Annotated in this window: 96 protein-coding genes and 2 tRNA genes (1 of these 98 running past the window's edge); 47 read left to right on the top strand and 51 right to left on the bottom strand. The window is 33.6% G+C overall.

The features are described from left to right. Positions 1–133: 133 nt before the first annotated feature. Positions 134–823: a carboxylesterase family protein gene (locus tag IPZ78_RS00005; protein ID WP_225550802.1), complete on the bottom strand. Its 690-nt coding sequence runs from the start codon at positions 821–823 to the stop codon at positions 134–136. A gap of 118 nt (positions 824–941) precedes the next feature. Here IPZ78_RS00005 and IPZ78_RS00010 point away from each other — a divergent pair, with 118 nt between their 5' ends. Then, positions 942–1,352 carry a c-type cytochrome gene (locus tag IPZ78_RS00010; protein WP_225550804.1) on the top strand — a complete coding sequence of 137 codons (411 nt, stop codon included), beginning with the start codon at positions 942–944 and terminating at the stop codon, positions 1,350–1,352. Between the two features lie 131 nt (positions 1,353–1,483). Here IPZ78_RS00010 and IPZ78_RS00015 read toward each other — a convergent pair whose 3' ends face one another. After that, positions 1,484–2,164: a hypothetical protein gene (locus tag IPZ78_RS00015; RefSeq protein WP_225550805.1), complete on the bottom strand. Its 681-nt coding sequence runs from the start codon at positions 2,162–2,164 to the stop codon at positions 1,484–1,486. A gap of 222 nt (positions 2,165–2,386) precedes the next feature. Here IPZ78_RS00015 and IPZ78_RS00020 point away from each other — a divergent pair, with 222 nt between their 5' ends. Next, entirely contained in the window at positions 2,387–3,613 is a 1,227-nt protein-coding gene (locus IPZ78_RS00020) for a metallophosphoesterase family protein (protein WP_225550807.1), read from the top strand. 3 nt (positions 3,614–3,616) lie between these two features. Beyond that, positions 3,617–6,652: an AAA family ATPase gene (locus IPZ78_RS00025; RefSeq protein ID WP_225550808.1), complete on the top strand. Its 3,036-nt coding sequence runs from the start codon at positions 3,617–3,619 to the stop codon at positions 6,650–6,652. A gap of 98 nt (positions 6,653–6,750) precedes the next feature. On the opposite strand, the gene IPZ78_RS00030 is transcribed toward IPZ78_RS00025, so the two are convergent. The 3 genes from IPZ78_RS00030 to IPZ78_RS00040 form a co-directional block, all read right to left on the bottom strand. After that, on the bottom strand, positions 6,751–7,833 hold the full coding sequence (locus IPZ78_RS00030) for an acyl-CoA dehydrogenase family protein (RefSeq protein ID WP_225550810.1): 1,083 nt from the start codon (positions 7,831–7,833) through the stop codon (positions 6,751–6,753). Between the two features lies 1 nt (position 7,834). Next, positions 7,835–8,443 carry a nicotinamide riboside transporter PnuC gene (gene pnuC / locus IPZ78_RS00035; protein WP_225550812.1) on the bottom strand — a complete coding sequence of 203 codons (609 nt, stop codon included), beginning with the start codon at positions 8,441–8,443 and terminating at the stop codon, positions 7,835–7,837. A gap of 192 nt (positions 8,444–8,635) precedes the next feature. Next, on the bottom strand, positions 8,636–10,129 hold the full coding sequence (locus IPZ78_RS00040; RefSeq protein ID WP_225550813.1) for a malate:quinone oxidoreductase: 1,494 nt from the start codon (positions 10,127–10,129) through the stop codon (positions 8,636–8,638). Positions 10,130–10,368: 239 nt separating this feature from the next. Between IPZ78_RS00040 and fabG the strand changes: the two genes are divergently transcribed. Together fabG and IPZ78_RS00050 are read left to right on the top strand one after the other, a co-directional pair. Next, positions 10,369–11,112 carry a 3-oxoacyl-[acyl-carrier-protein] reductase gene (gene fabG, locus IPZ78_RS00045; RefSeq protein WP_225550815.1) on the top strand — a complete coding sequence of 248 codons (744 nt, stop codon included), beginning with the start codon at positions 10,369–10,371 and terminating at the stop codon, positions 11,110–11,112. A gap of 77 nt (positions 11,113–11,189) precedes the next feature. Further along, positions 11,190–12,173, top strand: coding sequence for a LuxE/PaaK family acyltransferase (locus tag IPZ78_RS00050; RefSeq protein ID WP_225550817.1), 984 nt, complete (start codon positions 11,190–11,192; stop codon positions 12,171–12,173). 41 nt (positions 12,174–12,214) lie between these two features. On the opposite strand, the gene IPZ78_RS00055 is transcribed toward IPZ78_RS00050, so the two are convergent. Together IPZ78_RS00055 and ypfJ are read right to left on the bottom strand one after the other, a co-directional pair. Continuing rightward, positions 12,215–12,682, bottom strand: a complete 468-nt coding sequence (locus IPZ78_RS00055; protein ID WP_225550818.1) for a hypothetical protein — start codon at positions 12,680–12,682, stop codon at positions 12,215–12,217. 119 nt (positions 12,683–12,801) lie between these two features. Beyond that, positions 12,802–13,665: a KPN_02809 family neutral zinc metallopeptidase gene (gene ypfJ / locus IPZ78_RS00060; RefSeq protein WP_225550820.1), complete on the bottom strand. Its 864-nt coding sequence runs from the start codon at positions 13,663–13,665 to the stop codon at positions 12,802–12,804. Positions 13,666–13,798: 133 nt separating this feature from the next. Between ypfJ and IPZ78_RS00065 the strand changes: the two genes are divergently transcribed. Next, positions 13,799–14,377, top strand: coding sequence for a PhnA domain-containing protein (locus IPZ78_RS00065; protein WP_225550822.1), 579 nt, complete (start codon positions 13,799–13,801; stop codon positions 14,375–14,377). Positions 14,378–14,448: 71 nt separating this feature from the next. On the opposite strand, the gene IPZ78_RS00070 is transcribed toward IPZ78_RS00065, so the two are convergent. The 3 genes from IPZ78_RS00070 to IPZ78_RS00080 form a co-directional block, all read right to left on the bottom strand. Next, positions 14,449–15,753 (bottom strand): efflux RND transporter periplasmic adaptor subunit, encoded by a 1,305-nt coding sequence (locus IPZ78_RS00070; protein ID WP_225550824.1) that lies wholly within the window; start codon positions 15,751–15,753, stop codon positions 14,449–14,451. 9 nt (positions 15,754–15,762) lie between these two features. Beyond that, positions 15,763–20,118 (bottom strand): CusA/CzcA family heavy metal efflux RND transporter, encoded by a 4,356-nt coding sequence (locus IPZ78_RS00075; protein ID WP_225550825.1) that lies wholly within the window; start codon positions 20,116–20,118, stop codon positions 15,763–15,765. Positions 20,119–20,220: 102 nt separating this feature from the next. Beyond that, positions 20,221–20,547 carry a DUF6660 family protein gene (locus tag IPZ78_RS00080; protein ID WP_225550827.1) on the bottom strand — a complete coding sequence of 109 codons (327 nt, stop codon included), beginning with the start codon at positions 20,545–20,547 and terminating at the stop codon, positions 20,221–20,223. Between the two features lie 193 nt (positions 20,548–20,740). Here IPZ78_RS00080 and IPZ78_RS00085 point away from each other — a divergent pair, with 193 nt between their 5' ends. From IPZ78_RS00085 to IPZ78_RS17285, 6 genes are all read left to right on the top strand, one after another. Then, the gene (locus IPZ78_RS00085; RefSeq protein WP_225550829.1) at positions 20,741–23,614 is read left to right on the top strand and encodes a triple tyrosine motif-containing protein; all 2,874 of its coding nucleotides are present in this window, start codon (positions 20,741–20,743) and stop codon (positions 23,612–23,614) included. Between the two features lie 267 nt (positions 23,615–23,881). Beyond that, positions 23,882–26,881 carry a SusC/RagA family TonB-linked outer membrane protein gene (locus IPZ78_RS00090; RefSeq protein ID WP_225550830.1) on the top strand — a complete coding sequence of 1,000 codons (3,000 nt, stop codon included), beginning with the start codon at positions 23,882–23,884 and terminating at the stop codon, positions 26,879–26,881. 21 nt (positions 26,882–26,902) lie between these two features. Further along, entirely contained in the window at positions 26,903–28,396 is a 1,494-nt protein-coding gene (locus IPZ78_RS00095; protein ID WP_225550832.1) for a RagB/SusD family nutrient uptake outer membrane protein, read from the top strand. 18 nt (positions 28,397–28,414) lie between these two features. After that, on the top strand, positions 28,415–29,881 hold the full coding sequence (locus IPZ78_RS00100) for a DUF4886 domain-containing protein (RefSeq protein ID WP_225550833.1): 1,467 nt from the start codon (positions 28,415–28,417) through the stop codon (positions 29,879–29,881). A gap of 51 nt (positions 29,882–29,932) precedes the next feature. Beyond that, on the top strand, positions 29,933–31,255 hold the full coding sequence (locus IPZ78_RS00105) for a glucoamylase family protein (RefSeq protein WP_225550834.1): 1,323 nt from the start codon (positions 29,933–29,935) through the stop codon (positions 31,253–31,255). A gap of 102 nt (positions 31,256–31,357) precedes the next feature. After that, positions 31,358–33,445, top strand: a complete 2,088-nt coding sequence (locus IPZ78_RS17285) for an ATP-binding response regulator (RefSeq protein ID WP_225550836.1) — start codon at positions 31,358–31,360, stop codon at positions 33,443–33,445. A gap of 27 nt (positions 33,446–33,472) precedes the next feature. Here the strand turns inward: IPZ78_RS17285 and IPZ78_RS00115 are convergent, their stop codons facing one another. The 8 genes from IPZ78_RS00115 to fucP are packed head-to-tail and all read right to left on the bottom strand — an operon-like array spanning position 33,473 to position 41,315. After that, positions 33,473–34,261, bottom strand: a complete 789-nt coding sequence (locus tag IPZ78_RS00115) for an L-fucose dehydrogenase (protein ID WP_225550838.1) — start codon at positions 34,259–34,261, stop codon at positions 33,473–33,475. A gap of 9 nt (positions 34,262–34,270) precedes the next feature. Then, positions 34,271–35,101 (bottom strand): amidohydrolase family protein, encoded by an 831-nt coding sequence (locus IPZ78_RS00120; protein WP_225550840.1) that lies wholly within the window; start codon positions 35,099–35,101, stop codon positions 34,271–34,273. A 3-nt stretch (positions 35,102–35,104) separates the two neighbouring features. Further along, positions 35,105–35,959 carry a fumarylacetoacetate hydrolase family protein gene (locus IPZ78_RS00125; protein WP_225550842.1) on the bottom strand — a complete coding sequence of 285 codons (855 nt, stop codon included), beginning with the start codon at positions 35,957–35,959 and terminating at the stop codon, positions 35,105–35,107. A gap of 24 nt (positions 35,960–35,983) precedes the next feature. Continuing rightward, positions 35,984–36,748, bottom strand: a complete 765-nt coding sequence (locus IPZ78_RS00130) for an SDR family NAD(P)-dependent oxidoreductase (RefSeq protein ID WP_225550844.1) — start codon at positions 36,746–36,748, stop codon at positions 35,984–35,986. A 1-nt stretch (position 36,749) separates the two neighbouring features. Beyond that, a complete protein-coding gene (locus IPZ78_RS00135; protein ID WP_225550846.1) occupies positions 36,750–38,057 on the bottom strand; it encodes an alpha-L-fucosidase in 1,308 nt (435 codons plus the stop codon). An 8-nt stretch (positions 38,058–38,065) separates the two neighbouring features. Continuing rightward, positions 38,066–39,730: a UxaA family hydrolase gene (locus IPZ78_RS00140; RefSeq protein ID WP_225550848.1), complete on the bottom strand. Its 1,665-nt coding sequence runs from the start codon at positions 39,728–39,730 to the stop codon at positions 38,066–38,068. A gap of 1 nt (position 39,731) precedes the next feature. Next, positions 39,732–40,061, bottom strand: a complete 330-nt coding sequence (locus tag IPZ78_RS00145) for an L-rhamnose mutarotase (RefSeq protein ID WP_225550850.1) — start codon at positions 40,059–40,061, stop codon at positions 39,732–39,734. A 3-nt stretch (positions 40,062–40,064) separates the two neighbouring features. Then, positions 40,065–41,315, bottom strand: coding sequence for an L-fucose:H+ symporter permease (gene fucP / locus IPZ78_RS00150; protein ID WP_225550851.1), 1,251 nt, complete (start codon positions 41,313–41,315; stop codon positions 40,065–40,067). 145 nt (positions 41,316–41,460) lie between these two features. Between fucP and IPZ78_RS00155 the strand changes: the two genes are divergently transcribed. After that, positions 41,461–42,303 carry an AraC family transcriptional regulator gene (locus IPZ78_RS00155; protein ID WP_225550853.1) on the top strand — a complete coding sequence of 281 codons (843 nt, stop codon included), beginning with the start codon at positions 41,461–41,463 and terminating at the stop codon, positions 42,301–42,303. A gap of 587 nt (positions 42,304–42,890) precedes the next feature. Beyond that, the gene (locus IPZ78_RS00160; RefSeq protein WP_225550855.1) at positions 42,891–44,309 is read left to right on the top strand and encodes a family 43 glycosylhydrolase; all 1,419 of its coding nucleotides are present in this window, start codon (positions 42,891–42,893) and stop codon (positions 44,307–44,309) included. Positions 44,310–44,387: 78 nt separating this feature from the next. Here the strand turns inward: IPZ78_RS00160 and IPZ78_RS00165 are convergent, their stop codons facing one another. From IPZ78_RS00165 to IPZ78_RS00180, 4 genes are read right to left on the bottom strand one after another with little or no spacing between them, the layout of a single operon-like run. Next, positions 44,388–45,665 carry a M16 family metallopeptidase gene (locus tag IPZ78_RS00165; RefSeq protein ID WP_225550857.1) on the bottom strand — a complete coding sequence of 426 codons (1,278 nt, stop codon included), beginning with the start codon at positions 45,663–45,665 and terminating at the stop codon, positions 44,388–44,390. Continuing rightward, positions 45,655–46,908 carry a M16 family metallopeptidase gene (locus tag IPZ78_RS00170; RefSeq protein WP_225550859.1) on the bottom strand — a complete coding sequence of 418 codons (1,254 nt, stop codon included), beginning with the start codon at positions 46,906–46,908 and terminating at the stop codon, positions 45,655–45,657. The genes IPZ78_RS00165 and IPZ78_RS00170 overlap by 11 nt, the downstream gene beginning before the upstream one ends. Positions 46,909–46,921: 13 nt before the next feature. Further along, complete coding sequence (hemF, locus tag IPZ78_RS00175) at positions 46,922–47,818, bottom strand: oxygen-dependent coproporphyrinogen oxidase (protein WP_225550862.1); 897 nt, start codon at positions 47,816–47,818, stop codon at positions 46,922–46,924. 1 nt (position 47,819) lies between these two features. Next, entirely contained in the window at positions 47,820–48,830 is a 1,011-nt protein-coding gene (locus IPZ78_RS00180; RefSeq protein ID WP_225550864.1) for an NAD(P)H-dependent glycerol-3-phosphate dehydrogenase, read from the bottom strand. Between the two features lie 118 nt (positions 48,831–48,948). On the opposite strand from IPZ78_RS00180, the gene IPZ78_RS00185 reads away from it, so the two are divergent. Further along, positions 48,949–49,542: a sugar O-acetyltransferase gene (locus IPZ78_RS00185; RefSeq protein WP_225550866.1), complete on the top strand. Its 594-nt coding sequence runs from the start codon at positions 48,949–48,951 to the stop codon at positions 49,540–49,542. Between the two features lie 284 nt (positions 49,543–49,826). On the opposite strand, the gene IPZ78_RS00190 is transcribed toward IPZ78_RS00185, so the two are convergent. Next, positions 49,827–50,489, bottom strand: coding sequence for a hypothetical protein (locus IPZ78_RS00190; RefSeq protein WP_225550868.1), 663 nt, complete (start codon positions 50,487–50,489; stop codon positions 49,827–49,829). Between the two features lie 74 nt (positions 50,490–50,563). After that, positions 50,564–51,172: a WbqC family protein gene (locus tag IPZ78_RS00195; protein ID WP_225550871.1), complete on the bottom strand. Its 609-nt coding sequence runs from the start codon at positions 51,170–51,172 to the stop codon at positions 50,564–50,566. An 80-nt stretch (positions 51,173–51,252) separates the two neighbouring features. Between IPZ78_RS00195 and IPZ78_RS00200 the strand changes: the two genes are divergently transcribed. From IPZ78_RS00200 to IPZ78_RS00230, 7 genes are all read left to right on the top strand, one after another. Continuing rightward, positions 51,253–52,122 carry a lysophospholipid acyltransferase family protein gene (locus tag IPZ78_RS00200; RefSeq protein ID WP_225550873.1) on the top strand — a complete coding sequence of 290 codons (870 nt, stop codon included), beginning with the start codon at positions 51,253–51,255 and terminating at the stop codon, positions 52,120–52,122. Further along, entirely contained in the window at positions 52,095–53,147 is a 1,053-nt protein-coding gene (locus IPZ78_RS00205) for a glycosyltransferase family 2 protein (RefSeq protein WP_394371225.1), read from the top strand. The genes IPZ78_RS00200 and IPZ78_RS00205 overlap by 28 nt, the downstream gene beginning before the upstream one ends. A gap of 116 nt (positions 53,148–53,263) precedes the next feature. After that, positions 53,264–55,285: an NAD-dependent DNA ligase LigA gene (ligA, locus tag IPZ78_RS00210; RefSeq protein ID WP_225550874.1), complete on the top strand. Its 2,022-nt coding sequence runs from the start codon at positions 53,264–53,266 to the stop codon at positions 55,283–55,285. 26 nt (positions 55,286–55,311) lie between these two features. Then, positions 55,312–56,193, top strand: coding sequence for a 4-hydroxy-tetrahydrodipicolinate synthase (gene dapA, locus IPZ78_RS00215; RefSeq protein WP_225550876.1), 882 nt, complete (start codon positions 55,312–55,314; stop codon positions 56,191–56,193). A 141-nt stretch (positions 56,194–56,334) separates the two neighbouring features. Next, positions 56,335–56,745 (top strand): hypothetical protein, encoded by a 411-nt coding sequence (locus tag IPZ78_RS00220; RefSeq protein WP_225550878.1) that lies wholly within the window; start codon positions 56,335–56,337, stop codon positions 56,743–56,745. A 13-nt stretch (positions 56,746–56,758) separates the two neighbouring features. Beyond that, entirely contained in the window at positions 56,759–58,060 is a 1,302-nt protein-coding gene (locus IPZ78_RS00225; RefSeq protein ID WP_225550880.1) for a type IX secretion system plug protein, read from the top strand. Positions 58,061–58,070: 10 nt separating this feature from the next. Then, the gene (locus IPZ78_RS00230; protein WP_225550882.1) at positions 58,071–59,516 is read left to right on the top strand and encodes an amino acid permease; all 1,446 of its coding nucleotides are present in this window, start codon (positions 58,071–58,073) and stop codon (positions 59,514–59,516) included. Positions 59,517–59,550: 34 nt separating this feature from the next. On the opposite strand, the gene trxB is transcribed toward IPZ78_RS00230, so the two are convergent. From trxB to IPZ78_RS00250, 4 genes are all read right to left on the bottom strand, one after another. Next, the gene (gene trxB / locus IPZ78_RS00235; protein ID WP_225550884.1) at positions 59,551–60,510 is read right to left on the bottom strand and encodes a thioredoxin-disulfide reductase; all 960 of its coding nucleotides are present in this window, start codon (positions 60,508–60,510) and stop codon (positions 59,551–59,553) included. A gap of 18 nt (positions 60,511–60,528) precedes the next feature. Further along, positions 60,529–61,461: an exonuclease domain-containing protein gene (locus tag IPZ78_RS00240; protein WP_225550886.1), complete on the bottom strand. Its 933-nt coding sequence runs from the start codon at positions 61,459–61,461 to the stop codon at positions 60,529–60,531. A gap of 150 nt (positions 61,462–61,611) precedes the next feature. Continuing rightward, positions 61,612–62,469, bottom strand: coding sequence for an aminotransferase class IV (locus tag IPZ78_RS00245; RefSeq protein ID WP_225550889.1), 858 nt, complete (start codon positions 62,467–62,469; stop codon positions 61,612–61,614). Between the two features lie 12 nt (positions 62,470–62,481). Beyond that, on the bottom strand, positions 62,482–63,516 hold the full coding sequence (locus IPZ78_RS00250; RefSeq protein ID WP_225550891.1) for an RluA family pseudouridine synthase: 1,035 nt from the start codon (positions 63,514–63,516) through the stop codon (positions 62,482–62,484). 122 nt (positions 63,517–63,638) lie between these two features. Here IPZ78_RS00250 and IPZ78_RS00255 point away from each other — a divergent pair, with 122 nt between their 5' ends. Further along, positions 63,639–64,514 (top strand): 1-aminocyclopropane-1-carboxylate deaminase/D-cysteine desulfhydrase, encoded by an 876-nt coding sequence (locus IPZ78_RS00255; RefSeq protein WP_225550892.1) that lies wholly within the window; start codon positions 63,639–63,641, stop codon positions 64,512–64,514. Positions 64,515–64,913: 399 nt separating this feature from the next. On the opposite strand, the gene IPZ78_RS00260 is transcribed toward IPZ78_RS00255, so the two are convergent. The 5 genes from IPZ78_RS00260 to fbaA all read right to left on the bottom strand — a co-directional run bounded on the left by IPZ78_RS00260 (position 64,914) and on the right by fbaA (position 69,984). After that, the gene (locus IPZ78_RS00260) at positions 64,914–65,363 is read right to left on the bottom strand and encodes a GreA/GreB family elongation factor (RefSeq protein WP_225550894.1); all 450 of its coding nucleotides are present in this window, start codon (positions 65,361–65,363) and stop codon (positions 64,914–64,916) included. A 63-nt stretch (positions 65,364–65,426) separates the two neighbouring features. Then, positions 65,427–65,978: a hypothetical protein gene (locus tag IPZ78_RS00265; protein WP_225550896.1), complete on the bottom strand. Its 552-nt coding sequence runs from the start codon at positions 65,976–65,978 to the stop codon at positions 65,427–65,429. 65 nt (positions 65,979–66,043) lie between these two features. Then, a complete protein-coding gene (locus tag IPZ78_RS00270) occupies positions 66,044–66,928 on the bottom strand; it encodes a bifunctional 5,10-methylenetetrahydrofolate dehydrogenase/5,10-methenyltetrahydrofolate cyclohydrolase (protein WP_225550898.1) in 885 nt (294 codons plus the stop codon). 30 nt (positions 66,929–66,958) lie between these two features. Then, the gene (gene lepA, locus IPZ78_RS00275; protein ID WP_225550900.1) at positions 66,959–68,749 is read right to left on the bottom strand and encodes a translation elongation factor 4; all 1,791 of its coding nucleotides are present in this window, start codon (positions 68,747–68,749) and stop codon (positions 66,959–66,961) included. Positions 68,750–68,904: 155 nt separating this feature from the next. Beyond that, on the bottom strand, positions 68,905–69,984 hold the full coding sequence (gene fbaA, locus IPZ78_RS00280; RefSeq protein ID WP_225550902.1) for a class II fructose-bisphosphate aldolase: 1,080 nt from the start codon (positions 69,982–69,984) through the stop codon (positions 68,905–68,907). A 253-nt stretch (positions 69,985–70,237) separates the two neighbouring features. Here fbaA and IPZ78_RS00285 point away from each other — a divergent pair, with 253 nt between their 5' ends. From IPZ78_RS00285 to IPZ78_RS00300, 4 genes are read left to right on the top strand one after another with little or no spacing between them, the layout of a single operon-like run. Next, the gene (locus IPZ78_RS00285) at positions 70,238–70,585 is read left to right on the top strand and encodes a Spx/MgsR family RNA polymerase-binding regulatory protein (RefSeq protein WP_225550904.1); all 348 of its coding nucleotides are present in this window, start codon (positions 70,238–70,240) and stop codon (positions 70,583–70,585) included. Between the two features lie 2 nt (positions 70,586–70,587). Further along, positions 70,588–72,540, top strand: coding sequence for a M1 family metallopeptidase (locus tag IPZ78_RS00290; RefSeq protein ID WP_225550906.1), 1,953 nt, complete (start codon positions 70,588–70,590; stop codon positions 72,538–72,540). Then, complete coding sequence (locus tag IPZ78_RS00295) at positions 72,541–73,212, top strand: hypothetical protein (protein WP_225550908.1); 672 nt, start codon at positions 72,541–72,543, stop codon at positions 73,210–73,212. 15 nt (positions 73,213–73,227) lie between these two features. Beyond that, positions 73,228–73,578: a DUF4180 domain-containing protein gene (locus tag IPZ78_RS00300; RefSeq protein ID WP_225550910.1), complete on the top strand. Its 351-nt coding sequence runs from the start codon at positions 73,228–73,230 to the stop codon at positions 73,576–73,578. Between the two features lie 68 nt (positions 73,579–73,646). Here the strand turns inward: IPZ78_RS00300 and IPZ78_RS00305 are convergent, their stop codons facing one another. Next, positions 73,647–74,273 carry a carbohydrate-binding family 9-like protein gene (locus IPZ78_RS00305; RefSeq protein ID WP_225550911.1) on the bottom strand — a complete coding sequence of 209 codons (627 nt, stop codon included), beginning with the start codon at positions 74,271–74,273 and terminating at the stop codon, positions 73,647–73,649. A 4-nt stretch (positions 74,274–74,277) separates the two neighbouring features. Then, positions 74,278–75,396, bottom strand: a complete 1,119-nt coding sequence (locus tag IPZ78_RS00310) for a phosphotransferase enzyme family protein (RefSeq protein WP_225550912.1) — start codon at positions 75,394–75,396, stop codon at positions 74,278–74,280. 155 nt (positions 75,397–75,551) lie between these two features. Here IPZ78_RS00310 and IPZ78_RS00315 point away from each other — a divergent pair, with 155 nt between their 5' ends. Continuing rightward, entirely contained in the window at positions 75,552–76,877 is a 1,326-nt protein-coding gene (locus IPZ78_RS00315) for a hemolysin family protein (protein WP_225550913.1), read from the top strand. On the opposite strand, the gene trxA (IPZ78_RS00320) is transcribed toward IPZ78_RS00315, so the two are convergent. Beyond that, positions 76,874–77,173 (bottom strand): thioredoxin, encoded by a 300-nt coding sequence (trxA, locus tag IPZ78_RS00320; RefSeq protein WP_225550915.1) that lies wholly within the window; start codon positions 77,171–77,173, stop codon positions 76,874–76,876. The two genes, IPZ78_RS00315 and trxA (IPZ78_RS00320), sit on opposite strands and share 4 nt — an antisense overlap. Positions 77,174–77,187: 14 nt before the next feature. Then, positions 77,188–78,042 carry a glycoside hydrolase family 25 protein gene (locus IPZ78_RS00325; protein ID WP_225550916.1) on the bottom strand — a complete coding sequence of 285 codons (855 nt, stop codon included), beginning with the start codon at positions 78,040–78,042 and terminating at the stop codon, positions 77,188–77,190. Positions 78,043–78,089: 47 nt separating this feature from the next. On the opposite strand from IPZ78_RS00325, the gene IPZ78_RS00330 reads away from it, so the two are divergent. The 8 genes from IPZ78_RS00330 (at position 78,090) to IPZ78_RS00365 (ending at position 89,745) form a co-directional block, all read left to right on the top strand. Beyond that, positions 78,090–78,974, top strand: coding sequence for a bestrophin family protein (locus IPZ78_RS00330; RefSeq protein WP_225550917.1), 885 nt, complete (start codon positions 78,090–78,092; stop codon positions 78,972–78,974). A gap of 116 nt (positions 78,975–79,090) precedes the next feature. Then, positions 79,091–79,175 (top strand) — tRNA-Ser (locus tag IPZ78_RS00335). 229 nt (positions 79,176–79,404) lie between these two features. Next, positions 79,405–80,715 carry a sensor histidine kinase gene (locus tag IPZ78_RS00340; protein ID WP_225550918.1) on the top strand — a complete coding sequence of 437 codons (1,311 nt, stop codon included), beginning with the start codon at positions 79,405–79,407 and terminating at the stop codon, positions 80,713–80,715. 296 nt (positions 80,716–81,011) lie between these two features. Next, positions 81,012–81,725 carry a hypothetical protein gene (locus IPZ78_RS00345; RefSeq protein WP_225550919.1) on the top strand — a complete coding sequence of 238 codons (714 nt, stop codon included), beginning with the start codon at positions 81,012–81,014 and terminating at the stop codon, positions 81,723–81,725. A gap of 12 nt (positions 81,726–81,737) precedes the next feature. Further along, positions 81,738–83,387, top strand: coding sequence for an FAM171 family protein (locus IPZ78_RS00350; RefSeq protein ID WP_225550920.1), 1,650 nt, complete (start codon positions 81,738–81,740; stop codon positions 83,385–83,387). Between the two features lie 503 nt (positions 83,388–83,890). Then, positions 83,891–88,309, top strand: a complete 4,419-nt coding sequence (dnaE, locus tag IPZ78_RS00355) for a DNA polymerase III subunit alpha (protein ID WP_225550921.1) — start codon at positions 83,891–83,893, stop codon at positions 88,307–88,309. Positions 88,310–88,401: 92 nt separating this feature from the next. Then, positions 88,402–88,719 carry a thioredoxin gene (trxA, locus tag IPZ78_RS00360; RefSeq protein ID WP_225550923.1) on the top strand — a complete coding sequence of 106 codons (318 nt, stop codon included), beginning with the start codon at positions 88,402–88,404 and terminating at the stop codon, positions 88,717–88,719. Positions 88,720–89,097: 378 nt separating this feature from the next. Next, complete coding sequence (locus tag IPZ78_RS00365) at positions 89,098–89,745, top strand: hypothetical protein (RefSeq protein ID WP_225550925.1); 648 nt, start codon at positions 89,098–89,100, stop codon at positions 89,743–89,745. 223 nt (positions 89,746–89,968) lie between these two features. Here the strand turns inward: IPZ78_RS00365 and bshB1 are convergent, their stop codons facing one another. The 3 genes from bshB1 to IPZ78_RS00380 are packed head-to-tail and all read right to left on the bottom strand — an operon-like array spanning position 89,969 to position 91,807. Continuing rightward, positions 89,969–90,688 carry a bacillithiol biosynthesis deacetylase BshB1 gene (bshB1, locus tag IPZ78_RS00370; protein WP_225550927.1) on the bottom strand — a complete coding sequence of 240 codons (720 nt, stop codon included), beginning with the start codon at positions 90,686–90,688 and terminating at the stop codon, positions 89,969–89,971. Positions 90,689–90,727: 39 nt separating this feature from the next. Next, positions 90,728–91,225 carry a glutathione peroxidase gene (locus tag IPZ78_RS00375; protein ID WP_262903813.1) on the bottom strand — a complete coding sequence of 166 codons (498 nt, stop codon included), beginning with the start codon at positions 91,223–91,225 and terminating at the stop codon, positions 90,728–90,730. 3 nt (positions 91,226–91,228) lie between these two features. Further along, a complete protein-coding gene (locus tag IPZ78_RS00380) occupies positions 91,229–91,807 on the bottom strand; it encodes a DUF4294 domain-containing protein (RefSeq protein ID WP_225550929.1) in 579 nt (192 codons plus the stop codon). A gap of 220 nt (positions 91,808–92,027) precedes the next feature. On the opposite strand from IPZ78_RS00380, the gene IPZ78_RS00385 reads away from it, so the two are divergent. From IPZ78_RS00385 to coaA, 7 genes are all read left to right on the top strand, one after another. Further along, the gene (locus tag IPZ78_RS00385) at positions 92,028–94,238 is read left to right on the top strand and encodes a RelA/SpoT family protein (RefSeq protein ID WP_225550931.1); all 2,211 of its coding nucleotides are present in this window, start codon (positions 92,028–92,030) and stop codon (positions 94,236–94,238) included. Between the two features lie 78 nt (positions 94,239–94,316). Continuing rightward, a complete protein-coding gene (locus IPZ78_RS00390; RefSeq protein WP_225550933.1) occupies positions 94,317–94,805 on the top strand; it encodes a Fur family transcriptional regulator in 489 nt (162 codons plus the stop codon). Positions 94,806–94,931: 126 nt separating this feature from the next. Further along, positions 94,932–96,206 carry an adenylosuccinate synthase gene (locus IPZ78_RS00395; protein WP_225550935.1) on the top strand — a complete coding sequence of 425 codons (1,275 nt, stop codon included), beginning with the start codon at positions 94,932–94,934 and terminating at the stop codon, positions 96,204–96,206. A 3-nt stretch (positions 96,207–96,209) separates the two neighbouring features. After that, positions 96,210–97,487, top strand: a complete 1,278-nt coding sequence (locus tag IPZ78_RS00400; RefSeq protein ID WP_225550937.1) for an anthranilate synthase component I family protein — start codon at positions 96,210–96,212, stop codon at positions 97,485–97,487. 125 nt (positions 97,488–97,612) lie between these two features. Further along, positions 97,613–98,845, top strand: a complete 1,233-nt coding sequence (locus IPZ78_RS00405) for a nucleoside recognition domain-containing protein (RefSeq protein ID WP_225550938.1) — start codon at positions 97,613–97,615, stop codon at positions 98,843–98,845. 18 nt (positions 98,846–98,863) lie between these two features. After that, the gene (locus tag IPZ78_RS00410; protein WP_262903814.1) at positions 98,864–99,229 is read left to right on the top strand and encodes a methylglyoxal synthase; all 366 of its coding nucleotides are present in this window, start codon (positions 98,864–98,866) and stop codon (positions 99,227–99,229) included. A gap of 70 nt (positions 99,230–99,299) precedes the next feature. Then, the gene (coaA, locus tag IPZ78_RS00415) at positions 99,300–100,256 is read left to right on the top strand and encodes a type I pantothenate kinase (RefSeq protein ID WP_225550940.1); all 957 of its coding nucleotides are present in this window, start codon (positions 99,300–99,302) and stop codon (positions 100,254–100,256) included. Here the strand turns inward: coaA and IPZ78_RS00420 are convergent. After that, entirely contained in the window at positions 100,243–101,115 is an 873-nt protein-coding gene (locus IPZ78_RS00420) for a mechanosensitive ion channel family protein (RefSeq protein ID WP_225550942.1), read from the bottom strand. The genes coaA and IPZ78_RS00420 overlap by 14 nt on opposite strands. A 133-nt stretch (positions 101,116–101,248) precedes the next feature. Here IPZ78_RS00420 and IPZ78_RS00425 point away from each other — a divergent pair, with 133 nt between their 5' ends. Beyond that, complete coding sequence (locus IPZ78_RS00425) at positions 101,249–102,202, top strand: acetyl-CoA carboxylase carboxyltransferase subunit alpha (protein WP_225550943.1); 954 nt, start codon at positions 101,249–101,251, stop codon at positions 102,200–102,202. A 91-nt stretch (positions 102,203–102,293) separates the two neighbouring features. On the opposite strand, the gene IPZ78_RS00430 is transcribed toward IPZ78_RS00425, so the two are convergent. The 3 genes from IPZ78_RS00430 to IPZ78_RS00440 form a co-directional block, all read right to left on the bottom strand. Next, complete coding sequence (locus IPZ78_RS00430; protein WP_225550945.1) at positions 102,294–103,706, bottom strand: hypothetical protein; 1,413 nt, start codon at positions 103,704–103,706, stop codon at positions 102,294–102,296. A gap of 15 nt (positions 103,707–103,721) precedes the next feature. Next, entirely contained in the window at positions 103,722–104,909 is a 1,188-nt protein-coding gene (locus IPZ78_RS00435) for a hypothetical protein (protein WP_225550946.1), read from the bottom strand. 358 nt (positions 104,910–105,267) lie between these two features. Then, on the bottom strand, positions 105,268–108,132 hold the full coding sequence (locus IPZ78_RS00440) for a M16 family metallopeptidase (RefSeq protein ID WP_225550947.1): 2,865 nt from the start codon (positions 108,130–108,132) through the stop codon (positions 105,268–105,270). A 94-nt stretch (positions 108,133–108,226) separates the two neighbouring features. Between IPZ78_RS00440 and xerD the strand changes: the two genes are divergently transcribed. Continuing rightward, positions 108,227–109,120 (top strand): site-specific tyrosine recombinase XerD, encoded by an 894-nt coding sequence (xerD, locus tag IPZ78_RS00445; protein ID WP_225550948.1) that lies wholly within the window; start codon positions 108,227–108,229, stop codon positions 109,118–109,120. A 37-nt stretch (positions 109,121–109,157) separates the two neighbouring features. Here xerD and IPZ78_RS00450 read toward each other — a convergent pair. Then, positions 109,158–109,231: transfer RNA gene (locus IPZ78_RS00450), tRNA-Arg, on the bottom strand. 161 nt (positions 109,232–109,392) lie between these two features. Between IPZ78_RS00450 and IPZ78_RS00455 the strand changes: the two genes are divergently transcribed. Further along, positions 109,393–110,217 carry an alpha/beta fold hydrolase gene (locus IPZ78_RS00455; RefSeq protein WP_225550949.1) on the top strand — a complete coding sequence of 275 codons (825 nt, stop codon included), beginning with the start codon at positions 109,393–109,395 and terminating at the stop codon, positions 110,215–110,217. 11 nt (positions 110,218–110,228) lie between these two features. After that, a complete protein-coding gene (locus IPZ78_RS00460) occupies positions 110,229–110,786 on the top strand; it encodes a hypothetical protein (protein ID WP_225550950.1) in 558 nt (185 codons plus the stop codon). Between the two features lie 67 nt (positions 110,787–110,853). Here IPZ78_RS00460 and IPZ78_RS00465 read toward each other — a convergent pair whose 3' ends face one another. From IPZ78_RS00465 to IPZ78_RS00490, 6 genes are all read right to left on the bottom strand, one after another. Then, positions 110,854–112,098, bottom strand: a complete 1,245-nt coding sequence (locus IPZ78_RS00465; protein WP_225550951.1) for a sulfate adenylyltransferase subunit 1 — start codon at positions 112,096–112,098, stop codon at positions 110,854–110,856. A gap of 112 nt (positions 112,099–112,210) precedes the next feature. Then, a complete protein-coding gene (gene cysD / locus IPZ78_RS00470) occupies positions 112,211–113,101 on the bottom strand; it encodes a sulfate adenylyltransferase subunit CysD (RefSeq protein ID WP_225550952.1) in 891 nt (296 codons plus the stop codon). 45 nt (positions 113,102–113,146) lie between these two features. Then, positions 113,147–113,845: a phosphoadenylyl-sulfate reductase gene (locus tag IPZ78_RS00475; protein ID WP_225550953.1), complete on the bottom strand. Its 699-nt coding sequence runs from the start codon at positions 113,843–113,845 to the stop codon at positions 113,147–113,149. 3 nt (positions 113,846–113,848) lie between these two features. Beyond that, the gene (locus tag IPZ78_RS00480; protein WP_225550954.1) at positions 113,849–114,424 is read right to left on the bottom strand and encodes a precorrin-2 dehydrogenase/sirohydrochlorin ferrochelatase family protein; all 576 of its coding nucleotides are present in this window, start codon (positions 114,422–114,424) and stop codon (positions 113,849–113,851) included. Next, positions 114,424–115,191, bottom strand: a complete 768-nt coding sequence (gene cobA, locus IPZ78_RS00485; protein ID WP_225550955.1) for a uroporphyrinogen-III C-methyltransferase — start codon at positions 115,189–115,191, stop codon at positions 114,424–114,426. Before cobA ends, IPZ78_RS00480 begins: the two co-directional genes overlap by 1 nt. 9 nt (positions 115,192–115,200) lie before the next feature. Beyond that, positions 115,201–115,343, bottom strand: partial view of a HEPN domain-containing protein gene (locus IPZ78_RS00490; RefSeq protein WP_225550956.1) — the 3' end only. Its footprint extends 1,963 nt past the window's final position; only the last 143 of its 2,106 coding nucleotides appear in the window; its start codon lies off the right edge, out of view — the gene reads right to left on this strand; its stop codon occupies positions 115,201–115,203.

Below are 115,343 nucleotides of genomic sequence, written 5' to 3' on the forward strand. Positions count from 1 at the left end.
ATTGTACTTTCATATCGTTTTTTGGGTGCACCTCAATTTACAAAAAATTGAGGACAAAAAACATAAGCCCCGCCATTATTTTTTAATGACGGGGCTCTTTAATTAACAGACCTTTTTAGACAGCCTCATTTGTTTATTGAACTTTAGTATATTTCATCATCCAGTCATAAATAGCATCCTGATGAAATAATTTTTCAACAGATCCATGCGTACCACCTTTAATAATTGTAAGTTTAGTATCAGCCTGCTGGTCACATTTTTTTATGGCATTATAAATTTTCTTTGATTCTGATGAAGGTACTGCCCTATCTGCACTTCCATGTTGTATCCACATGGGTACTTTTGTAAGATTACAGGCATCATTTATATTTCCACCACCACATATGGCGACAGCGGCAGCTACACGATTAGGATATTTTCCGGCAACATGCATTGTACCATAAGCCCCCATACTCATCCCACATACATAAATACGTGTTGGATCAGCATTATAATTCTCTAAAACATAATCAATTACTTCTATCACCTTATCTGGATTCCAGCCATTGTTTGTCTGAGGAGCCACAATAATTGCATTTGGTAATTGATGACCCTTTTCTTTAGCGTATAAAACACCATATCGTTTTACTCTGTCTAGATTATTTCCAGACAAGCTTTTCCCATGTAAGAATACGATTACTGGAAGTGAACTTGTTTTGTCAACAGTCTCTGGCATATGTAAGAGAAAATTATAATATGTCTTATTACGTATTGGGAAGGTTTCCGCATTTAAATTTACAAGCTGAAATAAAAAAGCTAAAACTATTAAGATTCTAACGTTCATAATATGATATCAATGTTGTTATGCAAATTTACAAAAAAAGTTAATTACCAAAATCGATGACTTTATTATGACAATACAAATATTATTAGTAATATTAGAATTAAATTAAAAAAAAGAGATGAGAAATAAAAGAAAAATAAGTTTTATAGCAGGTATCATTACATTAGTAATAGCAATAAGTGCCTTTACTACACAGCCAGTACAGGAGGATAATAAGCCTAAAAATTTGAAGGTTTTGTCAAAAAAAATATCCGATGAAGAGTTAACTAAAGTAATGCGTGGATTTAATGCTGCACTTGGTGTAAAATGCGGTTATTGTCATGCCCCTAAAGCAAATGGTGAGAAAGGTATGGATTTTGCAAGTGATGCTAATCCTAAAAAGGATATTGCTCGTCAAATGATAAAAATGACCAACAAAATAAATAAAAAGTATTTTAATAAGGAATATGATGGGGCAATTAAGAATATCGCTTGTGAAACCTGTCATAATGGAGCTGCCTCACCTAAAGTGATACAATCCACTAAGTAAACTCAAAAAAACGATCATTAATCAGTTTTATAGGTGTCAATGTGAAATTTTATACTATAATAGTGATGCTAATAAAAAAGCAGTAGTTGAAATTATTCCACTACTGCTTTTTTATTAGTAATAAGTATATTTTATCTAAAAGTATAATTAACACCTATTGAAACAGCAGTTCTACCTTCAAAATTATTTCCACCAATCTCACCATCAAAAGCATCTCCTACTACATTTCCCTTAACATCTAAGTTTAAATCCCAATTGTCATTTAAACGAAGTGTTTGAATAACACCAACGTTCATAGTTGGTTTAGCTTTTTTCTGATAATCTAAAGCAGAGATTACACCAAATCCAGCATATGGGATTAAATTATATAGCCTATTCAAATCTACTCCATAGGCATCATTACTCCAGTGAAAAAGCACATCGGCATGGGCGTGAATAAAATTGAATTTTTGTTTATATAAAAAGTGTGGAGCACCAATTACATGTCCCTTTTGTGGATCAATAGCCAAACCAGCTGTTTGAGTTAATCCTTTAATTTGTCCACCATCAATATTTACTCTTACACCAAAGTTCGTTTCCTCAATCCACTTACCAGCACTAATACCAAAATTTGGAGAAATTCTTTTGCCAACACTTTCTTGCTTATCGTGGTCACCAATAAAAACTTGAGCACCAACATTAGCACTAAAAAACCAATTTTTCAGACTCTGAGAACCTTTAACAGGTGGTTTTTTTTCGATTGGTTCATTAGCTAATGCAAACGAATTAAAAGCTAAAGTTATAGCTAATATTGGTGTAAATTTATATTTCATAAAGTGAAAGTATTTTTGGTTTAATAAAACAATTAATTAAGTACAATTATGTATTTTTTAATCAGACAAATTTAAAGTTTACTTATTTAATTATATATGTGATTTTAATAATTAAGGCGATAAATTAAAAAATCATAGATATATAGCTACAAATGATAATCTATTAGTAATTTTATCCTTTATGAAGGATTGAATTCCTATTAAAGATATTAGAATATATAAATGAAGATATTACATACTGCAGACTGGCATTTGGGTAAAAAACTTGATTATATAAATCGTATAGATGAGCAAAGAGAGGTGCTGAAAGAAATTTGTGAGATTGCTAATCAGGAAAAAGTAGATTTGGTGATTGTTGCTGGTGATCTTTTTGACACTTTTAACCCATCAGTAGATGCGACAGAATTATTATATAAAACACTTAAGGATTTGACAGCTAATGGAAGCCGTCCGGTAATAGCTATTGCTGGTAATCATGATTCTCCAGATAGAATTGATTCACCAGACCCATTGGCTCGAGCATGTGGTATTATATTTATTGGCTATCCACATGCGGTTGTTAAACCTTTTGTAATGGATAACCAATTTGAAATTACAAAGTCTGACAAAGGGTTCGTAGAAATTAAATTACAATGCATAGCCTACCCTATACGCATAATTACTACAGCATATGCAAATGAATTGCGATTAAAGCAATATTTAGGTGTTGAAAATAAAGGAGAAAAACTGAATGAGGTTTTACATAATAATTGGCAAAATTTAGCTGATCAATATTGTGATGGTAATGGAGTCAATATTCTGACAGCTCATCTGTACATGTTGGAACGTGGAGGTGAAATTCTAGAGGAACCTGAAGGAGAAAAGCCTATCCGAATCGGAAATGCAGATATTGTTTATACAGACGCCATTCCATCTCAAATTCAATATACAGCCTTAGGACATTTACATCGTTATCAGTTTATCAAAGGTCATCAACACCCTGTCGTCTACTCTAGCTCTCCACTAGCTTATTCGTTTTCGGAAGCAGGTCAACAAAAGAAAGTCGTTGTCATAAATATTGAGCCAAATCAAGCACCTAGGATTGAAACGATTTCAATACGTAGTGGCAAAGCTTTATGTAGGAAGAAATTTGATAATATTGATCTTGCTGTAAATTGGTTAAATGAGAATCCGTATACCTTGGTAGAATTGACTTTAATAAGTGATACATTTATATCATCGGCAGACTTAAAAAGAATCCATGATGCGCATGATGGCATAGTAAATATTATTCCAATTGTAAAGAATAATGAAATTCAAGCTGAAAATTCAGAAAAAGTAAAACTAGATCAAGATATTCATTCTTTGTTTGGTGATTATTTTCGTAGTAAATATGGTCAAGATCCAAATGATGAACTCAACGATTTATTTAAAGAGGTATTAACGCATTCAAAAGATTTGGAAGAATAAAATATGTTACCACTATATTTAAGTATTGAAGGACTATACTCCTATCAACAAAAGCAGGAAATAGATTTCACAAATCTGAGTGAGGCAGGACTGTTTGGAATATTTGGCTCAGTTGGTTCAGGTAAATCTTCTATTCTTGAAGCAATTGGATATGCATTGTACGGAGAAACCGAACGTTTAAATAGCAAAGAGAAAAGAACATACAATATGTTGAATTTGAAATCTAATCAAGTTTTGATTGATTTTCAATTCTTGAATTATGATGGACGAAAATTTCGCTTTGTCGCACAATGGAGACGCAAAAAGAAATTTCAAGATATCACAGATCATGAAAGAAATGCCTATGAGTGGAAAGATAATAATTGGTTGCCTCTAGAATCAAATGACGGTGCAGAAATTACAAATTTATCCTATGCTAATTTTAAACGTACAATTATAATTCCACAAGGTCAATTCAAGGAATTCTTAGAACTTAAGGGAAAAGATCGTTCAGAAATGATGAAAGAGATTTTCTTTCTGAATAAATACGATTTGGGTCCTAAAGTTTCTAATCTTCTTGCAGAAAATAATAAAAAACTAGAACACCTAAAAGGTGCACTAAGTGGATTTGAGGAAATAAATACGGAAATAATTGAAGAGAAAAACGAACTTTTTCTTTCGTTAGAAAAAGGCTTAATTGAGCTTAAAAATAGTTTTGAACAATTAGAGATTCAACATAAAGCACTTCAGATAACTAAACAAAACCGTCTGGACTTGGTAGGTAAACAAAACCAATTGACAGATTTAGAAGAAAAAAAATCACATATTCAGAAGATTGAATCAGAAGTCAATGAATATGAATTGGTCTCAACTTATTTTAGAGAACACATACTTAATCTAAATCATATTAATACCAACAAAAAGTTATTATTAACCAAAATTGAAAATTTAAAAGAATCAAAGGATAGCTTAAAGGTAGGTCTTGATGATGTGGAAAAACGCCTAGAAATAACACTTCCAGCATATCAAAATCTAGATAAATCAAAAGCTGAAGTTCAAGATTTATTAAAGGTAATCCAAAACCTGGAACTTAAAGAGGTTAAAAAGGAAAAGCTAGCAAATATAGATAAGGGAAACTCATTCTATGAGAAGCAAAAAAAGGAAGAGCAAAAATTCAGTAATATTATTAAACAACTCGAGCAAGAAATCGATAATATTAAAAATTCAAAAATAAATACATCTGAATTATTAGCTATTGATTCATGGTACACGAAGCGTGATCAGATTAATAACCAAATTGTTGACGAAAAAGATCTACTGAATAAGGCTTCCGAACAATTGTTTGAACTAAAGGATATTTTTATTAAATACGATTTAAATGAATCTAATTGGCTGTATAGCTTAGATAGTAAATATCATTCTTTGGCATCAAAAGAATTTGATTTAAAGAATGATGAGAGTGATCTTCGCTTGAAAAAAGAGCTCTCGCAATATATACACAATTTACATGATGGTGAGCCGTGTCCTTTGTGCGGATCTAATGAGCACCCCTCTCCTATGCAAATAGAAAATTTGGATATGGATTTTGAAAATTTATCTATTCAACATAAAAATTTAATAGATGAAAAAACTTTCTTAGATAAATTGAAATCAGAGCTTTCGCTAGCAGCATCGAAGATTAGTGAAAAAAAGCTTGAATTAGAAAAATTAAATCAATCTAAATTGGTCTTGGAAAAGGTATATGACGATCATTTAGCATGTTTTATATGGCCTGATTTTGATGAAAATAATCGTGATGATTTTGAGATTAAAAAATCTGATTTTTTTAAAATCGAAGCACTAATCATTCAAAAGGAAAAATTCTTACAAGAAAATCGTACAGAACTTCAAAATACCAGAGAACTGCTGCATAAATCCGAACAGAAACTGAATAACTACCAAAATGAAATCAGTGTTCTTGAAGGATCAATAAAACAAAATTTGCAACAAATTCAATCTATTGACGTAAAAGATTATCTGTCTTTTGATAAATTTATGTTGGATAATAGTATCAAAGAAAGAACTTCTGAGATAAATTCAATACAAAGAAGTTATGAAGATCTTACTAAGAAATTATTAGAATTTAAGACGCAATATGCACAAGTAAAAGGTACATATATTGAAGCTCAAGAGCAATATGTTCAATACAGTACAAAGGCACAGGAATTACAGAAATTATTGACGAACTTACTTATTGAATTTAAATACTCGGATATAGCTTCAGTACAATTAATTTTGAATAAAGGGCTTGATACTAATGCATTAAGAGGTAAAGTGCAAAGTTTTCAGGTAGCTTATCAAACATTAACGAATCAAATTCAGGAATTACTAGAAAAAACGGAAAATGACAATTATTCAGATGAAAAATTTGATGAATTGTCCAATTTGATAGTTGTCCGAAAGAATGAATTAATGATTAAAACTGAGTCTTATGGTGCGTTGAAAGATGATTTGATGCGCCTAAATATCGAATTGGAACGAAAAAAAGATCTTTTGGTACAATACGAGCAATTAGAGGTTCGGAAAAAGAACCTTGATATACTCTTTAATATGTTTAAGGGTAATGGTTTTGTGAATTATGTATCAAGTATTCATCTACATCGCTTATGTGAAATTGCAAATCATCGTTTTAATAGACTTACTAAAAACCAATTAAGTTTGGTGATTAATGAAAATAATGAATTCGAAGTAATAGACTACTTAAATGATGGATATAGACGCTCAGCAAAAACACTTTCAGGTGGACAGTCATTCCAAGCCTCTCTATGTTTAGCACTAGCTTTAGCCGAAAATATTCAATGGCTTAATAAAGCTGACAAAAATTTCTTTTTTATTGATGAGGGATTCGGAACTCAAGATTCAGAAAGTATAAATACAGTATTTGATACATTACAATATTTACATCAAGAGAATCGTATAGTCGGAATTATTTCACATGTCGAGGAGCTCAAAGAACGTATGCCACGATCAATTACTGTAGTAAAGGATATGGAAAAAGGTAGTCAGATTATTGTAAACTAATTACTTGTAGTAAGTAACTCTTCATTAAACTTTTAAGTCTTATACTCTATAATTGAATATAATCATAGAGTATAAGATTTTTGATAATAGTTTAGGTTTTAGGCCTCAATATTCAATAAGCTATGCTGTGTAGCCGTAAAAATATTACGGAAAACTATATTTAGTTCATTATCTCTTTGCGCCCCAGAAATACCAACTAGCGGGAAAATGGTTGTTACAGACGCTCTGATTTCACTTACAATTCTTCTAGATTCTGATGTAATTTCGCTTAATAATTCTTCACTAATAGTATGTTCATCAGCAGAAACTTGTTCCCAAAGTAGTTGGATTAAATTTTTCGCCTTTTGCTCATAGTTTTGCGACTGCTGCTGAAGGTTGTCGATTTGGTGAAAACGAGATTTACTATATTTTTTAGACCATTCTAGATTTTTAGATTTTTCGAAAAAATACTTTTCTGATAAATCCAAAAAACGTTTATACATCCCCAAATAATTAGGAAGTAGAGTTAATTCGGCAAAAGTCATAAACGGAATATTGTAAAGCTCACTGTCAACCTTCTTTTCTGATGGCTTCAATTCGAATGCATAAGATGGTTCTACACTTATATTTTCCAAAGAAAAACTATGTGATGCTGTACATTCTAGACCAAATGTATCCCAGTCATAGTGAATTAAAACATGCTGTTTGGGGACAAAGAATGAAAACATTTTAGGCTCTCCTACCTCATTTAATCGTTGAATAGGACCATCGTAGATAAAAGTATTCAATGTAAAATGTGTCAAATGAGGAGCTCCAGTCGCATATTGCCAAGTTCCTGTTAAATAATATTTTTTTCCATCCCATATAGCTTTTCCATTTGCACGTCCACTACCACCAAAACATACTTTTGGATCATCAAAAACTGATTTAGCAATTTGTGGATTTATAAATCCACAAAACATATTAGCTCCCGAACATAATGTAACAGTCCAAGCTAGCCCCCCATCCCAATATGATAATTCCTTAATTAAGTTGAATCCATCTAACAAACTTAATTCTAATCCATTATATTTTTCAGGAACCCATATATTAAACCAGTTATTTTCATATATGATTTCAAGTTGTTCAGCTACTAATTGTTTAGCTTGTATTCCTTTTGCTTGCGCATCTCGAATAATTGCTATAGTTTGTTCGTTAAGCATATTAAATAGAATTGGATTCGATTTTCATAATTTTAGCCCATTTGATGTAACCAAAAATAGCGACAACAAAAAGAAAAGTTGTTAATACGGCAAAAAGATATAATTCTTTGTGGATCAACAAAGGGACAGCGAATGCATTACTAATATTCAGCAATATCCAATTTTCAATCTTGCGTCTAGCTAATAACCACATTCCAGCCCAAGCTGTGCAAGATACCCAAGCATCCCAGATCGGTACATCGGAATCTGTAAAAGTGATAAGGAATAAATAGAGAATAGCAAAAGCACCTATAACAATCCCAATTACAGTGCTCCAATCTGTAGACTCACATGATGTAATAGGTTGTTCTCTAGCGCTTTGATTTGTTTTCCAATACCACCAGCCGTAAATACTCATCACCAGATAATATATGTTTAAGGCTATATCTGCATATAGTTTTGCACCAAATAGCACATACATACCAGACACGATACCTAGGATACCAAAAAGATAATTGGAAACTTTATTGTTTTTGCTGAGAAGTACTTGTATAATACCACAAAGTACAGAGAATCTCTCTAACCAAGAGGTCTCTTGAAAGGCTTGTGTAATTTGATTGATAATTTCCATTTAAGTGAGTTAAAATTAATTAAAACTTCACTTACGGAAATGCTATAATTGACAGCTTTTAGAAATTAATCCCTACGCCAGCATTACCTGGATCAGGTTCCTTCCGTTGAACGGAATTGGGTATAATCTCAGCTTAAAAAGTAGAGCTTTTTATAGCTCTACTTTAGCACCCCATAAGTTTCTTAACTTATATTAATCCATTTTCAATACGCGTTGCGAATGCTCACGAACTTGCGCACAAAGTTCTGGATTATCATTTAGTGATTGACCCCATGAAGGAATCATTTCACGTAGTTTATTCTTATATTCCGAAGATTTTGCTCGGTCAGGGAAACATTTTTTCAATAACTGAATCATGATAGCCACTGAGGTTGAAGCGCCTGGTGAAGCACCTAATAAAGCAGCAATAGAGCCGTCAGCACTCGAAACCACTTCCGTACCAAACTCTAACACGCCACCATGCTTAGGGTCCTTTTTAATAACCTGTACACGTTGACCTGCTTTTTCAATTACCCAGTCTTCCATCTTAGCTGTAGGCATAAATTGTTTCAAAGATTCCAATTTATCTTTTGGCTTTTTCATTACTTCCGTAATCAAGTATTTCGTCAAATCTAAATTGTCTAAACCTGCAGACAACATTGGCTTAATGTTTGACAATTTAATTGAGGCAGGTAAATCAAAGAATGAACCTTGTTTCAAGAATTTAGTTGAAAAACCAGCGTAAGGTCCAAATAATAAAGCTTGTTTACCATCAATAAAACGAGTGTCCAAGTGAGGAACAGACATTGGAGGTGCACCTACAGAAGCTTTACCGTAAACCTTCGCTTGATGTTGTTTGATAATATCTTCATTCGTACATCTCAACCATTGACCACCTACAGGGAATCCACCGTAACCATTAGCCTCAGGAATTCCTGATTTTTCCAATAATAATAAGGAATGACCTCCAGCTCCTATGAAAACAAATTTAGCTTTAATTTCACGCTTATCACCAGTCTTAAGATCTTTCACTTCTACTTCCCAGCGACCATCATCTTCACGATCAATATCTTTTACTTCTTGATTTACTGAAATATTAATATTCTTTTTGGAAGCTAAATTAGCTATTAAATCTCTTGTCAATGCACCAAAATTTACATCTGTACCGATATCCATTTTTGTTGCAGCAATAGCCTCATTACTCGTTCTTCCTTCCATCATTAATGGAACCCATTGCTCTAGTAATGTTTTATCTTCGGTATACTCCATTCCTTTGAATAGAGTTTCATTAGTCATAGCCTCAAAACGTGTTTTCAAAAAAGCAACATCATCAGTACCAAAGACAGCACTCATATGAGGTACTTTACGAATAAAGTTTTCAGGACTTTTAATAATCCCCTTCTCTACCAAATAAGTCCAAAACTGTTTTGAAACTTCAAATTGTTCAGCAATTTTAATTGCCTTATCTATTTTAACTGAACCGTTAGCTTGCTGAGGTGTATAATTCAATTCACATAAAGCAGAGTGACCTGTACCTGCATTATTCCAAGCATCAGAACTCTCAGCGGCTACAACATCCAAGCGTTCTAATATTTCAATATCAATATCAGGATTTAACTCATTGATCAATGTACCAAGAGTCGCACTCATGATACCACCACCAATTAGCACTACATCAACTTCTGATTTTTGTTTTTTCTTGCCCATGACTAGTATTAATTGCAACAAAATTAACATTCATAAATCTTTCTAACGAATCAATTTGTCAATTTATACTCATTTATTTTGAATTTTTTTCATGAATAGTCAACGATGTTAAAAATTTGAAATTCATTGTCATAATTTAATAAATTACCACTATTTCAAAATTTGTGTATTTTTGCTAGACACTCACTTTTGAAGTTTTCTTTGATTGTGATTAATTAAGAAACTATAAATATTTATATATGAAATTATTAGAGGGAAAAACGGCTTTAGTAACTGGTGCTTCAAAAGGTATTGGCCGTAAAATTGCCGAGGTATTTGCTCAAAATGGTGCTAATGTAGCTTTCACATACCTATCATCTGTGGAAAAAGGTCAAGCTTTAGAGCAAGAGTTACAGGCTTTCGGTACTAAAGTGGTGGGTTATCGCTCAGATGCTTCAAAATTTGATGAAGCAGAACAATTGATAAATGACATCGTAAATGATTTCGGTACAATTGATATTGTTGTAAATAATGCTGGTATCACGAAAGATGGTCTGTTAATGCGCATGACAGAAGAAAACTGGGATGATGTCATCAATGTAAACTTGAAATCTATTTTCAATGTAACTAAGGCTGCATCAAAAATTATGATGAAACAACGTAAAGGTTCATTCATCAATATGTCTTCTGTAGTAGGTATTCAGGGGAATGCTGGTCAAGCTAATTATGCGGCTTCAAAAGCTGGAATCATTGGATTTACTAAATCTGTCGCTAAAGAGTTGGGATCACGTAACATTCGTGCTAATGTAATTGCTCCAGGATTTATCCGTACAGAGATGACTGATGTTTTAGATCCTAAGGTAGTTGCTGGTTGGGAAGCTGGTATACCATTAAAACGCGCTGGCTCTACTGAAGATATAGCAAATGCTTGTTTATTCTTAGCTTCGGATTTATCATCTTATATCACAGGTCAAACTTTATCTGTTGACGGAGGTATGGTTTAATCCTAAAACTTATAAAATTAATATAAAGCGTCTTGAAAGAATCCAAGACGCTTTTTTTATGATTATATTTGTAATCTATGGTGGCAAAAGAAGATGTATTCTCTATTGAGAATGATGATGACTTTAATCGTATCGCATTAAAAATTTTTCAGTATCAAATAGAAAACAATGAAGTATATAAGAAATATGTAAATAATTTACATATTGACAAATCGACTGTACAACATTACACAGACATACCTTTTCTTCCAATCCAGTTTTTTAAGACACAAAAAGTTTCTACTATACAGAACAAACCCTTAATAACTTTTACAAGCTCTGGTACTACAGGTATGATTAATAGTCAACATCATGTGTACGATTTAGATTGGTATGAATTAAGTTTTCGTAAAGCTTTTGAACAGTTCTATGGTAAAGCAGAAAATGTAGCAATACTTGCACTACTTCCATCCTACTTAGAAAGAGATGGTTCATCACTTATTTACATGATTGATGATTTAATCAAATCATCAAATCTACCGCAGAGTAATTATTTTCTTTATAATCACGAGGAATTATATCATATTCTTAACCAACTGAAGTCACAAGGGACAAAAACTCTATTAATTGGAGTAACCTATGCACTATTGGATTTTGTAGAAAATTATAAAATTGATTTTCCAGAACTAATAGTTATGGAAACTGGTGGTATGAAGGGAAAACGTAAGGAAATGATTCGAGAAGAATTACATCAAGTGTTAAATGAAGGATTTGGTGTAATGAGTATTCATTCTGAATATGGAATGACAGAATTATTATCACAAGGGTATTCAAATGGCTATGGATTATTCAAAACACCTAAGTGGATGAAAATATTGATCAGAGACACTAATGACCCATTGACGTTAATTACGAATAATAATACTGGTGCAATCAATGTAATTGATTTAGCTAATGTTCACTCCTGTTCGTTTATTGCAACACAGGATTTAGGAAGAAAATATGAAGATGATGGATCTTTTGAAGTACTAGGTAGATTTGACAATGCAGATATTAGGGGGTGCAATTTATTAGTACAATAAAATTGTGGTAGAATCTTTAATACGATTCTACCACAATTTTATTATTGCAATTTAAAATCAATTGCATAAATTTTTTCGTTTGACTTTAATTTAAACTCAGATGAAAAATATGAATAATCATGTTTTAAGTACATATTAAAATAAACAGTTCCACCATTTTTAATTTCTAATATGTGTGGATCAGGTGCAACTTCTAAACCAAATACAACACTTGAAACTGTGTAAGTCATATATTCTGCAAAACTACCAACTGAAGAAATACCTTTATCTTTAAAAGTTAAAGTCTTAAGAGGAGCATCATTTAAATCCAAATCTACATAGTTAATTGTTTCACCCTTATCATTCCTAATAACTTCAGTGTATCGAACCGCCTTCCACAATTTACCTTGTAGATCACTATCGATTTTTGACTTTACTTGATCTTCAGAAATAAATTTATCATTAGAACCACAACCATAAATAAAACCTAGAAAAAAAACAACTAAAGGGATAATTTTTAAACTTTTCATAAACTAATTATTGATTAAAAGCAAATATAGTTAAGAAAGGCATCTCTTCAAAGTCACAAAGTAGAAGATATGCTACATATTTTTAATCAACAATCAATAGATTTAACCTTACCAATGTGTTATAAATTCAATTCTTTAAATGTATTTCCTGCATTTAGATCTCCTGTCTCATACCCTTTTTTAAACCAATACATCCGTTGTTCAGATGTACCATGTGTAAAAGATTCAGGATTAGAATAACCTTGAGATTTTTCCTGAATATGATCATCTCCCACTGCCGCAGCCGCAGTCATTCCATCAACTATATCTTGGTAAGTTAATTCAATACTTGTCAATTTGTTTACATAGTGCGCCCACACTCCAGCATAAAAATCTGCCTGCAATTCCGTCATTACAGAAACTTTATTATATTCAATCTCACTAATTTTGTTACGCATCTGATTTGTTTTACCTAATACACCTGTCAAATTTTGAATATGGTGCCCTACTTCATGAGCGATAACATACGCCAATGCAAATTCTCCCTTTGCGCCAAATTTAGTACTCAGTTCCTTATTAAAACTTAAATCCAAATACACTTTTTGATCAGCAGGACAGTAAAATGGTCCAAACGCAGAATGACCAGTTCCGCATCCGCCAGTTTCATAAGATTGATTATAAACTAACAAGGTAGGTTTAGGGTATTCTTGTCCAGACTGTTGAAATATATGAGTCCATACTTCATCTGTACTGGTTAATACAACTTCAGAAAATTGCAGTAAACGATCTTCTTCGGGTGTTGATTGATACTCGCCTTGTTGTGTGCTGGCTAAACCACCATCACCTTGCATTTGCTGTAACAGTTGCCCTGGATCGCCTCCCATAAAAAGACTTATTAACAAAACAATTACACCACCAACACCTCCTAATGCTAGTTTTTTTCCGCCAGACATGCCTCGTCTATCTTCGACATTGCCACCTGTACGACCTCCTTGCCATTTCATAATTATTATATTTGATTATTAGTTTATTCAATTATACAAATACCTTACCAAATACTAAAATAACTTTCGTAAAATAATCCTACTACAATATGCTGTCAATTTTGTGTATTTTTAGCTTTTATTTTTAACCGATATGAGTTTAGAAAAACAACTTCAAGAAAGAAGCGGAAATCAATGTGAATTGTGTAATAGCACTTCAAGCCTCACAATCTACGAAGTTCCACCTGTATCTATTGTTAACACAGATAATAGCATTTATGTTTGTCAAAATTGTAAATCCCAATTAGACAAAACGGAGCAAATTGATCCTGAGCATTGGAAAGTACTTAGTGAAACTATGTGGTCTGAACATGCGGCAGTCCAAATAGTGGCCTGGAGGGTATTAAGTAGATTAAGAAATGAAAGTTGGGCTATTGATAATTTAGATATTTTATATCTTGACGAGGAATCATTAGAGTGGGCCAAGAAAACTGGCGACCATGAATCAGATGCAACTGTTGCATTTCATCAAGATTCAAATAATACACGTTTGTACGAAGGTGATACTGTGGTATTGATAAAGACATTGGATGTTAAAGGTTCTTCTGTCAATGCAAAATTAGGCACTGTAGTTAAAAATATTCGATTAGATCCCAATAATACAGAGTACATAGAAGGAAAAATCGATGGACAGACTATTGTCATTTTGACAAAGTATTTAAGAAAGGGATAATATTCATCGTTATTAAAATTAAGAGGTAATTTTTATTTAAAAATATCACCTCTTAATTTTTGCAATACGTATTAATGGGAATGACCACCTGTATCACTCAGTTTGGCATTAATGAAAAAGGCACCTTTTGTTACGACAATTGTGTGTTCTGGTAATTCAACTACAGGAACTATAGCTGTATACCCCTGATCAGAAGCACCTTTTGCTATTTCTATTTTTTCAAATCTGACATTATTTTTTTGTGTATTAGCATGAGCTGCAGACTCGGATTCATTACTATGATTATGACTTTCTTCTCCTTCATCATGACTATGTCCATGATCATCATGTGAAGACTCATTATGCTCATCAGCTTCTTTATCAGTTTTTATAAAAATATAGGATTTTCCCTCAACATCTACAATTGCTGCTGTAGGAACTGCCAATGTAAGATTGTTTGCCAAATTAATTAATCCAACAGCGTTCATACCATCAATCAGTCCTGTACGGTCACCTTGAATACTGCAATGAACTGAAATGGTTTTACTATCATTCTCGAATGAAGCCCCTATTTTATACACTGTAGCTTTGTATGATTTCTCAGGACTATTTGTCAATTTAAAATCCACTTGTTGCCCTAAAGTAATATCGCCTATATTCCTTTCAAAAACCTGTAAATCAAGATGTATTGATGAATTGTCTATAATTTCAGCAACGGGTGAAGAAACATCTACATAAGCGCCTACTTGAGCATTAATACGGCTAATAGTACCACTAATTGGTGCAACAATTGCCATTCCGTTTCTGATGTTCGTATTTGAAATAGATGAAGTAGTTATCCCCATCATTTGTAACCTCTTGATTAAAGAAGCTTTTTGTGTTTTGAGCTTTTTTAATTCTGTGGCTGCACTTTGCAAATTTTTCTTAGCACCAGCATCGTTATTAAATAGCTCTTGCTGTCTTTCAAATTCTTGTTCTGCATACAGCAATTGATTATTTACTGTAAGGTATTGCTCTTGAACATCTATGAATTCAGGATTAGAAATTGTTGCTAACACTTGACCCTTCTTCACATAATCTCCATCCTGAACATTAACAGAGTTAACAACACCTCCAAACAAAGCCGCTACAGAAGCTTTATTACTATTTGGAACACGTAGTATCCCATTGATTTTATTTGAGGAGGTAATATTCATCTTGGTGAGTGTGCTCAATTCTATGCCGACAGCCTTTATTTGATCTGCATTAAGTTCAGCAATAGTTTTAGGAGCTTCTTTATTATGCTCATCTACTTTTTCTTCTTTTACTTTAGTACCTTCCTTGCGTGTATTTGTATCACAACTATAACTTATAGCGCAAAAAAGTATACAGCATATTAGTATGTTATTGAATTTCATATTTGAAGTTTATTGATTAAGAACAGAATTAATATTGATAACCGACTCGTTTATTTTTTGGATAGATTCCAAATACTTAAGTTGAATGTTGGTCGACCTTTGCAGGGCTAAAAGGTACTCAACATATGATATTTCACCAGTTTTGTACCCTAATTGTGAGGCATTAACGATCTTTATAGCATTTGGAATAGCTTGGTTTTTATAGTAGAGATATTGCTGAACGTCTTGATTATACTGATTCATTAATGTTTTGAATTGATTTTTTAAGTTATTTGTTGTTAACAACATATTCTGTTCAGCTATTTGTTTTTCATATTCCATAGCCTTTACTCTTGATTTAGTAGCGGTATAAGTCAACGGAATACTTACCCCAATATTAAAGGATGTAAATCTGTTTTTAGCTCCAAAGTATTGTTCCACACCGTTTTTTAAATGATCTCCAATTAAAGATTGATTTGTAATACCAACAGAAAATTCGGGTAATCCCTCAGATTTTGTTAATTTAATATTTGCATCGTGCAAATTCATTTCATTTTCATACAATCGAATAAGCGGATGACTAGCCAAGGCAACACTATCAAATACTTGCGTTAGGTTCAATGGTTCATATTCGACGATATTGGTGATTTTAAAGTCTTCATTGGTAAACAACAGTGCTTTTAGATTTGCATAGGCATTCATCATCAAGACTTCGTTTTGCTTCCACAACAAGTGTATTTCACCTTTTTCAGTCTCAGCTGTATTTATTTCTATCTTTTTAATATCACCTGCATTAAAGCGCACTGTCGCAATGCGAATAAAATCATCATACAAACTATCCAAGCTCTCCAATTGCATATTATTGTGCTCCAAATATTGCAACTGATAATAGTATGTGCGAATTTCTTTGAGAATCTCTATTGAGTTAACATCCTTTTCAATTAACCTTTGATTTAACGAACCATTATACACTGCTCTACGCGCGGAAAATATTGTTGGAAATGGAATACTTTGTGAAATAGCGTAAGATTGGTCAAATTTTGGACTATTATATTGCCCCAATTGGCCTTCTAGATTCAGTTTCGGTAGCTCTCCAATAGTTCCTTTCAATGCTTCACTATATTTAATGCGTAAATCACTATTAACTAAAGCTTTATTATTTATTTTGGCTATTTCAATTAATTCTTCTAATGAATACTGTTTAGTTTGGGCACTTGCTGAGTTCATTAAACCAAAAGATAAAATCGTCAATACAACTACGACATATTTGGAATTAAGCTTCTTAGATTTTTTATCAAAAAGAATATAAAGCATTGGTAAAACAAATAATGTCAAAAAAGTTGCTGTAATTAATCCACCGATCACAACAGTAGCCAAAGGTTTTTGAACCTCCGCTCCAGCTCCAGACGAAATTGCCATTGGGAGGAATCCCAAGGATGCTACTGTCGCTGTCATTAATACAGGTCTCAATCGTATTTTTGCACCTTCCATAACACGCTGATACACATCACTCATGCCTTCTTTTTCTAAATCATTGAATGTGCCAATTAATACTATCCCATTTAATACCGCTACACCAAATAAGGCAATAAACCCAATCCCTGCACTGATGCTAAAAGGCATATCACGAATTAATAGTGCAAAAATGCCCCCTATTGCAGACATTGGAATTGCTGTAAAAATCAATAAAGCTTGTTTAGCTGAATGAAACGTAAAATATAAAAGGGAAAAAATCAGGAGTAATGAAACAGGTACTGCAATTAACAATCTATTTGTAGCCTTTTGAAGATTTTCAAATTGTCCACCAAAAGAAAAATAGTAACCAGATGGCAATTTGATTTGTGTGGCTAGTTCCTTCTCAATATCTGTCACCACGGACTGTACATCTCTATCTGCTACATTAAAACCTATCACAATTCTTCTTTTTCCAGACTCACGTGAGATCTGTGCAGGGCCTTGTTCATAAGTTACAGATGCCAATTGATACATCGGAATTTGATTACCATCCTTTGTAGCAACTTGTAAATTTTCTACATCTTTGATATCCGTTCTATTCGCACTATCCAATCTTACTACCAAGTCAAATCTTCTTTCATTTTCGAATACTTGACCAGCTACTTTCCCTGCAAATGCGGTACTCAAAACATCATTGACTTCCTCTACTGTTACTCCATAATTTCCTAAATTTAGTCGATTGTATTTCACATTAATTTGTGGTAAACCGGTCACTCTTTCTATTTGTGGTGCGGTCGTACCTTCTACACTCTGGATAATTGCGCCTACCTTATTGGCGTAATTTGCTAATGTATCCATATTTTCACCAAATATCTTGACAGCTACATCCTGACGAATACCAGTCATCAATTCATTAAAGCGCATTTGTATAGGTTGATTAGATTCAAAGAATACACCAGGTATCACTTCCAATTTTTCCATTATTGCATCGGCCAATTCGCCATAGAACATTTCCGATTTCCAATCATCTTTCGGTTTAAGAACAATCATCATATCTGTCGCTTCTGGAGGCATTGGATCTGTTGGTACTTCGGCAGAGCCCGTTTTACCTACTACCATTTTTACTTCATCAAATTCTTTTATGATTCGTGAAGCTTGCATGGATGTTTCAATACTTTGACTCAATGAGCTACCTTGAGGAAGTATACAGTGAAAAGCAAAGTCTCCTTCTTGCAATTGGGGAATAAACTCTCCTCCCATTCTACTAAAAATGTATATACTTATACCAAAAATTAGAACCGTAGCAAGCACTATTATTTTTTTTATTTTAAGACTTTTATCTAATAATGGTTCATAGTAATAATGAATCTTTTTAATCATCCTATCGGAGAAAGTATCTTTAAGATGCGGTTTCTTCGATAAAAATTGTGCACTCATCATCGGAATATAGGTCAATGATAATATCAACGCCCCAAGAATAGCAAAACTTACCGTTTGTGCCATTGGGGTAAACATTTTCCCTTCAACACCGGTCAAAGTCAGGATCGGAATATAAACGATAAGAATAATAATCTCTCCAAAAGCAGCACTAGATCTAATTTTTGACGCAGAAACATATACTTCTTTATCCATTTCCTCTTGAGTAAATTGTTTAGTTGATTTTCGCAAACCCAAATGATGTAAAGTTGCTTCAACGATAATAACAGCACCATCGACTATCAAACCAAAATCTATCGCTCCCAAACTCATCAAATTGGCAGAAACACCAAATACACGCATCATTCCCAATGCAAATAATAGTGATAAAGGGATAGCTGAGGCGACGATTAATCCAGCACGCAAATTTCCTAAGAAAATAACCAATACAAATATGACAATAAGTGCCCCTTCGATTAGATTACGCTGCACTGTTGCAATTGCTCTACCCACTAGGTCTGTCCTATCCAAATATGGTTCGATAACGATATCTTTTGGTAGAGAATTTTGGATGACGGGTATACGTTCCTTTACACGCTTAACAACATCATTACTATTCTCACCTTTTAACATCATCACTATGCCACCTACAGCATCTACTTCACCATTATAAGTCAAAGCGCCATAACGTATTGCAGAGCCAAAACGAACTTCAGCTACATTTTTTATAAATATGGGTACACTTGAATTGTTAGTTTTTATTGAAATATTTCCAATTTCTTCTAAGGAAGTCACTAGACCTATTCCTCTTATAAAGTAAGCATTAGGTTTTTTATCAATGTAAGCGCCTCCCGTATTTTCATTGTTAGTTTCTAACGCATTGAAAATGTCAGATATACTGATATTATAAGATTTTAAGCGAATAGGGTCTACAGCGACTTCATACTGTTTTAGTTCACCACCAAAACTATTAATTTCTGCTACACCTGGGGTGCCGTACAATTGCCTTGCTACAATCCAATCTTGCATTTCACGCAAGTCTTTAGCATTATATTTATCTTCACTACCCTTCTTTGGATGTAAAATATATTGGTAAACTTCACCAAGGCCGGTGCTCACAGGGGCTAATTCAGGTGCTTCCACAGATTTCAGCATTTTTTCTTTCGCCTCACCTATTCGTTCATTAATTTGTTGTCTTGCGAAATAAATATCTATATCATCTCTAAATACTATGGTTACCACAGATAATCCGAATCTTGATATACTCCTAACTTCCTCTACACCTTGCAGATTGGCTATGCTTTGTTCTATTGGGAAGGTTACGAATTGTTCTACTTCTTGTCCAGCTAATGTTGGACATGATGTTATAATTTGGACCTGATTATTGGTAATATCGGGTACTGCATCAATAGGTAGTTTTGTAGCACTCCATACACCCCAGATGATTAATACCAAGGTCATGATTGCAACAACGATTTTGTTCTGAATACTGAACTTAATAATCTTATCTAACATGAAATTTTGTTTAATAAATAATATCGTTAAAAGCCCTTTCAGGCTCAAAAAAGCAATAAACAGCTTAATTCAATTAACTGCTTACTTTAGGGAATTTATTTATTAAACTAATTGAGGAGGTTGCCACACATCTAATGAGTCATTGTGACAAATTGGGAAATCAAATATTGGATAATTTTCAGACTGAATGTATTTTAAATCACTATTTGGAAAATAATCACCTAAAAGTTGGGACACGCCATACACTTTACAACAATTACAAACACAAAATGGACTACAGTTATCATGATTATCAGCTGAGTTAGGATTATCATGTGCATGCGTGTCTTCAATTTGATTTTGACACATAGAGACTATACTATCACTACACGGTATTACGGTTAATGATAATAAATACATACTAAGAATGATGTATAAAAATCTCTTCACAGATCAAATATAAAAACTTTTAAGAAAATCAAATAAATTTTTGGCAATAAATATTAATAAAACGCAAAGATTAATACAGCTTAATAATATTTTAATTTAATCCTAAAGACGAAGAAATAAAATAATTCCCGCAAGTTTATATCTGTTTATTAATAAAGTATATATTTGACACCACCAATTCATAATTAAAGCCATGTCAAATAAAGTTGGAATTGTATTAATATCCATACTACTATTTCTAATGCCAAACTTGGGCAAGTCTCAAAATATAACTTCGTTGGGAACTCCGTCAGTACAGCAATACAAAAAGATTACATACAAAGCTGGAAACCAAAATTGGTCAATTGCATTCTCCACTACTGGGATTTTATATGTAGCAAATACGGAAGGATTACTTTCTTATGATGGTACCTATTGGTCTTTGAATCAATTACCAAATAGATCCACTGTTAGATCAGTAAAAATTTCCAAGGATAACAGAATTTATACAGGTGGATTGTCAGAATTTGGTTTTTGGCAAAGATCTGAGAATGGTCATTTACAGTACACAAGTATATCTTCATTGGTAAAAGATAAGTCAACATTGAAAAATGATGAAATATGGAAAATCATATTAAATGGAGATGAAGTCATATTTCAATCATTTTCAAAAAGTTATATTTACAAAAACAAACAAATATCAATAATGACAGCCGATGGTGAGCCATTTCTATTTGCACACTATGTATACAATAATATATTCTACCAACAAATACCTTCAGGATTGCATGTCTATGCACACAACAAATTAACTGCAGTAAAGGACAAAGAAAAACTCCAAAGTAGCAATATACTTAGCATGCTACCTTTTCATAATCAAAATACATTAATTGCAACTTCACATAATGGACTTTACATTATGGATAAGGATCAAAATATTAAAAAATGGGATTGTGAAGCAAGTAATATATTAGCAAAACATCAGATTAATAACGGAATTCAACTTACAACTGATCATTATGCATTTGGCACAATAAAAAATGGTGTATACATCATTAATAAAGCAGGTAAAATAATACAACATATAAATAAGAATAATGGTCTACAGAATAATACGGTTTTAAGTCTGGGGATTGACCCACAGCAAAATTTATGGGTAGGATTAGACAACGGAATTGACTGCATTCAAATAAATAGCCCCTTATATTATTATACAGATATCAAAGGAGAAATCGGAACAGTCTACACTTCTGCATTATTTGATAATAAACTTTATCTAGGAACAAACCAGGGATTATATGTTTGTGATTGGAAAGAGGTAAAATCAATAAACAATTTTAATTTTAAACTTATACCTAAATCTAATGGACATGTTTGGTCTCTAACCATAATTGAAAATCAATTGATTTGCGGACACAATGAAGGAACCTTTTTGATTAAAGATGATAGTATGGAAAAGATATCTGCTATCACTGGAGGTTTCGTAAATCTACCCATAAATAATAACAGTCATTTTATTCAAGGCAACTATACTGGTCTTAGCCTATTTGAAATAAATAATAATATAAAATTTCAAAAGCAGTTTAGTTTAATAAAAGAACCAATAAGATATGCTAAACAGTATAATAAAAATCAATTTTGGATTGGAAATGCAACTAATTTTCATCTTGTTCAATATAATCCAACCACTTCTGATATAACAATCAACTACAGCACTGCAAAAGACTCAACATTAAAAAACACTTATTTTTATAACCTATCATTGTTAGAAAACAGACTAGTCTTTACATCAGATACTGGATTGTATACTTATGATGAAATTTTAAAGAAGTTTGTCTACTATGAAGAACTTAATAAAAAGCTCAACTCATTTAAATCGATAAGTCAAATTTTTTATAAAAATCAGAATGAATATTTTTTTGCAAAAAACGCAAGTCTACATATTGCAAAATTCGATAAAGTCGGAAATATAAATATAGATTCAGTTAGTCTTCATCCACTGAATAATAAAATGATGAAGCATTATGAAAACATAATTAATATAGATAATAGTCAATATCTAATCGGATTAGATTATGGATTTGCAATTTATACAGAATCTGTCCAGGACGCTAAAATGTCGCCTCCACTAGCCCCACAGATAGCTTATGTAACTAATCTATCAAATGAAAAAGTTTATTACGATAAGAGTGGGTTAGTAAGGGTGCCTTATGTCGCTAATAACATCCGAATTGCTTATAGTAGTCCTACTTATCACGAAAAGCTTAAATATCAATATTATTTAGAAGGATATTCAGAAAATTGGTCACTATTAGAAGAAGAATCTTTCAAAGATTTCAGTAATCTACCATACGGAAAATTTGAATTTAAAGTTCGTGCAGTATCAATCAATGGACAAGTTTCTTCCACAACAATATTATTTTTAGAGATAATTACACCTTGGTACTATTCGATATGGATGATCATTATTTATACACTTACGTTCCTATTAATCAGTTATTTTATACTTAAAAAGTATAAAAGATACATTTCATATAAAAAAAGGTTGGTCAATAAAAAAATAATAGAAAAACAACAGGAAGAAATTTCGAAACAAGCTGAAATAAATGAGAAAGAAATAATAAGATTAAAAAACTTTCAGCTGGAAAAAGAATTAGAAATAAAAAATAGAGAGTTGTCAAACGCAACGACAAACATTGTCTACAAAAATGAAATGCTCAATAAGTTAAATCTTGAGTTAAATAAGCTAAACGATTCAAAAGGGATAGCTCTTAATGAATCTCAATTAAATAGGCTTAACAAGCTAATTGAAAGTATACAGAATGATAATAGAGATTGGGATATTTTCGAAAAGAGTTTTAATGATGCGCATGAGAATTTCTTTAAAAAACTAAAATTGGAATATCCTGAACTAGTTCCAAATGATCTTAAGCTATGCGCTTATTTGAGATTAAATATGTCAAGCAAAGAAATCGCTTCTTTATTGAATATATCCACTAGAGGTGTAGAAATCAGAAGATATAGATTGCGAAAGAAATTAGGCATTTCTACAGACAAAAATCTAACAGAATTCTTACTAGAGAGATAAAGTAAGTTTATAAACACTACATCATTTCCTCTCAAAAACTTAGTGTAAAAATAACACATATTTATTTTTTTTGAGCAAAAAACATTTTAAACAACAAGCTGTTAAACAGCTAATTAAGTATAACGTTAATCAAAATTGAGAAACTAAAACATACATGTAGTAGTGATGTTATGCTGAAATATTTGCGATTAGAACAATACATCACAATCTTTGTTATATCTCTTAGATAACTAATTATTTCAATTACTAACAATAAACCAAAATTATATGAGGTATATATTTACTTTATTTGCGATTTTGTTGTACGCTAACTCAGTCAGTGCACAAAATACAATAACAGGTATTGTGAAAGATGAGCAATCATTAGTGACAATTCCTGGGGTCACAGTAAACATAAAAGGTAAACCGACCAGTGTCCAAACCAATGCTGTAGGTCAATATTCAATTACCGTAGCAGCGGGTGATACACTTACATTTTCATTTATTGGATATCAACCGCAAAGCCTGGCTGTAGGCAACAATACACAACTCAATGTTTTCCTTGTGAATGAGGATAACGCTTTGGAAGAAGTGGTTGTTATTGGTTATGGTACAGCACGAAAGCGAGATCTGACAGGTTCTATCACGCAAATAAAAGGCAAAGATATTGTTGATAAACCAGGCACTAATCCAGTTGCCAACTTACAAGGAAAAGTTCCAGGGCTGCAAGTTACTAACTCAGGGAGACCTGGCCAAGAGCCTGACATACGTATTCGCGGTACAAATTCTATAAATGGTGCTAAACCACTATATGTAGTCGATGGCTTATTGAATGATAATATTAATTTCTTAAACCCTAATGATATTGAAACTATTGAGGTATTAAGAGATCCTTCCAGTCTAGCCATTTTCGGTGTACGTGGTGCGAATGGCGTTATTGCTATTACTACTAAACGAGCAAAAATAGGGCAATTGAATTTTGAATTTAATTCCCGTTTGGGCATAAAAGACGTTTCGAAGCGCATGGACATGGCGAATGCCGAACAGTTTAAAGAATTATACGAAGAGCAACGATTTAATCAAGGGAATTATCCATACGATTATACGAATTGGACTGGAAATACAAATTGGCAAGATGAAATCTTCAAAAATGGAGTCTTAAATTACAACAATCTAAGTGTTAGTGGGGCTTCAGAAAATAACACATTCAGAATGGGTCTAGGCTACTCTACTGATGAGGGTATTATTAACCACGAAAAGCACAGCCAAATAACTTTTAATGTTACAGATGAGGTTAAATTAACCGACAACTTCCGCACAGGAATTGTATTGAATGGATATAGAGCACGTTTACCACAAGAACGTGGTGTGTTCGGCTCTATACTTGCTTCACCAATTGCACCCATTTTCAACAACGAATACGGTCTTTATCATACAATGCCTGATTTCCAACGCGCACAAGTATTCAATCCATTAGTTGATATAGAAGAACGCAAGAATACATATATCGGTATTAATTATAGAGCATTAGCAAATTGGTATGCAGAGGTGGATTTTTTGAAAAACTTCAACTTCAGAGTAAATCTATCTGCGGATTATGGATTTAACAATTTTAGAAATTACCAAGGACTTGCATCTGTATACAATCCAGATATTCAAAGTGATGACAAAAGAGAGATTAGTGGAAATCAGCTTACTTCTGTAAATCATGAACAAAATACGCATTATAAATATCAAACAGATTGGCTTTTAAACTATAGAAATACTTTTGAAAAGCACAACCTGACTTTGATGGGTGGTTTTACGACCTATCTTCAAGGAATGGAAGCCACTTCAGCACGAAGAACACAAGGTGATGGTCTTGAAATTCCGAATGACCCTGATTATTGGTATGTAAATATAGGAGACTCAAAAACTACAACAGGAAATTCTACTGCTTTGGAATACCGTACATTATCGTGGCTTGGTCGAGCACTTTATAATTATGATGGTAAATATTTAATCAATACATCATTTCGTAGAGATGGTAGTTCTGCATTTGCTAAAAATGGTAAACCTTGGCAAAATTTTTACTCCATTGGTACTGCATGGATAGTAAGTCAAGAAAATTTTATGCAGAATGTAGAATCTATCAATAATTTAAAACTAAAAGCATCTTGGGCATCTTTGGGTAATCAAAATGTAGGCGGAAATCGTTATCCTATGTACCCACTAATGGTTCCGGGAAATTCTGCAGTTTTTGGTGATAATTTAATTCCAGCCTATGAGGCTGAATACATTCCAGATCCAGATTTACACTGGGAGATTGTCAAAGCATGGGAAGCCGGTTTTGAGTTGAGCGCACTTCAAAACCGTTTGAGTGTTGAGGCTGTTTATTACAGCAAGAATACTGAAGACATTTTAGTGCGTGTACCAGGTATCCTTGGGAGTAAGCCAGGGCTTAGTAATCTAGGTACTATACAAAATAAAGGTATAGAAGCGGCAGTGTCTTGGACTCAAACACTCAATGAAGATTGGAGATTCTCAATAGGTGGAAATATTACGACAGTTAAAAATAAAGTAGTCAAATTATCGACTGATGGATATGATATAATCAACGGTGCTTCTCGTACTATTGCCGGATATCCAATTGGATATTTCTGGGGATACATTCATGACGGAATATTCCAAACACAGACAGAAGTAAATCAGTCAGCAACAAATGGATTGGGTGGTGGTGCATTCTTACCAGGTGATATTAAGTACAGAGATTTAGATGCCAATGGCATAATCAATTCACAAGACAGAACAATGATTGGTAATCCTACGCCAGATTTTTATTACGGTATATCGTTGAGCACCTCTTACAAAAACTTTGATCTAGGTATAGAATTGCAAGGATTATATGGCAATGAAATTTTAAGAACTTGGAACCAGAACCAATTTGCCACATACAATTTTCTGACCGACAGACTGGGCCGTTGGAATGGTGTTGGCACATCCAATTGGGAACCAATTATTCATGAGGGAAGAGCTGTCAATAGGCAATATTCTACTTATTTCATTGAGGATGGAAGTTTCTTTAGAATCCGTGATATTTCATTGGGCTATAGTCTACCTTCAGAAACAGTTAGTCGCATGCGTTTGAAAAGTTTACGCTTATTCTTAAATGCACAGAATGTAGGTACATTTTCGAATAACACAGGTTTCACTCCAGAAATAGGTGGAAGTACAACTTCTTTTGGCGTGGATAATGGCACGTACCCTGTACCTGCGATATATACTTTTGGTTTAAACTTAAATTTTTAACGATTATTTAGGTCATTCATTATGAAAACAATAACACACAAATATAAATTATTCACAGGCATGCTACTCGTATTACTATTTGCGAGTTGTGGTAAAGATTGGTTGGATATTAAACCAAAAGGACGATTTACAGAAGAAGATATGCCTGCCGGATCTTTAGAAGGTCAAGTTTTTGCGGCATATGCAGGACTTCGCTCTGAAGCTACGAGTGGCTTACCTTACGTTGCTTTGCATAACATCCGTTCAGACGATGCTCAATTGGGAAGCAGTGCAGGCGATGAAGCTGGTGCAGGACCTATTTTTGATAATTTTAATTATCCTTTAGATTATTGGTTGGTTAACAATTATTGGACTGGACACTACAATCTAATCAATTTAACAAATAATGTCTTAGCAACTGCCGATTCTATTGACAATCCTTCCGAAGGAACTTTAGCAAATATAGGTGAAATGAAGTTTCTACGTGCTTGGGCCTATTTCAATATGGTTAGAACATTTGGAGAGGTACCTTTAGTTACTTTCAGAATAACTGATCAGGCATCTGCCAATAGACCAAAATCGAGTATAAATGATATCTACCAACAAATTGATGCTGATTTAACGGATGCTGTAGCTTATTTGCCTTCCAGATGGCCAAGTCATCCAGGAAGAATTACCAAAGGGGCAGCTCTAGCTGTCCAAACAAAAACTTACATGGCACGTAAACAATATAGTCAAGCCTTAGCTTCTGCAATGCAAGTTATCAATTCTCAAGTGTACGATTTGAGCGTACCTTACAATATGATTTTCCGAGAGGAAAGTGAAAATAGCAAAGAATCAGTTTTTGAAATTCAAGCTTTATCTGATGGGGTACAGAATTTCGGTGTCACGTATGCTAGCCGTCAGGGTGTGCGAGGTTCGGGTGCCTGGGATTTGGGATGGGGATGGAATGTCCCGCATATTCGATTAGTCGAAGCTTTTGAGGTTAATGATCCACGTAAAGATGTAACACTCTTATATTCAGGGCAAAGAAATGAGCCGTATGGGGAAGTTTTACCTACTAATTTACCAAGAGCCTACTGGAATAAAAAAGTATATACAAACCCAACTTTAAGAGCTCAATATGGAAGTCGATTTGGGGATTGGTTTAATGTACGCTTAATCCGTTATGCGGATATAGTTTTACTTGCCTCAGAGGCAGCTAATGAAATCGGAGGTGATACAAATACTGACTTAGCCTTAGATCTATTGGAACGTGTTAGAGCTAGAGCGCGGGGTAGCAATTCTACCGCTCTACCAGCTGTCACGACGCGTGATCAGCCCGCTCTACGCAATGCCATACGCCACGAAAGACAAGTTGAATTAGGTATGGAGAATGAAAGATTTTACGATTTGATTCGTTGGGATATAGATGTGCAAACGATGCATGATGCAGGTCATGTGACTTATCAATTGAAACATAGGTTCTTCCCTATTCCCCAGCCTGAAATTGACAAATCAGCTGGAGTATTAATTCAAAATCCAGATTATAGATAATCTAAAAGATAGTACGTTATGAAAATTATATATAAAATATTTTCCTTTTTGATGCTACTCGCCTTCATGGGCTGTCAAAAAATGGAGCGTCCAGTAATGAATATTATTCCTGATCCCGCGGATGATGGAACAATTCGGGTATTAGCCATTGGGAATAGTTTTTCAGAAGATGCTTTAGAAACACATCTTTATGATTTAGCAAAAGCTAATGGACAAAAAATCATAATTGGGAACTTATATATCGGAGGTGCGACATTAGCTCAGCATGTTACCAATATAAAAGCGAATGCCAACGCGTATAGCTTTCGTAAGATTGATGCCGAAGGTACTAAAACAACGGTAGCGAATACGTCTATTGCCACTGCATTAGCAAGTGAAAATTGGACACATATTAGTTTCCAGCAGGAAAGTTCAAATTCTGGTAAGTTTGACACGTGGTCAGCATCACTAGCAGAACTCTATAATTATGTAGCACCTCGTGCTAAAAATGAAAACGTAAAGTTTCTTCTGCACCAAACGTGGGCTTATGCGAAGAACTCCACGCATTCAGGTTTTGACAATTATAACAAAGACCAAATGCAAATGTATACTGCTATTGTCGATGCGGTGAACAAAGCAAAAGAATTGGTGAAAATTGATCTAATTATTCCAGCTGGTACAGCGATTCAGAATGGAAGAACGAGTGTTGTGGAAGATAATTTCACACGTGATGGTTACCACTTAAGCATGCCCTTGGGGAGATATTTAGCTGCTTGCACATGGTATGAAGCCATCACTGGAACAAATGTAGTCGGAAATACCTATAAACCAACAGGACTTTCTGATTTTGAAATTGGCATTGCTCAAAATGCAGCTCATTTTGCAGTCCAAAAACCGAACGAAGTAACTACCATGACCGATTTCCAAGGTGGTACTGGTGGTCCATTGACAAGTAGTGTTTTGTTGGATTTTGGGAATAATGTAGCATCTAATAATTGGAACCAAATAAACTCATTTCTTGCAGGTACTTCTATTAATTTAAAAGACAGTATTGGTTCATATGTTGGTATTAAACTTACTATAACAGAAAGATTTAATGGAATTAATGCAGATGGTCCTACCACAACGACGACTCCACTCAATATGCCGTCAAATGTATCTAAATACTCCTATTTTGGCAACTCCAAAGGTGCCTTTAGTGGAATGACCATCGTACAAAGTAAATTCGAATTGAGTGGGTTGGATAAAAATTTAAATTATGATATTTCATTTTTTGGCGCTCGAGGAAATGTCAGCGACAATAGAGAAACGAAATATGTATGCAAAGGAACTAATGAAGTGATAGTAAGGCTAAACACATCAAGTAACACTAATAAGATCGTGGTTGCAAAGGATATAAAGCCAGATGCTAATGGTAAAATAACAGTTACTGTAACATCAGGTGAAAATAATACAAACGGTACTGGTTTCTATTATTTATCTGCAGCAAGACTAATATCTAAATAACTATAATATGTGTTCCTTTCCAATGGAGAGGAACACCTTTTAATCTTTACTATGAAAATCTATATCTTATTCGCTACATTATTTTTTATATTATTTGGATGCAAAACGTCAGATATTCACAAGCAAGAAAAACAAACAGATGAGCTTCTTACTAAAATTCAAAAACAGACCTTTAAATATTTTTGGGAAGGAGCTGAAGAAACTTCGGGGCTAGCACGTGAACGTATTCATATGGATGGTATCTATCCTCAGAATGACGAAGATGTTATTACAATGGGTGGAAGTGGTTTTGGATTAATGAGTATACTAGTTGGAGTAGAAAGAAAATTTATAGAGCCACAACAAGCTGAACAGAGATTAAAAAAATCTTTAACCTATTTAGCCAATTTACCAAGATTCAAAGGCGCATTTGCTCATTGGTATGTTGGACCTACTTCACAAGTAAAAGCTTTCGGAAACAAAGATGATGGTGGGGATATTGTAGAGACCGCATTTTTGGCACAAGCCCTTATTTGCGTTAGGGAATTTTATAAAAATGGCAATACAGATCATAAAGAAATTGCAAAATTAGCTGATGATATTTGGAAAGGGATAGATTGGAATCATTACACCAATGGTAAAGATGTTTTATTCTGGCATTGGAGTCCTGAACATGAGTTTGGAATGAACCATCCAATACAAGGCTACGATGAATGCCTTATAACTTATGTTTTGGCAGCATCATCACCTACTCACCCCATTAGTAAACAGGTATATATAAACGGCTGGGCTAGAAATGGACAAATTAAATCTGATATAAAGAAGTATGAAATTTCAACTGTAGCTAAACATAATGCAGCTCCGGGCGAAATTGGACCTTTATTTTGGGCACATTATAGTTTTTTGGGTTTAAACCCTAATGGATTAAAAGATGAATATGTTGATTACGGTTTAATAACCAAAAATCATACATTAATTAATATAGAACACGCAAAACAAAATCCTAAAAATTACATTGGGTATGGACCTGAAAAAGGATGGGGTTTGACGGCTAGTTATTCAACTTCTGGCTATGATGCACACCATCCGAATAACGACAAAGGTGTAATTTCACCTACTGCAGCGCTATCATCGATCCCTTATACACCAAAAGAAAGTATTTCTTTCGCAAATTACCTATTTGACAAATTAGGTGATAAAGTATGGGGCGAATACGGTTTTTATGATGCCTATAGCGAAACAGACAACTGGTTTCCTAAACAATATTTAGCAATAGATCAAGGGCCAATTGTCGTGATGATTGAAAATTACAGATCTAAAATGCTTTGGAACCTTTTTATGAACGCTCCTGAAATAAAAATCGGACTTAAAAAACTTTCTTTTAGCAACGATTAGCTGCATAAACAAGTCTTTATCTTACAAAAATTAAATTAATAAGATTGGTTATTAATTTACATTAACAAAAGTGGTATATTTGGCTATAATAAGTTTTAACACGTGTCATTATCCAAAACTACCATATTAAGATTATTATTAGTTATAGTAATTATTGTTTCTTTCATTATACTATGTGTAATTTTTATATCACAGTATAAGCAATACAAAGATGTAGAGAATAGGCTAAACATAGCCTATTCTAATAATTCTAGGCTATCACCTAATTTATACAAGCTATTTTCGACTTTTAGTGAAGTTGATAATCTCTATCGTTTGTACGCTATTTCTTTTGATACAACTAGTTTTAACAATTACCAGACTAAACTAGATACCCTTCATACTTTCATTACAGAAATTGATTCACTTCCAGAAAGTAAGAATAAAGAAATTACCTATCTCGATGAGACACTATCAAAACAATATATTGCGATTAAGAAACAAGTTGATAATCTTATAATTCTTGCTAATGATAACGAAAGTGCTAAAAATGAAATATTAAATACTACTAATCAAAATATAATCACCTCTTCAGATCCTATCATAAAAAGAATATTAAGTGATACTGGTGCTCGCGTACAGCTTGAAGCTGATACTATAATAAGGAAAAAGGGAAATTTATTTAACCGTATTTTCAATACTAAAAGTGACACCTTACTAAATGTCAATAACTCCAAGACATTTAATGTAAATCAAATAGAAATAATCCAAAAAAATATTGACCACCTAATTCAAACAAATAAAATAAGGCATTCTAATAACATTGCAAATCTTCGTACGAAATATCTGTTAGCGAAGGAAAAAGAAAGAATGTTAATAGCAGCGAACTATGAATTAATCAGTGAGCTTAAAAAAACAATTGAATCGATAAGAGAATTAGAATTTCAGAAATTTAGATCAGCAGAAAAGGAAGATTATATTTTATACAGGCATAATACACAAAAATTTCGCTCATATGCTATCATGGCATTGAGTGTAATACTCGTTATGTTAATCTTTATTATTTATTATCAATATGTAGTATCTAAATATGAAAAGAAAATTATAAAAGAAAAGGACTATGCTTCTAAATTAGCTAAAGAAAAAACGAATTTATTAGCAAATATTAGTCATGAGATTCGTACACCATTGAATTCGTTAAAGGGTGTTATTAAATTATTGACATCCAATAAAATTGATAAAATCGATGATCAATTATTAAACAACATTAATTATGATATTAATTTAATTAACAATACTGTTAATGACATTCTAAATTTGAGTAAAATAGAATCTAATTCTGTCAAAGTACTTTTCGATGAAGTTAATATAACTAAAATCGTAGATGACACCTTCAATTTACATAAATATCAAGCCGATCAAAAGGGTATAAAATTGATCAACAATAATAATTTAAATCCACTACATATTATTCAATCTAATGAATTCAGATTGAGACAGATCATCTCAAATCTTATAAGTAACGCTATTAAATACACCGAAAAAGGGACTGTGACAATAGAAACAAAATTTGTTAAGGATAATATTTTTATTGATGTAATTGATACTGGCATTGGAATAGATGACAGAAAATTGGATCAAATTTTCAGAAAGTATTACACTGTTGATGGAGAAAAGAACAATGTCGGCTTCGGCTTAGGTCTGCATATTTCTCAAATTCTAGCACAACAAATTGGAGGAAAACTGAGTGTCAAAAGTAAGCTTGGTAATGGATCTACATTTTCATTACAAGTTTCAACGGTAAATACTAATTCAGAACAAAAGCTTAATCCTAAAAAACAACTTCCTAATGATATTTCAATTGTATTTATTGATGACAATAAAATTAATATCCTGCTAGCTCAACAGACTTTTGATGACTACCACAATGTAAAACTATTTGAAAGCGCTTCTTTAGCACTGAATTACATTGAAATCAATAAACCTCAAATAGTTATAACAGATATTATTATGACTGATATTTGTGGATGGGATGTTCTAACAAAAATAAGATCAAATAAATCTCTCGATAATACAAAAGTAATAGCAAACTCTGCAGAAAATAATTTTGCAGATAATAAAAAATCAGTTTACACCTTTGATGGAGTTATTGAAAAAGGATTTACGATCAATGAACTGGCAAGAATCTATTATAATGATCTAAATCAATGAAAGAATAGAGAGAGACAAAATCTCTCTCTATTCTTTTATTAACGCTCTATCCAAGTGAACATATCCACCATCTACATACACAAGTTGTCCTGTAGTATGACTAGAACGATTAGATAATAAAAATACCGCCGTATTTGCAATTTCCTCAGAAGTAGTCATACGATGTTCCAAAGGAATTCGATCTGTAATCTTTTTTAAGGTTTCTTCTGGATTAGCTAATGTCTGAATCCAAGTGTCATATTGTGGAGTAGCACATTCAGCAACTATAATAGCATTTACACGAATTCCATAGGGCAATAATTCAACAGCCCATTCTCTTGTTAGCGCATTTCTTGCACCATTAGCGGCGGCGTATCCTGATGTCCCCCCCTGTCCTGTCTCTGCAGTTTTGGAACTAATATTTAAAATCACTCCTTTGGATTTTTTCAAAGCTCCTAACGCATGATGTACAGTCAAATAATAATGAACTACATTTTTATGGTAAGATTCAATAAACCCTTCATAGTTACCATTTTCTAAACCAACACCATCGTTTTGCCCAGCATTATTTACAACGCCATCTATTCTCCCGAATTTTTCAAGCGCAGCTTCTATTGCAATTTTGGATTCTTCTGGATTGGATAGCTCTGCTTCGATACATAGACATTGACCGCCTAACGATTCTACTTCTGCCTTCACTAGATTGTTATCACTTTGCTTCCGACCTACTATTACAGGAATAGCTCCTTCCTTTACTAATGCTAATACAATTCCTCTACCAATTCCTTTTGCTCCACCTGTAACGATGAAAACTTTATCTCTTATATTTAAGTCCATACGGTTATATTATTTCAAACTATAAAAATTTACGGCATTTAAACCCCAAAATAAATCTAATTCTGCCTGCGTAAAATATTTAAGCTTATCTTGCACGATTTCAATACTTTGTTCATAAGATGAAGCCAAAAGACATACTGGCCAGTCAGAGCCGTAGCAAATACGATTTTTACCAAAGCATTTAATCACATGATCTACATATTGCGTAAAATGATCTAATCGCCAATTTGTCCAATCAGCTTCAGTTGCTAAACCAGAAATTTTACAATACACATTAGGATACGAAGACAAATCTTGAATAAACAATGCCCATTCCTCAAACTCCTGACTCTTAATAGGAGGTTTTGCAATGTGATCTAGCATGAACTTTTGATTAGGATTAGCACGTACACAATGCAATGTACTTTCATAATGTCTGGGTCTGATTAATAGATCATATGTATAATCATATTTAGTAAGGCTTTGTATCCCATTCAGAAATTCATCTGTGCTGAGAAAATTTCCATCTTCCTCACCTTCTATTACATGCCTAAACCCTTTTATAATATTGTATTTTTGATATTCATCCAAATATTCATCAATTTGAGGAGAATGTAAATCCACCCAACCTACGACACCTTTTATCATTTTGTAAGCCTGTGCTAATTCGGCTAAAAAGTGTGATTCTTTATTTGACTGACTTGCCTGTACAGCTACCACACCATCAAAATTATTATCCTTCAATGTTTGGGCAATATCATTAGGAAGAAAATTGCGCTGGATGCTGGACATATTATCAGTAATCCAAGTATCACGATTGGGATCATAAATCCAAAAATGTTGATGAGTATCTATACGCATATCTTACTTTTTATAAGCTATTACTTCCTGTCTCTGTTCACCTAAATAATCAGCACCCAACTCAATCACATCCCCCTCTTTCAAATATATTGGAGGATTAAACCCTAAACCTACGCCTGCTGGCGTACCTGTAGATATCACATCACCAGGTAATAATGTCATAAATTGAGAAACATATGACACGATGAATGGTACAGAAAATATTAAATTTTTAGTATTACCATTCTGATACGTTTTACCATTTACTTTTAACCAAAGATTGACATTGTTAATATCAGGAATCTCATCTTTAGTAGTCAGTACCGGTCCCATTGGCGCGAATGTATCGCAACCCTTGCCTTTATCCCAGGTTCCTCCACGTTCAATTTGAAACTCACGCTCAGAAACATCATTATGTAAAACATAACCAGCTACGTAATCTAATGCGTTAGCTTCTTCAACATAAGATGCTTTCTGTCCTATGACGATGCCAAATTCTACTTCCCAATCTGTTTTTTGAGAATTTTTCGGAATAACAACAGTGTCATTAGGACCTACCAAAGCTGTTGTTGATTTCATGAAAATAATAGGCTCTGCCGGAATCGCAGCCCCTGTTTCTTCAGCATGATCTTTATAATTTAATCCAATACAAACAATTTTGGAAGGACGGGCAAATGGTGAACCTAATCGGATATTAGCTTCTACTTCTTTCAAATTCGTTAAATTTTGTTGGACATAAACTTTAAGCCTATCTATACCATTACTCTCAAAGAATTGCTCATCATAATTTTTGACAAAATCTGATACATCAAAATTTTTATAATCTATTTGAACACCTGCTCTTTCACTACCCACCTCCCCAAATCTTATTAGTTTCATATTTAGCTATTTATGTGTTTTTTATTAGTTATTTAATTTTATAAAGCCTCCATCTATAGGATAATCATTACCAGTGATAAAAGCTGCATCATCTGAACAAAGAAATAATGCCAATTTAGCAATTTCTTCGGGTTGTGCCATCCTACCTATAGGCTGAGAATCAGACAATTTTTTAAACATTTCACCCTCTTTACCAGGATAGTTTTTTGAAATAAACCCATCTACAAATGGAGTATGTACTCTTGCAGGTGAAATAGAATTAGATCGAATATTGTCCTTCATATAATCTCTTGCTACTGAAAGATTCATCGCATAAATAGCTCCCTTGCTCATCGAGTATGCAAAACGGTCAGGTATACCAACTACAGCAGCTATAGACGCCAAATTTAAGATTGCTCCACCTCCATGCGATTTCATTACAGGAATAATACTATATAAAGTATTATAAGCTCCTTTGACATTTACATCAAATACTTTTGAAAAATCTTCCTCTTTACAATTTTCTATATTACCCACATGTGCAATACCTGCATTATTGACCAAAATATCAATTTTACCAATAACCTGTACTGCTGTTATGACCTCAAGCTGATTTGTCACATTCAAGACATGTACCTGAGCATTGCCACCTTTTGCTTTAATTTCTTTCGCTACATTTTCAGCTCCCTCTGCGTTCAAATCAAAAATATGAACATAAGCACCTTCTTTTGCAAACAATTCACAAATTGCTTTACCGATACCGGATCCACCTCCAGTCACCACCGCTACTTTATCCTGTAATTTTAACATTCTATTTTGTATTTATGATTAATACATAAGGTACATTATCTGATTTTTTTGGTAATGTAACTTTCAATTTTTTATTATTTAATTGGTACTTATACTTATTACTTCCCTCAAAGGATACAATTGATTTAACTTTAAAATCAAAATTATCAATCTCAAAAAATTCCTTAGCAGGGTTTAAAATATGTAAGAATATTTCATTTCCCTTTTTTGTAAAAGCATAATCATCGGTTGGCGTAATAAAACCTCCTTCTGTCTCATAAACACTTTTTCCGTATATTTTTAACCATTCGCCTAATTGTTTTAAACGTTCTTGCTGGTAATCTTGAATTTCACCATTTGGCAAGGGGCCAACATTCAACAACAAATTTGATCCATAACCCGCAGCTTTAACTAAATAACCTAAAACTTCGTTGAATGATTTACGTTTGCGATCCTTGATATCAAAGCCCCAAGACCCTGCTATAGTACCACATACCTCTTTGGGTAAATCTCCAACATGTTCTTCACTGGTGCCAAATCCTGTAGTATTTTGTCCAGGAAGGTCACGTTCAAACATTTGAAAATCTTCACCATCAAAAGGTGCCAAATGGTGATTATTACCGATTAGACAATGTGGTTGTAGCTTATGAATCAGTCCATATATTTCTTTATATTTCCAATCTACATCTGGCTTGTCCCAATGTCCATCAAACCAGATACCATCAATTCGACCATAATTGGTAAGCAGTTCTGTCAGTTGATTTTTCATAAATGAAATGTAACTATCCCAATTTGCCTGTGTAGAGTCTCTTCCTATGACACCTTTACCTGTTTTACCAGTCGGTAAATAATCATTGCGTTTCCAATCTAACAGTGAATAATAAAACATCACTTTCAACCCTTCTGCTCTACATGCTTCTATCAACTCCTTGATAACATCGCGTTTGAACGGGGTTGCCTCAACGATATTATAATTTGAAATCTTGGTATGCCACATTGAAAAGCCATCATGATGTCTACTAGTAAAAGTTATGTACTTTGCACCACTAGCTTTAAAAGATTTTGCCCATTCTTTGGCATCGAATTCAATTGGATTAAAAAATTTGGGCAACAACGCGTATTCTTCGATACCGAAATTCTGATTGTTCATCACCCATTCACCATCTCCTAAAATCGAATAGACTCCCCAATGAATAAAAATCCCCAATCTGGACTTTTCAAACCATTTTCGATTTTCCAAATTACTCGCAGATGGTACATACTTTTCTTGAGCCTTAACTGTAAAAGCAAAAATTGACAGCAATAGACAAATACTAAAATACTTTTTCATAAAAATAATTATAGTGAAACCCCTCTTCTCCAAGGAATAAAATCATCTTGACCTAATTGCACTGCTTTAGGGATTTCCTCTCCGCTTGCTACTTTTATAACATATTCCAAAATACGATGAGCAGACTCTTGAATAGTTTCCTCGCCATCGATAATAGTACCACAATTTATATCAATAATATCAGGCATACGATTATAAGTTGCCGTATTAGTAGCAATCTTAATAACTGGCGTAATTGGATTTCCAGTAGGAGTTCCTAATCCAGTAGTGAATAACACAATATTAGCTCCTGCAGCTACTTCAGCAGTTGTACTTTCTACATCATTTCCAGGAGTACAAAGTAAGTTCAAACCTGGTTTATTAGCCAATTCGGGATAATCAATAACAGCCGTAACTGGAGAAGTACCTCCCTTTTTGGCAGCTCCGGCAGATTTAATCGCATCCGTAATCAATCCATCTTTTATATTTCCTGGCGAAGGATTCATGTAAAAACCGGACCCGTCAGCTTCTGCCTTTGCATTATAAGTTGTCATCAAATGCATAAACCTATTTGCTGTAGCCTCATCTATACATCGATCACTTAACTCTTGTTCAACGCCCAATAATTCCGGAAATTCTGCTAATATCACAGAACCACCTAATGCGACTAAAGTATCTGATAAATAACCTAAAGCAGGATTAGCAGAAATTCCTGAAAATCCATCTGAACCACCACATTCCAATCCAATACACAATTTATCCAAAGTAGCAGGTTTACGTACTTGTTTATTTGCAATAGTCAAACCTGCAAAAGTTGATTTGATAGCCTTTTGCATCAAAATTTGTTCTGTACCTTCGACTTGCTGTTCAAAAATATACAGTGGTTTATTAAAATTGGGATCTCGCTTCGCTATTTCAGCCTTTAAAATGGAAGCTTGAGCGTGCTGACAGCCCAAACTTAAAATCGTAGCACCAGCCACATTTGGGTGCGTGATATAACCTGCTAACAACCCACATAAAGCATCCGAATCCATACGTGTGCCTCCACATCCCATATCATGATTTAAGAACTTAACACCATCAATATTTGGAAAAAGACGACTATTTGATTTATTTGCCTTTGCATTTGATAAATCTATATTTAATAACTCGTCCACAGAAGCTCCAGACTGATATTTTCTAATAAGTTCATCCACCTCATCCGAATAATCTTTACTTTCCACTTGATATCCAAGCTTTTCTTCCAAAGCGGACTTTAGCGTTAACACATTTCTGTTTTCGCAAAAGACTAACGGTATCACTAACCAATGATTGGCAGTACCTACCGTACCATTACTTCTATGAAAACCATTGAAAGTTTTATCTATAAAAGAAGAAATATCAGGTTTATCCCAATGCAATTTACGTTCACCCAATTTATATCCTTCAGATGCATGACGCAAATTATCTACAGAAATAAGACTACCAGCCTCAAGTTCGAAATTTATTTTACCAACTAATACACCATACATATAAATATTACTATCCTTAGGTAAAGTGTCTATCGTAAATTTATGCTTTGCAGCAACAACATCTTTCAAGATAAATGCTGCGCCATGAAATAAAATTTCAGTTCCTTTTTCTAAATCACGTAAAGCAACTAAAACATTATCCTTTGGGTGTATTTGTAAGTATGATTGTTTTACTCTATCCATTCTATAATTGAAATATTTTATCCATTATTACCCATTTCTCACCCTCTTTGGCCCCAGGAATAGCTTGTTGGTATTTCCACATTAACGTCTCCCATTCTTGAACCTTTTCATTATTGGCGTCCATTTCACCTTTTTTTTGAAAACTAAAATCTTCTTCAGTATCCATAATCATACATAATCTGTTACCAAAACGATATATTTCCATATTTTGTATGCCAGATTCAGTAATTGATTTTTTAATTTCGGGCCATACATTTTGATGATAATCTTCGTATTCTGCAATTAACTTAGCATCATCAGTAAGATCCAATGCTAACACATATTTCTTCATAAATTAATTGTTAATAGATTGTACACTTCGAGTTTTATATCCAAATATTAATACCACCAAAAAACAAACCAATACTACAGAATAAGAATAATGAATATTATGAGTAGAATCTGTAATCATACTTGCTATGGGAGGAATAATAGCTCCTCCTACAATTGACATAATGATAAAACTTGAAGCAGATTTAGTATCCCTTCCTACACCTTGTATACCAATAGCAAAAATAGTTGGGAACATAATAGACATAAAAAATGTAATACCAATCAACGCGTATAATGTAATCATACCCTGTCCGAAAATAACGACCAAACTTAATAAAATAGAGAAGATACTGTATAACATCAAGAGTTTGTAGGGCGCTATATATCGCATAAAAAACGTACCTATGAATCTCCCGATCATAAACAATAATCCAGCAAGACCTGCATAGTATTTCGCATCTTGGCCAGCCATCTTCAGCGCATCTTCAGCAAAAACTAATAAAAAGCTAAATACATAAACTTGTGCTCCTACATAAAAGAACTGAGCAACAATCCCCCATCTCACATTCATATGTCTCAAACTTGAGAAAAAACCTTCATTAGAATCTTCTGACTCTTCATCTTTAATATCAGGAAGCCTAGTAAAAAAGAACAAAACGGTAACCAACAATATAATCAGTCCCAAAACCATATAAGGTCCCTTTACAAGGGCTGTTTCAGCTTGAATATAGGCCTCCTTTGCAACTTCACTCATATTAGCCAATTCATCAGCTGATTTTGGTTCCTCCGCTAATATAAATATACCTCCTACAATTGGCGCTAATGAAGCTGCTAATCCATTAAAAGATTGCGCAAAATTCAATCGTTGAGTAGCTTTAGCAGGATCTCCCAGGACCGTGATATAGGGATTTGCCGCCGTTTCGAGAATTGTCAAACCACATGACAGAATAAACAATGCTGCTAAGAAAAATTCATAACTAACAGTATTTGCTGCGGGAATAAATAAAAAACACCCTAACGCAAAAAGACACAAACCAACAAGTATACCAGCTTTATATCCAAATTTCTTCATAATAATACCTGCAGGTATTGCCAATAAGAAATAAGCAATAAAAACGGAAGAATCTACCATCGATGCTTGTAAGTGTGTTAAACTAAAAGCACTTCGTAAATGCTTAATCAATATAGGATCGAGATTATGAATAAACCCCCAAAAGAAGAATAAGGATGTTATTAAAATAATAGCAAATGTATACTTGTCTTTCTTTGTCATAATTGGTGTATTATTATTAATATAAATTTAGATTTATTTATTCATTTCAATATAAACCAATTTACCTAAAATATAAACTATATTACCCAAAAAATACATATATTTAAACTAGATAGGAATATTCTACTATTAAAGATTCGGTTATATGAGAAAATTGAGCCTTACAGATAACTTCAAAAAATGTCTCCATACACGGAGAGATACATACCCACAACACCACAACTTATGGCATTATCATGAAGAAGTTGAATTTATTTATTTAGCCAAAGGAACAGGCACTTTATTCGTAGGAGATTGTATCCAAACTGTAGCTGAAAATAGTGCTGTATTAATCGGTTCAAACTTACCTCATTATTGGTTATTTGATAATGATTATTTAAATGAATACAACCCTATCGATTGTTTAGTTGTTCACTTTAAACCTAATTTTTTGGGTGATGTATTTCATCAATTAGATGAAACCAAAACTTTGCAGGAAATAATTTCAAACTCTGAAAAGGGGATTTATTTAGAAAATTGCTCCGAGGAATTCGCTAAATTATTTCAACGAATAATTATTGAATCCGATATTTTGAAGATTACTAAATTAATTGAGTCGCTCATTGCATTCCATAGTTGTAGCCCAGTATATTTAGCAAGTGATAGTTATGAAATTTACAATCATTCACTTGACACGAAGAGAATGAATGAAGTCATTAGTTATATAAAAGATAATTATAGGGAAAAAGTTGACTTAGAAGATTTAGCTAATCTAGCTAAAATGACAAAGAATTCATTTTGCCGCTATTTCAAACAAAAAACTGGTAAAACGCCAATTCAATTTGTTAGCGAACTAAGGGTTTCACATGCATGTCGACTGTTACGTTCTTCAGAAATGAACCTAAAAGAGATTTGTTATGAAAGTGGATTTAACAACTTTGTGAATTTTCACAAAATATTCAAAGCTATAATTAAAACAAGTCCTATTCAATACAAAAAGTCAAATTAATGTTTAAGAATATATTTATGCTAAGGGCTTGACATTCCTATTTTCATAGCATGGACTTTACCACACATTTTGTCTATTGATATAATACTAAATCAACACCAAAGGTGCAACAGGACATTTCAATTGTAATAAAATCGCTCCTAGTGAGGATGATTTAGAAGGCTTTGGATCTAATTTATTATATACTTATTTCTGGACCGGGACCTATGTCTTCAATAGTTTGGAAAGTATAATAAACCTGTTATTCTATGAGATAGACCAAATCCCATAGCTCATGATATAACATTAGTAGAGGGGCTATTTCTAGACCCAGCATGTAAACCATTTATTAAGAGCCTATTTATTTGAAGGGCTAAATATAAACGAAGGTCGTGGTACATAAAATTCATTTCCACAATTTAGAGCACCTTGGATTGACGAGGATGAACTATTTGATTACTCCCTGTTTAATTTATTAACAGAAATATAACCCATATTCTATTTACACCTTCCTGTACAATCCTGTTCTTAATTATTTTAAATGAATAATATAAATAAATATATTTATCAATTATTAATCACTTGAAACCAATTATAAACCTTACCCCATGGAAAGCATTTTTACTAAAGCAATCTATATAATTGTGTTATTTACATATATAAATTTCACTCCTTACAATTGTATTGCACAACAAATGACCCAATATGATGCCATTAATTCTGGAGTGAGTTGGATAGATAATCAAGGGAAGGCTGTAAGTGCTAGAGGTGCCTGTATTGTAAAAGATCGGGACAAATACTATTTATTTGGAGAGTATAAAACAGACTCTGCTAATGTATTTAATGGATTTGCTTGTTATTCTTCCAAAGATCTATACAATTGGACATTCGAACGTATGGCACTACCAGTGCAAGTATCAGGGAAATTGGGTAAAAAAAGAGTTGGAGAACGTCCAAAAGTAATGCGCTCAACTCATACAGGTGAATATGTAATGTATATGCATGTTGATTCACTAAATTATAAAGATCAATTCGTTGGTTACGCTACTTCAAAATCAATAACTGGTCCATACACATACCAAGGTGCATTATTATATAATGATAATCCAATTAAGAAATGGGATTTGGGTTCCTTTCAAGATGATAATGGCGATGGATATATTCTGATTCACGGAGGTGAGATCTATAAATTAAACGATGATTACAAAAGTGTAAAATCAAAGATAAATGAGAAAATAGCCTCGGGATTTGAATCTCCGACTATGTTAAAGAAGGATAATTTATATTATTTCTTAGGTTCAAACTTGACAAGCTGGGAGCGTAATGACAATTATTATTACACCTCACCATCTCTGTCAGGGCCTTGGACAAAACAAGGGTATTTTGCTCCTCAAGGTTCAAATACATGGAACTCGCAATGCACATTCGTGCTACCTATCAAAGGTGATAAGACAACTACCTATATGTATATGGGAGATAGATGGTCCTTTCCAAAACAAAATTCAGCAGCAACATATGTATGGCAACCCTTAAAATTCAACGGCAATCAATTATCCATGCCTAAATATGTAGAATCATGGGAAATAGATTTGAATTCTGGAATTCATAAAGAAATTGCAGCTTCTAAATATCATTCTACTACAAATTCAAATAGTGATATAAAATTTAATGGTTCCTGGCAAAAAATAAATGATGAAGGTACGTATTCAAATATAAAAGGAGATAAATTAATAATCCCATTTAATGGACAAAGGATAAAAATATATGGTGCCTCAAATTTAAACAGTGGATATGCAAAATTTTCATTATTTGATGGACGCGGAAATTTACTTTATGAGAATATTGTAGATATGTATGCGTTGGCAAACCATGTGGAATTAAAATACATTAGCCCAATACTAAGTAAAGAAGATTACGAATTAATAATTGAAGTCATGGGTGAAGGAGGAATATGGTCTGATAAACGCAGAAATGGTTATGGAAGCAAGGGAAACAATGTAACAATAAGTGGTTTTAAAATCTTATAAAACGATTATTAATAGATGAATATAAAAACGGTTTAAAATTAAACCGTTTTTATAGTTATGGTCAATCGGAATAAAAAGCTACGCCTTTCCGACAACAACTTTAAATAATTTATCGTAATCTAAATATCGTATAGCAATATCTTGAACTTGATCGCTATCTATATTCTTAAGAACCTCAGAATAAGAGTTGTAATAATCAGAAGTTAAACCAGAAAAGTAGACCGATTTAAATTTATCTACATGAGAAAATATGCTTTCTAAACTTCCCAAAAGCATTCCCTGCATATAATTGCGAACCAATGAAATATCCTCTTCAGAGGTTTTTTCTTGTCTTAAAATCTCAATCTCCTTTTGAATTTCAGAAAGTGTTTGCTTTGTTACATCAACACCGACTTCCGAAGCAATTGTTACAAATCCAGTATGCTTCAAGTTACCAATATATGAACCAATACTATAAGTAAACCCCTTTTCCTCACGTATATTCTTCATTAAACGGGAACCAAAAAAACCACCAAAAAGTGTATTAACAAATTGTAAAGCCGGGAAATCGGGATGGGTTCTATTAATGGTTAATCCTCCTAATCGAATAGCAGATTGTAAAACTTCTGGTTTTTCCTTTACCACCAAATCAGAAGAATACGCTGAAAAAACCAAATTATTATTTTTATCCAAAACCTCTGTATTTTGCCATTCTTCTCCAAAGAAAATTGTAATCATTGATTGAATCGAGGCATCTACTTTACCTGCTATAAACAAGTTACAGTTTGAAGGTTGAATCTGTTTTCTATATAATGATATGATTTCTTGTTGTTTAATAGAATCATATATAGATTCAGTAGGCAATGTACCATAACGAGTATCTTTTAATACTTCTTTATAGAATTCACGTCTAGCTAATACATCGTTCTTTTGTAATGAAATCTGCAAAGATTGTTTATTATTACGAATAAGCGTGTCCAACTCGACTTGCGGAATGATTGAATTTTGAAGAATATCTTTCAGAATTGGTAAAACCTTTCCTACATATTTATGCATAGTATAAACAGTCAGTGAAGTATGATCAAAACTGTATTCGGGCATTAAATACGCACCATAAAAATCAATCGTATCCGCTATTTCTTTGGATGTCAATTCAATCGTCCCCTCTTTAAGCATAGAAGATAGTATGGGATTCAGAATAGCTTGATTTTCTTTTAATAAAATATTATCGAAAGTGAATTCGAATTTAATTAAGTCCAAATCAGACGTATTAAAAATAAATGCCTTCAAACCATTCGCAAACTCTAAACGCTCTGGCTCTACTAGTGTGAAGCTTTTTATAGTTTTAAATGTCGGTGCTGTAGTTCTATCCAACATGCTCTCTAGTTTTTGATTTATAATACAATGTTGATGAATTTTCTTTTGTTAGCAACTCAATTGAGACACGATGAATATCCTCAGGAGTAACCAAATTATATTTATTTACCTCATGATTGTAATCTTCTGCTTTATTTAACATTTCGAAAAAAGCTAGATTCATCGCCTTATCCAAAATAGATAATTCAGCAAAAAGCATGGTAGATTCTATTTTATTTTTTACTTTTTGTAATTCTTCTTCTTGAATTAATTCAGATTTTAACTTTTCTAATTCATTCCAAATATATTTTTCAGCTTCTTCTAAAGATACATTTTCCAATGGCTTACCTTCGACGACAAATAAATTTGTATCTATACTTCCCATCATATATGCATTTATTTCACTAAATAACTGATTCTCTTTCACTAGAGAACGATATAATCTGGAGGATGAACCTCTAGATAATAAGTCTGAAATTAAGTCTGTTGTATAGTAGTCTGGCGATAGTCTATCTGCACCATGAAAAGCAATATAAATCGCGTCAACAGGCACATCAGATTCTACCCACTCTTTACGTGCTTCTGTTTGTTTAGCATCTTGTGGTATATTTCGCTCAAAAGAATTTCCAGATGGAATATCACTAAACCATTTTTCAGAAAGTACTTTCACTTCATCCAAAGTGACGTCTCCGGCTACCACCATAATGGCATTTTGAGGTGTGTAGAATTTTTGAAAAAAAGCTTTAACATCTTCCATTTTGGCATCTTCAATATGTTGTAACTCTTTACCGATAGTAGCCCAGCGATAAGGATGTTTTTTATATGCCAATGGACGTAGTTTCAGCCACACATCTCCATAAGGTTGATTAAGATATCGCTGTTTGAACTCCTCGCAAACCACCTGACGTTGAACCTCTAAACTTTGATCAGTAAAAGCTAAACTTAACATACGATCACTTTCTAACCAAAAAGCTGTTTCCAAATTATTAGAAGGCAACGTGATGTAATAATTGGTTATATCGTTACTCGTAAAAGCATTGTTCTCACCTCCTACAGATTGCAATGGTGCATCATAATTTGGAATATTTATTGAACCACCAAACATCAAATGCTCAAACAAATGAGCAAACCCTGTTTTTTCAGGAGATTCATCTCTAGCTCCTACTTTATATAATATATTGACTACCGCCATGGCTGTAGTGTGGTCTTCATGTACTAAGACCGTCAAACCATTATCTAGCTTGAAACGATTAAAATTTATCATTAATAATTGATAATTATACCCACTGAATATTTTTCTTCAGTAAATCCAAAGTTTTTTGTTCTTCTGAACCTTCTTCAGCTTTATAATCATAAAACCAATTTGCTTGCGCAGGAAGACTCATCAATATTGACTCAATACGACCATTAGTCTCCAACCCAAATTTAGTTCCTGAATCGTACACTAAATTAAACTCAACATATCGCCCACGTCTTAGCAGTTGCCAATCCTTTTCTTGAGAAGTAAATTCCTGCTCACGATGTCTATTGACTAATTCTATATATGTTGGCGCAAAGGTTCTACCTAAATCACAGGAGAAATCAAAAATTTGTTCATAGGACATCCCTGTTTTTTCAGGGGTCAATTTATCATAAAAAACCCCACCAATACCACGTGTTTCATTACGATGTTTAATAAAGAAATAATTGTCTGCCCAAGTTTTAAATTCTTGATAGAAAGTATCACTGTGTTTGTCACAGACATTCTTCATTTGCTGATGAAAGAATTTAGCATCTTCTTCCACCACATAATGTGGTGTTAAATCTATACCACCACCGAACCAACGAATTTGATCATTTAACTCAAAATATCTAATATTCATGTGAATAATTGGAACGTGAGGATTATTAGGATGTATGACTATAGATACACCTGTTGCAAAGAATTCATCTTCGGTTACGCCAAAAGCCTTTTTAATAGGTTCAGGCAATTTTCCATGCACCGCTGAAAAATTAACACCTCCTTTTTCTAATACGTTACCATTTTGAATGATGCGTGTTCTACCACCACCACCGCCTTCACGATCCCAAACTTCCTCTTGAAATTTTGCCTTTCCATCCAAATTTTCAAGAGCATAAGTTATTTCGTTTTGAATTTCTTTATATGCTTCTGCTATTTGTTCTTTAGTTATCATTTTATGATAATTTCTTTGCTAATGTATTTACCTCCTTGGGTGCAGGACTATTGTTGTACAAAATTTGATACACCATATTACAAATAGGCATATCAAGTTCATATCTTGCAATAATACCTTGGATACAGTTTGATGCATAATATCCTTCAGCCACCATATTCATTTCTAACTGAGCGGACTTAACGCTATAACCTTTACCGATCATATTTCCGAAAGTTCTATTACGACTAAATTGAGAATAGGCTGTCACCAATAAATCACCCAAATAGGCTGAGGCATTAATATCTCGTGATGTAGAGTCAATGGTTTCCACGAAATATTCCATTTCACGAATAGCATTTGATACCAATACAGCTTGAAAATTATCCCCAAAGCCTAAGCCATGACAAATACCACCAGCAAGCGCATAAATATTTTTCAATACAGCACCATATTCAATACCCAATATATCATCTGAAATGATTGTATTAATATATCGACTTCGATAGAATCCAGCAACCATCTCCGCCTTTTTTAAATCATTACATCCAAAAGTTAAATATGATAATTTTTCTTGAGATACTTCCTCTGCATGACATGGCCCCCCCACTACAAGTATATTTTCCAATGGAATGCCGTACGTCTGGGTTAGATACTCCCCTACGATCTGATTTTCATCTGGAATGATACCCTTGATAGCTGAAACAATTATTTTACCATCAAAATCATCCGAAGTCAATTCTTTTAAAGCATCCTTTAAATAAGCCGCAGGGGTATTTAAAATAATAATTTCACTATTATTTACAATATATTTAACATCTGATGATATATTTTCAAACGGCATTTTGATCTCAACAGCAGTCAGATAGCTTGGATTATGTTTGTAGGATTGAATATATTCGATGTCTTCATCTTTCCTTACCCACCAGTAAACTTCCTTGTCTGATTGATTATCAGTTAGCATCTTAATCATAGCTGTTGCCCAGCTACCGCTTCCTATGACACCAATCTTATTTGAAACGTGTTTATCCATACTTTTTCGATTGTCCAAAGATACTTAATATATACGTATAGCAGATTCTTTACTTAAATTAATGGAATAAATATGACTTTAAGTATATTCAATGATTATTTGACATAACTAGTGTACAATGACCGAAAAAGAGAAAATGATTGCAGGGAAGCCATATTTTGCATCGGATAGAGAACTTCAAAAAAGCAGATTGGAGGCACAAAGATCCTGTCATCGATACAATCAAATCGACCCGAAGAATTACAAAGAAAGAAAAGCACTTATTAGAGGTTTATTTGCTATGACTGATACTTTATTTTGTGTAGAACAACCCTTTTATTGCGATTATGGTTTCAATATTACTATTGGAAATAATTTCTTTTCCAATTATCATTTGACAATATTGGATTGTGCACCTGTCACTATAGGAGAAAATGTCATGTTTGGACCTAATGTTGCAATTTATACAGCAGGACATCCGATACATGCAGAAACAAGAAACACAGGATTAGAATATGCATTACCCGTTACAATAGGAAACAATGTCTGGATAGGTGGCAATACTGTCATTAATCCCAATGTATCTATAGGAGAAAATACAGTAATTGGCTCAGGATCAGTTGTCACTAAAGACATACCATCTAATGTTATAGCTGTAGGAAATCCATGCAAAGTGCTCCGTGAAATAACGGAGGAAGATAAAAAATACTATTTTAAAAATTTTACAGTATAAAAAAACCCTATGCGGGAGCATAGGGTTTACCAAACCAATTATTAACCTAAATATGAAATTATTGAAAATTTTATATTCATGTAAATCTAAACAAAATATGTGCCAATAATCATTTCATTTAAAAATAAATTAAAATAAAAAAACCCCTAAAGCGGAGAGCTATAGGGGTTACCAAACCAATTATTAACCTAAATATGAAATTATGAATTTAAATTTCTTATATATAACGCACGCAAATCGTTATTAGTATTTTAAGTTAAATAATTTAACACATTTTTAACACTCTAGGGATTTGTAGTCGGCGTAATAATATCCACAACTTTTTCACTTAAACGAGTAATATCTGATTTAAGTCCAAAAAGAATTGTTAATGCATGAAATGGCCTTTGTTGAATCTTTGTAAAATGCCCCATGTACCCTACCTCTCCTCCTAAAAAAAAAGATTTGAATTTATAGTCTGCACCTAATCCTACTTTTGCCCCAACAGCAAAATTACTATCATACTTAATATTTACTATAGACTCGATCTGTTGGGCACGCGGTTCGTTAACTAAGCCAAAACTTGGACCTGCATAGACATATGTATTTAATCTTTTCATTTGTTTACGTGTACCAGCCGCTAAACTGAGCATGTAAATACTTGCATTACCGTTTTTTATAGTATGATTATATGTAGGATCATCAATCTTTTGATCAAAATCGAATTTGAAAGTATAAATTGCTGGATATACATAATATTTGGAATTCTTAAGTGAAATATCCAGCCCCATACTGCCTGCAAAAAGCTTTGGCGACAATACTTCTTTTGTCTTACCAATAGGCAAAGCCAAACCTGTGCCAGCAAAATAATAGACTTTACGATAATGAATCGTATCGGCACCCTTTTGAGCAAAACAAATTTGAACAAAAAAAACGAAGCTAAATAGCAGTAAAATATTTTTAACCATAGAAACTTTTAGGAGTAATTATTTTATAACAATAAATAATCCTAAAAGTTTTATTTCGGAGTTTGAAATATGAATTACAAATAATTTTTACTTTGTGGCCCTTGATTAAAGATTAAATCAATGACACTTACGTCAGGAATAAATCCATTTCTATCTTCAAAAATTTGATAATAGGGTTTTGGATTCATAAATGCAGATTCCTTTTTGGGATGAATAGAATTTCTAAAATCAGGAACATCATAAGACTTCTCAAAAGAATCTGTAAATGATATGGTTCGCTTTAATTTCAAGCATTTTAGAATGAGCTCTAGCTGGGCTATATTGAAGTCAAACAAAAACTCATACTTCTGCTCATATAAAGCTTTAAAATCATCTTCATAATATTCAAAATACGGTGAGCTACGGTAAGCTGTTTGTATACTAGACCAATGTAAGCGTTGCCAATCATGGTCGTAACTGATTTTTACACCTTGCATTGCAACACGCTCTTTACGCCCATGCTGAATTGGGATAAATAATTCCAAAATACCATTGGCTGTGGCAATCTTTGTACGATTACGATAGGTTTGCTTTTGAAAATTCTCATATTTATCAATTTTAATTTCCCCTTCATTTTGTGCAATAGCATGAAAATAAGAAACCGGAGGAAGATAAATCGCTGATAAAATGATTGAATTTGACATATTTACACTTACTTATTAATATTTAGCGCAAAAATAAGTTAATTTGAGGATATTTGTAGTATTAAAAACAAGTTAGATTAATGAGCAAAAGTATCCTTAAATTTTTATTCTGGAGTGTATCCTTATTACCCCATGGTATTTTGTATCTCCTTTCGGATGCTTTGTATATTTTGATTTATTATGTATTTGGCTACCGCAAAAAAGTAGTTTTAAAGAATCTAAGAAAATCTTTTCCTGAAAAATCAGAACAAGAAATTAAATCGATAGCTAAGATATTCTATAAAAAATTTCCTGATCTAATTGTTGAAGCTATTAAAATGGCGAGCATCTCAGAAGAAGAGGTGAAAAAACGTGTTGAATTAATCAATCCCGAAGAAATAAATCGTCATCTTGATGCGGGTCGTGGCATTATTTGCGTAACATCTCATTATAGTAATTGGGAAATGGGAATCCATCGATTATCATTTATGACTGAATATCCAAAATTAGTCATTTACAAACCTTTGAATAATAAAAACTTTAACGAAGTGTTTAATAATATAAGGACTAGATTTGGGGCTCAAATGGTACCTATGAAACAAATACTTAGACATATAGTAAAGCTCAAAAACCAGCCATACTTTAGTGTTTTTGTTGCAGATCAAACTCCTGTATATCAAGATTCAGATTATTATTTAACTTTTTTAAATCAAGAAACTTTAGTGTATACTGGAGCAGAGCGTATCGCAAAATTGACTAATAACCCGATTGTTTTCTGTGAGATAATACCCAAAGAAAAAAGAGGCTACTATTATTCAAAATTCACGACTTTGGTTGAAGATCCTTCTAAACATGAACCTTATGAGATTACACACATTCATAATAAATATACAGAGGACTTAATACGCAAAAATCCACCATACTGGTTATGGACACACAATAGATGGAAAAGACAACGAAGAACAAATTAATGATGAATTATCCAAAAGTATCTGTTGTTATTTTAAATTGGAATGGAAAGTATTTTTTAGAGAAATTTTTGCCATCAGTTTACAATAGTACATATCCTAATATTGAATTTGTAGTTGGGGACAATGCTTCAACTGATGACTCATTGTCTTTTGTGAAAGAAAACTACCCTCTTGTTCGTATCATTCAAAACGACCTAAATTATGGTTTTGCAGGTGGATACAATAAAGTTTTGGAACAAGTAGAAGCTGATTATTACATCTTGTTAAACTCTGATGTAGAAGTCACTATAAATTGGATAGAACCCGTCATTGAAATGATGGAGAAAAACCATTATGCAGCAGCACAACCAAAGATTCGCGCTTATCATAAGAAAACACACTTTGAGCACGCTGGAGCTGCCGGCGGCTATATGGATGTATTTGGTTACCCATTCTGCCGTGGTCGCATATTACACACCGTAGAAGAAGATAAAGGTCAATATGATGATGAACAGGAAGTTTTCTGGGCTACTGGAGCTGCATTGTTTGTTCGATCGTCCGCTTGGAAAGAAATGCAAGGGTTTGATGCTGATTTTTTTGCGCATATGGAAGAAATCGACTTTTGTTGGAGACTTAAAAAATCAGGTTATAAAATTGGTTATTGCCCATCGAGTTTGGTCTATCATGTAGGTGGTGGAACACTCAATACGAGCAATCCTAAAAAGACATACCTAAATTTCAGAAATAATCTATTTATGCTGCAAAAGAATCTTGGCTTTACAGATTCCATTGCTATTATTTTTATTAGATTTTGGCTAGATTTATTAGCGTTAATTCATTTTATAGTGCAGGGCAAATATAAAGATGCTTGGGCTGTAAGTTGTGCTCATCAAGATTTTTTCATTAATTTCTTTAAAAACGCCAAAAAGCGTAAAAAATATTTGATTCAAGAGAATAAAAAGGGATTTTATAAAAAATCCATTATTTGGGATTTTTATATGAATAAAATTCAAAAATTCTCAGACTTATCAGCAAATAATTTCTAACAACACTCAAATCTTAGAACGACTGTTTTTGACACTATTGACCTGGTTGGTATGGTTTCTAAAATATTGGTTTCTAAATTATTTTAAGCATTATAAATTCACTAATTTAGTCGCGTATGTCCCAAGATATTCAAGCAAAAATCGAACAATTAACAGTAGAATTAAACGAATATAATTATCAATATTATGTGTTGGCAAACCCTGTGATTTCGGATTTTGATTTTGATGTAAAAATCAAAGAACTTGAAAAACTAGAAAATGAATTCCCACAATATAAAGATCCCAATTCACCTACTCTTAAAGTAGGTGGTGACATTACAAGCAAATTCAAAACAGTACAACATCGCTGGCCAATGCTCTCCTTGAGCAATACCTACAATGAACAAGAACTACGTGATTTTGACAATCGTGTTCAGAAAGCTATTGGACACCCCGTTGAATATGTCTGTGAGTTAAAGTTTGATGGACTTTCAATATCATTGACTTATGAAAATGGAAAACTATCTCAAGGAATTACGCGTGGTGATGGCGTACAGGGTGATGATGTCACACAAAATGTAAAAACCATACGTAAAATACCACACCAGCTAAAGGATGCCGACTTCCCAGAATTATTTGAGATCAGAGGCGAAATCTTCATGCACAAATCTGCGTTCATACGTTTAAATAAAGAGCGAGAAGAGAATGGTGAGCAAACTTATGCAAATCCACGAAACTTCGCATCTGGCACTATAAAATTGCAGGATTCATCCGAAGTTGCTAAACGACCTTTGGATTGTTTCCTATACTTTCTATATCTAGATAATAGAAATAAATTATTTTCTACACATTGGGAAAGTTTAAACAAAGTGAAAAATTGGGGATTTCCAGTTTCTGAACATAGTAAACTTTGCACTACGATTAATGATGTATTAAATTTCATTCATCATTGGGACACAGCACGTCACGATTTATCATATGATATTGATGGGATAGTGATAAAAGTAAATGATTACTCTTACCAGGAGGAATTAGGATTCACTGCGAAATCACCACGTTGGGCTACTTCTTTCAAATTTAAAGCAGAACGTGTTGAAACCACATTAAAAAGCGTTACTTATCAAGTAGGACGTACAGGTGCAGTTACACCCGTAGCTAACTTAAAGCCTGTTTTACTAGCAGGAACGACCGTAAAAAGAGCTTCTTTACACAATGCTAATGAAATCGAACGTCTTGATTTGTATGAAGGTGATACTGTATATGTAGAAAAAGGTGGTGAAATAATTCCAAAAATAATTGCTGTGTATACAGAAAAGAGACTTGCGAATTCTTCACATATCCTCTATCCTACCTCATGTCCAGAATGTGGTACTGAATTAATTCGTCAAGAAGGGGAAGCTGTACATTACTGTCCGAATGAAAATGGTTGCAAGCCTCAGATAGTTGGTAAAATACAACATTATATCGGTCGAAAAATGATGGATATTCAGGGGCTTGGTGATGAGACCATTGAGACATTATTTCGTATGAATTTAGTACGACATGTTTCGGACTTATATACGTTACATGAAAAGCGAGATCAATTGGTTCATATTGAAAGATTTGGACAGAAATCTATTGACAATATGCTAAATGGTATCGAAGAATCAAAAGTAAAGCCTTTCGAAAAAGTTCTATTTGCCTTAGGTATACGTCACGTCGGAGAAACTGTTGCAAAAAAATTGGCTATTCATTTTAAAACTTTAGAAAATATAAAGTCAGCTTCCATTGAAGATATTGCAGCTGTACAAGATATAGGTATTCGAATAGCAGAAAGTCTATTTGCGTATTTGCACGATCAGGCAAATTTGGAAGAATTAAATAAACTAGAAATTCAAGGCTTGAATTTCGAAATTGAGGAAAAAGAAGTTGTATTAGCTGGTAATGGATTATCTGGTAAAACCTTTTTAATATCCGGTGTATTTGTCGACTATTCACGTGAGCAATTAACGGAATTAATAGAATCACATGGTGGAAAAATGATAAGTAGCATCTCTGCTAAATTAAACTATTTGGTCGCAGGTGATAAAATGGGACCTTCCAAATTAGCTAAAGCAGAGAAATTAAACGTTCCTATTATTTCAGAACAGGAACTATTAAATATGATTAATCAAGAATAAATAATAATAAAAAATTAAACATCAAAATGACTGAGATTCAAGGAGCAGGTGTAGCATTGGTTACTCCATTTAATGCAGACGGAAGTGTAGATTTTGAAACTTTAGGAAAGTTAATTGAGTTTCAAATTAAAGAGGGTATGAATTATTTAGTTTCGTTAGGAACTACAGGTGAGACAGCAACATTAAGCTCTGAGGAAAAAAAGAAGATTTGGAAATTCACTAAAGATAAGGTAAATGGTAGAGTTCCATTAGTTGCTGGTATTGGTGGTAATCATACGCAAGAAATCGTAGAAACTATAAAAAACTTCGATATCGAAGGGTACTGCGCTATCCTTTCAGTTTCACCTTATTATAATAAGCCTACACAGGAAGGTATATACCAACATTATAAAGCAATATCGGAAGCTTCACAACTACCTATAATATTATACAATGTTCCTGGTAGAACTGGCTCAAACATGACAGCTCAAACAACATTACGTTTGGCAAATGATTTTGATAATATAGTTGCTATCAAAGAAGCATCAGGAAATTTTGCACAATTCTCGGAGATTCTTAGGGACAAGCCTGACGATTTTATGTTAATTTCTGGTGATGATCCAGGTACCCTACCTATGATGGCAATGGGTGCAGTCGGTATTATTTCTGTAGTTGGAAATGCCTACCCAAGCTTCGTTAGTACATTAACCAAGCTATGCAGTGAAGGAGCCTTTGTTGAAGCTAGAAATTACCACAATAAACTTTTGTATATAACAGACCTATGCTTCATTGAAGGAAATCCTTGCGGTGTAAAATATATTTTAGAAGAATTAGGTTTTGGAAAAGAATATGTAAGATTGCCATTAGTTTCAATTAGTTTAGCAACAAAGCAGAAAATTAAAGAAGAAATTACTAAATTAGCAATATAATATTCAGGTAAATGTATTATTAGAGGGCTTCATCTATTTAGATGGAGCTTTCTTATTAAGAATATTTTAATAATTTATTGATTTAAGAAACAATAAATATTAAATCTATGTTTTATATTTATATAATTAAATCTGACTATTATGAGTGAATTGTCCACAAATGCAAGTAAAGCAAGTTCTAAAATGAAAACATTCTTTGGTTGGCTATTATTAGTTGTACTCTTAATTTCTGGAGGAATCGTCTATTGGAAATACTATTTTGTATTTGGTGAAGGCGTCAAATCTGGATATTTAAATTATGCCGTCAAAAAAGGAAATTTGTTCAAGACTTATGAAGGTAAATTGATCCAAGAGGGATTTGGCGGTGGCGGCCGAAGTGGAGTTATTACGAGTAATGAATTTATATTTTCTGTGGAAAGCGATTCAGTTTATAATATTTTAGAAAGTAATAGTGGTAAATTTTTCGATTTACATTACAAAGAATATAAAGGCGCACTTCCTTGGCGTGGCAACACCGTTTATGTAGTAGACAGAATTGTTCAAATGAAATAACCAAATACTTTAAATGATTCAATATAAATCATTTATTATTAGCATAGTATTATTATTAATAAATGTATTTTCTTACGCACAAAGTCGTACTAAAGGGAATGGTAATGTTTTACGGACTCCAAAAAGTACCCTTTTATACGATAATTTTGAATATAATAATGCTATAAAATCTGTACGTATAAACTTGAATGATAATGAAGGTTTATTCCCAGTTCTTGAATTAGACAACAGAGATTATCTAACAATATCTTTTGATGATTTAAGGGCTGATATTCGATCATTTTATTATAGTATCGAACACTGTAATGCGGACTGGTCATCAAGTCGTGTTCCTGTTATAGATTATCTTATAGGATATGAGGAAGATAGAATATACACAATACAGTCTTCAGAAAACACAAAAGTTCCCTATACTCATTATACTTTTAAATTTCCAAATGAAAATATGCGGCCAAAGATTGCTGGAAATTATCTTTTGAAAGTATATGAAGATGCGGATAAGTCGAGGTTATTATTTTCAAGAAAGTTGTATGTATTAACCAAAAGTGCAGTTTTGGATATTGAGTTCATACCTTCAATGATGTCAAATCTAAAAGCTGAAAATCAAAAGATTAATATTATAGTTAATTCTTTCAATGATATTGTAAATCCGTCTATGAATTTACATATTCGTGCTTTTCAGAATCAACGAATGGATATGTATCAAAAAGTTAACAGCCCCTCTTCTATTTCATCAAAAAAAATCTGCTATACACTTCCAAATACATTTGAGTTCAAAGGTAATAATGAGTTTAGAATGATAGATCTAAGAAGTACAAGAAATACTTCCGCAAATGTAAAACGAATTTTCATTGACACTATATTTCAAGCTAAATTAGATATTGATGACAATACCTCAGCAACGAAATACTATTTAAAACCTGATGAAAATGGACGTTTTTTTATACGAAATATTGATTTTGAAATGGAAGATATCCAAAGTGATTATATAAATACACAATTTTCACTTAAAGATTCCGCAAATATTAAAGGAGATATCTACCTTGTAGGTGGATTTAATAATTTTAATACAAATTCAAAAAACAAACTAATTTTCAATATAACTGCTAAAGTTTGGGAGACTACCCAATTATTGAAACAAGGCATTTATAACTATGAATATGTGTTGAAAAATAATGATAAAATTATTTCTGACAAATTCTCAGGTTCTCATTATGATACAGAAAATGAATACCAAGTTCTATTATACTATAGAAAACCAGGGACATATTGGGATGAAATAATTGGATTTGTAAATAGTAAAAACACAAAATAAGCTTATTAAAGTGGACGAAAACAAAGAAAAGGGACTAAAAAGAGGATTAAGCAATAGACATATCCAATTGATTGCAATTGGGGGTGCTGTCGGCACAGGTTTATTTTTGGGAATTGGAAAAGCAGCGATATTAGCTGGTCCATCTGTAATTTTAGGCTATGCGATAGCAGGTATTTTTGCATTTTTCATCCTAAGACAATTAGGTGAAATGATTGTGGATGAACCAGTTTCTGGAAGTTTCTCATATTTTGCCAATAAATATTGGGGTCCATTCGCCGGCTATGCATCTGGGTGGAACTATTGGGTTCTATATATTCTTGTAAGTATGGCTGAATTGACCGCTATAGGTATATATATTCAGTTTTGGTGGCCTGAAATACCTTTGTGGGCTTCTAGCCTATTCTTTTTTATTGTTATAAATGCGCTAAACTTGACATCAGTTAAAGTTTATGGAGAAACTGAATTTTGGTTTTCAATTATCAAAGTTTCTGCAATTATAGCTATGATTATTTTTGGATTATATCTATTAATATCGGGCGCTGAGGGTGATCAGGCGACTGTACAAAATTTAGTAAATGATGGTGGTTTTTTTCCTAAAGGATGGTTTGAACAGAATCCAGATGGCAGCTTTCAAGGTTTATTAGCCGCCCTAGTGATTATTATGTTTTCTTTTGGTGGATTAGAATTGGTAGGTATTACTGCTGCCGAAGCAGAAAATCCAGAAAAAAATATCCCTAAAGCTACAAATCAAGTATTGATACGCATTCTTATTTTCTATGTTGGTGCATTATTTATCCTTTTTTCTTTAATGCCTTGGAGAACAATTACTGCGGATACAAGTCCTTTTGTTGCTGTATTTGATATTCTTAACGACAAGAATTTCACTCTTTTTGGCAAAACATATGACTTCATGAGTATCATTGCCAATGTATTAAACATAATCGTATTAACAGCTGCATTATCTGTTTATAACAGTTGTGTTTATAGTAATTCACGCATGCTGTATGGCTTGGCTGAACAAGGAAATGCACCGAAATTTTTAAAGAAATTAAACAAAAATCACGCCCCAGTGGCTGCGTTGATGGTATCAGCTGCTTTTGTAGGTCTTTGTATAATTATCAACAAAATAATGCCAGAGGAAGCACTTGGCATATTAATGTCGTTAGTGGTGTCATCTTTAGTTATTAACTGGATAATGATTGCTTGGACACATTTACATTTCAAAAAACATAAGATAAAGGAGAATAAAACAACTAAATTTCCAAGCTTGTTTTATCCGATTAGTAATTATCTAACTCTTTTATTCCTATTTGGAGTATTGGGAATGATGTGGTTGACAGATTTGAAGATTTCTGTTGAACTGATTCCTGTTTGGTTACTTTTGCTATATATTAGTTATTATCTTATCAAAGCAAAGAAGGAGAAAAAACTTCATAAAAAAGAGCTCGAAAATTAATTTCGAGCTCTTTTTTTATATTATATAATAGTGTTTAGTGATCTTCTTTTCCTGCTAAGTATCTTTCAGCCTCTAAAGCTGCCATACAACCTGTACTCGCTGCCGTAATCGCTTGACGATACACATTATCCTGAACATCACCTGAAGCAAATACACCTGGAATATTAGTAGCAGTCACATTAGGTTGTGTAATCAAGTAACCTGTTTCATCCATATCCAAGATTCCTTTGAATAGTTCTGTATTTGGCTTATGACCGATTGCAACGAAAAATCCAGTTACATCTAAATCAGTAATTGCATTTGTTTGGTTATTCTTGACACGCACACCTGTAACTACTTGACCATCGCCTAAGATTTCTTCTGTCTCTGTATTATATAATATTTCAATATTTTTAGTATTGGTTACGCGATGATACATGGCTTTAGAAGCGCGGAATTCATCACGACGAACCAACATATATACTTTACGACATAATTTTGCCAAGTACGTTGCCTCTTCAGCTGCTGTATCACCAGCTCCAACAATAGCCACATCTTGGCCTTTGAAAAAGAAACCATCACAGACAGCACATGCAGATACACCAAAACCATTGTATTTTTGTTCTGATTCTATACCTAACCATTTTGCAGTAGCACCTGTAGAAATAATTACTGTATCTGCTGAGATAACAGTTTTACCGTCAATTTCTACATAATGGATACCACCGTCTTTTGAAAAATCTACTTTTGTAGCATATCCAAAACGAACTTGTGTGCCGAAGCGCTCTGCTTGGTTTTTCAAATCTTCCATTAATTCAGGTCCAGTAATACCTTTTGGATATCCCGGAAAATTATCTACTTCTGTAGTTTGCGTCAACTGTCCGCCTGGTACAATTCCTGTATATACAACAGGTTTCAAATCAGCACGAGCTGCATATATTGCTGCAGTATAACCTGCAGGTCCAGATCCGATTATCAAACAACTAACATGTTCTGAAACTTGCTCTTTATTCATTATGTATATTTAGATTTATTATTTACCAAATTTATTTTGCAAACTAGCAAGCATATCATTTGTGATAGGCTTGGGATTATCATCTACTTTGGGTTTTGACGACTCTGTTTTTATAGCCTTATCGCCCTGTTGCTTTTGTGCGCTTTTTTCATTTTTGTATTCATTCCAAAGTTTTTGGAGGATACGCTTTGTGTACAATGGAAAATCGCCATTCTGCATCCATGCATAATAACTTGGCTCAGATTCAAAAACATCAGTTAATCTTCTCCCTTTGTGCTTCCCAAAATTAATACATACTTCATCCTGCTCATCATATACAAATCTTCCAGCAAAATCAACAGGTTTTGTTAAATTGGTGAATTTATGTAAAGCTTCTACATCATTAATTACTGGATAGGAAACCTCTCCATGTTTATCAGTAAAACTTTCATTTTCGTATTTTGTCAACTGTTCCTTCAGCACTTCATATGTTGCACGTACATCATCTTCTGCCTGATGCGCATTATCCAAGGATTTACCACAGTAAAATTTATAAGCTGCCTTCAAGGTGCGTTGTTCCATCTGATGGAAAATATTTTGAACATCGACGAAAGAACGACCTTCTAAACTAAAGTCCACTCCTGCTGCCAGAAATTCTTCCATTAACATTGGAACATCAAACTTATTGGAGTTATATCCAGCCAAATCAGCGTCATTTATAAATTCAGCGATTTCTTTTGCCAAATCTCTAAACTTTGGAGCATCCTTGATGTCTTCATCGTAAATCCCATGGAACATTGACGATTCTGCTGGAATAGGCATTTCAGGATTTACTCTTCTTGTATATACCTCTTCCGAATTATCTACATTGACTTTCAATATAGATAATTCAACAATTTTGTCTGTAGCGATATTAACACCTGTAGTTTCTAAATCGAAAAATGCCAACGGGCGTTTTAATTTTAATTCCATGAATAAAAAATTATATTTTCATCTATCAATGATGAAAATAATTAAAGACAAAAATAAGCAAATACCTACTTAGCACGAACAAACTTTCGTCACAACTCTATTATATAAGATATTTTCAACAAAAGAATGACTTTTGCAAAAAAATACTATTTAAACTTCTTTATTATAATTCCAGTTTTGTAATTTTTCTTGCAGTATGCGTGATAATTTATTGAAATAACGCTTCTGCTTATACCCCATTACCCATTGAATGCCTTGAACAGCATTTGTACAAAACAATTCATCCGCCTTTTTCATCACTTCAGGACTGATTTGTGCTTCCACTACTGAAATATCTTCATCAGCAGCCATATCCATTACTACACGGCGCATCACACCATCTATACAACCTTGATTTAGTGCTGGGGTATAAAGTACTTTATCAAAATAAACAAAAATATTGGAAGTCAATGCCTCACATAAAAAACCATCTTGATTTAAAATGAAAACGTCGTCGTAATCAAATTTTTTCTTATAATTTCCTGCTAAAACATAAACCAACGAATTATTGGATTTCAATTCTGATAAATCACTGAAAGGTTTTTTTATTTCAGTATACAAATCAACAATCAAACCTACTTTCTTATCACGTACTTGAATATCAATTTTCTGAATTTCTAATACATATGCTGGCTTATTGCTTAATGGTGAATAAATACCTGCACCGTCACGATATACACCTAAGCGCACGCGTACACGTTGACCAACCATATTATTCTTACGAATTAATTCATCTGTAATTTTTTTTATGAAATACTCGTCAAACATGGTATACTGCTCCAACTGAATTTTTTGCATACTACGCTGCAATCGTTCTACATGAAAATGTAGAAAACGAATTTCTCCACCTTGATACAGCATTGTCTCGAACAATCCATCACCATAGCGAAAACCACGATTATCAACAGCTAATAATTTCGAATCCTCAGGAACTATTGCTCCATTAAAATTAATATAATGTATCGGCATAAAATATCTTAATTAACTATTAATATGCTCAGCGTATGCTCTCCATTTATCTATTGCAAGTTGCATATCTTGTGGCATAGGAACTTCAAAATTCATCCGTTTCTTACTAACTGGATGTACAAAACCTAGTAGACGGGCATGAAGTGCTTGCCTAGGTAGAATAGTAAAACAATTTTCTACGAACTGCCTATATTTATTAAATGCCTGCCCCTTTAAAATTTTATCACCACCATACATCGCATCAGCAAACAATGGATGACCTATTGATTTCATATGTGCGCGTATTTGATGTGTTCGCCCTGTTTCCAATTGACATTCTATTAAAGTAACATAGCCTAAACGTTCTAGCACCTTATAATGTGTAACAGACCATTTTCCCTTTTCTTCATCTTCATACATGGACATGACGCGACGATCTTTTAAATCACGGCCAATATATCCTGATACTGTACCATCTTCAGCAATATCTCCCCATACTAGGGCTATATATCGACGATTAATCGTGTGCTCGAAAAACTGTTTTGCCAAGTAGGTCATTGCCCATTCATTTTTGGCAATAATTACTAGACCAGACGTGTCCTTATCGATTCTATGAACCAAACCAGGACGTCCAGTATTCCCGGCTAAAGTTGGTAATTGATTCAAATGATAAGTTAATGCATTAACTAATGTACCTGTATAATTATTAAATCCTGGATGTACTACCATACCAGCTTCTTTGTTGACTAGTAATACATCATCATCCTCATAAAATATATCTAATGGAATATTCTCTGGATAGACTTCGGTATCGCGAGGTGGATCAGGCAACACCATTGTAACAACATCTAAAGGCTTGATTTTATAACTTGCCTTTATAGGCTTGCTATTTACTAACACTGACCCAGAATCAATTGCATTCTGAATACGGTTACGAGATGTATTTTCAACTCTATTCATCAAGAATTTATCCACACGTATCATAGAAACACCTTTTTCGACTACGATACGAATGTGCTCAAATAATTCTTGCTCTTCTTGTTCGATTAATTCTAAATCTTCGGACATATTACAAAAGTACAGGAAATAAGCCAAAATCTATTAACTTTGAACAGCCCAAAAAGCAAAATCATTGATTATATACGGATTATGTTTTTAGGATGATTTTTAAAATAAAATGAGTGTTTTTCATGCATATTTATAGTCCTGAGCAGAAGATTGAACATCCTCTTTATAGTTTGAAAAATCTAGAGGTTTACCTAAAAAGAGATGATATGATTCATCCATTCATATCAGGTAATAAGTGGCGGAAATTAAAATATAATCTGGAAAGAGCAAAGAGAGAAAATAAATCAATCATAGTAACATTTGGAGGGGCTTGGTCTAACCACTTACTAGCTACAGCCTGCGCTGGTGCTACATATCAATATAAAACTATCTCTTTTGTTAGAGGAGAAGATATATCTAATCCTGTGTTAGACATGTGTAAACTCTTTGGTATGGAATTGAGATTTATTTCTCGCGAAGAGTATAAAGATAAGAATCTCCTATTTGAAAATTTAGAGAACAAAACAGAATGCTTTTTCATTGACGAAGGTGGCGCAAGTTTAGAAGCAACTTATGGTTGTAAAGAACTTATCGATGAATTAACAAATAAATATGATCACATATTTTGTGCAGCTGGAACGGGAACTACAGTTGCTGGGATATCCCAAGGAATTGCCGATAGTGAACTCAAAACGCAATTACATGTTGTTCCTGTTTTGAAAAATGGTGGTTTTATCTTAGATGAAATCGCTAAATACAATGCGCCCACTGATCAAATCACTTTACATCTTGATTATCACTTTGGCGGATATGCAAAAGTAAAACCGGAACTTATAGATTTTATAAAAAACTATATTCAAGCAACAGGAGTTATGATAGAACCTACTTACACAGGCAAGGCTATGTATGCCTTACATGATTTAATTCAAAAAGATGTTTTCGCAGTAGGAAGTAAAATACTTTTTGTTAATACTGGCGGATTAACTGGCTTATTAGGACAGTTGGGTAAATTTGATTAATTTAATAATATGAAAATTAAAGAGAAAGTTGAAAATCCTAATTTAATTAAATCAATAAAGATTTTTAAAATATACACTATATACTTACTCTTATCTATCCTAATAAATCAATGAATTCAGCCGTTTAGAGAGGAGTATTTAATATTAGTTGAGTTGATAACGATTTTTCCGGTTATACTTACATTACTTCTTGCCCCCTTAGGCTTATATTATAGTTGGAAAAGCAACATTAAGAGAGAAGAACCAAGAAAAAAAAGAACAATATTCCTTATGGGACATATGTTCTTTTGCTTTGCTATAATCTTTATGGTTTTAACTATAATTAAAGATTTAATGCTAGCAGATCAATCATAAATAGCAGAAAATCAACCGTTTAAAATATTAAAATAAGATTTTGAATTAATATAGAGCCTTAATCACTTGTTTCGTACCATTAAACTCAAAACTTTCACCAATAGCTTTTCCTAAAAGAATTTTCCCAATAGGTGATGCAGTAGAAATACAAAATACTTTTTGGTCATCTATGATGATCTGACCAATACTAATGGCTAAGAAATAAAAACCTTTATCTGTTTGAACAAGCGAACCCAGACCAGACTTTTGTACATCTAATTTCTGATTTTTGATTCGCGTCAAAATATCCAAATCCTGATTTAAAACTTTTAACTGCTGTTCATAACGATTCAAGTCTTGCTGAATCATTTCACGGCTTGTTTCATATTTATCTCCAGCACTACTCTTTGTATCATCTTGCAAACTTTGGTTTGCATCTTGAATCCCCAAATCGACCTGCACTATCTTCTGATCCACAATTGTAAAGCATGCGCTCAAAATTTTTTCCTTATCCATACCCCAAAAATAAATAAAGCGTCTATCGTTTGATAGACGCTTTAACAAATATTTTTTATTTACTTAGTTTTTTAAAGCTTCTTTCAATTTGTTAGCCTTAGCTTCTGTTTTTTGAGCAGCCTCTTTCGCTGCAGCTTCAGTTTTGTTAGCCGCATCCTTTGCTGCGTCACCTACAGCTTTTGCTCCAGATTCAATTTTATCTCCAGCTTTTTCAGCTGTATTTTCGATAGCTTCACCAGTTTTATTTGCAGCATCTTTTGTGGCATCAACGGCATTATTGAATCCCTCTTCAACTTTTTCACCCGCAGCTTTCACATCAGCTTTTGTTTTATTCCAAGCTGTTTCTGCATCAGCTAAAGTTTTACGTGCAGCTTCTTCGGCCTTTTTATCACCTTTAGCGATTGCAGCATCCAAATCAGCTTTTGCTTTATTATAATTTTCTTCAGCATCATGAGCCGCCTTATGTGCAGCATCATCTAAGTGCTCATGGGCATGGTCTAAATGCTCACCAGCAGTAACCTCGCCATCCGCATTTTTATCTTTCGAAGGAGTATTATTACAAGCCGTAAATATTAACGCGCCTGCCATAACAGCTAATAGTGCAATTTTTTTCATTTTTATTAAGTTTAAAAATTATTAACTGTGACTTAAGCGCAAAATTTATGCCAAATAACGATAAATTATTTACTGTAGATTGTGCCTTTAGCCGCCTCTAATGTATTTTTTAATAATCCTACGATGGTCATAAGCCCTACTCCACCCGGTACAGGTGTAATCCATGATGCTTTTTTAGAAACTTCTTCAAAATCAACATCTCCATACAATTTAAAACCAGATTTTGTTTCTGTAGAATTTTCTCTATTAATACCCACATCGACTACGATTGCACCATCTTTAACCATATCTGCAGTAACAAAATTTTTCTTACCTATAGCAGCCACGATTATATCAGCACGAAGTACTTCAGTTTTTAAATCTGCTGTACGACTATGTGTCAATGTTACTGTACAGTTACCAGGATTACTATTACGAGCCAATAAAATACTCATTGGAGATCCCACAATATTACTACGACCTACCACAACCGCATGCTTACCTGCTGTATCAATACCATAATGTTCCAACATCAACATGATACCATAAGGTGTTGCTGGAATAAAACATGGTAAGTTACGTTGCATACGACCTAAGTTGATCGGATGAAAACCATCAACATCTTTTCTATAATCAATAGCTTCCGTAATCTTATCAGGATCAATATGTTTAGGCAAAGGTAGCTGAACAATTAATCCATCTATATTTTCATCTTTATTGATTTCTTCGATTTTAGCAATTAATTCTTCTTCGGTAATATCAACACCATAACGGATGTTAGTCGATTCAAAACCCACCAGCTCACAATTGCGCATTTTGCTAGCTACGTATGTTTCGCTACCACCGTCATTTCCCACCAAAATAGCAACCAAATGTGGTCGACGTCCAGCAACAGCAGTGAATTCTGATGCGTCTCTTTTAATATCTTCTTTAATCTTAGCGGATACTTCTTTACCGTCTAATAATTTCATGCTTTTATAATTTTTATAGGTTGATTTAATTTAGTCTAATTTCAAAACAGCCATAAACGCCGATTGTGGAATCTCTACGTTACCCACTTGACGCATACGTTTTTTACCCTTTTTCTGTTTCTCCAACAATTTACGCTTACGAGAAATATCACCACCATAACATTTAGCAGTTACATCCTTACGTAATGCTGAAATAGTCTCACGAGCAATGATTTTCGCACCAATAGAAGCTTGGATACGAATTTCAAATTGTTGACGTGGTAAAAGTTCTTTTAATTTTTCACAAATCTTCTTACCAAAATCGTATGCATTACTGCGGTGAATCAATGACGATAATGCATCCACAGGTTCGTCATTCAAACGAATATCCAATTTGACCAAATCCGATTGTCTATAGCCAATTTGGTGGTAATCAAAAGAAGCATATCCTTTAGAAATCGTTTTCAATTTATCATAAAAGTCAAATACAATTTCTCCCATTGGCATTTCAAAAACTAATTCAACACGATCTGATGTTAAGTATGATTGGTTCACTATGGTACCACGTTTTTGGATACAAAGTGACATTACCGGACCAACAAACTCAGCTTTTGTAATAATATTAGCTTTAATATATGGCTCTTCGATTGCATCTAATTTCGATGGATCAGGCAAATCTGAAGGATTGTGAACGATAACTTCCTCTTTATCTTTGGTTAAATAGGCTTTGTAAGATACGTTGGGAACCGTAGTAATTACAGTCATATTGAATTCACGTTCCAAACGCTCTTGGATAATCTCCATGTGAAGCATCCCCAAGAAACCACAACGGAAACCAAATCCCAATGCAGCAGAAGATTCTGGTTCGAAAACCAATGAAGCGTCATTCAATTGCAATCTATGCATGGATTCACGCAATTCTTCGTAATCTTCAGTATCAACAGGATAAATACCCGCAAAAACCATTGGTTTTACCTCTTCGAATCCGTTAATAGCTTCTGTACTTGGACGATCCTTATGTGTAATGGTATCCCCGACTTTTACTTCACGTGCTTCTTTGATACCCGAAATAATATAACCTACATCACCAGTTTTGATAACATCCTTAGCGACTTGATTTAGCTTCAACGTACCGACTTCATCTGCAAAATATTCTTTACCAGTAGCAATAAATTTTACTTTATCGCCTTTACGAATTTCGCCATTCTCCACTTTGAAATAAGCCATGATACCACGGAATGAGTTGAATACCGAGTCAAAAATCAAAGCTTGAAGTGGTGCTTCTGGATCACCAACAGGTGCAGGAACACGCTCTACGATTGCTCTTAAAATATCTGGAATTCCCAAACCAGTTTTACCCGAAGCAGGAATAATATCTTCACGTTTACCTCCTATCAAATCCACGATTTGATCTTTTACCTCTTCTGGCATAGCGCCTGGCAAATCCATTTTATTTAGAATAGGAATGATTTCTAAATCATGCTCCATTGCTAGATACAAGTTGGAAATAGTCTGTGCTTGAATACCTTGTGAAGCATCCACAATCAATAGCGCACCTTCGCACGCCGCGATAGAACGAGATACCTCATACGAGAAATCCACGTGTCCAGGCGTATCAATAAGATTAAATGTATACTTTTCGCCATCTTGGATATAATCCATTTGTATCGCGTGACTTTTGATTGTGATACCACGTTCACGCTCCAAATCCATATTATCCAAAAGTTGCGCTTGCGCTTCTCGTTGTGTGATAGTGTTTGTGTACTCTAATAATCTATCCGCCAAGGTACTTTTACCGTGGTCAATGTGTGCTATAATACAAAAATTACGTATATGCTTCATACAGGTTTTATGCCTTCAAATTAAAAAGCAAATATACTGTATTTATATGAAGAAATACGCAGTAAAATGCATGGTACTGGGAGATTTTTACGACAGTAAAAAAGGGTTATTGATGTTCAATCAATAACCCTTCTACTTATATAGAATGTTTGGTATTATAATTTGCTATTAACGTCAATAGCGTTTAATTCTTCGAATGCTTGCGTCAAACGTGTAACAAAAGCCTCTTCACCTTTGCGTAACCATACGCGTGGATCGTAATATTTTTTGTTTGGTGAATCTTCACCTTCTGGGTTACCGATTTGTGACTGTAAATAATCGTGGTTTTTAGCTTCGTATGCACGAACACCATCCCACATAGCCCATTGCATATCTGTATCGATGTTCATTTTGATTGCACCATAAGAGATTGCTTCAGCAATTTCTTCTGGAGATGAACCTGAACCACCATGGAAAACGAAGTTAACTGGCTTTTCAGCAGTCAAGTTGAATTTCTCACGAATATATTCTTGTGAATTATTCAAAATAACTGGTTGTAATTTTACATTACCTGGTTTATATACACCGTGTACATTACCAAAAGCAGCTGCTACTGTAAATTTATCCGAAACTTTAGATAATTCTTCGTAAGCATAAGCAACTTCTTCTGGTTGAGTATATAATTTTGAACTATCCACATCAGAATTATCAACACCGTCTTCTTCACCACCTGTTACACCCAATTCGATTTCTACAGTCATACCTAGTGGCTTCATACGTGCTAAGTATTTAGCAGAAATTTCGATATTTTCTTCAATTGGCTCTTCAGATAAATCCAACATGTGCGAAGAGAATAAAGGCTTACCGTTTTGTGCGAAGAATTTTTCACCAGCATCTAATAAACCATCAATCCAAGGAAGTAATTTTTTAGCAGCATGGTCTGTATGCAATATTACTGCAACACCGTAATGCTCTGCTAATAAATGAACATGTTGAGCTGCTGAAACAGCACCCAAAATACATGCTTTCAATCCATCGTTGTTTAATGTTTTACCCGCATAAAATTGTGCACCACCATTAGACAACTGAACAATTACTGGAGAGTTTACAGCTTTTGCTGTTTCTAATACTGCGTTAATAGAGTTTGTTCCTATTACATTAACAGCAGGTAAAGCAAATTTGTGTTTTTTGGCAATTTCAAATAACTCTTGAACTTGATCCCCTGTCAAAACACCTTTATAATCTTTTAGGCTCATTTTTGTATTATTTTTAATGAAGTTATAAAAATATATTTTTTTTATGATTAAAAAAAATAATAGTGTAAAAAATACACTAACTATTTGTTCCTATTAAACACCATCAACCTAACCATCTGATAAATAAACCATCAAAGAAGTAACTACTTACTTCTTAAAAATCAGAAGACAAATAACTAAATATTCTTCGCAATTTAGATTCCACACAAATTAAATTATCATTACTTTTATAGTAAATAAAAACTATTACACTATGCTACACGTATACGGAATAAAAAACTGTAACACCGTCAAAAAAGCGCTCGATTGGTTAAATGCCAATAATATTGAATTTACTTTTCACGATTACAAAAAAGAACCTGCACAGGAGTCTAAATTGCATGAATGGCAAAAACTAATTTCATGGGAGTCGTTAGTTAATAAAAAGGGTACCACTTGGAAGAAACTTACGACCGAACAACAAGCCGCTGTAATCGATGAAACATCAGCTCGTGTAGTACTTCTAGCTAATAATAGCATGATAAAACGCCCCCTCATAGAGCTAAAGAATGATTTGATTCTAGGTTTTGATGAACAGATTTACCAACAAAAACTTTTGTAACCATGATTAAAAGTATCTCAAAATACATTTTATTAAGTTTCGGCCTATTATCTGCACAAATATTAATTGGTCAAACAACTAGTGAATACAATTATACAGAAGCATTTGGACCAGGTTTTTACACCTCAGATGGTACGGCATATCGATCTGCCAGTGGAAAACCAGGCCCTCAGTATTGGCAAAATGCAGCTAGTTACGATATTAAAGCGACCTTAGATGATAAAACTGATCGAATCAAAGGTACATTAATAATGACCTATACAAATAATAGTCCCGAGGCTTTAGATTTTGTTTGGTTCCAATTGGACCAAAACTTATTTAATTCAAAATCTCGCGGACAAGCAACCTTACCTTTGACAGAAAGTAGATATGGGAGTACATCGAGTACATTTGAAGGTGGATATTCATTACAAAATGTAAAAATTAATAATGTAATGACAACAAACTATGTCATTACAGATACAAGAATGCGTATTAACCTCTCAAAACCTTTGGAGGCAAAAGGAGGAAAAGTTACCTTTTCAATGGATTTCGAATTCGCAATCCCTGAGTACGGCGCTGATAGAACTGGAATTCTTCCAACCAAAAATGGTAAAATATATTCAATAGCTCAATGGTATCCGCGTATTTGCGTATTCGATGATATCATAGGCTGGAACACTCAACCTTACACCGGCCCCGGTGAATTTTACCTTGAATTTGGCGATTTTAACGTAGAGATTTCAGCTCCCGCAGATCATATCGTTGCGTTAGGTGGAGAATTACTAAATCCCTCTGAAGTCTGGACAGCACAACAATTGGAAAGATACAATGAAGCCAAAAATTCGAACAAAACCATAATGATCCGCCCTCTTTCAGAGGTAACGAATAAAAACTCGCGTCCAAATGCAAAACAATTAACATGGAAGTACAGATTGGAAAATGCACATGATGTGGCATGGACTTCTTCCAATTCATTCATAGTAGATGCTGCTAAAATAAACTTACCATCTGGTAAAACAAGTTTAGCTTTATCCCTGTATCCGGAAGAAAGTAACGGTAAAAATGGCTGGGAAAGATCAACAGAATACACGAAAGCCTCTATAGAACATTACTCAAAAAAATGGCTAGAATATCCCTACCCTGTTGCTATCAACGTAGCATCTAATGTCGGTGGTATGGAGTATCCTGCAATTTCTTTTTGTGGATACAATGCAAAAGGCGGAGATTTATGGGGGGTAACAGACCACGAATTTGGACACAACTGGTTTCCAATGATTGTAGGTAGTAATGAAAGATTACATGCTTGGATGGATGAAGGTTTCAATACTTTCATAAACGAGATTTCTACGCAGCACTTTAACAAAGGTGAATATAATATGCGTTATGGTAGTAAAAATAGCTTAACACAAGCTTTATTCAACCCTTCGCTTGAGGCTGTAACAAACTCACCTCAAAACATGCGTGAAAGACACATTGGCTATTTAGCGTATTACAAGCCCGCGTATGCATTACGGGTATTGCGAGAGGAAATTATAGGCATTGAACGCTTTGATCAAGCATTCAAGAAATATATTGAATACTGGGCATATAAACACCCCACACCTAATGACTTCTTTCGCACCATAGAAAATGAAACAGGTGAAAACTTAAATTGGTATTGGAGAAGTATGTTTCAAAATAATTGGCAAATGGATCAGGCAATTTCAGAGGTTCGTTACGTAGATTTGGATGAAACAAAGGGAGCGTTGATAACTGTTCAGAATTTAGGTAAAATGCCTATGCCTATTGAAGTAGAAGCTACTACAGCAAGCGGTAAGAAATTAACTATTAAATTACCTGTAGAAATTTGGGAACGAAATAAAGTGTGGACATTTAAAATAAACACCACAGAAAAATTAGCAAAGATTCTATTGGACCCACGTAATGTATTTCCTGATATGGATCCAGATAATAACACATGGAAAGCAAAATAGATGATAAGATATACTTTTATAATAGTCTTCCTAAGTACAACGTACTTAGGAATTGCACAGCAAATTAATGGGTTTGTATTGGATTTAAATTCTAGTATACCTTTGCAAAATGTTGAAATTAAAAACATACGTACACAGGAAATCATAAAATCTGATCGAAATGGGGGGTTCAAAATTGATGGAGAGGTGAACGATTATCTTGCAGTAAACCTTTTTGGTTATGAGCCTGATACTATATTTTATTATGACGAAGATATCCGACGTATATATCTAAATAAGGATGAAAACATATTGCATATAGACGAAGTATTGGTAAAACGACTAACAGACAATAGCTTATCAAAGGAATTAGAAAGAGCTAAAAATGCCGGTAAAATTATAGAATTACCAAAAAATAAAGGAGGCATTAAGATTTCTCCTTCCCGTCTTTTGAGTCGTGAGTCAAAAAATGCTAGACGAAATGAAGATATACTCTATGAGGAGTATCAAGCAAGAAAAATTGACCGACGATTTACTAAACATTTAATAGGATCTTTATTACCCCTAAAAGATACAGAAATTACACTTTTTAGAGAAAGATTCCGTCCTTCAGTTGAATTTATAGAAACAGCTACTGATGAAGACCTTAAAGTTTACATCATCGAAAACTATAAAGTTTTCAAAACAAAGTAAACTATAAATTAGAACATGAAAATCATAGCTCATAACTATAAGGACAAAAAACTCGCAGAGGTTATTTCTGATGAAATCTTAATACAAAATATAGATGATGCACTAGTTTTATTAGGCGATTTGTATTATCAAGGCTATGATTTGATTGTTGTAGATGAAAGCAATTTAACTCCACAATTCTTCAATCTTAAAACAAAATTGGCTGGTGAAATATTACAAAAATTCACACAATACCAAATGCGTCTTGTCATAGTTGGTGATTTTAAAAAATATAATAGCAACAGTTTGCAAGACTTTATTTATGAAAGCAACAAGGGTACACAAGTAAATTTTGTTCAAAATAAAAATAAATTTATAGAGCCATAATGTTTTAAATTATGGCTCTATAAATTTATCACTCTAATAGTAGAGCTCTTATTTTAATTAAGCTTAGCTTATATGAAGTTAATCTCTCCAAAAAAATCAGGTCTATGAAAATTTGGTTTTGGCAAATCAATAGTATTCCAAGTTACAAAATGAGGTTTTGGCAATTCGTCACCACATTTATAAAAATTAGCATGGAAAGTACTCCCTTCCAATCTCTTATCTCCAAATAAAGTAATCGGAATAATTAAGCTAATCTCCCACTGTTTTTTTCCATTAATTTTACTCAATTGAGTATATACATCTACACTGTCTATTTCTTCAGCCGTCAGCCGCTTACGCTCTGTCTTTACGGCAGAACCATAACCTATTAAACCTGTTCCTAGAGCGTTAAATTCAAAATTATAGTAAGATTGCTTATTATCGAAAGAAACAAAAAACTCTACACAGCTATCCTCCCATACATTTTCATTGGCGCGTACATACGTAGCTTTTACAAATTCTTCTTGTACGTGGTATTTTATAAAAATATACTCACTATTATAAGCAATTTGAAACTTTACTTTTGGAATATAAGGAAACTCGACTTTCCATGGGGCATGATCAATTGTGTGCCAATCAAGCTCTTTAAAAGCAAAACGCAATGACTCAAAATTAATTGATGGAAGGCTAATCTTGTTTACTTGTAATGTATTCATTTAACTAATTTACATGAGATAGACTTTTGTACAATATTCCTTTAAGGAGATCCTCATTTGCTTCTAATTCTTGGACTAATTTAATTTGGGCACGAGTACGTACCAAATTATGATCAAGATAGTGAATTTTGTAATAAAGATCACCATCGATATAGTCCGTTAAGAAACGTACAGCTTGCATGAAAGGTAATAACAATACTCCGTAAAATAAAGATTCAATTTCCTTTTCGGTTAAGAAATCACAAGCCTCCTTAAGATACCCTTCTGTATAAGCTTGGTACAAAGGCACATTCAATACAATTTTAGATAAATCTTTCTCGTCCTCAGCACTCGAATTAATAATAGTACGTATAGCATCACCAAAGTCGTAGGCCACATAACCTGGCATTACCGTATCCAAATCAATTACACATTGTACGTTATCATGCTGATCCAATAATACATTATTAAATTTAGTGTCATTATGCGTGATACGCAATGGTAGATCTCCATTTTTTGCCATCAACAATACTGTTCGCATTCGGTCTTTGCGTGAATCAATATATGCTAATAAATCACTTACTTCTGACAAACGATTTGCTTTATTTGCTTCGATTGCCTTGCTCAAATTGTCTAACCTAAAATCAATATTGTGAAAATTCGGTAGAACCTCAATTATTTGATTAGCATCTAATGTTGATAATTGCTTTTGAAATTCACCAAATGCACATCCTCCTGAATAGGCTTGCTGATAAGTTTCTACGATATCATAACTTTTTACATTGTCCAATAGAATAAAAACCCTCCAGTACTGCCCTAAAACATCTTTGTAGTAACGCTTTCCATCTATACATAAAATAATTGATAGCGTATGTTTATCTACATCTTCAACTTTCCCTTTAAGTATTGACTTTAAGTGACTAGTGACTAAATGGATATTCTGCATTAAACCATCAATATCAGGAAAAATATGATGATTGATTTTCTGTAATAAATATAAAGTTTCTGAATCGTATAAGCTTACTCTAAATGTATCGTTAATATGTCCTGATCCAAACTTTTCGATACTTAAAATTTCTCCTGATATATTAAATTGAGCAACTATATTTTTCAGTTCTAAATATGTGTCATTGGTTAAATTCATGCAGTTATTTTCAAATAAATGCCTAATATCAAAATTTCAAACAATTAATTAAAGTGTTTTTTTCGATCAAACGTTTGCATGAAATAGTTTTTTATTAAAACCCCAATATCTTAATTAATTTGTTATATTCGTAAAAGAAGATTTTTAATTTATTTATGTTAACAGAAATAGTCGTCATTATTGTGCTAATGGTACTTAATGGTATTTTATCAGCCTCAGAAATTGCCATAGTATCCAGTAGAAAAGCACGTTTACAATCATTAAGTCATGAAAATGCAGGAGCCAAAAGAGCTCTAAAGTTAAAAGATGCTCCTAATCATTTTTTATCCACCGTACAAATTGGAATTACATTAATCGGTATTTTGACGGGTTTTTTCTCCGGTGGATCTATTTCTATTTATATAGCTGAAATTCTACAACAAATTCCTTTTTTGGCAGAATATAGTGATACATTATCAGTAGGTATTGTCGTATTAATAATCACTTATTTTTCATTGGTAATTGGTGAGCTTGTACCGAAGCGTATAGGTATGGCTATTCCAGAGAAATATGCATCGATTATTGCTATACCTATGGATACACTAAGCAAAGTTGTAAAACCATTTGTGTGGATATTGTCTATCTCTACGGACTTTATTGTTCGTTTATTTAATATTAAAAGCTCAGGAGCAACCGTTACTGAAGAAGAAATTAAAGCCATGGTAGACGAAGGTGTTACTAGTGGTGTTATTGAAGGATTTGAGCATGATTTAGTAGACAGACTACTTAATATCGGTGATAAACGTGCGATTAACATAATGGTACATCGCAACGACATCACCTATCTAGATATCCAAGATTCATTTGAAGACATCAAAAAGTATATTCTCAAATCCAATCATACGGAATATCCAGTCTGCGATGGTAATTTTGATAGTATGAAAGGTATCATTTCGACGAAAGATTTGTTAAAAGCATTTTTACAAAATGATACTCCCGATATCCAAAAGTTAATACTACCTACACCTTTTGTTAACGAAAATAGCGGTATATACACTGTTTTAGAGATACTTAAAAATAGTAAAGTTACACAAGCTGTGGTTATCGATGAATATGGAAGCCCTCAAGGTATTATTACACTAAAAGATATTTTGGGCAATCTAGTAGGTACTTTTGACGAAGAAACAAAAGAAAACAGATCTAAACTTGTACGTCAACGTGAAGATGGTTCATTCATCATTGATGGTCGATATCAATTGGATGATTTCTTCGAAAGATTTGAAATCGACTTATCAGAAGATGATGAATATGAAATCTCCAATGTCACTACGGTAGGTGGATTGGTGTTCTTATCTTTAGATCACATTCCTTCTGAAGGAGAATCAATAAATTATAAAGGATACAGTATAGAAGTTATTGACATGGACGGAAATCGTGTAGATAAGGTCGTAATGTCTAAAATAAAAACACTAAGCTCAGATATTTCTGATAACATCGATTAATCAGCGTATTTCTGAATTACAGCTATCAAATCACTTCTGGTCAATAGGCCGCTCTGACGCCACACCTGTTGACCAGATTTGTATAAAATCAAAGTTGGTACACCCTGTACTGCAAAACTCCTTGCCAAAACATTATTCTTGTCTACATCAATTTTTAAAACACTTAATGTTTCAGCAAAGTGTCCCTTCAATTCTTTTAAAATTGGAGCTAACGTCTGACATGGTCCACACCATTCTGCGGAGAAATCAATCAGCACCAAATTATTTTTCTCGATTAATTCTTTAAAAGTTGCCATAGCATATATTTTATTTATTCATAGGGAATAGTTAGCTTCTCTAAATCTTCAATATCCGAACGATACATATTTAAATCTACAAACCCTTTAATCCCCTTTACACTCCCCTTTTCCGAGAATTGCCAAATATCCCAATGTACTTTTGGTGATTCGACCCAAAAATTATAATTAGCAATCCATAGTTTATAATCCTTAAATTCCTTTTCTAGAAAATCTGTAAAGTAACTATCACCAGAATATACAATTGGTCTCACTTTATAATGCTCCTCCACACGATCTAACCAACGCTTCAATCCTACTCTTAGACTATCCATAGATTGATCGCGAGGACGCTCCTCGATATCCAATACTGGAGGCAAATCTCCTGGACTTAATTTCACTGTTTTTATAAAGTTATTAGCCTGTTTAATAGAGTTTTCATTAGGCCTAAAGTAATGATAGGCTCCCCGAAGTTTGTGTATCGACTTTATAGCATTCCAATTCTTCTTAAACTTAGAATCACGAGATTTTTCTCCCATCGTTGCTCGTACAAAAACAAAATCTATTGGAAACTTATTGTTGATTAAATTTACTGAATCCCAAAGAATATTTCCTTGATATTGACTCACGTCAATTCCAAATGAATTATCATCATGTGAATCCATTAATAAAATATTACGAGCATCATGCTTATTTTTCTCACTATCTGTCTTTCTTAATTCCTTATTAAATAAAACATTATAATAGTAATGTAAACTATGACGGTAATTCCAAAGGATAAATACAAAAATTAACACCACTGGAATCAAAATACTCCAACGCAAATATTTTTTACGCTCACTAGCATCTAGTGTTAAATTTTGCTTGTTCTTTCTCTGATATTTTGCCATATTGCGACTAAAATAAGTTATTTAAGAATCTCTATCAATACTATTGAATGAAAGTTTATAATCCTAAGGATTGGTTTACTACCATCATACATTTAATCAAGTCCCACCATAGCAAAAAAATATTTCCAATTCTAATCTTAGTTGCCTTATTCTCATGGGGTATCGCTTATTTGGAGTTGGAATATTTCAACCTATCTGATAAAAGTTGGATAAAAAACATAACCATTGTTCATAGCTTATTAGGCTTTGTGCTGTCCTTAATTTTAGTTTTCCGAACGAATACAGCCTATGATAGATGGTGGGAAGCTCGTAAACAATGGGGTACATTAACTAACGTCAGCCGCTCCTTATCAATAAAGCTAAATGCAATGTTAAGCCCTACAGATAAAGTAAACCGTAGCTTTTATAGAAAATCAATTCCTTTGTATGCGGAGACCTTATTTGATTTTTTAAGGTCAGATTACACCAAATTCATGCTAGATGACAATGATCATCCTGAATTATTAGATCTAGATGACAAAAAACATGGCCCCAATCAGGTAGCTACGTTAATTTTTAGAAAAACAAATGATCTGTACGTAGAAGGAAAAATTACGGGTGACCAACTTAAAATAATTAGTGAAGAAATAACTTCAATGACAAATGTGTGTGGCGCTTGCGAAAGAATAAAGAATACCCCTATACCAATAGCTTATAGTTCATTTATTAAAATTTTTATTATTATTTACTCCATTACTTTACCATTTGGATATGTATTTTCAATGGGGTATTTCGTGATTTTTGCAGTTCCATTTATATTCTATGTATTATTGACCATAGAAATGATTGGTGAATCTATTGAAGAGCCCTTTGGATCAGATCCTGATGATCTCCCAATAGAAAAAATTACTTCAAATATTAAGAAACATAGTCGAGAAATATTGGCTTCTTAAGATGACTAAAGTTGTTTTTCGGTGAATTCTGAAATAATTAAACTCATTTACAGTGACTAAGCCAATAAGAGCAAAATAAGTTTTGTATATCTAATCAGAATTTCTACTTTTGTGGCGGAGAGCTGGCAGAGTGGTCGAATGCGGCAGTCTTGAAAACTGTTAACTGTCACAGGTTCGGGGGTTCGAATCCCTCGCTCTCCGCAAAAAGTCCTTACATTAATGTAAGGACTTTTCTATTATAGCAGTTTCCTGATCTGCTCGCTCTAACGCGAAAAATACCATTAAGAAACACGATTTATTACTTGGTGTTCCTTTACAAAGCTATAATCGTCTATTATGTTAGATGAATTTATATAATAATGTAGAAATAATTATATTTGCTACACAGCTACTACATCTACCCTTATAAATGAAAAAGTTTTTGCATTTTTTGCAAGTTCTATCCCGTATAGGAACTAGAGTTGATTCATCTTATTTGGATCGAAAGCGTATATACATGGTCAATATTATTGCTATCATCTGCGTCATTCCTTCATTTAGTTTTTCCGTGTTAAATTTTATAGAAGATCGGTTTTACTTATCACTAATTAATTTTTTAACGGGAGTTACCTATATCACTGTTATTTTACTTCAATACTATCATCAACACCAAAAGGCAAAAGCCCTATTAATTGGATCAAGTTATATACTATTTTCAATTAGTAGATTATTCTATAGAAATGGAGGAGAGTATTTTTTAGTAAGTACATTAATAGTTTCAATGCTTCTTTATGATAATATTAGATTTTTAATTTTCGGAAGTATCATCATTATATCGACTATATTAATGATATATGCCTTCCCTATCACCAATTATTTTAACTTTCCTGTGCCTCAAGAAAGAGCAATATACAACATAACTTCATCCTTAATATTTATGGTAGTTGCGGTTGTGTTTTTTAAACATGTAATGTTCCATGACAAAAAGCAAATAGAACTTCAACGTCTAAAGCTTGAGGAAATGAATATTGAAAAAGAAAAGATATTCTCAATTATTGCGCATGACATGCGTGCTCCTTTAGTAAACACTTCAATAATTGTAGATATTTTTGAAGAAAATACAATCAATAAAAAGAATATGAGTGATTTTATCACACAATTAAAAAAACAAATTAATGATCAAAATAAGGTATTAGAAAGTATATTAGCATGGAGCAGTAATCGCATAAAAGGAGTATCAAGCGCGCTGACTAACGTATCGATCTATGATTTAACAACCGAAATCCTTAAAGACTTTCATATACATTACACTAGAAAAAGAATCAACTTTAACATCAATATAGACAAAGAGATATTCATTCTAGCTGACTTTGAACACCTAAAGATAATCTTGCGTAATATAATTAGCAACGCCATAAAGTTTAGTTACCCCGACACTCAAATTAAAATATATACCACTCAAGATTCGAAAAAATCACATGTACATATAGAAGATATCGGAGTCGGTATCGATATGTCCAAATTTGATGCATCATTTAAGCGCATAAAGAGTCGCTCACTAGGCACCTCAAATGAACCGGGATCTGGCATTGGATTGCTTTTTTGTAAAGAGCTTGCCGAGTTAAACAATGGGCAGATAACCATAAAAAGTACACCAAAAAAAGGATCTATTTTTACATTAAGCTTTCCTTTAGTATATCGTAAAATAGACGACGCTCCTACAGATGATACCATAGTACAGAACAAAGCCTTATTTGTCTGATTTTATCGAAGCAACCACTAACAAACATCTGTCTTAAAATAAATATAGAGTTTCAATTCTAAACCGAAACTCTATATTTATTTTAACTCCAAAAAACACAACCGTTTTAATTATTATTTAAAAAAAATCATTGAAGCAAAAAAAAGAAACAATAAAAAACTCTTATTGATTCAATAAAAAAACAAATAATTAATATAAAATCATAATTACATAATATTTAACACCTAAAAAAAACATCATATTATTGTAAAATACAATAATATAGTGCTATATTTGTGTACAAACAAATTTAACCTATGAAAAAAAGAATATTTTTATTCTGTTGCCAGCTCACGGCAATGGGGTACTTAATGGCACAAACTGATGTGCCGTCTGTTGGTCAGGGCTTTCAACTCAACAAAATGTCTCTCCAATTACAAGGTGGAACAAATGGTTTCGGTGCTGGAATACGTTATCAAGTCCTTGAAAAATTAGCTGTAAGACTAAATGGTACTTACTTCAAACATCAAATGGATAATCCCCTAAAAGGCAGAGATATCAATATTGCAGCTTTAGGAGATTTCAAGGATGATATTCAATATGTGAATGGATCAGTAAGTCAAGTTGGACTATTGGGTGAATACAGTGTTTTATCTATGCTGAGAATTGTCGCTGGAGGAGCGGTAATAAACAACACGGAAGTAAACGGATTTCTAAAACCTACTAAAGGTATGGACTTTGGAAATTTAACGATCTCTCCAGAACAAATTGGCACGCTAGCTGCAAACGTAAGTTTCAATGGATTTGCGCCTTATATCGGTCTAGGTATTGGAAAAAGCACACCAAATAAACGATTTGGTGTTAATGTAGACTTAGGGTCTTATTACATGTCGGCTGCCAAAGTACAAATTGATGCTACAAAACTATTAGCACCTAACAAAAATCAAGAATCCCTATTAGAAAACAATTTATCAACTTTTCGCTGGATGCCAACATTGCAGGTGAATCTAAACTTCAAATTAGGCAACTAAATATAACCAATCATGAAAATTTCAACTAAATATATATTACTTACACTTGTAGCAATTGCTTCAGCTGTATTTTATACCTGTAAAAATCCATTTGACGGCATAGAGGTTTTAGCCGACAGCAATATCTATGGAAACACACCTACTGGAGTTGTTTTCATAAATGCAAACTCTTCAAACCCTACTCCGATCGGTGATTTTAATGTAACAATATCTGGAACAAATGCAGATAAAGTAATTAATGATATAGGTAAAAAAGAATTTAAAGTAGTAGGTGGCATGTTGAGCTTAGCACTACAAGAGGGTGTAAAGCCGACTAAAGCAGCTCCTATCCAATTTCACATTAGCGCAGTAATGGAAGGTTATGTTCCTATTTCGCAAACAATTACATTAACGCACGATTCTTTATCTGTGCACATGGTTAAAATGGTTCAATTATCAAATTTGCCAGCTGGAACGGCTGCGGTAGTAGCCAATTCAACAACATTATCGGGCAATGTGACAACCGAAGAAAAAACATTCTCCTTACCGAGTACGACTGCTAAACCTGAAAGTGCTGCTATCGCATTACAAACAGGTACGCAGTTTTTATCACAAACAGGAGCACCTTTAACAGGCGGCGCGGTTACTTCAAATATTGTACAGTTTAGCGCTACAAATAGTGCCGCTGTACAAGCAATACCAGGCGGACTTTCTGCACAAAATTTAGTAGATCAAAATGGCAATAAAATTAATGCTGGATCATTCGTAACTGCTGGCTTATTAGCTATTGATATGAAAGTTGGAAATCAAAGCGTAAAGAATTTCTCAAAACCTTTACAAGTAGACATGGAGGTAAGCAATTCGATTATCAACCCTACTACAGGGGCTGCGTTGAAAGTTGGAGATCAAATTCCAGTTTGGAGTTTGGACGAAGATAAAGGAGTATGGAAAAGAGAATCTACATCAACAGTCATTAATAAAAATGGTAAGTTAGTTGCTCCTTTTGAAGTACCCCATTTATCGTATTGGAGTCTAAATTTCCTTGTAGAAAATTGTGCTCAAACTACAACTCTAACTGTTAATGCTAATGCTGCTGCTGCTAATAGAGAATATGAATTAAGAGTATTAAACCAAAATGGTCAATTAATATCTGGAGATGCTTCTAGAATGTTTACCTTCAAATCTGGTGCAAATACAATTACATTAGAAAAATTACCAAATTCATCAGTGAAAATTGAAGTAATTGAAACAGCTTCTAAAACAAAGGTTGCAGAATCTGCTTCGTTTAATCCTTGTAGTGGTCAACCTGCAGCTATTACATTAAATGCATCAACTGTAGATTTAGTCAACGTTAAATTAGATTTAACAGGAAAATGTCCTGCTAAAAGCACAACAGTACTTCCTACTGCAACCATTTCATTATATAAAATGTCTGGTACTTCAAAAGAATATGTAAGTGTTGTCAGAATTGAAAATGGTGTTGGAAATCTTCAACTAATAAATAATACCAAATATTTTATTGAAATCACGTTTGACGGCAAAAAATATGCTTCTGAATTTGATTTCAAAAAATCTGACACTGCATTACCAGCACGCGAAGGATTAGTAGGTCAAATCAAATATGATGCTAGTACAAATTCATCAACATTAGTGGCTACTTTCAATGTTCCAAATTGTAACTAACTAAAGTTAAAATATTAAAAGTAAAAAGTGCCTTAAAGAATAGTATTCTTTAAGGCACTTTTTTGGCACTTCCTTTCGCGTTCCTAAAAGGTATAACTATCACATTCAGAAACAATAAAAACATAAACTAGAGGTAGTTTAAGATCAAAAAATAAGACCTCTTAAATTTTCATTTAATATATCCAATATCAGATTACCCTCTAACAATACGTTAACAAGAACAATTATAGATTACTCAGCTAAAGCTACCGCGCAATTAAATGTACAATTCGTTGTACCAAATTGTAAATAATCATCCTCGATATACATCTAGTTATTAATTTTACAAAATGCCTCTAAAGTCAATTAGAGGCATTTTTTGTATCTTATCGTTTACTCTGTTTTTTAAAAACTTTTTTACTAACTTGAATAACAAATCAAAACACATTTCTAATAACATTTAACTAGAAAAAGCAGGTAAGTTTGCCTAATTTTGTTTGTTCAAGCGAGGAAGAGTAAGAGATATGTATATAATTTTTGACACGGAAACTACAGGATTACCCAAACGTTGGGATGCACCAATTACAGATACAGACAATTGGCCAAGGTGTATTCAAATTGCATGGCAATTACACGACGAAATGGGTAATTTAATTGAACATCAGGATTATCTAATAAAACCTGATGGCTTTAATATTCCGTTCGATTCAGAAAAGATTCACGGTATTTCAACTGAATTGGCTACAGAACAAGGTATACCCTTACCCGAAGTCTTAGTAAAGTTCAACGAAGCTTTAGCTAAAGCAAAATTCGTTGTAGGTCAAAACATTGGTTTTGACATCAATATTATGGGCTGTGAACTTTACCGATATCAAGTAGATTCGCCAATGTCATCTATGCCTATATTGGACACCTGTACAGAATTAACAGCTGACTTACTGAAGTTGCCTGGGGGTCGTGGGGGACGTTACAAACTGCCAACTCTTACTGAACTTCACTCCTACTTGTTCGGTGTTCCATTTGCTGAAGCACACAACGCAACAGCCGATGTTGAGGCAACTACTCGATGTTTCTTCGAATTAGTTCGTCGAGAAATATATACCCCAGAACAATTACAAGTTGACACTGGCTATTTCGTTGATTTCAAACAACATAATCCTACTTTAGTCCCAACAGTAGGATTAAAACATATTAACCTAAAAGCTTCTTCGGATGCGATTCGAAACAGGGATAAGTCTTCTTCAGTAATTGAAGTCGATTCTATAAAACTAGAAGCCCTCGAGCATGCAGCATTTGCTCATTTGCACAACCATTCACAATTTTCCGTTTTACAATCGACCATTTCTATTGGAGATTTGGTATCAGCAGCTGCAAAATTAGAGATGCCAGCTGTAGCATTGACAGATCACGGTAATATGATGGGGGCCTTTCATTTTGTAAGCCGTGTTCTTGGACATAACAAAGATGTAGAAGCTAAAAATAAAGAAGCTATCGAAGCAGGAGAAGAACCTAGCGGACAGATAATAAAACCAATTGTTGGCTGTGAGTTTTTTATTTGTGATGATCGAAAAGACAAAACAAGAAAAGACAATGGTTACCAAGTGGTTTTCCTAGCTAAAAATAAAGCAGGATACCACAATTTAGCAAAAATGGCTTCTAAGGCCTACACCGAAGGTTTTTACTATGTACCACGTATAGATAAATCAGTTGTAGAACAATACAAAGAAAACTTAATTGTTTTATCTGGAAATTTACAAGGTGAAATACCTAATAAAATTTTGAATATTGGTGAAAACCAAGCAGAAGAAGCGCTTATCTGGTGGAAGGAGCAATTTGGCGAAGACTTCTATATGGAAATCATGCGTCATGGTCAAGAAGATGAAAACCGTGTCAATGAAACATTGATTTCTTTGGCTAATAAGCATGATGTCAAACTCATAGCAACTAACAATACCTACTACGTTAATAAAGCAGATGCCCACGCACATGATATTTTGTTATGTGTAAAAGATGGTGAGAAACTCACCACCCCAGTTGGTCGAGGAAGAGGTTTCCGTTTTGGTATGCCAAATCAAGAATATTATTTTAAATCTGCTGAAGAAATGAAAAAATCATTTTCGGATTTGCCAGATGCTATTATAAATATTCAGGAAATAGTCGATAAAATAGAAATTTATTCCCTATTCCGGGATGTACTTCTTCCTAAATTTGAAATTCCAGAAGAATTTCAAGATACAGAAGACGATGAGGATGGTGGAAAAAGAGGTGAAAATGCATTTCTTCGTCATTTGACATATGAAGGTGCTAAAAGAAGATATAAAGAACTTACGGATGATATTGTAGAACGTCTAGATTTTGAGTTGACTACCATCGAACGAACAGGGTATCCTGGTTATTTCTTAATTGTTCAGGATTTTATTGCTGAAGCTCGAAAAATGGGTGTTTCGGTAGGGCCGGGACGTGGATCTGCTGCTGGATCAGCAGTAGCATATTGTTTAGGAATTACCAATTTAGATCCTATCATGTACGATCTGCTATTCGAGCGTTTTTTGAATCCTGACCGTGTCTCCATGCCCGATATAGATATTGACTTTGATGATGAAGGTCGTGGACGTGTCATGCAGTATGTAATTGATAAATATGGAGCTTCGCAAGTAGCGCAAATCATTACCTACGGTACAATGGCAGCTAAGTCTTCCATTAAAGATACAGGGCGTGTATTAGATTTGCCACTTGCCGATACCAACGAAATTGCGAAGTTAATACCCAATTTGAAGCTTAGCAAAATCTTCAATATGGACGAAAAAGCATTGAAAGATGTGCTTCGTACTGAAGAATATGAAGCTGTAAATAAACTAAAAGGAATAGCAGATGGCGCTGGTTTAGAGGCTGAAACCATCAAACAAGCACGCGTATTAGAAGGCTCAATGCGTAATACAGGCATTCACGCTTGTGGTGTTATTATTACTCCAGATGATATCACGAACTTTGTTCCAGTATCTCTAGCCAAAGATTCGGATTTATACGTCACGCAATTTGACAACTCTGTAGTAGAAAGTGCCGGTTTGTTGAAAATGGACTTTTTAGGGTTAAAAACACTAACCCTAATTAAAGATACGGTCGCCAATGTACGCTTACGTCACGGAGTAGAATTAGATCCCGATAACTTTCCAATCGATGATGAATTAACATACGAGTTATTCCAACGTGGTGAAACCATTGGTGTATTCCAGTACGAATCGCCTGGGATGCAAAAATACATGAAGGAACTTAAGCCTACTGTATTTGCCGATTTGATCGCCATGAATGCCCTGTATCGTCCAGGTCCGATGGAATACATTCCTTCTTTCATTAAGCGTAAACATGGTATTGAACCAATCACATACGATTTAGATGCCTGTGAAGAATACCTAAAAGAAACATACGGTATTACGGTTTACCAAGAGCAGGTAATGCTTCTTTCGCAAAAATTAGCAGGCTTTTCCAAAGGTGATGCCGATGTTTTGCGTAAAGCAATGGGTAAGAAGCAAAAGGCCGTATTGGACAAAATGAAGCCTAAATTTGTTGATCAAGCTGCTGAAAAAGGTCACAGCCCTAAAGTCTTAGAAAAAATATGGACTGACTGGGAGGCTTTTGCAAGTTACGCCTTCAACAAGTCCCACTCTACATGTTATGCTTGGGTCGCGTATCAAACAGCTTATTTGAAAGCACATTACCCAGCAGAATATATGGCTGCAGTGCTTTCTAATAACATGAACGATATTAAGCAAGTAACCTTCTTCATGGAAGAATGTAAGCGTATGGGATTAACCGTATTGGGACCAGATGTAAATGAATCGCATTACAAATTTACTGTAAATGAAAGTGGTGCTATACGATTTGGTATTGGCGCCGTAAAGGGAGTTGGTGCTGGCGCAGTGGATACAATTGTACAAACTCGCGAGACAGGTCCATATAAATCAATTTTTGATTTTGCTAAACGAATAGACTTACGCTCTGCCAATAAAAAAGCCTTTGAATCACTTGCTTACGCTGGTGGTTTTGATGGTTTTACAGACACCCATCGTGCTCAATATTTCTATAAAGATGGTGACAATACAACTGGAATTGAGAAAGCTGTAAAATTTGCACAACGTTTCAAAGAAAATGAAAGTTCAGCACAAGCTTCATTATTTGGAGGTGGAGCAGCTACTGCTTTGCCTGAGCCAGTTTTAGCTCCTTGCACACCTTGGGGTTTAATTGAAAAATTAAAATATGAGAAAGACGTAATTGGTATTTACCTCACCTCCCACCCTTTAGATAATTATAAATTCGAAATCGACCATTTCTGTCAAAATAGAGTTTCAGAGCTACAATTAATAAACAAGGTAAAGGCTTCCGAAGTAGAAGAAGACATCCTATTAGAATTCAATAAAATAAAAAATAAAGAGATTGTTATCGGAGGTATCATTGCCAATGCAGCACATCGCGTATCCAAAGCAGGTAAACCTTTTGGTTCATTTATTATTGAAGATTATTCAGACTCCTATGATATTGCCATTTTCGGTGAAGATTATGTGAAATTCAAAAGTTATTTGGAAGATGGTTATTTTGTTCAAATAAGAGGTTTAGTACAAGAAAGATTCAGACAGGTTGGAAACTGGGGATTTGAGTTAAAAAGTATTCAACTTTTATCAGAATTAAGAGATAAGTTCGCTAAAAACTTTACCATACAGATAGCATTACATCAATTAAACGATGAAATGATTCACAAAATTCATGATCTTATAGAATCTACTATTCCAGAAGGTGAGGCAGCAAATTGTGGTTTAAAATTTATGATAGTAGATGTAAAAGAAAATATATCAGTTGAAATGCCAGCAAAATCAACTAAAATTAAAATCACCAACGAATTACTCCAAATTATTGAAGAAATGGAAGGTGTTAAATATAAATTAAATTGATAGGGTATAAATTTTATTACATTGCAATTACGATTTATATTCCATGCAAATAGCTATATTTGTTACTGAATAAATTTAAATAGAGTATTATTATGGCATTAGAAATTACAGATAGCAACTTCGAAGAGCTTGTATTAAAAGCAGACAAACCAGTGTTGATTGATTTTTGGGCAGAATGGTGTGGTCCATGTCGTATGGTAGGTCCTGTGGTTGACGAAATTGCTAATGAATATGAAGGTAAAGCAGTTGTTGGTAAAGTCAACGTTGACAACAATCCAGATATTTCGGTTCGTTTTGGTATCAGAAATATTCCTGCATTATTATTCTTCAAAAACGGCGAAATTGTAGACAAACAAATTGGTGCTGTACCTAAGTCAGTACTAGTAGAGAAATTGGACAAACAATTATAATTAATTGTTTTTATACAATAAAGGGATTCTAATAGAATCCCTTTATTTTTGTATCTAATTTATTTATGAAGATATCATATACCCCCACTGATATCTTACCTGAATTGACTCCCTTTGCTTACAAGCTAATTGAATAGTGCGTTAAAGGAGTATATCGTGACCATATATGCGAGATTCTAGTTTCTAAAATTATCAATAGTAATCGAGTCTTAGTTGCACATTCAACACGTAGCTAGCAACTTCTCCTAATCCATCCCAATATTATCACGTAATGTAGATCAACAACTATAAACCCTAAGTTAAATCAGTTGTAAAACCACACTTTTAAACTAAACTTATTTAACTTAGACGATTGTTAGGAAACTGATTTAAAGACAAATGAATATATCAAGCAGGGCAACATACACTATCCCCTATATTACACTTTTTTTGTCATCTTATCTATTGTATAGAGGTGTCAATAACCAAAATGATTATGATTTCTATTTATTTGAAATGTTTCAATTTTTAAAATCATTATTAATTGCTGCCGTTATTAGTGTTGCAATGCAAAGAATACTATTCCTATTTCACAAATTCAATATTTTCAAATACCTACTGTTAATCATCCCTTTAGCTATTATCTATCTTACCAATATCAGACATGAGGTGATAGCATCTGCTATTTTTGTAGGAATACTATCTGGAATATTACTTTATTCTAGTTATATATCGCATAAGCGTAGATGTGTAGGGACATTGACTGATGATGCTATATATTACAAAAATCTCTTCAATGATCCAGGAATTATAAACCTCACACAAATCGAGAAAATTGAGCAAATAAGAAATTTTTTATCGGTATTTAGAAGATTAAGTTTCTTAACATTAGCACGACGTACAAATATTACTTTCAGAGATGAAAATCACGACGCTTATGTGATTCAAATTTTCACGAAAGTCAATAAAGAAAATGAAATTTTGTATCAGATAATATCAAATGCAAACAAAGTCGGCAATACTTCGATCAAACAATATGCCTACTAACACAATCAACGTATGAAAAATCATTAAGGAGACAATAATAGCGTCACTAAATAGCATTTAATTACCATATAGCAATAAACAGTATTTCTGAGCAATCGTCAATGTTATTTATTACTTTTCCACTTAAAAATTAGCTTAATCAAGCTAATTTTAGAAATTAACTATAAAAATAAAACAAGCCTTATTTTTATGTAAGGCTTGTATATAAATATTGTAATTTAAATTATCTTAAATCAAATATATCTCTTACACCCACTATTTTTCTTGAAGTAAATCCTTCTGCGTAGGCAACTTGAATATTTCTACCAAACTCTCTTCCCCGAGCTCTAGTGTATTCCATAAATTCTGGGTTAGAGATATAAGTTTGAGGCCCATCGTCCGTATTAGAAGAGTTAAATTGTGTTTTATACGCTAATATTGATTGTTCTTTTATGTCCCAATAATCGCTCACATCTAATAGAATATTGGGCTGAATATATTTATCCTGAATAAGTTGTAGTTGCAATCTCGGACGAAATGGCAATTGACTTATACCATCTATTGTCGTTTCAACACGTCTTAAACCGGCCAAAAATAATGCATCATTCACCAATTTACTCGCCCTCCCATGGTCAGGATGACGATCGTCAAAAGCATTTGTAATCACAATTTCAGGCTGATACTTTCGGATTGCTTTTATAATCACCAATTGAGATTCTTCATTATTTTGAAAAAATCCATCACGCAATTCTAAGTTTTCACGAACAGCTACCCCAAGAATTCTTGCAGCCTCAGCAGCTTCAGCAGCTCTTGTTTCAGCTGTCCCACGAGTTCCAAGCTCACCTCTTGTTAAATCAATGATACCAACAAATTTCCCTTCAGCAACATACTTTGCAATAGTACCACCAGCACCTAATTCTGCATCATCAGGATGCACAGTCATCACCAATAAATCTAACTTCATTAACCTTTAATTTTAGACAAAAATAGGGATAATCACCACTTACTTGCTTAGCAAATTTTCAATTTTGCTTTTGACAGACGAAGACAATGGACTTGTAAAAGAATAGTAGAAATCCACTACTTTTCCTTCCCTATCAACTAAAAATTTATGAAAATTCCACATCGGTACACTATCAAGCACTCCATTCTCAGATTTGTGAGAAAGAAATCTATAAACAGGATCTACAAAATCACCTTTGACATGAATACGCTTAAATACTGGAAAAGTAACACCCTCTTGGATACGGCAGTAAGTTTCTAAATTTAGGCCTGTGCGTGGTTCTTGATTTGCAAAATCATTCGATGGAAAAGCTAATATCTCAAAACCTAAATCCTTGTATTGATGATATAGATTTTCTAATGACTTGAATTGTTTACGAAAATAGCATCCACTAGCTGTATTGACAATTAACAAAACTTTACCCTTATAATCCGACAAAGATTTGTAATTTCCAGAAAATTCTAGTGCTTTAAAATCATATATCGTTTTCACGCTCATATTTTACTGATAAGGTTTGTTAATAGGTCTTAAGATTTCATATTCACGGATTATATTTTCTACTTCAAAATCCTCTTGTGGATCATATGTAGCTTTTAAATTATGACCAAACATACGTGCTACTCCTTGATAAACAAATGCAGAAACGCTTCCTCGCATATCTTTCACCAATTCATAACTCGAATTTCCAGTTTGACGTTCTATCAATTTGATCAAAATTTTACCCTGTGAAATAGACAAATCTTTTACTTCATTATTTATTTTCTCTTTAATTTCTCGCTCACAAGCTTTAATTAATGCCTTCTCTTCTTTTTTAGAATTAGCCAATGCTAAATCTCTATCTAATTTCTCGTAGCGTTTTTGAGCATATATAGCATAAGGTAAGACACGTAAAACGTTGCGTTTTAGCCTCAGGTATCTTTCTTTATCAGCTACATTTTTCCATGTTTTATTTGCATATACATAGACAGTTTCGATAGGAAACCAAGGTAAGATCTCTCCACTTTCTAACTTCGTAGTAGCATAATATGCTAAAGTTTCTGGTGTTCCTGGTCCATAATGAGGAACTGTCAATGGGGTCATTGCCTGTTGTCCATTACATATAAAATGAGTGAGAAACAGAAAAAATAAAGTAACACTTATTTTTTGTAGACGAAACATTAACATTTTAAACTTAATCTCAATTTATAAAAGAATTAATCTTTATATTTATACATGAATAGGTGTCTAATTTTATACTTATTCATTTTTATATAAAAATAACTTTTTTCACGGAGATTACGAAATATTTTAAGAGGTTCTTATGGAAGAATATGTGATAGATATAGAAGCGGAAAACAAAGAAATAAGAAAACGATATAGAGCATTATTACGAGCTTGCAAACCAACACTACAAAAGGGTGATAAACAAGAGATAAGAAAAGCTTTTGACCTTGCATTAGAAAGTCACAAAGATATGCGTCGCAAATCCGGTGAACCGTATATCTATCACCCTATCGCTGTAGCGCAAATAGCTGCCGAAGAAATTGGCCTAGGGACTACATCTATAGTTTGTGCATTATTACATGATGTCGTAGAAGACACTTCCATCACTCTGGAAGAAATTGAATCACTTTTCGGAAAGAAAGTAGCGAAGATAATAGATGGATTAACGAAGATTTCTGGTGTCTTTGATCCAAATAGTTCCATTCAAGCAGAAAATTTTCGCAAAATGCTTTTAACGCTAGCGGATGATGTTCGTGTAATTTTAATCAAACTCGCCGATAGACTTCACAATATGCGTACAATGGAGTTTATGGCGCGTCATAAACAATTAAAAATAGCTTCTGAAACCAGCTATTTATATGCTCCATTAGCCCACCGACTAGGACTTTATGCCATAAAATCCGAATTGGAAGATTTATCAATGAAATATACGGATCCAGATACGTATAAGTTTATTGCGAAAAAACTAAATGAGAAAAAGGCTGAACGCGAAAAATTCATTAAAGATTTCATTTCCCCTGTCAAAGAAATTCTTCTAGAACAAGACATTAATGCATCCGTATTTGGGCGTCCCAAATCAATTCATTCAATTTGGAATAAGATGCGTAAAAAATCTATTCCATTCGAAGAAGTTTATGATTTGTTTGCTATACGGGTGATTATTGATACAGAATACGAAAAGGAAAAAACAGAATGTTGGAAGGTATATTCCATTATTACAGATTTGTACCGTCCTAATCCTGATCGTCTACGTGATTGGGTCTCTACACCTAAAGGAAATGGGTATGAATCTTTGCATACGACTGTAATGGGGCCTCGAGGTCAGTGGGTAGAAGTACAAATTCGTACCAAACGTATGAACGAAATTGCTGAAAAAGGCTTCGCCGCTCACTGGAAATATAAAGAGTCCAATACTGACAACGGACTTGATCAATGGATTCAAAAAGTGCGTGATGTATTAAGTAATCCAGAACAGAATGCGCTAGACTTTTTGGATGATTTCAAAATGAACTTGTTTTCAGATGAAATATTCATTTTTACACCTAAAGGAACACTTATACAACTCCCGAATGGAGCTACAGCCTTAGACTTTGCCTTCGAGATTCACAGTGACATTGGTGCAACTTGTATCGGGGCTAAGGTAAACCATAAGTTGGTGCCATTAAGTCACCCTTTGCAAAATGGTGATCAGCTAGAAATCATTACCTCAAGTAAGCAAACTCCAAAAGAGGATTGGTTAAATTTTGTGGTCACTGCTAAAGCTAAATCTAAAATAAAATCCTCATTAAAAGAAGAAAAAAGACGTGTTGCAGAGGATGGCAAAGAGATTTTGGAACGTAAAATGAAGTCATTAAAATTGACTTACAACACGGATAACATCAACAAAATTGCAAACTTCTTTAAGTATCCTAGTTCACAAGAATTATTCTACAATGTAGCTAAAGGAATAATTGATATAAAGAATTTAAGAGACTATGTAGCAAGTGAAAAAACACATGATTTAGTCACTCAAAATCAATTTAATTCACACATTTCTGGACTAGTAGAAAAGATAGATAAAAGGAATGCTGATACGATTTTAATTGGAGATGATAATCAAAAACTTGATTATACATTAGCTGTATGTTGCAATCCAATACCAGGAGATGATATTTTTGGTTTTTTAACTGTCAATGAGGGCATAAAAATTCATCGTACCTCATGCCCTAATGCATCTAAATTGATGGCAAATTATGGCTACCGTATACTAAAGGCCAGATGGGCGTCTTCTCAAATGGATCATGCCTTTATCACCGGAATTCGTATTATAGGCATCGATGATGTAGGATTGGTAAACAAGTTAACGACAGTTATTTCTCAAGAATTTAATGTCAATATTCGATCCCTGAGTATTTCAAGTAATGAGGGGATTTTTGAAGGCAACATTATGGTCAACATCAATAATATTGAGCAATTAGATAATCTAATTAATCGATTAAAATTAGTGTCGGGCATCACAAGTGTCACACGCTATGAATCAGAAAATTAATCAGCTTTGTTTCACTTTTTTGATTATTTAAAAAAATAGAATAATAATTGGTAAATTTGCTTAGGAGCGAAGAAAAATATGAATCAAGGAGAAAGTTACGAGACCGTAAAAAAAATATTCGAGGCTTATTTAGAGAACAAAAATCTAAGAAAGACGCCCGAGCGCTATGCCATTCTTGAAGAGATATATTCTCGAACAGATCACTTTGACGTGGAGTCATTGTATATACATATGAAAAACAAGAAGTACCGTGTAAGTCGCGCTACTGTATACAATACTTTAGAGTTGTTAGTTTCTTGTGATTTGGTGACCAAACACCAATTTGGAAGAAATATGGCTCAATTTGAAAAATCATATGGATATAAACAACATGATCACGTAATCTGTATCGAATGCAATAAGGTTGTTGAATTCTGTGATCCACGTATTCACCAAATTCAAAGTATGATTGGTGATTTACTAAAATTTGACATCAAACACCATTCTTTAAATCTTTATGGAATATGCTCTACATGTCAAGCTATGAAGGGTTCAGAGAAAAAAGAAGAGGTAGCAGAAGTAATTTAAATTTAATTCTCTATACTTTATTAATAATAGTAAATTTGTTCGGAAAATGGAACTGCCTATTTTCCGAACATTATTTTTTTAATAGAATTGTACAAAATTTCAATCATAATCTCAAAATAATACGCTATGCAAGTTGATGTGCTATTGGGCTTACAATGGGGCGACGAAGGTAAAGGTAAAATTGTGGATGTACTGTGTCCACAATATGATTTGATCGCTCGTTTCCAAGGGGGTCCTAATGCCGGACACACGTTAGAGTTTGACAACAAGAAATTTGTTTTAAACACTATTCCTTCAGGTATTTTCAATAAAACTACTTTAAATTTAATCGGTAATGGTGTTGTAATTGACCCTATTATCTTAAAGAGAGAATTAGATAATCTAAAAGCAGCAGGTTTCGATCCTGTAGGTGAAGGTAAATTGGTTTTGGCTCGTAAAGCGCACCTTATCCTACCGACTCACCAGTTATTGGATGCTGCTTCGGAATCCAAAATGGGAGCTGGTAAAATCGGTTCTACATTAAAAGGAATTGGTCCTACATACATGGACAAAACTGGTCGTAATGGACTACGTGTGGGTGATACTACATTGCCTGATTTTCAAGAACGTTATGAGAAATTGAAAGGAAAGCACTTAGAAATTCTTTCTCACTATGGTGAAATCCCTGAGTTCAAAGAACGCGAAGATGCTTTCTTAGCTGCTATTGAATTTATCAAATCTATTCCACATGTGGATTCTGAGCATTTGGTAAACCAATATTTGAAAGACGGCAAAAAAGTATTAGCTGAAGGTGCACAAGGTACTTTATTAGATATTGACTTTGGTTCTTACCCATTCGTTACCTCATCAAATACAACAACAGCAGGTGCTTGTACAGGTCTTGGTATTGCTCCAAACAAAATTGGTGAAGTACTAGGTATCTTCAAAGCATACTGTACACGTGTAGGTGGTGGTCCATTCCCAACTGAATTGGATAATGAAACAGGAGAAAAATTACGTCAATTAGGTCACGAATTCGGTGCAACTACAGGTCGCGCGCGTCGCACAGGTTGGATTGATATTCCTGCTTTGAAATACGCGATCATGTTGAATGGTGTAACTGAGTTGGTAATGATGAAAGCTGACGTATTGGATACGTTTGAAAAAATCTATGCTTGTACACACTACAAATACAATGGTGAAGTAATCGATTATATGCCTTACGATATCAATTCTATCAAACCTGAGCCTATTTTAGAAGAAATAGAAGGTTGGAATCAAGATTTGACAGGCATACGCACTACAGATGAAATCCCGGCAGCATTGGCAAATTACATTGCTTACTTAGAGAAAGCATTAGAAGTGCCAATCAAATATTTGTCAGTAGGTCCTGATCGTACACAAACTATTGTATTAAAGTAAGACATGGCAAAAGCCATTTTTGAGGTTGATAGTGTTGATTTTGAGTCTAAAGCGTTAGCTTGGGCGCAACAATTTGAACAAATTTGTTATCTTCAGTCAAATGGTTATCAAGATGAATATTCGTCTATCGAAGCTATCTTAGCGGTAGATGCAGCATATACTTTTGAAAGTACTAATGAAGATACTTTCAAAAGATTAGACAATTTTAAAACCAAACATCCTAATCATTGGATGTTTGGTTTTTTTGGTTACGACCTTAAGAATGAAATCGAAGATTTAAAAACTTCATTTCCGAATCCACTAAAATTTCCAGATTGCTATTTTTTTGTACCTAAAACCATAATTAAATTTTCTATAAATTCGATTGAGATACAATCGGATAATCCTGAAGAGGATTATGTCGCTATATCCAATTTTTTTCAAAACGAATCATCACAAAAAGAAAATTTTAATATTGAGATTCAGCATAGATTAGGCAAAGAAGGGTATTTCAAAGCTTTTGAGCGTATAATTTCACATATTCAAAGAGGTGATATATATGAAGTAAATTTGTGCCAAGAATTTTATGCAGAGGATGTAGATATTAACCCTTTAGAGGTTTATAAAAGACTTAACCACCTTTCTCCTACTCCATTTTCTACATATTTTAAAATCAAAGATAAATATATCATATCCGCTTCACCTGAACGTTTTTTGGCTAAGCGTGATGATATTCTTATTTCTCAACCAATTAAAGGTACTGCAGCACGTGGTAATTCAGCTATAGAGGATCAAAAGAACATTATTGAACTTCGAAATAATCCAAAGGAAATAGCAGAAAATGTTATGATTGTTGATTTGGTCAGAAACGATATGACACGGTCAGCTAAACCAGGAACAGTAGCCGCAGAGAGAAAACTTGAAGTGCACAGTTTTAAACAAGTACATCAGCTTATCTCAACTATAACTTGCAGTAAAAGTGATGATATTAGTGATATTGAAGCTATCAAAAACATCTTTCCTCCAGGATCTATGACAGGTGCGCCTAAAATTTCGGCTATGAAATTATGTGATACTTACGAAAACTCAAGACGTGGGGTTTATTCAGGTGCTGTTGGATATTTCTCAGCTGAAGGAGATTTTGATTTTAACGTTGTTATCCGAACAATCCTGTACAATCAGAATGAAAAGTACTTATCTTTTCACACAGGTGGAGCTATCACGATTGACGCAAATGTAGACAAAGAATATAATGAATGTTTACTAAAGGCATCCGCAATAATTCAAACCCTTACTTCTTAATTTTATCGACCAGTATCATAAATTGAAATCGACATGTTCGATTTTCGGTTTATTCTATAAAAACTCAAAATCGAAATTGTAATAATCCGTCAGAACGCTTACATTTACGATGAAATAAAAATTATATGGCTTTAAATTACGTTTGGATTGCCTTTTTTGTTATTGCTTTTATTGTAGCCTTAATTAAACTTCTTTTTTTCGGTGATACCGAAATATTTTCTAATCTTATTAATGGGTTATTTGACAGCGCCAAAACTGGTGCTGAACTTTCACTAGGATTAGTGGGCATCATGACTTTTTGGTTAGGCATCATGAAAGTTGGTGAGAAAGCTGGAATGATTTCGGTATTCGCAAAGGGGGTATACCCTTTCTTTAGTAAGTTATTTCCAGGTATTCCTAAAGGACATCCTGCTAATGGCTCGATCATTATGAACTTTTCGGCAAATATGCTTGGATTAGATAATGCCGCAACACCAGTTGGTCTGAAAGCAATGAAAGAATTGCAAGAACTTAACAAGGAGAAAGAAACTGCTACCAATTCACAAATTATGTTTTTGGTACTAAATACTGCTGGCATCACACTGATTCCAACATCTGTGATTGCACTTCGTATGTCTGCAGGCGCTGCCAATCCAGCAGACATCTTTATTCCAGCACTTATAGGGACTTTTATTTCATTCGTTTCAGGCATGTTGGCTGTAGCTGCATTCCAACGGATCAATTTATTTAAGTTACCAATACTTGTATTCTTATGTATTTTCATTGGATTGATGTGTATCTTATATTTTGGTTTGAAAGATATGCCTCCAGACCAAATGCAAAAAGTAACTGGGTTAATTGGTGGGTTATTGATTTTCTCAATTATAATCCTATTCATAACCTACGGAGCTATAAAAAAAATAAATGTATACGATGCTTTTATTGACGGAGCAAAAGAAGGTTTCTCAACAGCAGTCATGATTATCCCCTTCTTGATTGCTATCCTAGTGGCTATTTCAGCTTTCCGTACGACAGGATGTATGGATTATATTGTTAACGGCATTGGCTCATTAGTTGCTGCTATGGGGCTTGACACACAGTTTGTCCCTGCTTTACCTGTTGGATTGATGAAAACACTAAGTGGTGGTGGTGCTAGAGGTTTAATGGTTGATGTCATGCAAACATATGGTGTGGATTCATTTCAAGGTAGGTTAGCTAGTATTATTCAGGGCTCATCAGAAACAACATTTTATGTATTAGCAGTCTACTTTGGGTCAGTTGGTATTAAGAACACTAGGCATGCTTTAGTCTGTGGTCTAATTGCAGATTTTGTGGGGCTGATAGCCGCTATTGTATTAGCCTATTTATTTTTTGGATAAACCTAAATCATTTATATTATGAAAACAATAGCTTTAATTGCACATGATGGTAAAAAGGCTGAAATGGTAGGATTTGTAAAAGACCATATTGAATTTCTGCGAAGAGCACATATCGTTGCCACAGGAACGACAGGTTCTCTGATTCTTCAGACAGGATTAGATGTGGAGTTAAAACTTAGTGGACCTAAAGGTGGAGATGCACAAATCGCCGCATTAGCAGCAGAAGGAAAAATTGCAGGTATTATTTTCTTCAGAGACCCATTAGGTAAACACCCTCATGAACCTGATATTCAAATGTTAATGCGAATATCCGATTTATATAATGTGCCATTAGCTACAAATCCAGCAACGGGTTCATTGATAATAGAAGGACTATTGGAGTAACAAAATATTAATTTCTACCAAATTTTTTAAGGTAAGACTGTATATTTGCGCGAATAAAATGGAAAGATAGATGTCAACGTTTCAAGAGGAGAAAATATTAAGTAGTCCTTACCATGATTTCAATAGAGAAGAATGGAAAGAACTAAACGGTCATTTCAATCACAGTTTGAATGCAGACGATATTGATCAAATGCATGCTTTAAACGAACCATTGAATACAGAAGAAATTGAAGAAATCTACTTTCCATTAGCTCACCTTATTGAATTACATATAAATCATTACGAGGATATTCGTAATGCTAGTAATAATTTTTTCGATAGAAATCAACAAAAGCTACCCTTCATTATAGGTATCGCAGGATCAGTAGCAGTAGGCAAAAGCACTACAGCACGTGTTTTGCAAAAGGTACTTTCCTTTCTTCCGAATAAACCTAAAGTATCATTAGTCACTACTGATGGTTTTCTCTACCCCAATAAAATATTATCTGATCGAGGAATTCTCAATAGAAAAGGCTTTCCTGAAAGCTATGATACCAAGAAATTATTAAACTTTCTTACCGCTGTCAAGTCCGGAATTTCTACACACATCGTCCCTGTCTACTCGCATCTCGAATATGACATTTTGCGAGATGACACTATACTCATTCAAAATCCTGACATTCTAATTGTGGAAGGGATTAATGTATTACAAGTCAATTCTCAAAAAGGTCAAAGTAACAAAGTTTTCGTATCTGATTTCTTTGATTACTCTATCTATGTAGACGCCAATGAAGAGGATATAATTACTTGGTATATAAATAGATTTGAATCCTTACGCGCTACGGCATTTCAAGACCCTAACTCCTACTTTCATAAATATGCTAACCTTACATTAGAAGGTAGTAAAGAAATGGCATTTCAAATATGGAATGAGATCAACAAACCTAATTTGCATAATAACATTTTACCAACGAAGTACAGAGCAGATTTAATCCTTCAAAAAGCATCAAATCATTTTGTAAATAATGTAAAAGTTAGGAAACTTTAGTTTTAGAATGCTCGAAAATCAATATTTCGCGCAGCACTTCGTTTTCTATTTCACGATGCAATTTATTACTACTACTTATAGCATATAGTTCTATTTTATAGCGGACAAAGTCCTTGCCTATGTCTACAACATGTATTTTGGGTTCTGTATTTTCATCCAGATTAGGGTGATTTATCAATACACTTTGTATTTCCTTTTCAAGTGTCTCGATATCTGTAGCCACACTTAATGGTAACTCGAATTTGACAGTAAATAAATTAGAACGATGAGCTGATAGGTTGACCATAGAATTAGTAAAAACTAAATTATTTGGAACCATTACCATATCATCCTCTTCATTTTGAAGAATAATATTAGCAAATGTTATATCTACTATCCTACCTTTATGCTCTCCCACCTTAATGCGATCTCCTACAGACAGTTGTTCAGAAAACATCACAAAAAGTCCACTCAACATATTTGTAATATAATCTCTAAATAGTACGGCAATAGCCATTGCCACTATTGTTAAGCTCGTCACAAACTGAATTGGGTTAATCCCAAATGCCACCATCAATGCTATAACCAACAAAACTGTATTTATAATCGCTGTCAATCTATTGATACCTAAGACAAAATTACCTCTTACCGAGCGATTAGCATGCCGTGCATTATAAATGGATATAATAACAAAACGTAATATTGATATGACAATACTAGGTATTAGAAAAGTGTTAACACCTCTAAATATCTGACTCAACAATTCACTTTTTTTACTTTCAAAAAAAGTATTATAAACCATCACAGTAATGATAACTGCAATGATTTTCAACACAAACATGTATGGAAAAGTTATCTTTTGTTTTTCTTTAGCCGTCATAAATTGTAAATCTCCAGAGCACTAAACTACTAATTTTAGACATTCAAACCTATTAATGAAGGAATGAAAAACTGTTTTATATTAGGTAAAAATACAGTAACTTAGCCGAGATAAACGACAGTGTTATTTTTATATGAATACGACATTTGATTTTGAGAAGCCGATTGCTGATTTGCAAACGCAAATAGAAAAAGTTAATCAAGTCGCGGAAAAAACAAAAGTAGACATGAGTGCTACAGTTCGCGAATTGGAAGAAAAACTTGAGCAAACTAAGGTGGATATATACAATAACTTGACAGGATGGCAAAAAGTACAGATGTCAAGACACCCAGAGAGACCACAAACTTTCGACTATATCGAAATGATATGTGATGAGTTTGTCGAGTTACACGGTGACCGTACAGTAAAAGATGATAAAGCTATCGTAGGTGGTTTTGCTTCTATTGGTGGGGAATCGGTAATGGTAATTGGACATCAAAAAGGTAAAAACACCAAAGAAAGACAATACCGTAATTTCGGAATGGCTAACCCAGAAGGCTATCGTAAGGCTCTTCGTTTAATGAAAATGGCAGAGAAGTTCAATAAGCCTGTCGTAACATTAATCGATACTATGGGGGCATTTCCAGGCTTAGAAGCCGAAGAAAGAGGCCAAGGTGAAGCTATCGCACGTAACCTATTAGAAATGTCTGTGCTAAAAGTTCCTGTGATCTGTATTGTTATCGGTGAAGGTGCCTCTGGTGGTGCGCTAGGTATAGGTATTGGAGATCGCGTATACATGATGGAAAACACATGGTATTCGGTAATCTCTCCAGAATCATGCTCTTCTATCTTATGGAGAAGTTGGGATCATAAAGAACGTGCTGCTGAAGCATTGAAATTAACAGGTAATGATATGTTAGCAAATGGATTAATAGATGGTATCATTCCTGAACCTGTAGGTGGTGCACATCAAAACCCTGAAGCTGCCGCAGCAAATGTTAAAGCTCAAATTTTAGCTGATTTAACCATCTTAGGCGCTAAAGACAAAGAAACTTTAGTTGCTGAAAGAATAGACAAGTTTAGCAAAATGGGTGTTGTAAACGAATAATAATTCATCTAACCCTATAAAAAAGCCTTCAATTATTAAATTGAAGGCTTTTTCATTTAATCTAACTTTTATTAATAAGCATCCAATAATGTTATGGTTGAAAACTAGTAAATATAAATTGGTCTTTACCCTTATTATATAAATTAATCATTGTATTATTATCTGGTATATAAGTGGTAAATTCAGGAAGCAATGAATCATATTCTATACCACGAGTTGCTGCATAATAATCAAATTTTTCTTTCACGTTTATATCTTCAAATAGATTAAATAACACATGCGGGCCACTTAAATAAATTCTTCCATTAAATGGGGTCATTGAATATGTACGGGAATATCTATATTTAAAGTATGAATGTTTATCAATTGGAACATTTGCTAAAATTTTACCAATTAAATCAAGTTCAAAAAGATTACCTGGACCGTAATAAGATATCGGAGTCAATGAATTTGGGTTCATGGGGTTCTGATTTTTAGCTTGATTTTCCTCTTGTTTTATTTCAGTAAATAAAAAGAATTTATTGTTTTCAAAAAGAACCTTTCTGATAGTGACATCTACAATTTTATTTTTAACATCTTTCCCTATAACAATATCATTATTTGCTAACGTCGTGCCATCCGAAAGATTGTATACTAAAAGATTGGTAAAATCATGAGAAGCCCTCACCGTCTTGTCTACATAATTAATTGCAAAAAGATAGTCTTGATTATTTATATTCAATAACATAGGTTCATGTATCATTAATTTACCATCAATAGTTTTAGTTTCTTGTCCCTTTTCATCTATCACAACAAAATGTTTGTATTCTTTGTAACTATTGGGGTTTCTAACAATAACAACCTTACCAAAATCAGTAGTTAAACAAGAACTTGTTCTAAAATTATCTTCAAAGGTTACAGACTTTTTGAACACTTCATTCATGTTTTCTGTATTATACACAACACAATCAACTTGCTGAGGTTGCTTCTTTATTACTTTATGTGCATATATCACAGTTAAATACTTGCCGTTTGCAGATAATGAACTAATTACATCTCCCGATTTAGATAAGGATTCTATGGGATAACTTGCTAAAATTTTATTACTAAAGGCATCATTTGTTTTATCAAATGTATAGGCATGAATATCTGTCTTCAAACCTTTCTTACTAGAAGATTGGATAAGCGTAACTATTTGATTTGCATTTATTTGAAATGAAGCATTATACGTGTGAATTAATTCAGGTGAAATAGAAAAATCTTGTTCTTTTTCATCAACTAAATTATTAGATTGATCAAATTTTCGAACAATTATTTTACGTTGACCCAATCCAGACCATTCAGATATGACGCTATGTAAGTAATAGTTATAACCATTTGCAAAACATAGTTTTGTGTCCTTTTCAAGTTCTTCTTGAAAACTAAAACTTTCCCCAACTTTTAGGTTATTTTGATTGCCATTTTGTGCTGCTACAATTTGTAATATTAGCAGAATAAAAAATGACAGTATTGATCGCTTTAACATATTTGATTAATTAGATTATTTGTAAATTTCCTTTTCTATATTTTTTAATTCGTTATTCTCTGAAGATGACAAATCCATGTAGATAATATTTTCTTGCATTTGGTTCAGCCATTTTTCTGCTTCTGATTTATTATCCAGAGCAAGATTTAGATTTATTAAATTAAAATAAATCATTGTAGAGATTTTTGAATTATAAACAGCTTTCTTATCCTTATAATCTATTTTAGTTGTATATGTAGCCCACACATCCAAAGCCTTTTTTAATCCAGCTATTGCTGATTCGGTAACAGCTGGATTTGCAGGGTTTATCTTTTTTAAATTTGTTGTAGCGTAAATGTGTGCTTTCTCTAGGTCATCATATTTTCCGTCCTTATTTTTAACAAAGTATAACTTAATAGATTTATCTATAGATTGATACCCCAATTGCTCATTCAAATACACATTAATCTCTTTAACAATATTGTTAATATTTGACTTTTCAATGGTTACTTTGTTTACACTATTACTCGGTGAAGATGATACTAATTTATAATCAGTAAAGATGTTATGATTTAATAATTCTTGACCATTCTTCTTTATGTGAATACTTGTTGGTTGATTACCATGTGTCTGATTGTTATTATCAATAAGATTAAGCTTATCTATTTGGATGTTTATATCGTAAAAAGAACTTGTTTTAGTAAAACCTGAAATTTGAATTTGACTTTCCAAAACGCTATTGTCAATAATTAAATAATTATTCAAATTAGGCTCTGAATAAACGGGTTTTGATGGTGGAAAATATTCTGGCTTAGCTGGAATTCTTAATTTTGGATTCTTATTCTGCTCTGTCAAAGCCAATCGTTCTAATAAACTTAATTTTTTAAATGCTGCATTCTCAATTTCAAACTTTTCTTTAGCTAATACGACTTCATCATCGTATGTTTTCAATTTTTCATTAAATTCAAGTTTACTTTTTTCAACAAGAGCATCAAAGTTTGATAGTTTGTATTGAAACTCCTTCTTAGAGTTTTCAATCACTTGCTCTTTAGTGAGGTTGTAAGGTGAAAGTAGATTTATTTTGTAACTCCTATCATTTATTTCTGTTTTGAATTTAGGAGACAATAATATTTGATAATCTACAGTTTCAGTGTTTATACTTTGTGCTTTAATAACACCTATGTTTAATAATAGAGTTAGCCAAATAATTCGTTTTAATGCCATATGAAAATAGTAAGGTTAAAAAATAAATTTATCAAATAAAAACAAATATATAAATTATAGGTTAATATAATGTTATTCAAAAAATATATAACACTTTGAAATCACCAAAAACCACACGCAAGCACTCGTATTAGGAGATAAAACTTAACTTCTTGCTAACCACTGTTTGAATTAATGAAATATAATTTATTATAAAGAAATTAAAAAATAGATATTGTAAACGAATATTACATTTAGCTAATGCTATAAAAAAGTAAAAGCCTTCAATAATTAAATTGAAGGCTTTTACTTTTTAATCTTTTTTCTAAACTCTTTTGCGAAATAAAAAAGGGAAGCATGGTCCCCTTTTTTATTATAATTATTTAGTTTCTTCTGGAAGAAGGATAAACTTAAATAATTTATCTTCTTTTAGATATTTCTCAGCAACAGCTTTTACAGCAGAAATATTAACCTTTTTCAATTGATCTAAATATTTCAATACTAAAGTAGGGTCTTCTTTCAAACGATAAGCGCCAGAAATTTGACCTAACCAATATCCGTTTTCTTTTAAGTCTAATTCATACTGACGTGTTTTTTCAATAATAAATTTATCTAGATCTACTTGTGTAGGGCCATTTTTCTTGATTTTATTGATCTCGTCTACTGCTGAGTTAATTAGTGACTGATATTTATCTACACTTGTACCAAAACCAATATTAAATGAATATCTTCCGGTAGGGAATTTCGAATACGAAGCTGAAGCTCCTGTACCGTACACTCCACTTTCATCTTCGCGAAGGCGCTCCAACAACTTGATGGAAAGAACCGACTCTAACGCGTCCATAGCCATATTTTCATCATCATTATAGGTATAATCACCCATATAAGCTAGACTTACTTGTGCTTTAGCCTCTTTTCCTTTATTTACTATAACTTGTAAACCTTTAGCTGGAGGTAAAATTTTCAAATCTCTTGCTTGTTCTTTCGTATTTGAAGATGGTAATGATGCCAAATATTGCTCTAAATACGGTTTTATCTCATCTTCAGTAAATGATCCTACTATAGTGAAAGTAAAGCCTGATGCGTCAGCAAATCTCTCTTTAAATATTTCTAAAGTTCTATCCTTATCAATAGACTTTATTTGTTCAGCAGAAGGATTATTTTTACGAATATTATCTCCGTACAACGCTTTATTAATAGCTGTTCTGTATACGAAAGCAGGATCGTCCTCTCTATTTTCCATAGAAGCGACTGTTTTTTCGATAATACCTTGGAAAATATCATCATCCAAACGTGGTTGTGTAAAGTAAGCATAGATTAATTCAAAAGCGGTTTTAAGCCCTTCCTTATCTGTACTTCCTGAAATCCCCTCAGTTCTTTCACCGATTGATGGAGAAATTCCTACATTTTTACCCGCAAGATATTTTCGTATTTCCACTGCATTTAATTGACCAATACCAGAAGAGGATACTATACCCGCAGCATTTGATGCATTCAAATAATCTTTGTCTTCATATAATGAATGACCACCTTCACTAGATGCTGAAATTAGAATTTGATCATTTTTGAATGTTGTAGGTTTCAAAACAACTTTAACCCCATTGCTTAACGTTAGTTCCTTAGAACCAATTGCATCAATTGTTTTAACCGCGGTAACCGCCCCTTTTACTGGTTCTTTAGCTAATAAAGGTAATTTAGAAACCTGATCTTCATAGGCCGTCAATTTTTCTTTACCAACAGCATCAAACCATGAATTTACTACCGACTCCGTAGGCATCTTGTCTTTATCTTTTTCAGGACCTACGATGACGATGTCACGATTGATTTCTGCATAATACTTTTTACCTATAGCTTCCACCTCTTTCAAAGTCAAGGTTGGCAACAATTGTTTAGTTAAATTGTATTCATCTTCCACACTCATTGCCGCATCACCTTTCAAGAAATGGTTTAAATAAGAATTCACATATGTGTCTGATTTTACTTTATCACGTTCTTGATAAGACATTTCATTACCCTTAGCATACATAGCTAGAGCACGTTGAAATTCACTTTCTGTAATTCCAAATTCTTCAAAACGCTTAAGTTCTCTTATCACAGATTTAGTACTCTCTTCTAATTTTTCTGGCTTTGGAACAACAGCTAATGTCATTGCATCCAATAAATCCATAAAATCACCTATAGATATCATAGATTGCAAGAATGGAGAATCAGGTTTTTGACCTATTTCACGCAAACGTCCATTCATCACTTGATTAAATACCCCTTGCAAAAGAGATGTACGGTAATCTCCTACAGTATTTACTTCTGCTTTTGGATGCTTAATAATGATACGCCCAATAGTTTGTGGCATTTCTGCATCTGTGATCACTTTGAATTGATTTTTATTTAGCAAGTCTAAATTAAAATCTTTGCGAGGAGCTATTTTCTTATTCACCTTCATATCAGAGAATAAACGAATAACTTCCTTTTCAATTGCTTGCGCATCAATATCACCTACAATTACTATAGATTGCAAATCAGGTCTATACCACTTTTGATGAAAATCACGAATTAATTGATGTTTAAAACCCATTACTACCTTTTCAGTACCGATAGGCAATCTTTCAGAATACAATGATCCATTAAATAGCACAGGTAACATTTGGTCTTGTATACGTTGACCAGCACCTCGGCTACCACGCATTTCTTCCATAATAATCCCACGCTCTTTATCAATCTCATCATTTTGAAGCATAGCATCTTGAGCCCAATCACGCATGACTTGAAGACCATTTTTTAATAATTCTGGATCATCAGACGGAATTGGTAACTGATATACAGTTTCATTAAAACTTGTGTATGCATTCAAATCCGAACCAAAACGTACACCAGCCTTTTGTAGATAATCTACAAGAGCATTTTTAGGAAAATGTTTTAGGCCATTAAAATTCATATGCTCTAAAAAGTGAGCTAAACCTCTTTCCTCTTCTGTCTCCAAAATAGATCCTACTTTTATACCCAAATACATGGTAACACGCTTTTCTGGCTCAGAGTTTTTACGTATATAGTACGTAAATCCATTCTTTAGTTTACCTACCTTTACATCTTTGTCGAATGGCAAAGGACTTTTCCAAGATAATGTATCTTGACTTAATATTGTTCTTACTTCTGTAGACAGCATTGCATTAAAATTAGATTTAGCTTGCAACGAGCTAAAAGTAGCTGGTAATAAAAATGCTACTGCAAGAGGTTTTAAAAATTTCATTAATTTAGAATGTTAAATACAAGACAAATTAAATATTAATAATTGATAAGAAAAATATATCAGCATAAATTTTACATTTTTTAAGAGTTTTTAGATGAATTGGAATAGTATACTGAAAGATTTCAAGAAATTTTTATCATTTGAACGCAATTTATCCAAAAATTCGTCACTTGCTTATATCAATGATGTAACCAAAATAAAAGTTTATTGTGAGGATAATAATATCGCTTTAGATAAATTGACCACCAAAGACTTTCAAAACTTCTTAGTATGGATTAATGAATTCAATATATCTCCATATTCGCAAGCTAGGATTATCTCGGGGCTTAAATCTTTTTTCAATTTTCTACAGCTAGAATATAATTTTGAAAATAATCCAGCAGCATTAATTGAAACCCCTCGCCTTAATCGAAAAATACCAGATGTATTAAATGTAGCGGAGATCGATAATTTAATTTCAGCAATTGACTTGTCTCATGCAGAGGGACCTCGTAATAAAGCGATGCTAGAAGCTTTATACGGTTGTGGGCTTCGTGTAAGTGAATTGATTGGACTCAAAATATCCAATCTTCACCTGGAAGTGGAATTTATCAAAATCGAAGGTAAAGGAAATAAAGAACGACTAATTCCAATAGGCAATCAAGCTATAAAATATTTAAAAATCTATCTCGACGAAGTCCGACCTAAATTACCTATCAAAAACGGTAGCGAAGATTTTGTTTTTTTGAATCGCCGTGGTGCACCCCTGACACGCGTCATGGTATTTATCATCATCAAAGATTTGGCTGCTAAAATAGGTTTGAAAAAGAAGATTAGCCCACACACTTTCCGTCATAGCTTTGCTTCACATCTGGTCGAAGGTGGCGCAGATTTGCGTGCTGTACAAGATATGCTTGGTCATGAAAGTATTACAACCACTGAAATCTATACGCATATAGACAAAGACTATCTGCAATCTATCATCACGCAGTATCACCCAAGGTCATAAAATGACAAAAGCACCCAGTAAACTAGATGCTTTGCTGTGCACTCCAAGGGAGTCGAACCCCTAACCTTCTGATCCGTAGTCAGACGCTCTATCCAATTGAGCTAGGAATGCTTTTACCCTTACTTTCTGACCAGTGTCGTTCCGTTTTGGTGATGCAAATATGAGGAGATTTTTATTTAATTCAAACTTTTTCTTACATTTTTTCTACTTTAGACGCATATTTATTGGTATATTGTTGATACATAAAGAAATAATTTTTCACTAACATTTATATGGCAGAGCGTACAATTCGATCAGGGAAAGCACATGTGCAAGACATCAATATATCTTACTATATCAAGAAAGCAACCGAACCGGAAGAAAAAGTCATTATCTTTATTCACGGCTTCCCTTTCAACAAAAACACCTGGAAATATCAGCTCGAAGCACTCGAAGATAATATCACAGGAATTGCTATCGATGTGCGTGGACATGGACTCAGTACGAGTGGACATGGATTCTTCAGTATTGACGTCTTTGCAAAGGATCTCGAAGCCTTTATGGACAAACTAGAATTGCAGAAAGTGGTCTTATGTGGTGTTAGTATGGGTGGTTATATTGCTTTACGCGCATACGAACTCTTTCCTGAAAAAATTGAAGGGTTAATTCTCTCGGATACCCACCATAGAGCGGATGACAATGCTGGAAAACAAAAGCGTTTTGATAGCATACAAGCGATTTTGCGCTATGGACGTAGACCTTTTGCTATCGCTTTTATCGATAATCTTTTTACCAAGAAAACCATTCAAGAAAATGAAGAAGTAATTGAACTCATCAAAAGTAGCATACGTCGTAATACCGTACGCAATATTTGTGCTACGCAATTGGCTTTGGCGTCTCGTACAGATTCTACAGAACTGTTATCCAAAATAACTGTCCCTACCCTAATTATCCGTGGTGAACAAGATAAAATCACACCTAAAGCCCTAATGGATGAATTACATCAGGGCATTAAGGATTCTACCTTTGTGGAAATACAAAATACCGGACATCTTCCAAATCTAGAAGATCCTTTAGCTTTTAATAGAGAAATGAATGAGTTTTTGTTGAGGATGTAAGAATCAATCATATGAAAATGTTTTATACCTTCATTCTAATTTTAATCCTATTCCCTTCTTGTAAAAATGATACTAGAGTATTAGATTTTGGTGATTTTACCATAGAAGTTCCTAAAACATGGAAAATAATCAAACAGCAGAGCATAGATAGTTACGTAGGAACAATTGCTATTGATGAAAGAGATACTATATATTTTGATCTAGGTTGGTATTCAAATAATCTTGACGAAAGAAAACCATATGAAATTAAAGATAATAAATTGTATTTAAAGAACTTGCAAAAATCCACAAATACCACTACCTATTTCGACTATATTGGTGAAGTAAACTCTGTAGACACAAATAAATATTTAAAAAATAAATATAGCTTCGATACAATCAATAATCGATTAGCGAAAATTGTAACTCCTAAAATTCCAGAAGATGGAACTACAGGTATATATATGGACAGCTTGTGGGAGGCTGGCAGTGGAGTCGACCGCTTCCAACTTAATGGTAAAAATTTATCTAGAAACAATCATGACAGGCTTTTAAAAGCTATTAAAACATTGAAATTTAAAAGTAAATAATTTTAAATACCCTCCAAAAATAGCTTTCTATATTTAGAGGGTTATTTTACATAAGTTTAAAATAGTCTTATAATAACTCCTCTACCGTTAAGGCGCCTACCGTTAGGTTATTTCGTGGATCAATTATAATACCACGTGCATTTGCTGGGAAATCACGATTGAGATCGAAAACGACTTCTTCAGCAGCTTTGACCGATACACGACCAATATCATTTAGTCTGATATCTTCATCGTAGATGCGTTCTTGTGTATTCACATCAAACTTGTATTGTACTTCAGGGATTTTGATTTTAGTAACTTTGGTTTGATTTTGCAATAAATACACTTGATTCGTATCTAAAGCTTTGTTTTCAAACCAAGAGATATTTGCTTCAAAACCACGTTCCGCATAGGCAGGTTTCTTCGCAGAGACTATAAAATCACCACGCGAAATATCCACATCATCCGCCAAATGCAAGATTACCGATTGTCCATCGTGCGCAGCATCCAAATCTTTTTGATCCAATTCAATACGTTCAATAGTTGTTTGTACAGCACTAGGTAAAATGAGAACAGACTCTCCTACCTTTACGCCTTCACCAATCACACGACCTGCATAACCTCTATAATCAGGATAATCTTCCGATTGGGGACGTACCACCCATTGCACAGGGAAACGCCAGGTATCGACATTGCTTTCTTCGAATTGTACATCTTCTAGATACTCCAATAATGTCGGTCCATCATACCAAGCAATACGTGAAGATTTATCTACAATATTATCCCCTTTCAATGCCGAAACCGGAATAAAATCTACGTGATCAAGTTTTAAATTACCAGCTAACCGCAAATAGTCTGCTTTGATAGTTTCATATACATCTTCCGCATAGTCCACCATATCCATCTTATTGACACACACCAACACTTGTTTTAGTGACAATAGCTTCGCTATAAATGAATGGCGTTTTGTTTGTTCAATCACTCCCTTACGTGCATCAACGAGGATAATAATCAAATCCGAATTGGATGCGCCTGTAATCATATTGCGCGTGTATTGAATATGCCCAGGAGCATCCGCAATAATGAACTTGCGGTTTTCTGTCTGGAAATATTTGTAAGCTACGTCAATTGTGATGCCTTGCTCGCGTTCAGCTTTAAGACCATCGGTCAAAATAGCCAAATCCACTGTTCCATCGTCGTTTTTGCGATTTGCCTTTTGGATAGCTTCCAATTGATCGTCCAAAATCGAGTTGGTATCATATAGTAAACGACCAATTAAGGTACTTTTTCCATCGTCAACAGAACCAGCCGTGATAAATTTTAGAATATTCATTGTTTACTTAGAATTGAGTAGTGAGTATTTAGATGTGAGACGATTACAAAGTCTAAGACTTTATATCTATAATCTAATTTCTAAATCTCCTGTCTAACATCTATTATCCACCTTAAAAATAACCTTGTTTTTTACGCTCTTCCATCGCCGCTTCAGACACTTTATCATCCATACGCGCACCACGTTCACTGACAGTAGAAGCTTTGATTTCTGCAATAATATCATCCAATTCCGTAGCGACAGAACCTACAGCGGCCGTACAAGTCATATCTCCTACCGTTCTAAAACGCACAGATTTATGCTCTACTAAATCTTCCGAATCTATACTCAAACATTCTGCTGCGGCCATCCATTGCCCATTGCGCCATACGACATCGCGTTCGTGACTGAAATAGATAGAAGGCAATGCTATATTTTCACGTTTGATGTAATTCCAAACGTCCAGTTCTGTCCAGTTTGAAATCGGGAATACACGTACATTTTCGCCTTTATGGATTTTACCATTGAAGATATTCCAAAGTTCTGGACGCTGTCGCTTTGGATCCCATTGACCAAATTCATCACGTACAGAAAAAATACGTTCTTTTGCTCTAGCCTTTTCTTCATCACGACGTGCACCACCAATACACGCATCAAAACCATTCTTCTCAATAGTATCCAACAAAGTGACAGTTTGCAGCGCATTACGGCTTGCATTTTTACCTTTTTGCTCGATTACTTTACCTTGATCAATGCTATCTTGCACCAGACCTACAATGAGTTTTTCACCCAGCTGCTCTACAAGCCAATCCCTATATTGTATAGTTTCAGGAAAATTGTGTCCTGTATCAATATGCACCAATGGAAATGGAAATTTACCTGGTCTAAATGCTTTTTTTGCTAAATGAACTAAGGTAATACTATCCTTTCCGCCTGAAAATAGAAGTGCTGGATTTTCAAATTGACCCGCAACCTCTCGAAGTATGTAAATGGCTTCCGCCTCTAAATGATCTAAATAATCCATTCTTTACCTTTATTCGTATATATGTTTCTTTCTTATGTATCTATATTATTTGTTCGTCACGTGAAGACCACATTCCTTCTTACTCTTGTCTTCCCACCACCAACGACCAGCACGAAAATCTTCACCCGGCGCTACCGCACGAGTACATGGTTGACAGCCAATGCTCGGGAAACCTTTGTCGTGTAGCGGATTGTAGGGCACATTAAACTGTTTTAAGTGAGATTCAACATCATCTAATGTCCAATGAAATAACGGATGAATCTTAATAATCTGATTTCCCTCATCCCATTCGATAAAATCCATATCTTCACGATTCGCAGATTGTTCTGCACGGATACCTGTTAACCAAATTTCATAACCTTTGATGGCGCGCTTTAAAGGCTCAATTTTACGAATAAAACAGCATTCCTTTCTATTCTCTACACTGTCATAAAAACTAGATGGTCCTTTTTTTGTAACCATATCTTCGACCAATGCAGCTTGCGGATAGTATGCTTTGATCGGCAGTTTATAACGCTCTAAAGTCCTGTTCCAGACATAATACGTCTCAGGAAATAAACGTCCTGTTTCCAACGTAAAAACATCAATTTCCCCAGAAGCTTCTGCAATTAAATGTGTCAATACCTGATCTTCAATACCAAAAGAGGTTGAAAACACCGCTTTATTGCCAAATTTTTGAACAATATACTGTACAATTTGTGCTGCATTCAACCCTTGCAATCTATCTTTCAACTGTTCAATCATAGCTTAATTTTTACTTACTATATCTTGCGTATGTGCATTGAGCTGCTTAATCTTATATTCTAAATCACCACGTAATTGATTACGATATTCTTGCATCAATTCCAATGTTTCATCAATTTCCTCAGGCAATAAATCATTGATAAATTCTTTCAATCTTTTTGCCATGGTAGGCGATTTCCCGTTGGTAGAAATAGCGATTTTTAAATTTCCTTTTTGTACGATAGAGCCCAAATAGAAATCGCATAAATCTGGCTTATCCGCGACATTCAGTAATATATTGCGTTCCGTAGTCAATTTCCTAATTTGCTGATTCAAATCAGGATTGTTGCTTGCTACCACCACTAAATCTTTGCCTTCCAAATCCGAATCTTTAAAGCTACGTTGTTCCAATTGAATCGTTTCTTTATTCGCTATAAATTGAAAAACTTCAGGAATCACTTGTTCAGCTATAATCTTTACTTTCGCCAATGGAGAACTACGAAAAATTGCTTGTAGCTTTTCCAAGCCAACAGGCCCTGCCCCCACTAAAAGGGCTTGAATTTGGTTCATTTTGACGAATATGGGAAATAGCGTATTCATTAAGCTTCTAAATGTTGTATTTCTTGTTTTAACTTTTGGAAAGATTGATGTTTTGCTACCACTTCACCCAAAACAATAATAGCAGGTACTCCAACAAGATTTTTGTTCACCTGTTCTATAATCGTATCTATCGTTCCGATAGCCAAACGCTCATTTTCTAAAGAGCCATTTTGAATTAAAGCAATTGGTAAATCACGCTTTCCATTTTCTCGATACAATTCAATGATTTGATGTAGTTTAGAGTACCCCATCAAAACTACTACTGTAGCATTAGTTTTTACCGCATGGTACAAGTCATCAGACAAACGTCCGTCCGAAGTCGAGCCTGTAATCACCCAGAAACTTTCACTAATACCACGGTAAGTCAATGGAATCTGTTGCAATCCTGTCAAACCAACCGACGAAGAAATCCCCGGAACTACAGCTGTAGGAATATCAAATTTGTGGACATAATCCAACTCCTCACCACCACGTCCAAATACAAATGGATCACCTCCTTTTAATCTTACCACATGGCCATGTGTTAATGCATAATCCACCAACAATTTATTAATATAATCTTGCGAAGTAGACAAACGCTCTGCGCGCTTACCCACATATATTTTGGTACAAGATGGCTTTGCATAGGATAATATCTCTTCATTCACCAATGCATCATAAAGAATCACATCAGCTTCTTTGATTGCTTTTATACCTTTTAGAGTAATTAAATCGGGATCACCAGGACCTGCACCGACCAATGTCACAAATGGTTTTACTTCGCTCATGTTTCCCTCCTAATTATTTATTACACGTAAAGACTCTCTTCTTTCGGCAGCCTCATAATAGAAAGCTGTTGCTTGCTTTAAGAATACTTCGGCAAACTCTTTGGAAGGTTCATATTTATTAATTTGCAACACTCTTTCTGAGAATGACGTTG

Source organism: Sphingobacterium bovistauri (genome assembly GCF_020295405.1).
Classification (GTDB): Bacteria; Bacteroidota; Bacteroidia; order Sphingobacteriales; family Sphingobacteriaceae; genus Sphingobacterium; species Sphingobacterium bovistauri.

Coding starts and splice junctions, on each gene's coding strand:
- IPZ78_RS00190 (WP_225550868.1), bottom strand. CDS start 50,489: ATGGTTAAAAATATTTTACTGCTATTTAGCTTCGTTTTTTTTGTTCAA.
- dapA (WP_225550876.1), top strand. CDS start 55,312: ATGACTGAGATTCAAGGAGCAGGTGTAGCATTGGTTACTCCATTTAAT.
- IPZ78_RS00240 (WP_225550886.1), bottom strand. CDS start 61,461: ATGGAATTAAAATTAAAACGCCCGTTGGCATTTTTCGATTTAGAAACT.
- IPZ78_RS00410 (WP_262903814.1), top strand. CDS start 98,864: ATGAAAACAATAGCTTTAATTGCACATGATGGTAAAAAGGCTGAAATG.
- IPZ78_RS00245 (WP_225550889.1), bottom strand. CDS start 62,469: ATGCCGATACATTATATTAATTTTAATGGAGCAATAGTTCCTGAGGAT.
- IPZ78_RS00010 (WP_225550804.1), top strand. CDS start 942: ATGAGAAATAAAAGAAAAATAAGTTTTATAGCAGGTATCATTACATTA.
- fucP (WP_225550851.1), bottom strand. CDS start 41,315: ATGACAAAGAAAGACAAGTATACATTTGCTATTATTTTAATAACATCC.
- IPZ78_RS00315 (WP_225550913.1), top strand. CDS start 75,552: ATGTTAACAGAAATAGTCGTCATTATTGTGCTAATGGTACTTAATGGT.
- IPZ78_RS00290 (WP_225550906.1), top strand. CDS start 70,588: ATGATTAAAAGTATCTCAAAATACATTTTATTAAGTTTCGGCCTATTA.
- IPZ78_RS00225 (WP_225550880.1), top strand. CDS start 56,759: ATGATTCAATATAAATCATTTATTATTAGCATAGTATTATTATTAATA.
- IPZ78_RS00345 (WP_225550919.1), top strand. CDS start 81,012: ATGAAAAAAAGAATATTTTTATTCTGTTGCCAGCTCACGGCAATGGGG.
- IPZ78_RS00465 (WP_225550951.1), bottom strand. CDS start 112,098: ATGAATATTCTAAAATTTATCACGGCTGGTTCTGTTGACGATGGAAAA.
- pnuC (WP_225550812.1), bottom strand. CDS start 8,443: ATGGAAATTATCAATCAAATTACACAAGCCTTTCAAGAGACCTCTTGG.
- trxA (WP_225550923.1), top strand. CDS start 88,402: ATGGCATTAGAAATTACAGATAGCAACTTCGAAGAGCTTGTATTAAAA.
- IPZ78_RS00005 (WP_225550802.1), bottom strand. CDS start 823: ATGAACGTTAGAATCTTAATAGTTTTAGCTTTTTTATTTCAGCTTGTA.
- trxA (WP_225550915.1), bottom strand. CDS start 77,173: ATGGCAACTTTTAAAGAATTAATCGAGAAAAATAATTTGGTGCTGATT.
- ypfJ (WP_225550820.1), bottom strand. CDS start 13,665: ATGAAATGGCAAGGAGGTCGTACAGGTGGCAATGTCGAAGATAGACGA.
- IPZ78_RS00435 (WP_225550946.1), bottom strand. CDS start 104,909: ATGGCATTAAAACGAATTATTTGGCTAACTCTATTATTAAACATAGGT.
- IPZ78_RS00155 (WP_225550853.1), top strand. CDS start 41,461: ATGAGAAAATTGAGCCTTACAGATAACTTCAAAAAATGTCTCCATACA.
- IPZ78_RS00100 (WP_225550833.1), top strand. CDS start 28,415: ATGAAAATTATATATAAAATATTTTCCTTTTTGATGCTACTCGCCTTC.
- trxB (WP_225550884.1), bottom strand. CDS start 60,510: ATGAATAAAGAGCAAGTTTCAGAACATGTTAGTTGTTTGATAATCGGA.
- IPZ78_RS00085 (WP_225550829.1), top strand. CDS start 20,741: ATGTCAAATAAAGTTGGAATTGTATTAATATCCATACTACTATTTCTA.
- IPZ78_RS00380 (WP_225550929.1), bottom strand. CDS start 91,807: ATGACCCCATTGACAGTTCCTCATTATGGACCAGGAACACCAGAAACT.
- cobA (WP_225550955.1), bottom strand. CDS start 115,191: ATGAGCGAAGTAAAACCATTTGTGACATTGGTCGGTGCAGGTCCTGGT.
- coaA (WP_225550940.1), top strand. CDS start 99,300: ATGTCAACGTTTCAAGAGGAGAAAATATTAAGTAGTCCTTACCATGAT.
- hemF (WP_225550862.1), bottom strand. CDS start 47,818: ATGATAACTAAAGAACAAATAGCAGAAGCATATAAAGAAATTCAAAAC.
- IPZ78_RS00105 (WP_225550834.1), top strand. CDS start 29,933: ATGAAAATCTATATCTTATTCGCTACATTATTTTTTATATTATTTGGA.
- IPZ78_RS00070 (WP_225550824.1), bottom strand. CDS start 15,753: ATGAAATTCAATAACATACTAATATGCTGTATACTTTTTTGCGCTATA.
- fabG (WP_225550815.1), top strand. CDS start 10,369: ATGAAATTATTAGAGGGAAAAACGGCTTTAGTAACTGGTGCTTCAAAA.
- IPZ78_RS00075 (WP_225550825.1), bottom strand. CDS start 20,118: ATGTTAGATAAGATTATTAAGTTCAGTATTCAGAACAAAATCGTTGTT.
- IPZ78_RS00145 (WP_225550850.1), bottom strand. CDS start 40,061: ATGAAGAAATATGTGTTAGCATTGGATCTTACTGATGATGCTAAGTTA.
- IPZ78_RS00425 (WP_225550943.1), top strand. CDS start 101,249: ATGAATACGACATTTGATTTTGAGAAGCCGATTGCTGATTTGCAAACG.
- IPZ78_RS00020 (WP_225550807.1), top strand. CDS start 2,387: ATGAAGATATTACATACTGCAGACTGGCATTTGGGTAAAAAACTTGAT.
- IPZ78_RS00440 (WP_225550947.1), bottom strand. CDS start 108,132: ATGAAATTTTTAAAACCTCTTGCAGTAGCATTTTTATTACCAGCTACT.
- IPZ78_RS00180 (WP_225550864.1), bottom strand. CDS start 48,830: ATGGATAAACACGTTTCAAATAAGATTGGTGTCATAGGAAGCGGTAGC.
- ligA (WP_225550874.1), top strand. CDS start 53,264: ATGTCCCAAGATATTCAAGCAAAAATCGAACAATTAACAGTAGAATTA.
- IPZ78_RS00025 (WP_225550808.1), top strand. CDS start 3,617: ATGTTACCACTATATTTAAGTATTGAAGGACTATACTCCTATCAACAA.
- IPZ78_RS00300 (WP_225550910.1), top strand. CDS start 73,228: ATGAAAATCATAGCTCATAACTATAAGGACAAAAAACTCGCAGAGGTT.
- IPZ78_RS00095 (WP_225550832.1), top strand. CDS start 26,903: ATGAAAACAATAACACACAAATATAAATTATTCACAGGCATGCTACTC.
- xerD (WP_225550948.1), top strand. CDS start 108,227: ATGAATTGGAATAGTATACTGAAAGATTTCAAGAAATTTTTATCATTT.
- IPZ78_RS00395 (WP_225550935.1), top strand. CDS start 94,932: ATGCAAGTTGATGTGCTATTGGGCTTACAATGGGGCGACGAAGGTAAA.
- IPZ78_RS00285 (WP_225550904.1), top strand. CDS start 70,238: ATGCTACACGTATACGGAATAAAAAACTGTAACACCGTCAAAAAAGCG.
- IPZ78_RS00255 (WP_225550892.1), top strand. CDS start 63,639: ATGCATATTTATAGTCCTGAGCAGAAGATTGAACATCCTCTTTATAGT.
- IPZ78_RS00015 (WP_225550805.1), bottom strand. CDS start 2,164: ATGAAATATAAATTTACACCAATATTAGCTATAACTTTAGCTTTTAAT.
- IPZ78_RS00220 (WP_225550878.1), top strand. CDS start 56,335: ATGAGTGAATTGTCCACAAATGCAAGTAAAGCAAGTTCTAAAATGAAA.
- IPZ78_RS00050 (WP_225550817.1), top strand. CDS start 11,190: ATGGTGGCAAAAGAAGATGTATTCTCTATTGAGAATGATGATGACTTT.
- IPZ78_RS00455 (WP_225550949.1), top strand. CDS start 109,393: ATGGCAGAGCGTACAATTCGATCAGGGAAAGCACATGTGCAAGACATC.
- IPZ78_RS00265 (WP_225550896.1), bottom strand. CDS start 65,978: ATGAAAAAAATTGCACTATTAGCTGTTATGGCAGGCGCGTTAATATTT.
- IPZ78_RS00480 (WP_225550954.1), bottom strand. CDS start 114,424: ATGAATACGCTATTTCCCATATTCGTCAAAATGAACCAAATTCAAGCC.
- dnaE (WP_225550921.1), top strand. CDS start 83,891: ATGTATATAATTTTTGACACGGAAACTACAGGATTACCCAAACGTTGG.
- IPZ78_RS00030 (WP_225550810.1), bottom strand. CDS start 7,833: ATGCTTAACGAACAAACTATAGCAATTATTCGAGATGCGCAAGCAAAA.
- IPZ78_RS00420 (WP_225550942.1), bottom strand. CDS start 101,115: ATGACGGCTAAAGAAAAACAAAAGATAACTTTTCCATACATGTTTGTG.
- IPZ78_RS00305 (WP_225550911.1), bottom strand. CDS start 74,273: ATGAATACATTACAAGTAAACAAGATTAGCCTTCCATCAATTAATTTT.
- IPZ78_RS00350 (WP_225550920.1), top strand. CDS start 81,738: ATGAAAATTTCAACTAAATATATATTACTTACACTTGTAGCAATTGCT.
- lepA (WP_225550900.1), bottom strand. CDS start 68,749: ATGAAGCATATACGTAATTTTTGTATTATAGCACACATTGACCACGGT.
- IPZ78_RS00385 (WP_225550931.1), top strand. CDS start 92,028: ATGGAAGAATATGTGATAGATATAGAAGCGGAAAACAAAGAAATAAGA.
- IPZ78_RS00460 (WP_225550950.1), top strand. CDS start 110,229: ATGAAAATGTTTTATACCTTCATTCTAATTTTAATCCTATTCCCTTCT.
- IPZ78_RS00430 (WP_225550945.1), bottom strand. CDS start 103,706: ATGTTAAAGCGATCAATACTGTCATTTTTTATTCTGCTAATATTACAA.
- IPZ78_RS00170 (WP_225550859.1), bottom strand. CDS start 46,908: ATGATAAATTTTAATCGTTTCAAGCTAGATAATGGTTTGACGGTCTTA.
- IPZ78_RS00140 (WP_225550848.1), bottom strand. CDS start 39,730: ATGGATAGAGTAAAACAATCATACTTACAAATACACCCAAAGGATAAT.
- IPZ78_RS00270 (WP_225550898.1), bottom strand. CDS start 66,928: ATGAAATTATTAGACGGTAAAGAAGTATCCGCTAAGATTAAAGAAGAT.
- IPZ78_RS00400 (WP_225550937.1), top strand. CDS start 96,210: ATGGCAAAAGCCATTTTTGAGGTTGATAGTGTTGATTTTGAGTCTAAA.
- IPZ78_RS00200 (WP_225550873.1), top strand. CDS start 51,253: ATGAGCAAAAGTATCCTTAAATTTTTATTCTGGAGTGTATCCTTATTA.
- bshB1 (WP_225550927.1), bottom strand. CDS start 90,688: ATGAAGTTAGATTTATTGGTGATGACTGTGCATCCTGATGATGCAGAA.
- IPZ78_RS00185 (WP_225550866.1), top strand. CDS start 48,949: ATGACCGAAAAAGAGAAAATGATTGCAGGGAAGCCATATTTTGCATCG.
- IPZ78_RS00205 (WP_394371225.1), top strand. CDS start 52,095: ATGGAAAAGACAACGAAGAACAAATTAATGATGAATTATCCAAAAGTA.
- IPZ78_RS00115 (WP_225550838.1), bottom strand. CDS start 34,261: ATGGACTTAAATATAAGAGATAAAGTTTTCATCGTTACAGGTGGAGCA.
- IPZ78_RS00475 (WP_225550953.1), bottom strand. CDS start 113,845: ATGATTGAACAGTTGAAAGATAGATTGCAAGGGTTGAATGCAGCACAA.
- IPZ78_RS00055 (WP_225550818.1), bottom strand. CDS start 12,682: ATGAAAAGTTTAAAAATTATCCCTTTAGTTGTTTTTTTTCTAGGTTTT.
- IPZ78_RS00165 (WP_225550857.1), bottom strand. CDS start 45,665: ATGTTGGATAGAACTACAGCACCGACATTTAAAACTATAAAAAGCTTC.
- IPZ78_RS00160 (WP_225550855.1), top strand. CDS start 42,891: ATGGAAAGCATTTTTACTAAAGCAATCTATATAATTGTGTTATTTACA.
- IPZ78_RS00330 (WP_225550917.1), top strand. CDS start 78,090: ATGAAAGTTTATAATCCTAAGGATTGGTTTACTACCATCATACATTTA.
- IPZ78_RS00310 (WP_225550912.1), bottom strand. CDS start 75,396: ATGAATTTAACCAATGACACATATTTAGAACTGAAAAATATAGTTGCT.
- IPZ78_RS00125 (WP_225550842.1), bottom strand. CDS start 35,959: ATGAAACTAATAAGATTTGGGGAGGTGGGTAGTGAAAGAGCAGGTGTT.
- IPZ78_RS00250 (WP_225550891.1), bottom strand. CDS start 63,516: ATGTCCGAAGATTTAGAATTAATCGAACAAGAAGAGCAAGAATTATTT.
- IPZ78_RS00365 (WP_225550925.1), top strand. CDS start 89,098: ATGAATATATCAAGCAGGGCAACATACACTATCCCCTATATTACACTT.
- IPZ78_RS00375 (WP_262903813.1), bottom strand. CDS start 91,225: ATGAGCGTGAAAACGATATATGATTTTAAAGCACTAGAATTTTCTGGA.
- IPZ78_RS00195 (WP_225550871.1), bottom strand. CDS start 51,172: ATGTCAAATTCAATCATTTTATCAGCGATTTATCTTCCTCCGGTTTCT.
- IPZ78_RS00390 (WP_225550933.1), top strand. CDS start 94,317: ATGAATCAAGGAGAAAGTTACGAGACCGTAAAAAAAATATTCGAGGCT.
- fbaA (WP_225550902.1), bottom strand. CDS start 69,984: ATGAGCCTAAAAGATTATAAAGGTGTTTTGACAGGGGATCAAGTTCAA.
- cysD (WP_225550952.1), bottom strand. CDS start 113,101: ATGGATTATTTAGATCATTTAGAGGCGGAAGCCATTTACATACTTCGA.
- IPZ78_RS00040 (WP_225550813.1), bottom strand. CDS start 10,129: ATGGGCAAGAAAAAACAAAAATCAGAAGTTGATGTAGTGCTAATTGGT.
- IPZ78_RS00295 (WP_225550908.1), top strand. CDS start 72,541: ATGATAAGATATACTTTTATAATAGTCTTCCTAAGTACAACGTACTTA.
- IPZ78_RS00090 (WP_225550830.1), top strand. CDS start 23,882: ATGAGGTATATATTTACTTTATTTGCGATTTTGTTGTACGCTAACTCA.
- IPZ78_RS00405 (WP_225550938.1), top strand. CDS start 97,613: ATGGCTTTAAATTACGTTTGGATTGCCTTTTTTGTTATTGCTTTTATT.
- IPZ78_RS00135 (WP_225550846.1), bottom strand. CDS start 38,057: ATGAAAAAGTATTTTAGTATTTGTCTATTGCTGTCAATTTTTGCTTTT.
- IPZ78_RS00325 (WP_225550916.1), bottom strand. CDS start 78,042: ATGGCAAAATATCAGAGAAAGAACAAGCAAAATTTAACACTAGATGCT.
- IPZ78_RS00260 (WP_225550894.1), bottom strand. CDS start 65,363: ATGGATAAGGAAAAAATTTTGAGCGCATGCTTTACAATTGTGGATCAG.
- IPZ78_RS00130 (WP_225550844.1), bottom strand. CDS start 36,748: ATGTTAAAATTACAGGATAAAGTAGCGGTGGTGACTGGAGGTGGATCC.
- IPZ78_RS00120 (WP_225550840.1), bottom strand. CDS start 35,101: ATGCGTATAGATACTCATCAACATTTTTGGATTTATGATCCCAATCGT.
- IPZ78_RS00065 (WP_225550822.1), top strand. CDS start 13,799: ATGAGTTTAGAAAAACAACTTCAAGAAAGAAGCGGAAATCAATGTGAA.